Annotated in this window: 99 protein-coding genes, 1 tRNA gene and 1 pseudogene (1 of these 101 cut by a window edge); 47 read left to right on the forward strand and 54 right to left on the reverse strand. The window is 65.0% G+C overall.

The annotated features are described in order from the left end of the window. Together J0A90_RS13625 and J0A90_RS13630 are read right to left on the reverse strand one after the other, a co-directional pair. Positions 1–2,487, reverse strand: partial view of an efflux RND transporter permease subunit gene (locus J0A90_RS13625; protein ID WP_207036720.1) — the 5' portion only. 696 nt of this gene lie to the left of the window's left edge; 2,487 of the gene's 3,183 nt are visible here — the first part of the coding sequence; the start codon lies at positions 2,485–2,487; its stop codon lies beyond the left edge, outside the window. 95 nt (positions 2,488–2,582) lie between these two features. Beyond that, on the reverse strand, positions 2,583–3,857 hold the full coding sequence (locus J0A90_RS13630; RefSeq protein WP_233076784.1) for an efflux RND transporter periplasmic adaptor subunit: 1,275 nt from the start codon (positions 3,855–3,857) through the stop codon (positions 2,583–2,585). A gap of 423 nt (positions 3,858–4,280) precedes the next feature. On the opposite strand from J0A90_RS13630, the gene J0A90_RS13635 reads away from it, so the two are divergent. Continuing rightward, complete coding sequence (locus J0A90_RS13635) at positions 4,281–5,195, forward strand: AraC family transcriptional regulator (protein WP_233076785.1); 915 nt, start codon at positions 4,281–4,283, stop codon at positions 5,193–5,195. 30 nt (positions 5,196–5,225) lie between these two features. On the opposite strand, the gene J0A90_RS13640 is transcribed toward J0A90_RS13635, so the two are convergent. The 4 genes from J0A90_RS13640 to gmk all read right to left on the reverse strand — a co-directional run bounded on the left by J0A90_RS13640 (position 5,226) and on the right by gmk (position 9,198). Beyond that, positions 5,226–5,615 carry a RidA family protein gene (locus J0A90_RS13640; protein ID WP_035472899.1) on the reverse strand — a complete coding sequence of 130 codons (390 nt, stop codon included), beginning with the start codon at positions 5,613–5,615 and terminating at the stop codon, positions 5,226–5,228. A gap of 234 nt (positions 5,616–5,849) precedes the next feature. Beyond that, positions 5,850–8,003, reverse strand: a complete 2,154-nt coding sequence (locus J0A90_RS13645; protein WP_207036723.1) for a bifunctional (p)ppGpp synthetase/guanosine-3',5'-bis(diphosphate) 3'-pyrophosphohydrolase — start codon at positions 8,001–8,003, stop codon at positions 5,850–5,852. A gap of 70 nt (positions 8,004–8,073) precedes the next feature. Next, positions 8,074–8,331, reverse strand: a complete 258-nt coding sequence (rpoZ, locus tag J0A90_RS13650) for a DNA-directed RNA polymerase subunit omega (RefSeq protein ID WP_035472905.1) — start codon at positions 8,329–8,331, stop codon at positions 8,074–8,076. A gap of 189 nt (positions 8,332–8,520) precedes the next feature. Beyond that, complete coding sequence (gmk, locus tag J0A90_RS13655; RefSeq protein ID WP_207036919.1) at positions 8,521–9,198, reverse strand: guanylate kinase; 678 nt, start codon at positions 9,196–9,198, stop codon at positions 8,521–8,523. Positions 9,199–9,419: 221 nt separating this feature from the next. Here gmk and J0A90_RS13660 point away from each other — a divergent pair, with 221 nt between their 5' ends. After that, positions 9,420–10,619 (forward strand): MFS transporter, encoded by a 1,200-nt coding sequence (locus J0A90_RS13660; RefSeq protein WP_035472907.1) that lies wholly within the window; start codon positions 9,420–9,422, stop codon positions 10,617–10,619. Between the two features lie 55 nt (positions 10,620–10,674). On the opposite strand, the gene J0A90_RS13665 is transcribed toward J0A90_RS13660, so the two are convergent. The 4 genes from J0A90_RS13665 to J0A90_RS13680 form a co-directional block, all read right to left on the reverse strand. Beyond that, positions 10,675–10,971 (reverse strand): helix-turn-helix domain-containing protein, encoded by a 297-nt coding sequence (locus tag J0A90_RS13665; RefSeq protein ID WP_035472910.1) that lies wholly within the window; start codon positions 10,969–10,971, stop codon positions 10,675–10,677. A gap of 172 nt (positions 10,972–11,143) precedes the next feature. After that, positions 11,144–11,386, reverse strand: coding sequence for a type II toxin-antitoxin system RelE/ParE family toxin (locus tag J0A90_RS13670; RefSeq protein ID WP_207036725.1), 243 nt, complete (start codon positions 11,384–11,386; stop codon positions 11,144–11,146). Between the two features lie 151 nt (positions 11,387–11,537). Next, complete coding sequence (locus J0A90_RS13675) at positions 11,538–12,029, reverse strand: RES family NAD+ phosphorylase (protein WP_207036727.1); 492 nt, start codon at positions 12,027–12,029, stop codon at positions 11,538–11,540. 2 nt (positions 12,030–12,031) lie between these two features. Beyond that, on the reverse strand, positions 12,032–12,502 hold the full coding sequence (locus tag J0A90_RS13680) for an antitoxin Xre/MbcA/ParS toxin-binding domain-containing protein (RefSeq protein WP_207036729.1): 471 nt from the start codon (positions 12,500–12,502) through the stop codon (positions 12,032–12,034). A 141-nt stretch (positions 12,503–12,643) separates the two neighbouring features. Between J0A90_RS13680 and pyrC the strand changes: the two genes are divergently transcribed. After that, entirely contained in the window at positions 12,644–13,693 is a 1,050-nt protein-coding gene (gene pyrC / locus J0A90_RS13685) for a dihydroorotase (protein ID WP_207036731.1), read from the forward strand. Positions 13,694–13,988: 295 nt separating this feature from the next. Here pyrC and J0A90_RS13690 read toward each other — a convergent pair whose 3' ends face one another. The 4 genes from J0A90_RS13690 to J0A90_RS13705 form a co-directional block, all read right to left on the reverse strand. After that, positions 13,989–16,118: a TonB-dependent siderophore receptor gene (locus J0A90_RS13690; protein WP_233076786.1), complete on the reverse strand. Its 2,130-nt coding sequence runs from the start codon at positions 16,116–16,118 to the stop codon at positions 13,989–13,991. Between the two features lie 140 nt (positions 16,119–16,258). Beyond that, on the reverse strand, positions 16,259–17,413 hold the full coding sequence (locus J0A90_RS13695) for an ABC transporter substrate-binding protein (protein WP_207036733.1): 1,155 nt from the start codon (positions 17,411–17,413) through the stop codon (positions 16,259–16,261). 217 nt (positions 17,414–17,630) lie between these two features. Further along, on the reverse strand, positions 17,631–18,200 hold the full coding sequence (locus J0A90_RS13700) for a histidine phosphatase family protein (protein ID WP_207036735.1): 570 nt from the start codon (positions 18,198–18,200) through the stop codon (positions 17,631–17,633). A gap of 75 nt (positions 18,201–18,275) precedes the next feature. Beyond that, positions 18,276–19,718, reverse strand: coding sequence for an aminotransferase class V-fold PLP-dependent enzyme (locus J0A90_RS13705; RefSeq protein ID WP_207036737.1), 1,443 nt, complete (start codon positions 19,716–19,718; stop codon positions 18,276–18,278). 286 nt (positions 19,719–20,004) lie between these two features. On the opposite strand from J0A90_RS13705, the gene J0A90_RS13710 reads away from it, so the two are divergent. Then, a complete protein-coding gene (locus J0A90_RS13710) occupies positions 20,005–20,460 on the forward strand; it encodes an Lrp/AsnC family transcriptional regulator (protein ID WP_207036739.1) in 456 nt (151 codons plus the stop codon). A gap of 42 nt (positions 20,461–20,502) precedes the next feature. Further along, positions 20,503–21,498, forward strand: a complete 996-nt coding sequence (locus tag J0A90_RS13715) for a D-2-hydroxyacid dehydrogenase (protein WP_233076787.1) — start codon at positions 20,503–20,505, stop codon at positions 21,496–21,498. A gap of 28 nt (positions 21,499–21,526) precedes the next feature. On the opposite strand, the gene J0A90_RS13720 is transcribed toward J0A90_RS13715, so the two are convergent. Beyond that, positions 21,527–22,921 (reverse strand): PLP-dependent aminotransferase family protein, encoded by a 1,395-nt coding sequence (locus tag J0A90_RS13720; protein ID WP_207036743.1) that lies wholly within the window; start codon positions 22,919–22,921, stop codon positions 21,527–21,529. A gap of 132 nt (positions 22,922–23,053) precedes the next feature. Here J0A90_RS13720 and J0A90_RS13725 point away from each other — a divergent pair, with 132 nt between their 5' ends. Genes J0A90_RS13725 through J0A90_RS13735 form a run of 3 tightly spaced genes read left to right on the forward strand, consistent with a single transcriptional unit; the run spans position 23,054 to position 24,856 of the window. Further along, the gene (locus tag J0A90_RS13725; RefSeq protein ID WP_207036745.1) at positions 23,054–23,782 is read left to right on the forward strand and encodes an alanyl-tRNA editing protein; all 729 of its coding nucleotides are present in this window, start codon (positions 23,054–23,056) and stop codon (positions 23,780–23,782) included. Beyond that, positions 23,779–24,384, forward strand: coding sequence for a LysE family translocator (locus J0A90_RS13730; RefSeq protein ID WP_233076789.1), 606 nt, complete (start codon positions 23,779–23,781; stop codon positions 24,382–24,384). Before J0A90_RS13725 ends, J0A90_RS13730 begins: the two co-directional genes overlap by 4 nt. Before the next feature lie 37 nt (positions 24,385–24,421). Beyond that, a complete protein-coding gene (locus J0A90_RS13735) occupies positions 24,422–24,856 on the forward strand; it encodes a YqaA family protein (RefSeq protein WP_207036749.1) in 435 nt (144 codons plus the stop codon). Positions 24,857–24,873: 17 nt separating this feature from the next. Here J0A90_RS13735 and J0A90_RS13740 read toward each other — a convergent pair whose 3' ends face one another. Continuing rightward, on the reverse strand, positions 24,874–25,812 hold the full coding sequence (locus J0A90_RS13740; RefSeq protein WP_207036751.1) for a sensor domain-containing diguanylate cyclase: 939 nt from the start codon (positions 25,810–25,812) through the stop codon (positions 24,874–24,876). 184 nt (positions 25,813–25,996) lie between these two features. After that, entirely contained in the window at positions 25,997–26,617 is a 621-nt protein-coding gene (locus tag J0A90_RS13745; RefSeq protein WP_207036753.1) for a DUF924 family protein, read from the reverse strand. A gap of 219 nt (positions 26,618–26,836) precedes the next feature. Between J0A90_RS13745 and J0A90_RS13750 the strand changes: the two genes are divergently transcribed. After that, on the forward strand, positions 26,837–27,247 hold the full coding sequence (locus tag J0A90_RS13750; RefSeq protein WP_207036755.1) for an RcnB family protein: 411 nt from the start codon (positions 26,837–26,839) through the stop codon (positions 27,245–27,247). Between the two features lie 105 nt (positions 27,248–27,352). On the opposite strand, the gene J0A90_RS13755 is transcribed toward J0A90_RS13750, so the two are convergent. The 3 genes from J0A90_RS13755 to J0A90_RS13765 form a co-directional block, all read right to left on the reverse strand. After that, entirely contained in the window at positions 27,353–27,781 is a 429-nt protein-coding gene (locus J0A90_RS13755) for an organic hydroperoxide resistance protein (RefSeq protein WP_207036757.1), read from the reverse strand. Positions 27,782–27,987: 206 nt separating this feature from the next. Then, positions 27,988–28,437 carry a MarR family winged helix-turn-helix transcriptional regulator gene (locus J0A90_RS13760; RefSeq protein WP_207036759.1) on the reverse strand — a complete coding sequence of 150 codons (450 nt, stop codon included), beginning with the start codon at positions 28,435–28,437 and terminating at the stop codon, positions 27,988–27,990. A 36-nt stretch (positions 28,438–28,473) separates the two neighbouring features. Continuing rightward, on the reverse strand, positions 28,474–29,436 hold the full coding sequence (locus J0A90_RS13765; protein ID WP_207036923.1) for a LysR family transcriptional regulator: 963 nt from the start codon (positions 29,434–29,436) through the stop codon (positions 28,474–28,476). Between the two features lie 180 nt (positions 29,437–29,616). Here J0A90_RS13765 and J0A90_RS13770 point away from each other — a divergent pair, with 180 nt between their 5' ends. Next, on the forward strand, positions 29,617–30,690 hold the full coding sequence (locus tag J0A90_RS13770; protein WP_207036761.1) for an SDR family oxidoreductase: 1,074 nt from the start codon (positions 29,617–29,619) through the stop codon (positions 30,688–30,690). Between the two features lie 151 nt (positions 30,691–30,841). Here J0A90_RS13770 and J0A90_RS13775 read toward each other — a convergent pair whose 3' ends face one another. Next, a complete protein-coding gene (locus J0A90_RS13775) occupies positions 30,842–31,681 on the reverse strand; it encodes an inositol monophosphatase (RefSeq protein ID WP_207036763.1) in 840 nt (279 codons plus the stop codon). Positions 31,682–31,998: 317 nt separating this feature from the next. Between J0A90_RS13775 and J0A90_RS13780 the strand changes: the two genes are divergently transcribed. Both J0A90_RS13780 and J0A90_RS13785 read left to right on the forward strand, forming a co-directional pair. Then, a complete protein-coding gene (locus tag J0A90_RS13780; protein ID WP_035472965.1) occupies positions 31,999–33,222 on the forward strand; it encodes an acetyl-CoA carboxylase biotin carboxylase subunit family protein in 1,224 nt (407 codons plus the stop codon). A gap of 58 nt (positions 33,223–33,280) precedes the next feature. Beyond that, positions 33,281–35,275 carry a hypothetical protein gene (locus J0A90_RS13785; protein WP_207036765.1) on the forward strand — a complete coding sequence of 665 codons (1,995 nt, stop codon included), beginning with the start codon at positions 33,281–33,283 and terminating at the stop codon, positions 35,273–35,275. Positions 35,276–35,342: 67 nt separating this feature from the next. Here the strand turns inward: J0A90_RS13785 and J0A90_RS13790 are convergent, their stop codons facing one another. Further along, on the reverse strand, positions 35,343–36,539 hold the full coding sequence (locus J0A90_RS13790) for an MFS transporter (protein WP_207036767.1): 1,197 nt from the start codon (positions 36,537–36,539) through the stop codon (positions 35,343–35,345). A 528-nt stretch (positions 36,540–37,067) separates the two neighbouring features. Between J0A90_RS13790 and J0A90_RS13795 the strand changes: the two genes are divergently transcribed. Together J0A90_RS13795 and J0A90_RS13800 are read left to right on the forward strand one after the other, a co-directional pair. Beyond that, positions 37,068–38,462 carry an APC family permease gene (locus J0A90_RS13795; protein WP_233076790.1) on the forward strand — a complete coding sequence of 465 codons (1,395 nt, stop codon included), beginning with the start codon at positions 37,068–37,070 and terminating at the stop codon, positions 38,460–38,462. A gap of 99 nt (positions 38,463–38,561) precedes the next feature. Then, positions 38,562–38,921, forward strand: coding sequence for a cupin domain-containing protein (locus J0A90_RS13800; protein ID WP_207036769.1), 360 nt, complete (start codon positions 38,562–38,564; stop codon positions 38,919–38,921). A 214-nt stretch (positions 38,922–39,135) separates the two neighbouring features. On the opposite strand, the gene J0A90_RS13805 is transcribed toward J0A90_RS13800, so the two are convergent. The 5 genes from J0A90_RS13805 to hpaD (J0A90_RS13825) all read right to left on the reverse strand — a co-directional run bounded on the left by J0A90_RS13805 (position 39,136) and on the right by hpaD (J0A90_RS13825) (position 45,066). Continuing rightward, positions 39,136–40,758 carry a GMC family oxidoreductase gene (locus tag J0A90_RS13805; protein WP_207036771.1) on the reverse strand — a complete coding sequence of 541 codons (1,623 nt, stop codon included), beginning with the start codon at positions 40,756–40,758 and terminating at the stop codon, positions 39,136–39,138. 194 nt (positions 40,759–40,952) lie between these two features. Next, positions 40,953–41,393 carry a homoprotocatechuate degradation operon regulator HpaR gene (gene hpaR, locus J0A90_RS13810; protein WP_207036773.1) on the reverse strand — a complete coding sequence of 147 codons (441 nt, stop codon included), beginning with the start codon at positions 41,391–41,393 and terminating at the stop codon, positions 40,953–40,955. Positions 41,394–41,846: 453 nt separating this feature from the next. Then, positions 41,847–43,298, reverse strand: a complete 1,452-nt coding sequence (gabD, locus tag J0A90_RS13815) for an NADP-dependent succinate-semialdehyde dehydrogenase (protein WP_207036775.1) — start codon at positions 43,296–43,298, stop codon at positions 41,847–41,849. Between the two features lie 66 nt (positions 43,299–43,364). Further along, positions 43,365–44,168: a 4-hydroxy-2-oxoheptanedioate aldolase gene (gene hpaI, locus J0A90_RS13820; RefSeq protein ID WP_207036777.1), complete on the reverse strand. Its 804-nt coding sequence runs from the start codon at positions 44,166–44,168 to the stop codon at positions 43,365–43,367. 43 nt (positions 44,169–44,211) lie between these two features. Continuing rightward, positions 44,212–45,066, reverse strand: coding sequence for a 3,4-dihydroxyphenylacetate 2,3-dioxygenase (gene hpaD / locus J0A90_RS13825; protein WP_207036779.1), 855 nt, complete (start codon positions 45,064–45,066; stop codon positions 44,212–44,214). Between the two features lie 139 nt (positions 45,067–45,205). Here hpaD (J0A90_RS13825) and hpaA point away from each other — a divergent pair, with 139 nt between their 5' ends. After that, positions 45,206–46,105, forward strand: coding sequence for a 4-hydroxyphenylacetate catabolism regulatory protein HpaA (gene hpaA / locus J0A90_RS13830; protein WP_207036781.1), 900 nt, complete (start codon positions 45,206–45,208; stop codon positions 46,103–46,105). Positions 46,106–46,117: 12 nt separating this feature from the next. On the opposite strand, the gene J0A90_RS13835 is transcribed toward hpaA, so the two are convergent. From J0A90_RS13835 to J0A90_RS13865, 7 genes are all read right to left on the reverse strand, one after another. Then, complete coding sequence (locus J0A90_RS13835) at positions 46,118–46,918, reverse strand: 2-oxo-hepta-3-ene-1,7-dioic acid hydratase (RefSeq protein WP_207036783.1); 801 nt, start codon at positions 46,916–46,918, stop codon at positions 46,118–46,120. Then, a complete protein-coding gene (locus J0A90_RS13840) occupies positions 46,905–47,795 on the reverse strand; it encodes a fumarylacetoacetate hydrolase family protein (protein ID WP_207036785.1) in 891 nt (296 codons plus the stop codon). Before J0A90_RS13840 ends, J0A90_RS13835 begins: the two co-directional genes overlap by 14 nt. 72 nt (positions 47,796–47,867) lie before the next feature. Further along, entirely contained in the window at positions 47,868–48,848 is a 981-nt protein-coding gene (hpaD, locus tag J0A90_RS13845) for a 3,4-dihydroxyphenylacetate 2,3-dioxygenase (protein ID WP_207036787.1), read from the reverse strand. Positions 48,849–49,052: 204 nt separating this feature from the next. After that, complete coding sequence (gene hpaE / locus J0A90_RS13850) at positions 49,053–50,687, reverse strand: 5-carboxymethyl-2-hydroxymuconate semialdehyde dehydrogenase (RefSeq protein ID WP_233076791.1); 1,635 nt, start codon at positions 50,685–50,687, stop codon at positions 49,053–49,055. Between the two features lie 293 nt (positions 50,688–50,980). Next, positions 50,981–51,259 (reverse strand): hypothetical protein, encoded by a 279-nt coding sequence (locus tag J0A90_RS13855; RefSeq protein ID WP_207036789.1) that lies wholly within the window; start codon positions 51,257–51,259, stop codon positions 50,981–50,983. Positions 51,260–51,288: 29 nt separating this feature from the next. Continuing rightward, positions 51,289–52,593 carry an FAD-binding oxidoreductase gene (locus tag J0A90_RS13860; RefSeq protein ID WP_207036791.1) on the reverse strand — a complete coding sequence of 435 codons (1,305 nt, stop codon included), beginning with the start codon at positions 52,591–52,593 and terminating at the stop codon, positions 51,289–51,291. Between the two features lie 39 nt (positions 52,594–52,632). Next, the gene (locus J0A90_RS13865) at positions 52,633–54,066 is read right to left on the reverse strand and encodes an APC family permease (RefSeq protein WP_207036793.1); all 1,434 of its coding nucleotides are present in this window, start codon (positions 54,064–54,066) and stop codon (positions 52,633–52,635) included. A 310-nt stretch (positions 54,067–54,376) separates the two neighbouring features. Here J0A90_RS13865 and J0A90_RS13870 point away from each other — a divergent pair, with 310 nt between their 5' ends. After that, the gene (locus tag J0A90_RS13870) at positions 54,377–54,991 is read left to right on the forward strand and encodes a TetR/AcrR family transcriptional regulator (protein ID WP_207036795.1); all 615 of its coding nucleotides are present in this window, start codon (positions 54,377–54,379) and stop codon (positions 54,989–54,991) included. A 50-nt stretch (positions 54,992–55,041) separates the two neighbouring features. Here J0A90_RS13870 and J0A90_RS13875 read toward each other — a convergent pair whose 3' ends face one another. Then, on the reverse strand, positions 55,042–55,428 hold the full coding sequence (locus J0A90_RS13875; protein WP_207036797.1) for a 5-carboxymethyl-2-hydroxymuconate Delta-isomerase: 387 nt from the start codon (positions 55,426–55,428) through the stop codon (positions 55,042–55,044). A 422-nt stretch (positions 55,429–55,850) separates the two neighbouring features. Here J0A90_RS13875 and J0A90_RS13880 point away from each other — a divergent pair, with 422 nt between their 5' ends. From J0A90_RS13880 to J0A90_RS13905, 6 genes are all read left to right on the forward strand, one after another. Beyond that, positions 55,851–57,728: an FAD-binding monooxygenase gene (locus J0A90_RS13880; protein ID WP_207036799.1), complete on the forward strand. Its 1,878-nt coding sequence runs from the start codon at positions 55,851–55,853 to the stop codon at positions 57,726–57,728. Between the two features lie 268 nt (positions 57,729–57,996). Further along, positions 57,997–59,184, forward strand: a complete 1,188-nt coding sequence (locus tag J0A90_RS13885) for a TRAP transporter substrate-binding protein (protein WP_233076792.1) — start codon at positions 57,997–57,999, stop codon at positions 59,182–59,184. After that, positions 59,181–59,687: a TRAP transporter small permease gene (locus tag J0A90_RS13890; RefSeq protein WP_207036802.1), complete on the forward strand. Its 507-nt coding sequence runs from the start codon at positions 59,181–59,183 to the stop codon at positions 59,685–59,687. Before J0A90_RS13885 ends, J0A90_RS13890 begins: the two co-directional genes overlap by 4 nt. Beyond that, complete coding sequence (locus J0A90_RS13895) at positions 59,684–61,000, forward strand: TRAP transporter large permease (protein ID WP_207036803.1); 1,317 nt, start codon at positions 59,684–59,686, stop codon at positions 60,998–61,000. The genes J0A90_RS13890 and J0A90_RS13895 overlap by 4 nt, the downstream gene beginning before the upstream one ends. 265 nt (positions 61,001–61,265) lie before the next feature. Then, positions 61,266–62,609 carry an alginate export family protein gene (locus J0A90_RS13900; protein WP_233076793.1) on the forward strand — a complete coding sequence of 448 codons (1,344 nt, stop codon included), beginning with the start codon at positions 61,266–61,268 and terminating at the stop codon, positions 62,607–62,609. 149 nt (positions 62,610–62,758) lie between these two features. Continuing rightward, positions 62,759–64,243: an aldehyde dehydrogenase gene (locus J0A90_RS13905; protein ID WP_207036806.1), complete on the forward strand. Its 1,485-nt coding sequence runs from the start codon at positions 62,759–62,761 to the stop codon at positions 64,241–64,243. Positions 64,244–64,440: 197 nt separating this feature from the next. Here J0A90_RS13905 and feaR read toward each other — a convergent pair whose 3' ends face one another. Then, on the reverse strand, positions 64,441–65,379 hold the full coding sequence (gene feaR / locus J0A90_RS13910) for a transcriptional regulator FeaR (protein WP_255702163.1): 939 nt from the start codon (positions 65,377–65,379) through the stop codon (positions 64,441–64,443). 165 nt (positions 65,380–65,544) lie between these two features. On the opposite strand from feaR, the gene J0A90_RS13915 reads away from it, so the two are divergent. Then, positions 65,545–66,462, forward strand: coding sequence for a helix-turn-helix domain-containing protein (locus J0A90_RS13915; protein ID WP_207036809.1), 918 nt, complete (start codon positions 65,545–65,547; stop codon positions 66,460–66,462). Between the two features lie 24 nt (positions 66,463–66,486). On the opposite strand, the gene J0A90_RS13920 is transcribed toward J0A90_RS13915, so the two are convergent. Both J0A90_RS13920 and J0A90_RS13925 read right to left on the reverse strand, forming a co-directional pair. Next, complete coding sequence (locus tag J0A90_RS13920; RefSeq protein ID WP_207036811.1) at positions 66,487–67,776, reverse strand: FAD-binding oxidoreductase; 1,290 nt, start codon at positions 67,774–67,776, stop codon at positions 66,487–66,489. A 69-nt stretch (positions 67,777–67,845) separates the two neighbouring features. Further along, positions 67,846–68,985, reverse strand: coding sequence for a tyramine oxidase subunit B (locus J0A90_RS13925; RefSeq protein ID WP_207036813.1), 1,140 nt, complete (start codon positions 68,983–68,985; stop codon positions 67,846–67,848). Positions 68,986–69,521: 536 nt separating this feature from the next. On the opposite strand from J0A90_RS13925, the gene J0A90_RS13930 reads away from it, so the two are divergent. The 7 genes from J0A90_RS13930 to J0A90_RS13960 all read left to right on the forward strand — a co-directional run bounded on the left by J0A90_RS13930 (position 69,522) and on the right by J0A90_RS13960 (position 77,037). Then, positions 69,522–70,094, forward strand: a complete 573-nt coding sequence (locus J0A90_RS13930; RefSeq protein ID WP_207036814.1) for a DUF4357 domain-containing protein — start codon at positions 69,522–69,524, stop codon at positions 70,092–70,094. A gap of 318 nt (positions 70,095–70,412) precedes the next feature. Continuing rightward, positions 70,413–71,864: an aspartate ammonia-lyase gene (locus J0A90_RS13935; protein WP_233076794.1), complete on the forward strand. Its 1,452-nt coding sequence runs from the start codon at positions 70,413–70,415 to the stop codon at positions 71,862–71,864. A gap of 194 nt (positions 71,865–72,058) precedes the next feature. Further along, on the forward strand, positions 72,059–72,973 hold the full coding sequence (locus J0A90_RS13940; RefSeq protein ID WP_207036816.1) for an MBL fold metallo-hydrolase: 915 nt from the start codon (positions 72,059–72,061) through the stop codon (positions 72,971–72,973). A gap of 68 nt (positions 72,974–73,041) precedes the next feature. Continuing rightward, positions 73,042–74,304 (forward strand): FAD/NAD(P)-binding oxidoreductase, encoded by a 1,263-nt coding sequence (locus tag J0A90_RS13945; RefSeq protein ID WP_207036818.1) that lies wholly within the window; start codon positions 73,042–73,044, stop codon positions 74,302–74,304. A gap of 16 nt (positions 74,305–74,320) precedes the next feature. Continuing rightward, the gene (locus J0A90_RS13950; protein WP_207036820.1) at positions 74,321–76,105 is read left to right on the forward strand and encodes a SulP family inorganic anion transporter; all 1,785 of its coding nucleotides are present in this window, start codon (positions 74,321–74,323) and stop codon (positions 76,103–76,105) included. Between the two features lie 45 nt (positions 76,106–76,150). Then, positions 76,151–76,627, forward strand: a complete 477-nt coding sequence (locus tag J0A90_RS13955; RefSeq protein ID WP_207036823.1) for a YeeE/YedE family protein — start codon at positions 76,151–76,153, stop codon at positions 76,625–76,627. Next, positions 76,624–77,037 carry a DUF6691 family protein gene (locus tag J0A90_RS13960; RefSeq protein WP_207036824.1) on the forward strand — a complete coding sequence of 138 codons (414 nt, stop codon included), beginning with the start codon at positions 76,624–76,626 and terminating at the stop codon, positions 77,035–77,037. The genes J0A90_RS13955 and J0A90_RS13960 overlap by 4 nt, the downstream gene beginning before the upstream one ends. A 25-nt stretch (positions 77,038–77,062) precedes the next feature. On the opposite strand, the gene J0A90_RS13965 is transcribed toward J0A90_RS13960, so the two are convergent. Continuing rightward, positions 77,063–77,995, reverse strand: coding sequence for a DMT family transporter (locus J0A90_RS13965; RefSeq protein WP_207036826.1), 933 nt, complete (start codon positions 77,993–77,995; stop codon positions 77,063–77,065). 521 nt (positions 77,996–78,516) lie between these two features. Between J0A90_RS13965 and chrA the strand changes: the two genes are divergently transcribed. Beyond that, positions 78,517–79,713 carry a chromate efflux transporter gene (gene chrA, locus J0A90_RS13970; RefSeq protein WP_207036828.1) on the forward strand — a complete coding sequence of 399 codons (1,197 nt, stop codon included), beginning with the start codon at positions 78,517–78,519 and terminating at the stop codon, positions 79,711–79,713. Positions 79,714–79,727: 14 nt separating this feature from the next. On the opposite strand, the gene J0A90_RS13975 is transcribed toward chrA, so the two are convergent. Further along, complete coding sequence (locus J0A90_RS13975; RefSeq protein WP_207036830.1) at positions 79,728–80,591, reverse strand: YicC/YloC family endoribonuclease; 864 nt, start codon at positions 80,589–80,591, stop codon at positions 79,728–79,730. Positions 80,592–80,747: 156 nt separating this feature from the next. Between J0A90_RS13975 and rph the strand changes: the two genes are divergently transcribed. Further along, entirely contained in the window at positions 80,748–81,470 is a 723-nt protein-coding gene (gene rph, locus J0A90_RS13980; protein ID WP_207036832.1) for a ribonuclease PH, read from the forward strand. Between the two features lie 139 nt (positions 81,471–81,609). After that, positions 81,610–83,343: a ubiquinone-dependent pyruvate dehydrogenase gene (gene poxB / locus J0A90_RS13985; protein WP_207036834.1), complete on the forward strand. Its 1,734-nt coding sequence runs from the start codon at positions 81,610–81,612 to the stop codon at positions 83,341–83,343. Between the two features lie 102 nt (positions 83,344–83,445). Here poxB and J0A90_RS13990 read toward each other — a convergent pair whose 3' ends face one another. Beyond that, entirely contained in the window at positions 83,446–84,213 is a 768-nt protein-coding gene (locus J0A90_RS13990; RefSeq protein WP_207036836.1) for an exodeoxyribonuclease III, read from the reverse strand. A 127-nt stretch (positions 84,214–84,340) separates the two neighbouring features. On the opposite strand from J0A90_RS13990, the gene pyrE reads away from it, so the two are divergent. From pyrE to trmL, 3 genes are all read left to right on the forward strand, one after another. After that, positions 84,341–85,042, forward strand: a complete 702-nt coding sequence (gene pyrE / locus J0A90_RS13995; RefSeq protein WP_207036837.1) for an orotate phosphoribosyltransferase — start codon at positions 84,341–84,343, stop codon at positions 85,040–85,042. 182 nt (positions 85,043–85,224) lie between these two features. Continuing rightward, on the forward strand, positions 85,225–85,794 hold the full coding sequence (locus J0A90_RS14000; protein ID WP_035470217.1) for a YfaZ family outer membrane protein: 570 nt from the start codon (positions 85,225–85,227) through the stop codon (positions 85,792–85,794). Positions 85,795–85,932: 138 nt separating this feature from the next. Then, positions 85,933–86,403: a tRNA (uridine(34)/cytosine(34)/5-carboxymethylaminomethyluridine(34)-2'-O)-methyltransferase TrmL gene (gene trmL, locus J0A90_RS14005; RefSeq protein ID WP_207036839.1), complete on the forward strand. Its 471-nt coding sequence runs from the start codon at positions 85,933–85,935 to the stop codon at positions 86,401–86,403. A gap of 21 nt (positions 86,404–86,424) precedes the next feature. On the opposite strand, the gene J0A90_RS14010 is transcribed toward trmL, so the two are convergent. After that, entirely contained in the window at positions 86,425–86,880 is a 456-nt protein-coding gene (locus J0A90_RS14010; protein ID WP_207036841.1) for a GNAT family N-acetyltransferase, read from the reverse strand. Positions 86,881–86,959: 79 nt separating this feature from the next. Here J0A90_RS14010 and rep point away from each other — a divergent pair, with 79 nt between their 5' ends. Further along, positions 86,960–89,023, forward strand: coding sequence for a DNA helicase Rep (rep, locus tag J0A90_RS14015; protein ID WP_035470226.1), 2,064 nt, complete (start codon positions 86,960–86,962; stop codon positions 89,021–89,023). A gap of 202 nt (positions 89,024–89,225) precedes the next feature. Here rep and J0A90_RS14020 read toward each other — a convergent pair whose 3' ends face one another. Then, on the reverse strand, positions 89,226–90,905 hold the full coding sequence (locus J0A90_RS14020) for a methyl-accepting chemotaxis protein (protein ID WP_207036843.1): 1,680 nt from the start codon (positions 90,903–90,905) through the stop codon (positions 89,226–89,228). A gap of 339 nt (positions 90,906–91,244) precedes the next feature. Here J0A90_RS14020 and J0A90_RS14025 point away from each other — a divergent pair. Further along, positions 91,245–91,321: transfer RNA gene (locus tag J0A90_RS14025), tRNA-Arg, on the forward strand. Positions 91,322–91,412: 91 nt separating this feature from the next. On the opposite strand, the gene J0A90_RS14030 is transcribed toward J0A90_RS14025, so the two are convergent. From J0A90_RS14030 to J0A90_RS14040, 3 genes are all read right to left on the reverse strand, one after another. Continuing rightward, on the reverse strand, positions 91,413–92,111 hold the full coding sequence (locus tag J0A90_RS14030) for an aspartate/glutamate racemase family protein (protein ID WP_207036845.1): 699 nt from the start codon (positions 92,109–92,111) through the stop codon (positions 91,413–91,415). 78 nt (positions 92,112–92,189) lie between these two features. Beyond that, complete coding sequence (locus J0A90_RS14035) at positions 92,190–92,570, reverse strand: hypothetical protein (protein WP_207036848.1); 381 nt, start codon at positions 92,568–92,570, stop codon at positions 92,190–92,192. A 175-nt stretch (positions 92,571–92,745) separates the two neighbouring features. Next, entirely contained in the window at positions 92,746–93,213 is a 468-nt protein-coding gene (locus J0A90_RS14040) for a hypothetical protein (RefSeq protein WP_233076795.1), read from the reverse strand. A gap of 81 nt (positions 93,214–93,294) precedes the next feature. Between J0A90_RS14040 and J0A90_RS14045 the strand changes: the two genes are divergently transcribed. Further along, positions 93,295–93,699 (forward strand): hypothetical protein, encoded by a 405-nt coding sequence (locus J0A90_RS14045; protein WP_207036852.1) that lies wholly within the window; start codon positions 93,295–93,297, stop codon positions 93,697–93,699. Positions 93,700–94,224: 525 nt separating this feature from the next. On the opposite strand, the gene J0A90_RS14050 is transcribed toward J0A90_RS14045, so the two are convergent. Further along, positions 94,225–94,587, reverse strand: a complete 363-nt coding sequence (locus tag J0A90_RS14050; protein ID WP_207036854.1) for a hypothetical protein — start codon at positions 94,585–94,587, stop codon at positions 94,225–94,227. 302 nt (positions 94,588–94,889) lie between these two features. Between J0A90_RS14050 and J0A90_RS14055 the strand changes: the two genes are divergently transcribed. Further along, a complete protein-coding gene (locus J0A90_RS14055) occupies positions 94,890–95,573 on the forward strand; it encodes a S1 RNA-binding domain-containing protein (protein ID WP_207036856.1) in 684 nt (227 codons plus the stop codon). A 163-nt stretch (positions 95,574–95,736) separates the two neighbouring features. On the opposite strand, the gene otnI is transcribed toward J0A90_RS14055, so the two are convergent. From otnI to J0A90_RS14070, 3 genes and pseudogenes are all read right to left on the reverse strand, one after another. Further along, positions 95,737–96,510, reverse strand: coding sequence for a 2-oxo-tetronate isomerase (gene otnI / locus J0A90_RS14060; RefSeq protein ID WP_207036858.1), 774 nt, complete (start codon positions 96,508–96,510; stop codon positions 95,737–95,739). A 20-nt stretch (positions 96,511–96,530) separates the two neighbouring features. Next, positions 96,531–97,514, reverse strand: a pseudogene (ltnD, locus tag J0A90_RS14065) (L-threonate dehydrogenase); the annotation flags it as partial. A gap of 36 nt (positions 97,515–97,550) precedes the next feature. After that, positions 97,551–98,303 carry a FadR/GntR family transcriptional regulator gene (locus J0A90_RS14070; protein WP_233076796.1) on the reverse strand — a complete coding sequence of 251 codons (753 nt, stop codon included), beginning with the start codon at positions 98,301–98,303 and terminating at the stop codon, positions 97,551–97,553. 200 nt (positions 98,304–98,503) lie between these two features. Here J0A90_RS14070 and denD point away from each other — a divergent pair, with 200 nt between their 5' ends. Together denD and J0A90_RS14080 are read left to right on the forward strand one after the other, a co-directional pair. Next, positions 98,504–99,487 carry a D-erythronate dehydrogenase gene (gene denD, locus J0A90_RS14075; protein ID WP_233076798.1) on the forward strand — a complete coding sequence of 328 codons (984 nt, stop codon included), beginning with the start codon at positions 98,504–98,506 and terminating at the stop codon, positions 99,485–99,487. Then, positions 99,484–100,869 carry a GntP family permease gene (locus tag J0A90_RS14080; protein ID WP_207036865.1) on the forward strand — a complete coding sequence of 462 codons (1,386 nt, stop codon included), beginning with the start codon at positions 99,484–99,486 and terminating at the stop codon, positions 100,867–100,869. The genes denD and J0A90_RS14080 overlap by 4 nt, the downstream gene beginning before the upstream one ends. A gap of 285 nt (positions 100,870–101,154) precedes the next feature. On the opposite strand, the gene J0A90_RS14085 is transcribed toward J0A90_RS14080, so the two are convergent. Then, positions 101,155–101,694: a cytochrome b gene (locus J0A90_RS14085; RefSeq protein ID WP_207036866.1), complete on the reverse strand. Its 540-nt coding sequence runs from the start codon at positions 101,692–101,694 to the stop codon at positions 101,155–101,157. Positions 101,695–101,875: 181 nt separating this feature from the next. On the opposite strand from J0A90_RS14085, the gene J0A90_RS14090 reads away from it, so the two are divergent. The 3 genes from J0A90_RS14090 (at position 101,876) to J0A90_RS14100 (ending at position 105,136) form a co-directional block, all read left to right on the forward strand. Next, on the forward strand, positions 101,876–102,583 hold the full coding sequence (locus J0A90_RS14090) for a VIT family protein (RefSeq protein ID WP_207036867.1): 708 nt from the start codon (positions 101,876–101,878) through the stop codon (positions 102,581–102,583). A gap of 201 nt (positions 102,584–102,784) precedes the next feature. Further along, complete coding sequence (locus J0A90_RS14095; protein WP_207036868.1) at positions 102,785–103,648, forward strand: SDR family oxidoreductase; 864 nt, start codon at positions 102,785–102,787, stop codon at positions 103,646–103,648. A gap of 180 nt (positions 103,649–103,828) precedes the next feature. Beyond that, positions 103,829–105,136 carry an AGE family epimerase/isomerase gene (locus J0A90_RS14100; protein ID WP_207036869.1) on the forward strand — a complete coding sequence of 436 codons (1,308 nt, stop codon included), beginning with the start codon at positions 103,829–103,831 and terminating at the stop codon, positions 105,134–105,136. On the opposite strand, the gene J0A90_RS14105 is transcribed toward J0A90_RS14100, so the two are convergent. Then, a complete protein-coding gene (locus J0A90_RS14105) occupies positions 105,064–106,302 on the reverse strand; it encodes a GGDEF domain-containing protein (protein ID WP_207036870.1) in 1,239 nt (412 codons plus the stop codon). The genes J0A90_RS14100 and J0A90_RS14105 overlap by 73 nt on opposite strands. Positions 106,303–106,598: 296 nt before the next feature. Here J0A90_RS14105 and fhuE point away from each other — a divergent pair, with 296 nt between their 5' ends. Further along, positions 106,599–108,761: a ferric-rhodotorulic acid/ferric-coprogen receptor FhuE gene (fhuE, locus tag J0A90_RS14110; protein ID WP_207036871.1), complete on the forward strand. Its 2,163-nt coding sequence runs from the start codon at positions 106,599–106,601 to the stop codon at positions 108,759–108,761. A 162-nt stretch (positions 108,762–108,923) separates the two neighbouring features. Here the strand turns inward: fhuE and J0A90_RS14115 are convergent, their stop codons facing one another. Together J0A90_RS14115 and J0A90_RS14120 are read right to left on the reverse strand one after the other, a co-directional pair. Further along, entirely contained in the window at positions 108,924–109,211 is a 288-nt protein-coding gene (locus J0A90_RS14115; protein WP_051895593.1) for a DUF4235 domain-containing protein, read from the reverse strand. A 245-nt stretch (positions 109,212–109,456) separates the two neighbouring features. Next, positions 109,457–110,386: an IS1 family transposase gene (locus J0A90_RS14120; RefSeq protein WP_207036872.1), complete on the reverse strand. Its 930-nt coding sequence runs from the start codon at positions 110,384–110,386 to the stop codon at positions 109,457–109,459. A gap of 223 nt (positions 110,387–110,609) precedes the next feature. On the opposite strand from J0A90_RS14120, the gene J0A90_RS14125 reads away from it, so the two are divergent. Then, the coding region (locus J0A90_RS14125) for a type VI secretion system Vgr family protein (protein WP_233076800.1) at positions 110,610–112,585 on the forward strand (1,976 nt) is incomplete at its 3' end.

A 112,585-nucleotide genomic window follows, 5' to 3' on the forward strand; every position in this document is an offset into this window, starting at 1 on the left:
ATCGGCGGCGGGGTAGCCGTTGAAGCGCAGCACCGGGTCGGGGCCGAAGGTCTGGTGGACCTTGATCATCGAGCCGATCGGTACCATCTCGCCCTGGGCGTTGCGGGTGCGCAGGCGAGCGATGTCCTCGACGCTGTCGCGGTAGGGGGCATCGGCCTGGGCAATGACCTGCCAGGTGCGGCCGAACTGGTTGAAATCGTTGACGTAGGTCGAGCCCAGATAGGTCTGCAGGGTGTCGAAGAGGTCGGCCACCGCCACCCCCTGGGACTTGGCCTTCAAGCGGTCGACGTCGGCATCGAGCTGGGGCACGTTGGCCTGATAGCTGGTGATCGGATAGGACATCCCCGGGGTCTGCATCACCGCGCCCTGGAAGGCGTTGACCGCTTCCTGCAGCGGGCCGTAGCCGAGGCCGCCGCGATCCTCGAGAAACAGCTGATAGCCGGAGCCGTTGCCGAGCCCCAGGATCGGCGGCGGCATGAACGAGAAGGCGATGCCGTCCTTGAGCGCGGCGAGCTTGCCGGCGAGTTCGGCATTGATCTCCGCTGCCGTGCGGGTGCGCTCGGTGAACGGCGTCAGGGTCAGAAACGCCAGGCCGGTGTTGGAGGTGTTGGTGAACTGCAGGGCATTGAGTCCCGGGAACGAGATCGCGTGCTCGACCCCATCGGTGTGCATGGCGATATCCACCACCTGGCGCAGCAGGGCGTCTGTGCGCTCGAGGGAGGCGCCCTCGGGCAGCTTGACGCCGGCGATCAGGTACATCTTGTCCTGCACCGGAATGAACCCGGGCGGCACCGTCTTGAACAGATAGCCGGTGGCCCCGAGCAGGATCAGGTAGATCACGAACACCGCGCCGCGGCGTTTCAGGCTGCGCGACACCACGCCCCGGTAGCGCTCGGAGCCGGCGTTGAAGAGCCGGTTGAAGGGCCGGAACAGCCAGCCGAACAGGGCGTCGATCACTCGCGTCAGGCGATCCTTGGGCGCATCGTGGGGCCTGAGCAGCATCGCCGCCAGGGCCGGCGACAGCGTCAGCGAGTTGATCGTCGAGATGACCGTGGAGATGGCGATAGTCACCGCGAACTGGCGATAGAACTGGCCGGTCACCCCGGAGAGAAAGGCCATCGGCACGAACACCGCGCACAGCACCAGGCCGATGGCCACGATCGGCCCCGAGACCTCGCGCATTGCTTGATGCGCCGCGGCGCGTGGCGCCAGCCCCTGCTCGATGTTGCGCTCCACGTTCTCCACCACCACGATGGCGTCGTCGACGACGATACCGATCGCCAGCACCAGCCCGAACAGGGTCAGGGTGTTGATCGAGTAGCCGAGCAGCAGCAGCACCGCGAAGGTGCCCACCACCGAGACCGGCACCGCCAGCAGCGGGATCAGCGAGGCGCGCCAGGTCTGCAGGAACAGCGTCACCACCAGCACCACCAGCAGAACCGCTTCCAGCAGGGTCTGGATCACCGAGTGGATCGAATCGGTGACGAACAGCGTGGTGTCGTAGACGCTGCGATACTCGAGCCCGGCGGGGAACTGGGTCGCCAGCTCGTCCATGGTATGGATCACCTGATCGCGAATCTCCAGCGCGTTGGCCCCGGGCGACTGGAAGATGCCGATCGCCACCGCGTCCTTGCCATCCAGGCGGGCGCGCAGGGTGTAGTCGCCGGCGCCGAGCTGCAGCCGGGCGACATCCTTGAGCCGCAGGATGTCGCCGTCGGCGCCGGTCTTGAGCACGATGTCGCCGAACTCCGCCTCGCTGGTCAGGCGCCCCTTGGCGTTGATCAGGGTCAGGAAGTCGCTGTCCGGCATCGGTTCGCCGCCGATCTGCCCGGCGGAGACCTGCACGTTCTGGTCGCGGATCGCCGCCACCACGTCGCCGGCGGTGAGGCCGTGGGCGGCGACCCGGTCCGGGTCGAGCCACACGCGCATGGCGTAGTCGCCGCCGCCGAACAGCTGCGCCTCGCCCACGCCGGGGATGCGCGCCAGCTGGTCGCGCACGTGCAGGCGGGCGTAGTTGCGCAGGTAGAGGGTGTCGTAGCGGTCGTCCGGCGAGACCAGGTGCACCACCATCAGAAAGGTCGGTGACTGCTTCTGGGTGGTCACGCCCTGGCGGCGCACCGCCTCGGGCAGGCGCGCCAGGGCCTGGCTGACCCGATTCTGCACCCGCACCGTGGCCTGCTCGGCGTCGGTGCCGGGGCGGAAGGTGACGGTCATCTGCAGCACCCCGTCGGAGCCGGCGACCGACTTGTAGTACATCATCCCCTCGACGCCGGTGATCGCCTCCTCGAGCGGCGCGGCGACGGTGTCGGCGATCTCCTTGGGGTTGGCGCCGGGGTAGACCGTGCGCACCAGCACCGAGGGTGGCACCACCTCCGGATACTCGCCGATCGGCAGGTTGGGGATCGAGATCGCGCCTAGCGCGAGCATGACGATCGACAGCACCGCAGCGAAGATCGGGCGGTCGACGAAGAAACGCGAAACATTCATGCCTTGGAGCTCCTGCTCGGCGGATGCGATGCCCGCCGCTTGTCGTCGTTCCCGTGAATGGGGGGGGCCGGCGGCGCACCTGGCGCCGCCGCCGCTCAAGAGCGCGTTGCGAGCGCGCCCTGGGCCGCCGACTGCGGGTCGGCCGGTCGTGGATCGACCGGATGCGGTGAGATGGTCATGCCGGGGGCGTAGATCTTCTGGGTGCCGTTGACCACGATGCGATCTCCCGGGGCGAGACCGTCGCGGATCACCACTCGGTCGCCCACCGCGGCGCCGGTCACCACCGGTTGCGGCGTGACGCTGTTGTCATCGGCCACCCGATAGACGAAACGCCGATCCTGGTTGGTCAGCACCGCCTGGCGGTCGATCAGCAGCGCCGCGGTGAGCGCGGCGACGGGCATCTCGACGCGGGCGAACTGGCCGGGGCGGACGCGCCCGTCCGGATTGTCGAGCACGGCGCGGTAGGTCAGGGTGCCGGTGGTGGGATCGATACGGTTGTCGACGAAGTCGAGCCGACCGCGATGGGGAAAACCGCTCTCGCCGGTGAGACTGACCCGCACCACCACGGGGTGGTCGGGGTCGACGCTCGCCAGCGTGTTCTCGGCGCCGCTCTCGTTGCTGTCGAAGTAGACGTAGAGCGGGTCGACCGAAACCAGCGTGGTCAACAGCGTCTGGTCGGCGCTGGCCAGGTTGCCGCGGGTGACCAGCGCCCGCCCGATGCGCCCGGAGATCGGCGCGGTGACGCGGGTGTACGCGAGGTCGAGTTCGGCGCTGGTGAGCGCGGCGCGGGCCTGCGCTTCACGCGCACGGGCATCCTGGGCCGCCGCCTGGCGCTGGTCGTGCTGCTCCTGGGAGATCATGTGGCGGCCGATCAGCCGGCGCGAGCGGCTGGCTTCGACATCGGCGAGCTGACGCTGGCTACGCGCCTGGGCCAGGGCCGCCTTAGCGGCATCGACGCGCGCCGCATAGGGGCGCGGGTCGATCTGGAACAGCAGGTCGCCGGCCTTGACCAGCTGGCCCTCGGTGAAGGCGATCTCATCGACATAGCCGCTCACCCGCGGGCGTAGTGCCACTGTCTCGGGCGCCTCGATGCGCCCGGTGAAGGTCTCGGTGAGGGTGATCGGCTCGGCCGCGACGGTGGCGACATCGACCTCGGGCGGTGGCGGGGCGGCGGCCTGTGGCTCGCCGTGGGCATCGCAGCCGGCCAGCAGCAGCGCCGCCAGCAGCCAGGTGGTCGTGAGCCAAGTGACTCTGAGACAAGTGATTCGTAGCCAGGTAGTTCGCAGAGACGCGATCTGCCGCCCTGTGACCGGCGTGACGGCGGCCAACCTCGCACCAGGCGCGGGCGGCTGGTTGAACTTCTCCATCATGGTTCGCTCCGTGTGACATTCCCCGAAGGATGGCAAGCTATTGGCTCAACTTAAGTTGAGGTCAAGCGTGGCGGGGAAACCGCCCGGGGGTCATGGAGTGCCAATCTAAGGGCTGGCGGCGGCGGGGCGTTATCGGCTTCCTGTCGATTGCTTGCCCGATTCTCCGCAGAAACCGGTCAGCCAAGGGAGGGGTGTCGGGGCCGCCTGGGGCAGGGCTGGCGGTCTTGCCGAATTCTTCAGAGTACTTGCCCGATTCTGCAAGTCTCTACCAGACGCGCCCAATATCGCCGAAAGTGGGCTTATACTCGCGCTCTATCGCTTGATGCCTTTCCATCCGCCCAGCAGGGGAGTGACGCCGTGACCGCCGCACAGCCCATCCCGAGGCACACCGAGTCGTCGTCCGATTCATTGATGAATACTCTTGTGGCGAGAATTCTCGCCCACGCCGATGCGGAGGGGTTCATCGCCAGCGCCATTCCCGGTCTGGAGCTGGTGCGTGCCAATTCGACCACGGCCTGCATGGGCTCGCGGGTCTACGAGCCGGCGCTGTGCCTGATCGCCCAGGGCGCCAAGACGGTGTGGTTGGGGGATCGCCAGATCGACTATGGCCCGCTCAGTTGCATGGTGTCGGCGGTGCCGCTGCCGATTCTGGGCAAGGTGACCCAGGCCTCGCCCCAGACCCCGTATCTGGGCCTCAAGCTCACGATCGACCCTCAGGAGGTCACCGATCTGATCCTGGCGATGGGGCTGCCGGTGGCGCGCCAGCCGGAGGAGGAGCTGTGCCCGGAAGGGGCCTGCGGGCTCGGCCATGTGCTGGCCGATCGGGGGATGCTGGAAGCGCTGTCGCGTCTGGTCGGGCTGCTGGATACGCCCCAGGACATCGCGATCCTGGCGCCGCTGGTACGGCGGGAGATCCTCTATCGGGCGCTGGTCGGGGAGCTGGCGCCCTACATGCGCAAGTTCGCCATGGTCGATGGCCAGACCCACCGCATGGCCCGGGTGATCGAGGTGCTCCAGGCGCGCTTCCGCGAGCCGCTGCGGGTGGGCGATCTCGCCGACATGGTGAGCATGAGCGAGTCGTCGCTGTTCCACAGCTTCAAGCAGGTGACGCGGATGTCGCCGCTGCAGTTCCAGAAGCGCCTGCGTCTGCATGAGGCGCGCCGGCTGATGCTGGCCGAGGGCATGGAAGCCGCCACGGCCAGCTATCGCGTCGGTTACAGCAGCCCTTCCCACTTCAGCCGTGAATACAGCCGCATGTTCGGGGTGCCGCCGCGGGCGGACGTGATCAAGCTGCGCGGCGATCTGCCGGCAGCGACACCGGCACCGGCGGTGCGCTGAGGCGCCACCACCGTGGCCGGCGTGCGGGGTTCAGTCGCCGATCACCATGACCGCTTCGGCTTCGACCAGGCTGCCCTTGGGCAGTTGCTTGACGCCCACCGCGGCGCGCGCGGGGAAGGGCGCGCTGAAAAACTCTTCCATCACCTTGTTGACCACGCCGAAGTTGTCGAGGTCGGTGAGGTAGAGGTTGAGCTTGACGATGTCCTGCAGCGAGCCGGCGGCCTCTTTGCACACGGCGGAGAGGTTGGTGAAGACCTGACGCGCCTGGGCTTCGAAGTCGTCGGAAACCATCTCCATGGTGGCCGGGTCGAGCGGGATCTGGCCGGAGAGATAGACGGTGTTGCCGGACTTCACGGCTTGGGAATAGGGGCCGATGGCGGCCGGGGCGTTGTCAGTGTTGATAACGGCTTTGTTGCTCATGGCGTACCCTCCAGATGTTATCGATTGAGATACCGCGATCTTTTCCTGCGTATCGGGCTGCGCTTCACGTTTTATCGCGTCCCGGAACGACGACTTTTTATCGCGTCCCGAAACCGACGCGTTGGTCCGGCGTCCCGGGACGACGTAAAAAACGACGCCCCGCCGTGGTTGGCCATGGCGGGGCAGCGTGTGTTCGTCTGTCTGGCCGGCGCGGGTGGGCGTCGGGGTCTGCTATCAGCTTCTCGCGCGAACGATGCGGCCGATGTGATTCAGGTTGCGCAGGCGCTTGATGATCCGGGCCAGGTGGATACGCCCCTTGACCAGAATGGTCAGGTTGACGATCGATAGCCGGGCATCGCGCTCTTCGATGCCGATGCGCTCGATATTGGCATCGGCGTCGGTGATCAGGCTGGCCAGTTCGGCGATCAGCCCGCGCCGGGTCTCCACCTCGATGCGCAGCGGCACCGGGAAATCCTGCTCGATCTGGTTAGACCACGTCAAGGAGACCAGCTTGTCGGGGTCATCGCGCAGCTCATCGAGATTACCACAATCGTGGCGGTGCACGACGATCCCCTTGCCCATCGACAGGTGACCGATCACCGGGTCGCCGGGCAGCGGGTGGCAGCAGCGGGCGAAGCTGATCGCCATGCTCTCTGAGCCGTTGATGACGATCGGTCCGGCGTGCGGGCCCGTCTTGGGTGAGCTCTCCGGCGACCCCGGGGCGTCCTCGTCATCGCTCAGGCTGGCATCGGCCAGGCGCTTGGCGGTGGCGTGGGCCAGCCGGGTGCCGAGGCCGATGGTCTCGAGCAGGTCATCCTCGTCGGCCAGGTCGAGCTCCGCCAGCAGCGCCGTGAGACGCTCCGCGGGCAGCTTCTCCAGGCTGGTGTCGAAGCTGCCCAGCGCGCGGTTGAGCAGGCGCCGGCCGAGCTGGATCGCCTCGCTGCGCTGCTGGCTCTTGAGCGCGTGGCGAATCGCCGAGCGGGCCTTGGCGGTGACCACGAAGTTGAGCCAGGCGAGATTGGGCCGGGCGCCGGGCGCGGTGATGATTTCCAGGGTCTGGCCGCTCTCTAGCGGGGTCGAGAGCGGCGCCAGGTGGCGGTCGATACGGCAGGCGATACAGCTGTTGCCGATATCGGTGTGCAAGGTATAGGCGAAGTCGACCGCCGTGGCCCCCTGGGGCAACTCCATGATGTCGCCCTTGGGGGTGAAGATGTAGACATCGTCGGGGAACAGGTCGTTCTTGACGTGTTCGATGAACTCCAGCGAGTCCCCCGCGTGGCGCTGCATCTCGAGCAGCCCGCGGACCCACTCGCGGGCCCGGGCGTGGCTGCCGACGGCGATCGGCCGCTCGGTCTGGCCGGCCTTGTAGAGCCAGTGGGCGGCGATACCGTTGTTGGCCATCGCCTCCATCTCGCGGGTGCGGATCTGTACCTCGATCGGCATGCCGCTGGGCCCGAACAGGGTGGTGTGCAGACTCTGGTAGCCGTTGGCCTTGGGGATCGCGATGTAATCCTTGAAGCGCCCGGGCACCGGCTTGTAGAGGTTGTGCACCGCGCCGAGGATGCGATAGCAGTTGTCGACGTCGTCGGTGATGATGCGGAAGCCGAACACATCCATGATCTCGGCGAACGGCTTGCGCTGGTCGTGCATCTTGCGATAGATCGACAGCAGATGCTTCTGCCGGCCGACCACGCTGCCGGTGAGATCGTCCTCGTCCAGCCGGCGCTGCAGGCTGGTCTGGATCTGGCGCATGGTCGTGCGGCGGTTGCCGCGGGCCCGGGCCACGGCGCGCTTGATGCGCTCGGCACGCATCGGGTGGATCGCCTGGAACGAGAGATCCTCGAGCTCGACGCGGATGGTGTTGATCCCCAGGCGTCCGGCGATGCGGGCGTAGATCTCCAGCGTCTCGCGGGCGATGCGGCGCTTCTTGTCGGGTCGCAGTGCCCCCAGGGTGCGCATGTTGTGCAGGCGGTCGGCGAGCTTGACGATGATCACGCGGATGTCCTGGGACATCGCCATCACCATCTTCTGGAAGTTCTCGGCCTGGGCGACCGCCTTGTCCTCGAAGGTGATCTGGGTCAGCTTGGAGACGCCATCGACCAGCTCCGCCACCGCTTCGCCGAACTGGCTGGCCAGGGCATCCTTGGTCACCCCGGTATCCTCGATCACGTCGTGCAGCATGGCGGCCATCAGGCTCTGATGGTCCATGTGCATGTTGGCGAGGATATTGGCGACCGCGAGGGGGTGAGTGACGTAGGGCTCACCGGAGCGGCGGGTCTGGCCGTCGTGGGCCTGCTCGGCGTAGTAGAAGGCGCGCCTGACCTGCTGAATCTCCTCAGAGGGTAGATAGCCGCCGAGGCGATCGGCCAGGTCATCGATGGTGAACATACAGCGCGCCTATTCCAGGAGTCGTGCCGGCGTCACGCCGAGGCGCGGGCCGCGGGCTCGCAAAGCTCGTTCAGAGTTCGAAATCCTGGTGCGGTTCGGGGCGCGGACGCGGCGGGGCGGCTTCCACCGGCTCGTCGAGCACGCTCTCGTCGATCTGGCCGGCGGCGATCTCGCGCAGCGCCATCACGGTGGGCTTGTCGTTCTCCCACGGCAGCAGCGCGTCGCGAGAGCCGCGCGAGAGCTGGCGGGCGCGCTGGGAGGAGATCATCACCAGCTTGAAACGGTTCTCGATATGGTCCAGACAATCTTCGACGGTCACGCGTGCCATGGTGATAACCCTGCTGCCAGAAAATGAGTGGTCGCACCCCAGCCGAAGCGGGGCCATGCGGGACCGTGCAGTCTACTGGACCTTTGGCGTAGCTGACAAGGTGAAAGGCCCGCGTGCCGCCCGCTGGCGCGGGACGCCGCGATGCTCGCCATGGCGCGGAGAGAAGGGCAGCACGGCGAGGAACGAGAGTCAGCGCGGGGTATCGAGCAGCTCGGCGAGCAGGCTGGCGTAGCGCGTGCGTACCTTGTCGAGTCGCGAACGGCGCGCGTGCACGATGCACTCCAGCTCGTGCAGGGCGTGCTCGAAGCTGTCGTTGATGATCACGTGCTCGTACTCGTCGAAGTGCGACATCTCGCTCACCGCATCGCGCATGCGCCGGTCGATGACCTCGGCGTCATCGGTGCCGCGCCCGGCCAGACGCTCGCGCAGCGCCTCCTTCGAGGGCGGCAGGATGAAGATCGATTCGGCCTCGGGGGCCAGTTCGCGCACCTGGCGCGCGCCCTGCCAGTCGATCTCCAGGATCACGTCCTCGCCCAGTGCCAGGCGCTTCTCCACCTCGGCGCGGGAGGTGCCGTAGTGGCGGTCGAAGACCCAGGCGTGCTCGAAGAATTCGCCGCCCGCGATCATCGCCTCGAAGGTCTTCTCGGTGACGAAGTGGTAGTTGACGCCGTCCGCCTCGCCGGGCCGCATGGCGCGGGTGGTGTGAGAAACGGCGACGCCGATCGCCGCGTTACGTTCGAGCAGCGCGCGCACCAGGCTGGTCTTGCCAGCCCCGGAAGGGGCGGAGACGATGTAGAGCGTGCCCTGGGCGGCAGGCGCGGCGGCAGCGTTGGCGAAGGCGGAGACCGGGGTGTCGGGTCGAGACATGACGGGGCCGTGATCAGGGTGCGTGAAGCCGCACAGTATGCCACGAATCCACAGGCGGTTGGCATTGCGCGGGCGTCGAGCAGGATCGATACCCGGCGCAGTGGTGGCGGTGAGCGGTTGCGCCCTGGCGCGGCATTCACGATGCTTGTCGGCGTCATCGCCGTTCACGGCGCGCGCTCCGAGCCCGCGCGGGCGACCCACCTCCTGCACAAGGAACTGTCATGAACGCTTCAGCCACCGCGGCCCGCGGCGGGCGCGCGGTCTTTCTGGGCGCCGCCTTCGCCTTTGCGCTCACCATGATCGGCACCACCATGCCGACCCCGCTCTATCCGATCTATCAACAGACCTTCGGCTTCTCGCAGCTCACCATCACCATCATCTTCGCGGTCTACGCCGCCGGGGTGATGGCGGCGCTGCTGCTCACCGGGCGCTGGTCCGACCAGCTGGGGCGGCGGCCGATGCTGCTGGCAGGGGTGCTGATCTCGGCGGCCAGCGACCTGGTGTTCTGGCACGCCCAGGGGCTCGGCCCCATCCTGTTCGCGCGGGTGCTGTCGGGCATCTCCGCCGGCATCTTCACCGGCACCGCCACGGTCGCGGTGATGGAGCTGGTCCCCGACGCCTGGAAGCGGGTCGGGCCGCTGGTCGCCACCGCCGCCAACATGGGCGGCCTGGGGCTGGGGCCGATGGTCGCCGGGGTGCTGGCCGCGCTGGCACCGTTGCCGCTGGTGGTGCCCTACGTGCTGCATCTGGCGCTGGCGCTGCTGGCGGCGCTGTTCATCTGGCGCGCCCCGGAGACGGTCACGCGTCCGGCGCGCATCCGCCTGCGGGTACAGAAGCTCAAGGTGCCGCCGGAGGTGCGCGGGGTCTTCGTGCCGGCGGCGATCGCCGCCTTCGCCGGTTTCATGGTGTGCGGCTTCGCCACCTCGGTGACCCCGGCCTTCGTCGGTGGCCAGCTCGGCTATCACAACCCGGCGCTGATCGGCGTCGTCGCTGGCAGCCTGTTCATCGCCTCCACCCTGGGGCAGATGGTGCAGGACAAGCTGCCCGAGGCCCGGCGTCTGCCGATCGGCTGCGGCGTGCTGCTGGTCGGTGTTCTGCTCCTGGCCTGGGGCATGGCCGCGCAGACCCTGGCGGGGTTCATCCTCGGCCCCATCGTGGCGGGCATCGGCCAGGGCATCGCCTTCCGTGCCGGGCTGGGCGCGGTGGCCGCCGCCAGCCCGGTACAGCACAAGGCGGCGGTGGTCTCGACCTTCTTCGTGGTCGCCTACGTGGCGATCTCGCTGCCGGTGATCGGCATCGGCCTGGTCGCCAGCGTGCTCGGGCTACAGCTCACCGGGCTGCTATTCGACGCCCTGGTGGCGCTGCTCTGCTGCGTGGCCATGGGTCTGCTGCTGCGCCGCCCGGCGGCCAAGGCGGGGTGAGGGGGGGAGTCGATGGGTATGGCGCAGTCTGCGTGGCGCCCAGCCTCTCGAGGCTTCATGCCATTGCTGCGTCGTCCTCTTCTTCCAAGATAAATTCAATGCGGAAGTGGGCGCGCGCCGAGGCGTTGACCAAGGCGTCGAGACTGAACTTGTCGATCTTGCCCTTCAACAGATCATTGACGCGCGGTTGAGTCAGGCCCAGCCGACGGCCAGCTTCGGCCTGGCTGACCTCCCAGCCTTTCACGCGCTCGGCAAGGGACGCCATCAACTTGGAACGCAGGCGCATGTTGGCCGCTTCCTCGGGAGTGTCTGAAATGGCATCCCAGATGCTCGCAAAGCGCTCACCAGCCATATCTCTAGTCCTCACGATATAGATATTTTTCAGTGGTTAGGGAAAGGCCCATGTACGGGCGGTCTCTACTTCAGTCAGACGGTTCGGGGGGTAACTCCTTGAGCCTTTGCTTACCCAAAGCGATGTCGGCCGGCGCCGTCTGCCTTGTTTTTTTCTGAAAGCGGTGACGGATTTAGATCGCATCCCTCCGCTTCGCGATGTAGAAAGACCGAAATTCGTTGGTGTCGTCCTCCACCCTGATCTCGTAAACCCCTGCACCTACAGTCTTCATCGGCTTGAAATCGTCTGGTTGGCCACCTCGCTGAAGCTTGTCGACTTGATAGCCCATCTCCTGACGTGCGCCAACGGGGAAATCCCTTAGCCGTTTTAGAGAATCCCCACAGAACTCAACCGGCTTTTCTTCTTTTTCTGCCATGTTGCACCCCTCTTCGTGATGTCAATTTATATCGAATCCGATATAGCCGCAAGGATTAGGTCGATCCCCGCGAGTGCGGGGCAGCCCAAATATCTTCACTGTGAGTCAAAGCATGAAGTTTGCCGATGCCCTGCTGTCGGATAATCACACGTCAACGCGAGGGCGGGTTCAGGCGGGTGTCGAGCGAGAGCCGCTCTTGCAGGACCACGCGATACTTGCCTTGGGCGGCATGTGGGTTCATCACCAGGTTCGCGCTGTGGCGCGATACGGTCGAGGGCACGACGAAGAAGGGGTGGGCTTCGAGCAGGGCGTCGCCGTAGCGCTGCTGGCCCGCGCTGGGCGTGCCCGGCACCAGCCAGTTGGGATTCGGCAGCGTCTCGGCATTAACCCAGTGAACGCAGCTCGGGTCCGGAATCTCGATGCACAGGAGCGTGTGCGGGTCGGTATCCAGGGTCGCGAAGCCCTTGTGAACCGCGACTTCGAGTATCGCGGTGGCCGCATCCAGCGAGCCATACACTGCCGGGCGGCCGGGGGAGTTCCAGCGCCCGCCCGCGCGCTCCGCGCCAATGCCTTTCTCCCAGGTGGCGACATGGCGGTCGCGTTCCAGGCGCCAGAACCGGAGGCTTCGGCTCGCGGCGGCCATCGTCAGGTGTAGACCCCGTAGTCCAGGCGCGTCAGCAGGTCATCGACCAGGTCATGGCCGACCGGGGTGGTGATCAGGTCCAGCGGCTTACGCCCCTCCAGGGCCATGGCCGGGGTGTCCAGCCAGCGCTGGGCGGCTTCGGTGCTGCCGAAGACGTCTTCTGCGCGGGTGAGCGTTTCGGCGAAGCGCCAGGCGCGGCCGCTCTCTTCCGGGCTGAGGGTGTCGGGTTTGTCCCGCCGGCGATACAGGGTGCGTTCGGATACCCCGAGGACTTTGACCGCGATCTTTCTGTCCTGAAGCAGATCGACCTCTTCGAGGAACTTGATCACCCCTGACGAGGCAAAGCCTTTCTCGATGAGGCGATGGATTTCGAAGGGTGAGGTGACCGCGACCCGGCGTTTACCCGTGAGGCGGCGGATCGCCCGCTCACTGATGCTGGGCTCCAGGGAGGGCTCGAACGGGGTGGTCGTCATGCTGAAATCCTCACGGCATTCGCCATATGACAAAATCATAGCGCCATCTGGCGCAGGATGTCATCTCGAACGGCATCCCCCGGGCCTTGCGGGCTCTGATATGCTACGAGCCCCTCGTTCACCCCCTGCCAGGAGTTTCCGATGACCGCCGCGCCCGATACGCTCACCCTCCGCCGCCCCGACGACTGGCACCTGCACCTGCGCGATGACGCGATCACCCGCACCGTGCTGCCCTACACCAGCGCGACCTTCGCCCGCGCCATCGTCATGCCCAACCTGGCGCCGCCGGTGACCACGGTCGAGGCCGCCGCGGCCTATCGTGAGCGTATTCTTGCCGCGCTGCCCGCCGGTCACGACTTCACGCCGCTGATGACCTGCTATCTCAACGAGAGCGTGAGCGCCGAAACGCTGACCCGCGGCCACGCCGATGGCGTCTTCACCGCGGCCAAGCTCTATCCGGCCAACGCCACCACCAACTCCCAGCACGGGGTCAAGCGCATCAGCGACGTCTACCCGCTGCTGGAGACGATGCAGCGCATCGGCATGCCGCTGCTGGTACACGGCGAGGTGACGCGGGGCGAGATCGATATCTTCGACCGCGAGAAGGTCTTCATCGACGAGGTGATGAGCGATATCCGCCGTCAGTTCCCCGAACTGCGCGTGGTGTTCGAGCACATCACCACCAAGGATGCGGCCCAGTTCGTGCTCGAGGGCGACGAGTACCTGGGCGCCACCCTGACCCCGCAGCACCTGGCCCAGAACCGCAACGACATGCTGGTCGGCGGTATTCGCCCGCACCTCTACTGCCTGCCGATTCTCAAGCGTCAGGAGCACCAGGCGGCCCTGCGCCGCGCGGTGGCCAGCGGGCATCCGCGCTTCTTTCTCGGCACCGACTCCGCGCCGCACGTGTGTGCCGCCAAGGAGACCGCCTGCGGCTGTGCCGGGGTGTTCAATGCCGAGGCGGCGCTGTCGGTCTACGCCGATGTCTTCGAGCAGGAGGGGGCGCTCGATCACTTCGAAGCCTTCTGTTCCGAGAACGGCCCGCGCTTCTACCGCCTGCCGCTGAATGAAGGCACCGTCACGCTGACGCGCCAGCCCACGCCAGTGGCGCCCAGCGTGGGCGAGGGCGAGAACACCTTCATACCCTACAAGGCCGGTGAATCGCTGACCTGGAAGACGACGCTGAACTGATCGACACTTCGCGCGGCAAGTGAGCAGTAACGAAACGGCCCGCTGGCTTGACGCAGCGGGCCGTTTGCTTGCCTGCCGTGTGCTCGGCAAAGACGCTAGGTGCTGTCTGAAAAGTCAACGAGCGAAGGCAAGGCCGGGGCGCGCAGCTAAGGCAAAAATCGGCGAAAACGGACCGGGCTGGCGCTCCAGTTTACGGGGTGTAAATGAGCATTTTGACGGGGGCGCCGAGCTCGGGCTGGCGTTCCAGTCGATTTTTAACGACGCTTGGGCTAGCGCAGTACTTTTCATACAGTGCCTAGAACGTCACGCTGGCCTGCAGCGTGACTTCCAGCGGATCGCCCACCACCACCCGCGTATCGCCGCCGCTCGAGGGGTAGTAGGTGGTGTCGAACAGGTTGTGGACGTTGAGCTGGAGATGGGTGGCGTCGCCCAGCCAACGGGTATCCCAGGCGACGAAGGCGTCGGCGACGGTGTAGGCGTCGAGGCGGAAGCTATTGTCGCTGTCGCCTTCGCGGCTGCCCACGTAGCGCAGCCCGCCACCGACCCGCCAGCGGCCATAGTCGGGGGCGAGTGCCAGCTCCTGTGCCAGCAGCAGCGCGGCGGTGTGGCGAGCGACGTTGGGCAGCGCGTTGCCGGCGGTGCCGCCGTCGGCGTCCTCGAGGACCTCGGCATCGGTGTAGGCGTAGTTGGCCAGCAGCGACAGCCGCTCGGTCAGCTGGCCCTGCAGTGACATCTCCACCCCTCTGGCGCGGCTCTTGCCCACCGCCCGCGACACGCCGTTGTCGCTTACGACAACGTTTTCCTTGGTGATCTCAAAGTAGGCCAGTGCCGCCTCCACCCGCTCGTCGAGCAGGCGGCGCTTGAGCCCGACCTCCCAGCCGCGGCCCAACTCGGGATCGAAGCGCTGACCGGTGTCGCTGTCCGGGGTGTTGGGCACGAAGGATTCGCTGTAGCTGACATAGGTCGAGGTCAGCGGGTCGATCTGGTAGAGCAGGCTGGCATGCGGCAGAAAGAGCGTGTCGTCGGTGTCGGTCTCGACCACGAACGGCCGGCCCTGGCCACCATACTGTTCGATCATCTGATAGCGACCGCCGAGCCCCAAGATCCAGCGCTCGCCGAGATGCAGCGAGTCGTCGACATAGGCCGCGGTGCTATCGATCTCGTCCAGGCGGTGGCTGCGTGCGCTGTCGTAGCTGGCGCCGTCCAGAGTCAGATCACCGTGATTCGGAGCATAGATCGAGATCGTATCGGTGGCACCGCGGTAGCGGTCGGCCAGGTAGTCGCGGCGGCGCTCGTGATCGAGTCCGACGGTCATCTCGTGGCGGATGCCCGCCAGCTCGACGTCGCCGAGCAGCTCGGCGGCGGTATAGATCACCCGGCGGTCGAAGCCGTGGTTGGCATCGGCGCGACGCCTCGCGCTGCCGTCCTCGCTGACGCTGAGCACCCGCGGCTGGCCGTCGTCGTACTGGCGCCGGGACCAGCCGTAGGTCAGGCGGCTGGTCCAGGCACGATTCAGATCCTGCTCCCAGCGCGCGCTGAACGATTGATCGTGACCGGTAACCCGCGACCACGGCTCGTCGAACCGGCGCTTGCGCGGTACATCGACAGGGTCGCCGTCGACGAAGGCGGTGCCGCGATCCAGCGTCAGATCGTAATCGCGATAGGTATAGGCTAACCACAGCCGGGTGTCGTCATCCTCCCAGCTCAGCGAGGGTGCCACCACCGTTTGCCGGTGGCTGCCGAAGTCGCGCCAGCTATCCTCGTCCTGCTGGCCGACGATGAACCGGAATGCCGCGCCGCTGTCGCCCAGCGGGCCGGTGACGTCGACGCTGGCATCACCGCCGCCGAACGAGCTGCCCTTGCCGCTGATGGTGCGCTGCCAGGTGTACTGCGGCTTCTTGCTGACGATGTTGATCACCCCGCCGGGCTCCTGAATGCCGTAGCGAAACGAGCTCGGTCCCTTGAGTACCTCGATGCGTTCGGTGGTGAACAGCGGAAAGGTATCGCGCGGCTGGCGGATGCCGTCGCGCAGGATCGAGCCGTCGCTGTTGCTGCCGAAGCCGCGCTTGATGAAGCCGGCTTCGGTACCGCCCATGGTGTTGCCTTGGGTGACCCCGGCGACGAACGCCATGGCGTCGGTCAGCGAATCGGCGCCGATGTCCGCGAGCAGTTGCGGGGTGAGCGCGTCGACGGTGCGTGCCTGGGCGAGAAAATCAGTGCGCCGGCCGGTGACGAGGTCCGAGGCCCCAGGGCGGTAGCCTTCGCTGGCGTCACCCGTGGCACGGGCGCTGACCACCACCGGGTCGAGCGCGACCTCGCCGGTGTCTTCGGCGTGCGCCGGTGTGAGTGGCAACAGCGCCAGCATGGCGGCGAGTGGCTGCCAGCGCGGCAGGGCGCGCCTCGGGGCGAAGGATCGTGCAGTCATGTGTGGTGTTCCCAGGCGGCGCCGAGTGGCGCTCGGTGCCGGTGCGTTGTCGTTGAAGGTCGTCGTGATTTGTTGTTGTCGAGCGTCTTGGCTTGTCGTCTTTGAACGCCGTGGTGCGTCGTTGGCGCGGCGCGGGTTGATCAGTGTCCGGGAAGCGATTCCCCGTAAGTGGCGCGGAAGGTGCCGTCGGCGGCGATCGGCAGGAAGTCGCGGAACAGCGCCTGCTGCGCCCCGTCAGGATCGAGTGCGGCGCACGCCTGGGGATGCAGCCAGCGGGCGATGGCTGTCAGCGCGAGGGCGCTGAACGGGCTCTGGTGATAGCCGTGCCAGAGGGCGTGGAGGCCACCCTGATTGACCGCGGAAAGCGTCGCCCAGCCCGGGCGGCGGTTGACGACATCGGCCAGGTCACGCTGTGTCTGCGCGGGGGCGACGCCGAAACCGGCGCGCACCGAACCTCCCGCCGGCCACTGAGCTGCGGTGGCGATGATCACCGCCGGGTCGCGTGCCAGGATCGCTTCGGGGTTGAGCACGTTCTCGCTGCCCGGGGTCATGCCGGCGGCGATATTGTTGCCACCGGCCCGGGCCACCAGATCCGCCAGGCCGCTATCGAAGTTGCTGCGACAGCACCCCACCTTGAGGCCGGGGGCGATGTCGATCAGTACGCTGGGAGCCTGGTCTCTGGAGGTGTCATGGGCGGCGACATCGACGCAGTCGGCGACCGCCGCCTCCAGCTCGGCCAGCCGCCGGTTCAGCGCCGCCGCCCGGGGCTGGGCGTCGAGTGCACGACCCAGCAGGGTCAGCGAGGGGCGGGTATCCGCCAGCGGATGCTGCTGGAAGTCGATGAACAGTACCGGGATGCCGAGGGCGTCGAGCTGTGCCAGCAGCCGGGTACCGCGGATGGCGCCGTAGCGGGCGCGATTGACCAGGATCAGATCCGGTGCGAGCGTGAGCAGCGCCTCGGCGCTGGGCAGCGGGTCGCCACCCGCCAGTACCGGTAACTGGGCCAGGGCGGGGAAGGCGTGGGTGAAGCGCGCCTGGGCTTCGGGGTCGAAGTCGGCGAGCGAGCCGTGCCAGCCGCTCAGGCGGGCTACCGGATCGGGCAGCAGCGCTGCCAGCGTCAGCAGATGCCGGGGGTCGTCGAGAAAGATGCGCTGCGGCGCGTGATCGAGGGTCACCACGCGCCCGGTGAGATCGGTCACCTGTCGCGGATAGCGGGTCGCGGCGGGCCCATCGGCGCGCGTCCGGGTGTCGGTGTCGTCGTGGTCTGCGGCGTTGGCCACGCTGGCGACAGGCAACAGACCCGCCAGCAGGCAAGCGCAGAGGATCAGGCGATGAAGCGATCGGCGCCAGCGGCGCAGGGAAGAGGCGGAGCGGCCGTGGCAGGCGAGCATCGGCAGTATTTTTCTAGTTGATTAAAGATAATCATTATCATTTTTATTCATGAGCAGGTCAACGCGGCGCACCCTGCTGCGCCACTGCCCGGGGAGAAGCGATGGGCCCCTGCGGGCTGCGCTAGCCCCCGAGTCTGGCGCGATCAGCGGCGGTAAAGTCGCGAATCTCCCAGCGGTCGTCGGCGATAGGTGCGATCCACAGCGGGATGGCGTTGGCCGAGCGCGGGCCGTTGGGGCTGCCGCTGGTGAGCCAGCGCACCGCGCGCACCAGCCCGGAGTGGCCCACCACCAGCGGGGTATCGGCTTCGTCGAGCAGCGCATTGAGGGTGGTGGCTATACGAGTGACGAACGCCTCCCAGGCTTCGCCGTTGGGTGGCGTGTCGGTATAGGGGATCGCGGTGGGGATCTGCTGCCCCTCCAGGTCGCCCCAGTGGCGCTCCATCAGCCCCTCTTCCAGACGGTCGGGCGCGCGCCCCAGCGCCAGCTCGGCGGTGTGGCGGGCGCGCACCAGCGGGCTGGCGACCGCCAGCGACCAGTCGAGGCCGCCAACCAGCGCCTGGGCGCGGCGCGCCTCGGCCTCGCCGCGGGCGGTGAGGGGTACGTCGTGCTGCCCGCCAATACGCCGCTCCTGATTGCGCGTGCTCTGGGCGTGGCGCAGAAAGACGAAGGGGCGGCGGTTCAGATGGGGCATGGCGATGGCTCGAACAGGAAAGCGGGCGCGACTAGCGCGGCGAAGGCGTTCATCTTACCCGCCTCGGCGCGGCTGTCATCCCTCGGCGGTCTCGGCCCGAAAGCGTGCGCTGGCCGGGTCGGCGCGGTAGTGGCGGGCCCAGGTCGGCGCTTCCCGGGCCAGGGTGAGCACGCCATCGAGAAGGCGCGCCACCTGCTCTTCGCTGTGGAGCAGATGCAGGCTCAGTCTGACCCAGCCGGGCTTGTCCAGTTCGTGCCCCTGGTCGAGGCGTTCGACCAGTGCCGCCGAGGCGGAGGCGTCGATCCCCAGCAGGCGGTGGGCGTAGGGCCCGGCGCAGGCGCAGCCGCCGCGGGCCTGGATGCCGTGGAGATCCGAGAGCATGCGGGTGAACAGCTGATGGTGAATCAGGCCGCCGTCGGCGTCGTGTATGCGGAAGGAGAAGATCGGCAGCGCCGCCACGTCCTGGCGCCCCAGCAGTTCCAGCCGCGGCTCGTCGGCCCAGTGGGCGAGGGCGCGTCGGCGCAGCTCGGCATCGCGCTGCGCGATCTCGGGCAGCCCGATCGCGGCCTTGACCATCAGCGCCAGCGCGGCGCGAATGTCACCGATCACGTTGGGCGTGCCGCCCTCCTCGCGCGCCGCCAGGTTGGCGCTGTAGCGGTGCGCCCAGGGTGAGACGAAGCTGACCGTGCCGCCGCCGGGCAGCGAAGGCGTGTGCCGCCGCGCCACGCTGTCGCGCACCACCATGACCCCGGAGGCGCCGGGGCCGCCGACGAACTTGTGCGGTGAGAAGACGATGGCATCCTTGCGGCAGTCCGGCGCGGGCGCCATGTCCATCGCCAGATAGGGGCCGGCACCGGCGTAATCCCATATCGCCAGGGCGCCGTGGCGCTTGAGCCGGCGGGTGATGTCGTCCACATCGCTGATGATGCCGGTGACGTTGGAGGCGGCCGAGAAGGCGCCGACGATCAGGTCACTGCCGGCAGCCGCTACCAGCGCCTGCTCCAGCGCCGCCGGGTCCGGCCCGCCGGCGTCGCCTTCGGGGATCTCGACCACCTCGGCGCCGCTCTCGCGCCAGGCGAGCAGGTTGGAGTGATGCTCGTAGGGGCCGACCAGCACGCGGATGCGCTCGCCGCGGCGCACCCCGGCGGCAATATCGAGCAGTGCCACGATCCGGTTGATACCGGCGGTGGCGCCGCTGCCGCTGAACACCACATGGCAATCCTCGGCGTTGAGCTCCCGCGCGATCAGCGCCCGTGCCTCCTGGCGCAGCCGGGTCATGGTCTGCCCGCAGTGCGACGCCTCGGTGTGCGAGTTGGCATAGAACGGCAGCACCTCTTCACTGACGAAGCGCTCGACCTGGCGCAGCGCGCGCCCGGAGGCGACATAATCGGCGTAGAGCAGGCGGCGCTGACCGAAGGGCGTGGTGATCGGCAGGTCGTCGCCGATCAGGCCCTGGCGCAGGCGCGCCAGCAGGTCGGGGCCGGAGAGAACGTGTGTGAAGTCGGCGAGTGTGGTCATGGGGGCCTCGATACTAGGCTTTGTACGAAAACTATCTGCGCTCGGCAATACGGCGTTAAAAATCGGCTCAAAATGCTCATTTACACCCCGTAAACTGGAGCGCCAGCCCGGTCCGTTTTCGCCGATTTTTGCCTTGTCTTTCCTTCGCTCGCTGACTTTTCGTACAGAACCTAGAGGACGTGCAAGCGCGGTATACGAGGCTATGATATCCCGTCTCGGACGGGTAGATTTCTCGTTATGACCCGGTATCGACCCAAATATTGAGTGATTTGACCCTATGAGTGGCGTGAAATTGGATCATTTCAACCTCGCCATCCTGCGCGAGCTGCAGCAGCACCCCGGCTGCGCCCAGCGCGAGCTGGCCGAGCGCGTCAATCTCTCCCAGAACGCCTGCTGGCGGCGGGTCAAACAGCTCGAAGAGGCCGGCGTGATCGAGGCGCGGCGGCTGGTGCTGAGCCGTCAGGCGCTCGGCTTCGGGCTGGTGGTGTTCTCGATGATCCGCACCCGTAGCCATTCACGCGCCTGGCTGGCAGCCTTCCGCGAGCATGTGCTGGGCATCCCCGAGGTGATCGATTTCTACCGTATCGGCGGCGATTACGACTACATGCTCAAGATCGTGGCGCGTGATATCGGTGCCTTCGACCTGATCTATCAGCGCCTGATCGACGGCTTCGAGATCGACACCGTCACTTCCTATTTCGCCATGGAGGCGCTGGCCGAGAGCCGCCCGCTGCCGGTGTGAGCCCGGCCCCTCCATTGAACTCCCTGCTGCCGAGGAACCGTCATGCCTGCCGCCAAGCCGCTCGAGGTGCATATCTACACCGATCCCGCCTTCCGCCAGTCGCCGGATTTCAGCGCCGAGCGGGTGCGCGACATTCTGGGCGAGTTCGCCGGGCTGGCATCGCGCATTGCGCTGGGCTTCAGCCGTGATGCGGCTACCCTCGACGCCGCCCTGGCCACCGCCGAAGTGCTGGTGGTGGTCGGCAAGCTGGATCTGGTCGATGCCGTAGCGCGGGCGCCCGCGCTGCGCTGGGTGCATATCACCAGCGCCGGCGTCGACCGGGTGCCGCTGGCGGCGCTGCCGGCGGGGCTCTGCGTGACCAACGCCCGCGGCAATCACGAGGCGCGCACCTTCGAGTTCTCGCTGACGGCGCTGTTGATGCTCAACAACGCCGTGCCGACGTTCGTCACCCAGCAGATCGAACGACGCTGGGCGCAGCGCGCGCTCGAACCGATCGAAGGCAAGCGGGTGGTGATCCTGGGCATGGGTGCGCTGGGCAGTTCGGCGGCGCGGGCGGCCCGGCAGCTGGGACTTAAGATCACCGGGGTCAGCCGTAGCGGGCAGGCCCACCCGCTGGCCGATCTCAGCCTGCCTCAGGCGCGTCTGCCCGAGGCGCTCGCCGAGGCCGACTTCCTGCTGATCACCCTGCCGCTGACCGCTCAGACGCGATGCCTGGTGGGTGCCGCCGAGCTGGCGGCGCTGCCATCGCATGCCGGGGTGATCAATATCGGCCGCGGGCCGGTGCTGGACGTCGCCGCCCTGGCCCAGCGCCTGGAGGCGGGCCAACTGGGCGGGGCGGTGCTCGATGTCTTCCCCGAGGAGCCGCTGGCGCCGGCGTCACCCTACTGGCGCACGCCCAATCTGATGGTGATCCCCCATAGCGGCCTTTATGACGCTGACTATGTACCGCGCTGCCTGCGCAGCTTCTTCGCCAACGTCAGCCGCTATCTGGCGGGCGAGGCGCTGGAGAATCGGGTTGATCCGGCGCTGGGCTACTGAGAGCGGCGCGCGCCTGAGGTCAGGCCGATCACAGCGTCTGCCACAGCATCGGCCCCGGGTCGCCGAGGGTCTCGGCAATGGTGTCGAGGGCTCGCTCGAGGGCGTCGCGACTCTCCGCGGCGCTGATGCACAGGCGCAGCGCCTGGGGCGCGCTGACGCTGCCGAGGCAGAAGCTCTCGGCACTGCTGACAGCGATCTGGCGCTCACGCAGCTGCGCTTCGACGTGGCTCGAACGCAGATCTGCGGGTAGCGGCAGCCACAGATAGAAGCCGCCGCGCTGACCTTGTGGGTGGAACGCCGCGAGCTTCTCCTGGGCGCGATCGAAGCGCCACGCCAGCTCTTCGCGCTGCCAGGCGAGCAGCGCATCGGCGTCGCCGCTGGCGATCCAGTGCGCGACCACGCCATTCATCAGCGGCGGCGGCATCCAGCACTGCGCGCGCAGCGCCGCCGTCAGCCGCCCGTGCAGCGCCTGCGGGGCGCGTATTGCCCCTACTCTGAGCCCGCCGCCGAGCAGTTTCGAGACCGAGAACAGCGTCAGTGTATGCGCCGGGGCGAGCTGGTAGAGCGGCGTCTCCGTGGCACCCAGTTGCGGGTAGATATCGTCCTCGATCAGCCAGAACCCGCGTGCCTCGGCCAGCGCGGCCAGGGCACGGCGGCGTGGCTCGCTCAGGCGCACCGTCGTCGGGTTGTGGCAATCCGGCATCACATAGAGCGCAGCGAATGGCTGCTGGTCGTGGGCGCGGGCCACCGCATCGACGTCGATGCCGTGCGCATCGTGGGGTATCGCCACGCCCTTGAGCGACAGTTGCTGCAGCGCGCTGATCAGGCCCGGATAGGTGAGACGCTCGGCGGCGACCCGTTCCCCTGGCAGCAGCAGGGCGCTGAGGCAGAGATGGATACCGTGCATGCCGCCCTGGTCGAGCAGCAGCTCGGCCGGGTCGAGCGTGCGGCCCATCTTGCCCAGCCAGGCCGCCAGGGTGGCAATCTGCCATGCCTGCCCGGGTTCCGGCTGGTAGTCGATCATCGCGCTGAGCTGCTCCGGGTCCTGCTGGATCGCCTGCATCGCGCGGGCCAGATGCAGGCTGCGCTGCGCGGTCGGTGGCGGCGTGGCGTGGCTGAGATCGATAGACCTGCTGTCGCGCGGCCGCGTGAACAGATGGTCGAAGGCGCCGATACCGGCCTCGGCGCCACGCACATAGGTGCCGCTGCCGACCCGTGCGCTGACCACCCCGCGCTGCTCGGCTACGGCGTAGGCGCGGGTGACCGTCCCCACGGTCACGCCCAGAGCGTCGGCGAGGCGGCGCTGCGGGGGCAGTTTGTCGCCGGCGGCCAGCTCGCCGCTGGCCACCGCGGCGGCGATGGCGTCGGCGAGCTGACGATAGCGCGGGCCGCTGCCAGAAAGTGTCGGTGTCCAGATTGTCATGGTGACAAAAATCGGGTTGACCCGTTTCCTGGTGAGCTTATGCTCGAATTGTTCGCAAGGTGACGCGAAAAGTCAATAAATTGAACCCGTACAATTTGGCCCGGCAAGGCGCCGGTTCGAGAGGAGGTCAGCATGTCCACCCAGCTGCGGTTTCGCGATCTACCCATGGCGCGTGAGAGTCTGGCCAGCGTGACTGCGGTGGATACCGATGGCGCGGTGGCGACCGACGCCACGCTCTTCTATCCCCAGGGGGGCGGCCAGCCCGGCGATAGCGGGGTGTTCATCACCGCCGATGGCCGCTGCCTGACGGTGCACGACACGCGCAAGGGTGAAGGCGGCGCCGTGTGGCATTACCTCGACCCCGGGCACGATCTTACCGTCGGCCAGAGCGTGACCCAGCAGATCGACTGGCCGCGGCGCTGGGCGCACATGCGCATGCACACCGCCCTGCACCTGCTCTCGGTGCTGGTGCCCTATGGGGTCACCGGCGGCAGCATCGGCGCCGAACGCGGTCGCCTCGACTTCGATCTGGGCGAGGTCAGCCTCGACAAGGCGGCGCTGACCGCGGGCCTCGAGGCGCTTATCGCAGCCGACCACCCGGTCTCCAGCGAGTGGATCAGCGAGGCCGAACTCGACGCGCGCCCCGAGCTGGTCAAGACGATGTCGGTGGCGCCGCCGCGGGGCGCCGGCATGATCCGCATGGTGCGCATCGGCGATATCGACTATCAGCCCTGCGGTGGCACCCATGTGACTTCCACCGCCCAGATCGGTGCGCTGCACGTGGCCAGCATCAAGAACCGCGGCGCCCGCAACCGCCGTATCACCCTGGCCTGGAATCAGACCGCGGAGGGGCAAGCATGATGTCGCTCGGCTGGTGGCTCTCGGTGGCGCTGTTTTCGGTCTCGATGACCGGCACGCCCGGGCCCAACAACGTCATGCTCACCGCGTCCGGCGCGCTCTACGGTTACCGTCGCACGCTGCCGCACATCTTCGGGATCATGGCCGGCTGCTTCGTGCTGTTCATGGCCGTGGCGCTGGGACTCGGGGTACTGTTCGAACGCTTCCCGGCGCTGCAGCAGGCGTTGCGTCTGGTCGGTGCGGTCTATCTACTCTACCTGGCGTGGAAGATCGCGACCGCGCCTCCGCCCAACCTAGCCGCGACCGACGAGGGCGCGCGTCCGCTGACCGCCTGGCAGGCGGCGGTGTTCCAGTTCGTCAATCCCAAGGCGTGGGTCATGGGCATCGCACTGATGGCGGGCTTCATGCCCACCGAGGGCTCGCTGGTCGCCAATGCGGCAATGCTGTCGCTGTTCATGGAGCTGGTCGCCTTTCCCTGTATTTCGCTGTGGGCGGGTTTCGGCATGGCGATCGGGCGGCTGCTGAAGACGCCGCGGGCGTGGCGTATCTTCAACGGCGCGATGGGCCTGGCAACCGCTGCCTGTGTCGGGTTCATTCTGAGCTGAGATTCCGGAATATCAGTCGCCCGGCCCGGAGAGAGGCGTGAGCTATCTGACCCTGTTCGTCACCGCGCTGGTCTCCGCCACCCTGCTGCCGGCGTCGTCGGAGGTGCTGCTGGGGGCGCTGGCGACCCAAGGGCATGCGCTGTTCTGGCTGTGGTTCTGGGCCACCGCGGGTAACACTCTCGGGTCGGTGATCAACGGTGTGCTCGGCCGCCAGGTGGATCGCTTCCAGCAGCGGCGCTGGTTTCCGCTCAGCCAGGCGCAGCTGGCTCGCGCCCGGGTGCGTTTCAACCGCTACGGTCAGTGGTCGCTGCTGTTTGGCTGGCTGCCCATCGGCGGGGATGCGCTGACGCTGATCGGCGGCGTCATGCGGGTGCCGTGGTTCAACTTCGTGGTGCTGGTGGCGATCGGCAAGGGTCTGCGCTATGCGATCGTGCTATGGCTGGTGCTGGGTGTCGCCAGTGGGGGAGGCTGACGCCCGAAAGCCGTGACTCATTTGGCCTGGGAAAGCCGGTTGCGCCCGCGGTGCTTGGCGCGATAGAGCGCGCGGTCGGCGCGTTCGAGCAGGGCATCCTGGCTCTCGTCGCGGTAGGCGGCGACGCCTGCCGACAGCGTCACCTCGAGGGAATGGCTGGTCAGCGGGGTCGACGCCAATGCCTGGCGGATGCGCTCCACCGCCTGGGTCGCCTGATTCAGGGTGACTCCGGGCAGCACCAGCAGCAGTTCGTCACCCCCGAGCCTGATCGCGGCGTCGCTCTCGCGCAGCGATTGGCGTATGAGGTCGGCGATACCGACGAGTATCTCGTCACCGATGGCGTGGCCATGGGTGTCGTTGATCTGCTTGAACCCGTCCAGATCGATCACCGCGATGCACAGCGGATGGCCATAGCGCTGATGCTCGTGAATCTCCGCTTCGAGCCGATCGAGGCCGGCACGCCGGCTCTGCAGGCCAGTCAGCTCGTCGTACATGGCGATCTGGGTCAGGCGCTGGTTGGCCTCGCGCAGGGAGCGCTCGAGCGCCTTGTGCTCGCTGATATCGACCACGAAGGTCGCCTTGTAGACGTTGCCCTGATCATCCTCCACCCGGACCGCTTCGGCCAGAATCGAGATTTGTCTGCCCTGCCGGTTGACCACTTCCCACTCGGCGCGTGATCCGGGGGTGCCGATCAGCGGGTCGCTGTCCTCGCCCGTCTCGATGAAGGCGCGGTGCATGCGGCGCATCATGTCGCGGTGCTCGGGGGCCAGTACCAGCGTGAACTCCTCACCCAGCAGCTCCTCCTCGGTATAGCCGTAGAGTTTGCAGTAGGCGGCGTTGACCATCTGGAAGCGACCCTCGGCATCGGTGATGCAGATCGCCAGCGGGGTCGAGCGGATCAGGGTCATCAGCGCCGCGTCGGAGAAGTGCGGGGGTGAGGTCGAGCGCGGTGGCATGTCAATGTCCTGATCAGCGTGTAGTGGGATAGCGACCCGCGAAGCATCTTGTGGGCGGGTCGCCGAGTTGGTTGGTCGTCGAGTCAATGGGGTGCCGAGTGAATGGGGCGCCGAAAGAGTGAGTCGAGCCATGGCCCTAGACGGCGCGCCAGTGTAGCGGCGGGCGTTCGCCGGCGACAGCGGCTCAGAAAGTGGACCCTGGCTGGCGCAGGAAGGCGATCTCCTCCGGCGTCGAGACGCGTCCGAGCATGGCGTTGCGATGGGGATAGCGGCCGAAGCGCTGGAGGATCTCGCGGTGACGGTGCTCGTAGTCGAGCTGTGTCTCCATGCCGGGAACGTCGAACAGCGTGACCGCACGCGCATGGATCGCCAGCGATTCGCTGTGCATGAACGGCATATAGGCGAAGATGCGCTGCGTCAGAGGCAGCTTGGCATCCTCACCGCGGGCGATCAGCTCCTGAGCCAGCGCCAGGGCCAGCGGGTCCTGGGCAAAGGCGGCCGCCGTGTCGCGATGGACGTTGCGCGAGAACTGATCGAGCACCACGATCTCGGCCAGGCGCCCGGCGGGGGTATCACGCCAGTGCCATAGCTCGCAGCGCGCGGCGGCTGCCAGCGTGGCGCCGAAGCGATCCGCGATCTCGCCGTCGAGTGCAGCATCCTTGGCAAACCACTGCTTGGGTGTGAGCGTCTCGAACCAGAAGTCGCACACGGCCTGGGGCGTGGCGATGTCGTGGGCAGTCTTGCTCTTGCTATCGGCGGTATCGGTATCCGCTGTCTCGGCGCTATCGCGGGGTGTGTCCGGCATGGCGAGTCTCTTGGCGAATGAGTTTCCTCAGCATAGTTAACCAGTGCCCGAATTGGCTATAGGGCCGGGCGGCATAGGCGCGTCACCGCGATACCCGGCGACGAGCTCCATTGTTCGTGAACACTGTTTCCTTATTCTGCCGGCAAACTCGATTCATCTCCCGGCGACTGGCGCCTCGGCGCCACAGACTGTTCACCCCCGGCGAGAGAGGAGACCCACATGGGCAACAACCGCAATACGGCGTATTGCCTCCCACCTTACAGCCGTCTCGGGCGCCGTCTCACGGCCCTGACCCTGATGGCCACCCTGGGGTTGAGTGGCGCTGCCCAGGCGCATCCGGGGGGTGGCCCTGGCCATGGTTCTGGCGGGCCTCCGGGCCACGCGCGCCAGCATGACCACCACCATCACGAACGCGGCCATGACCGCTACCATGAGCCATCACGGGCGTGGCATCCCGGCGGGCGGATCGCCGCGCGCTACTACCGCGATGACCGCTACTGGGTGCGCGACTGGCACGCGCGGCATCTGCGGGAGCCACCCCGCGGGCATCGCTGGCTGAATATCGATGGCGATTACGTGCTTGCCGCGGTTGCCACCGGTGTGATCACGGCGATCATTCTCAATCGCTGAGCCGATTGCCTGGCCTGGCGCTGCGCCAACAGCAAGACGCCCCGGCCCCTGTGTAAGGGGCCGGGGCGTCCGGGTGGAACGAGCGTCGGCACTGCCGACGCCGGTTCAGACCTCGACGTTTAGGGTGACGTCGATATTGCCGCGGGTGGCGTTGGAGTAGGGGCAGACCTGATGCGCTTTCTCGACCAGCGCTTCGGCCTGTTCACGATCCATGCCCGGCAGTTTCACCGTCAGGGTGGCTTCGATGCTGAAACCGTTACCCTTGGGGCCGATGCCGACTTCACCCTGGATCTGGGTCTCTTCCGGCAGCTTGGCCTTCTCTTGTGATGCCACCAGCTTGAGCGCGCCGATGAAGCAGGCGGAGTAGCCCGCCGCGAACAGCTGCTCGGGGTTGGTACCGTCGCCGCCGGCGCCGCCCAGCTCTTTGGGTGTGGAGAGCTTGACGTCGAGTGCTTTGTCGTCGGAAGCGGCGCGGCCGTCGCGGCCGCCGGTAGCTGTGGCCTGGGCGCGGTAAAGAACTTTATCGAGTGACATGAGACTGCTCCTTCGAGTTCAGGGTCGTGCACCATTGAATCGTGCGCGACCTGGTTGGGTGAAAGCGTTTTGCCATCTATTTCACTACGGTCTATTTCACAGCGGTCTATCTATTTCACAACGCGCTATCGATCGCTCCGACGCCTATCGATCGCCCTGACGCATGGTGCGATCACGCCGCAGGGCCATGCTATCCGACCGCTGCGTCACTGGCCGTCGAGTCGCTGACGCAGCCCATGCAGGGCGTCGCGCAGTTCGGCGGCCTCTTCGGGGGTGCACTGGCCCGCGCGGCCGGCGGCATGGGGGACTGCCTTGGCGCGTTCACGCAGCGCACGGCCCTTGGCGGTCAAGGCGATCTCCACCTGGCGTTCATCCTGGCGCGAGCGCTGACGCGTGATCAGGCCGGCCGCTGCCAGGCGCTTCAGCAGGGGCGTCAGCGTCGCCGAATCCAGGTACAAGTGCTCGCCGATCTCCGACACCGTCTGACGATCCCGCTGCCATAGCACCAGCATGGTCAGATACTGGGGATAGGTCAGATCGAGCTCGCGCAGCAGGCCGCGGTAGAGCTTGTTCATCGCTAGCTGGGTCGAATAGAGCGCGAAGCAGAGCTGCGATTCGAGCGCCAGGGCGTTGTCGGTGTCATCCGGTGTCGTCATGCGGTCAAGATAGATCGCGCGCGATTCAATCGCTAATTATCTTTGTCTATGGTCGCTCGAAAGACCGCCTATACGCTCACGCCAGCGATCCCAGGCCGGGCGTGGCGCCAGCGATTCACGTAGATAGTCGAGAAAGGCGCGCACCTTACGCGTGCGCAGGCGGCGCTCCGTGGTCAACACGTGAATGTCGCGGCGACCCGGCATCACTTCGCCGCGCCACGCCTCCAGCAGCGGCACCAGCTCGCCTTGTGCGAGCGCATCGCCGATCAGCCAGGTGGGAAACAGCACCAGCCCCTGGCCCAGCAGCGCGGCGCGCAGCAGGCTCTCGGCATCGTTGCTGTAGAGGTTGCCGCTGACCTCGAACGGGGTCGAGCTGCTCTGCTCCGGCGTCTGGAAATACCAGCGCTGGCGGCCCATCTCGCCCTGGTAGAGCAGGCAGTTGTGCTCGCTCAGCGCCTCGGGTGTCTGCGGGGCCCCGTGCGCTTCGAGATAGCTTGGGGCTGCAGCCACCATATAGTTCATCGGTGCCAGGCGGCGCGCCACCAGCGAGGAGTCGGCCAGGTCGCCGACACGAAAGGTGATGTCCTGGCCTTCTCTTACCGGGTCGATGACCTGGTCACTCAACTGCAGCTCGGCGGTGATGCCGCGGTGGCGGCGCTGGAAGGCATGCAGCAGCGGCACGATCTGGCGCTGGCCGAAGGCGACAGGCGCGTTGATGCGCAACACGCCGCTGGGCTCGGCGTCGGGGTAGGCCAGCGCCTCGGTGGCGAGATCGAGCCGTTCCAGAATCGCGCGGATCTCTTCGTAGTAGCGCCAGCCCGCGTCGGTGAGCGCGACGGCGCGGGTATGCCGGTAGAGCAGCGGCTGGCCGAGCGCCTCTTCCAGAGCGCGAATCTGGCGCGAGACCGAGGAGACCGCACGGTGAAAATGCCGGGCGGCGGCGGTGAAGCTGCCGGTCGCGGCGACGCGCTCGAAGACGCGCAGGGCGTTGAGGTCCAGCGTGTCGAGCGCCTTCCGCGTTGTCGGTCTGTCCGCCATCGAGTTGCGCCCCATGCAATAAAGATTTGCGAGGCTTTCGATTGTAGCAACGATCAGCCGCTACCAGACTGCGCTCATCGATCCGGCGCGCTGCCGGGTCTTCCGGATTCGATTCCCTGACTGGAAAGGAGGTCATCGACCATGCGTAAGGGGACTGCACTCGTCGTCGGCGCCACCGGCATCACCGGCGGCAATCTGGCCAGCCATCTCGTCGCCAGCGGCTGGACCGTCTACGGCCTGTCACGCCGCGCCACCGAGCAGAGCGGGGTGATTCCCGTCGCCGCCGACCTGCTGGACCCAACCGCCACCGAGCAAGCGCTGGCTGGCCTGCCGATCACCCACGTCTTCTACTGCACCTGGATTCGCCGTGACAACGAGCGTGCCAATGTCGAGGCCAACAGCCAGATGATGCGCAATCTGTTCGCCGCGCTCGAAGCGGCCCCGCTCGCGCATGCCTCGCTGGTCACCGGCACCAAGCAGTATCTGGGCTCGTTCGAGGCCTATGGCAGTGGGCGGATCGAGACGCCGTTCCGCGAGTCCGAGCCGCGCGTGCCCGGCGACAACTTCTACTATGCGCTGGAAGACGTGCTGTTCGAGACCGCCGAGCGCCGGGGCTTGGCCTGGAACGTGCATCGCCCGCACACCGTGATCGGCTATGCCCGCGGCAACGCCATGAACATGGGCACGACGCTGGCGGTCTACGCCTCGATCTGCCGCGAGACCGGACGGCCGTTCGTCTTCCCCGGCTCGCAGACCCAGTGGAACGCGCTCACCGACATGACCGATTCGCTGGTGCTGGCGCGCCAGATGGAGTGGGCGGCGACCACCCCGGGTGCAGCCAATCAGGCGTTCAACACCGTCAACGGAGACGTCTTCCGCTGGCGTCGGATGTGGCGCGAAATCGGTGAGTATTTTGGTCTGGAAAGTCAGGGCCCCGAAGCCTCGGACGACCCGGAGACGATGCAGCCGCTCGACGAACAGATGGCCGATGCCGAATCGATCTGGCGCGAGATCGCCGCCAAGCACGATCTGGTCGAGCCGGATGTCACCAAGCTCGCCTCCTGGTGGCACACCGATGCCGATCTCGGCCGCGACCAGGAGTGCGTCAACGACACCACCAAGTCGCGGGACTTCGGCTTCGATCACTTCCGCGAGACGCGAGCGGCGTTTTTCGATCTGTTCGATCGTCTGCGGGCGGAGAAGATCATTCCTTGATCGATCCATCTGATCGGTTCGTCCCGATCGGCGACAGAAGAGAAAACCGGCGCCCTCTCGGCGCCGGTTTTCGTCGTCTTGGATGGCGTCGTCATGGATTGCCAATGATGGCCGGTGCGCTGCGTAAGAACTCGACGCGCGCAGGCACTCTTTAGCCCAGAAAGCTGAACTTCTCGCGCAGCTGCTCCCAATGCGCTCTCGAGCTGGCCGCCAGTACCGTGCCCTTGTGGATCGTCGGCTGGTAGGGCGTGCCGTCGAGCAGCGCCGAATAGCCCCCGGCTTCGGCGTGGATCATCAGCCCTGCGGCGTGATCCCACGGCATCAGCTTGCCGGTGAGCATGAAGTCGACGAAACCGAACGCCATGGTGCGGTACTCATGGCAGGCGCAGCCGAACGCCATCATGCGCTGGAAGTCGGGAAAGGTCGCGGCGAGCTGGTACTGCTGCGGCTTGGGGAAGAGCCGGATCGAGGTCGAGCCGACCATCTCGCCGAAGTTCGCGGTATCCGAGACCTGCAGCCGGCGCTGGGTGCCATCCGGGCGGCCGAACCAGGCGCCCTCGCCGTGGCGCGCGACGATCCAGTCGTCCGCCATGGGGTCGTAGAGCAGCCCGAAGATCGTCTCGCCGAAGCTGGTGGCGGCCAGGATCACGCCGAACTGGTTGAGCCCGCGGGCGAAGTTCCAGGTGCCGTCGACCGGGTCGATGATCAGGGCCAGCTCGGCGCCGGCGATATCACCCAGGCTGGCGCTGCCATCGGCCACCGCCTCCTCGCCGATCACCGTCGCCTCCGGCAGCAGTTCGCGAATCGCCGCCGTCATCATCCGCTCGGCGCCCTGATCGGCATCGGTGACCAGGTCGTCCGGTGCGGTCTTGGCGCGGATCGCTTCTTCCGACAGGTTGCGAAAGCGCGGCAGAATCTCGCGCTTGGCGGCGTCGCGCACGATATCGATCAGACGCTGCTGTTGCTCGAGGCTGATGGCTCTGGCTGGCATGCGAATCTCCTGGGCGATGGGGGGGATCCCTACAATGGGGGAATCCCTAGGGTATCCGATTCCAGCGTGATTGACGTCTCTCCGGCGCCAGGCGCCTATTATGGTGCATGCACCATAGATGCGGGGTGATCACGGCTGCTGGAAGGTGCTTGTATAGCTAATAAAGAATATTAGGAATTTCAGTTTTCTAGTGCCGATATGCGCTGATTATGACGGCTTTTGTCAGCGTTTTGGCGGATGGGGTGGCACTAGTCGGCATCTCCCCTACACTGAGGTAGGCATACATCACAACGACAGCGAACAGGGAGACACCGACCATGGAAAAGAATCCCGACAAGGGCTACATCGCGCTGCTGGGCTGGAGCCTGGGCGCGGTGGAGGCTGCCGCGGCCTTCGATCGTCGCTATGTGGTGGTCGCCCCGGAGTGGGCCGAAGAGTACTGCCGCCAGCACGAGATTCCCTACCTGCCGTGGAACTTCGAGCGTCTCAACGACCGTTCGATGGAGATCGCCGAAACCCTGCGCGACATGGGCGTGGACGCGGCGGTGCCGCTGTTCGAGGAGACCGTGGAGTGGGCCGGGGCGATCAACTCGGTGCTGATGCAGAATCCGCGCCTGCACGGCCAGGCGGTGCTGTTCCGCGACAAGGCGCTGATGAAGCGCCGCGCGCAGTTGGGTGGCATCCGCGTGGGCATCTTCGAGGAGGCCCACGAGAGGAGCGACGTGGTGCGCTTCTTCAAGCGCGTCAACCAGACGCTGCTCAAGCTCGACGGCGACCCTGACGACCCGATCCACCTCAAGGCCTTCGACAAGGCCGGCTGCCTCGGCCACCGGGTGATCCGCACCTATGAAGAGATCGACGCCATCCCCGAGAGCGAGTACCCGCTGCTGATGGAGAGCCATCTGGACGGCTGGGAGTTCGCCGTCGAAGCCTGGGTCTGGGACGGCAAGATCCAGTTCCTCAATATTTCCGAATACGTCACCCTCGGCTACTCGGTCTTCGTGCCGGCGACCCCGGAGCTGGAGCAGTACCGCGAGCAGATCACGCGCCAGATCGAGCTCCTGATCAAGACGTTCGACATCCAGTTCGGCCAGATCCACCCGGAGTACTTCGTCACCAGCGACGGCACCATGTACTTCGGCGAAGTCGCCTATCGCCCGCCGGGGTTCAAGGCGTTCGAACTGATCGAGCGCGCCTACGGCTTCAACGCCTATCAGGCCTCGATGCTGGTGTTCGACCCCAAGGCTACCGCGGAAGAGGTCGCCGCCTTCTTCCCCGAGCCGGTCACCGGCGCCAAAGGGCACGCCGGCTGCTTCGGTGTCTATCCGCGCCGGCGGGTGGTCAGCCGTCTGGAGATTCCGGAGGAGACCGAGCAGCACCCCTATTTCGACTACCACGAACTCAGCGCGCCGCTGGAGGAGACCGTGACCAAGCGCACGGCGTTCGGTACCCACTGGGGGCTTCTATTCTTCTTCGGCGACGACCCGCACACCCTGCGCGACCTGCTCAAGCATCAGGAGTCGCTTGATTTCTACGTCTGATCCGCGACAGTGGCAGAGTCTTTTCGGATTCGCCCAGAGTGGCGGGGAGTGTCAGCGCATGTCGTCGGATAACGAGCTGCCGGTCAGCGAGCAGCGCCTGGGTGCGCTGCTGCAACAGCTCGAGGCGGCACTCGCCGCGCTCGAATCGGCGCCCAGTTTTTCCCGCCCGGGGCGTGCCGGGCGGGTCTTCGATCTGGCGCGGCGTATCCTGCTCGAACCTGGCGGCTGCGCGGCGCTGGAGCGGCGCGCCCAGGCGATCGAGCGGGCGGGAACCTTCGCCGACTCCGACTGGGCCGAACCGCAGCGCCTGCAGCCGGCGCTGACCCCGGCCTCGCTCGGTAGCCCCCAGGCCGAAACGGTGGTGATCGAGGCGCTCAGCGAGCTGCGCCTGCTGGCGGTGGCGCGCGGCGACTACGCGCATCCGTTGATCTCCGCCGAGCAGGCGCACAATCACCTGACCCAGGTCCTGGCGCTCAACCTGTCCCGTATCTTCGCCTTTTCCGGCGAGGCCGAGCGCGAGACCCAGGGGCGTCTGGCCGAGGTGCCGCGGGCGCTGTTGCGCTATCTCGCCGAGCGGGTCGGCTATGAGTTCATCGTCGAGACCATGATCGACGAGATCTGGCGGCTACTCGGCCAGCGCCCGCTGATGGTCGCTCCGGTACGCGGGATGATCGATCAGCTGGCGCTGTGTCAGGCCAATCCGGAGATCGATCTTGGCACCAGCGGCCAGGGTGCGGCGCGGCTGGTCAGCAGCCTCTACGGGCCGACCCAGGGTTGCCGCGAAGACCCTGGCGTCGAAGCCTATGCCGGCCGGCTCGCCGGTATGGATACCGCGGCGCTGCAGCAGGAGGCCACCGGGATGGCGCGGGCGATGCATGATACCGGCCTGGTATCGCCCTATCACCCGGTGCTGCTGCGCTATCTGCTCGACCACGGCGATCATCTGATCAGCGAAGCGCTGGGGCTCTCGACCACCGGGCGCGACTGCCTGCTCTGCTATCACCAGTTGATCCGTGCCCTGATCGATGCGGTGGCGCATCCGGCCACGGCCCAGGGGATCTACGGGCTGGCGCTGCTGCTCGAACGCGGGATTCTCTACCAGCCGCCGCTGGCGCCGGCGCTGTGGCGCCAACTGGGCCTGCTGCTGAGCGACAACGCCCGCCAGCGTTTGCGTCTGGCCTACGGTGATGCCACCACGCCCGAGGCGCGGCTAGTGGAGGGCGTGCTGTGCATGCTCGGCCTGCCGCTGGGCGTGGGGCAGGGCAACAACCCCACCTGCCAGTCGGCACGCGCGCTCTCCATGTGGGCCTACAACGACCCCGACTATCTGCTGCAGATGGTGACCTGGGCGGCGCGTGACGACGAGATCGTGATGCACTTCGAAGGCCAGCCGATCTCGTCGAACACCAGTGGCGCCGGGCTCGCCAGCGGCATGACCCTGGATCTCGATCCGGTCTCGCTGCTGGTGGTGCCGCATCTGGACCGTATCTATGCCGAAATGGGGCGGCTGTGCATCGGCCGCGACGGTGACCCGCACCGCTGGGTCAACCCCGAGTTCCACGGCTGGTGGGCCGGGCGCGGCTTCCATATCAGCGTGGATATCGCCAGCGGGCGGATCGACGACCCCGAGACCTTCTACCGCCACTTCTACGCTGCCTACCACCCGCTCTACAACGGCAACCAGCCGCTGGTGCACCCGCAGCCGGCGGGGATCGCGGTGACCGACAGCGCCGCGCGCTTCATCGGCTGGCACGCGATCACCATCCTGCGGGCCGCGCTCGGCCCCGACGAGGGCATGCGGGTCTACTTCTTCAACCCCAACAACGACAGCGGCCAGGATTGGGGCGATGGCGTGCGGGTCAGCACCGACGGCAACGGTGAGCGCTTCGGCGAAGCCTCGCTGCCGTTCGCCCAGTTCGCCTCGCGGCTCTATATCTTCCACCTCGACCCGCAGGAGGAGGGCGCCCCGGCGCATGTCTCCGCCGACGAGCTGGGCGAGGTGATGGGCTACCTGCGGCGCAGCTGGGGCGCCGAGCGTCTGGCCCCGGCCTGAGCCAAGGCCAGAGCCGGGGCCATGATCCAACTTACCGGGTCGTGGCGCAGCGTTTCTGGACCGGGGATCAGCCGCCCTGAACCGAGGCCACCTGGCGGTCGCGGCCGGCGCCCAGGGCCGCGACCATGGCGCCCAGCGCAATGGCCACCAGCAGCCCGCCGACCGCGTTCCAGCCGCCGCTCCAGTCGTGCAGCAGGCCCACCAGCAGCGGCCCCAGCGCCGCCAGGGTATAGCCGATGCCCTGGGCCATGGCGGAGAGGCTGGCTGCGGTCAGCGCATCCGGCGCGCGCAGCGCCAGCAGGGTCAGCGCCATGCTGAAGGTGCCACCCTGGCCCAGCCCGAGGATCACCACCCACACCCAGATACCGCCGATGGGCGCATACAGGCAGCCCATCAGGCCGGTGAGCGTCAGCCCCATCACCGCCACCAGCACCGCACGCTGATCTTTCATGCGGCTGCCGATCCACGGCGCCGCCAGCGCCGTGGTCACCTGCAACAGAATCGACACCGACAGCGCCAGCCCCGCGGTGACCGGCGCCAGGCCGCGGTCCTGCAACAGCGTCGGCAGCCAGCCGAAGACGGTATAGGCGAGCGACGACTGCAGCCCCATGAACAGTGACACCTGCCACGCCAGCGGGTCGTGGCGCAGGCGCGCCCCGGTGCGGGCCGCCACCCGGGTAGCCGCGCTGCCGCGTAGCTGCGGCAGCCACAGCAGCGCGGCGACCACCGCGGGCAGCAGCCAGAACGCCAGCGCCCCCTGCCAGTCCGCGCCCAGCGCCTGGCGCAGCGGCTCGGTGGTGCCGGCCGCCGCCGAGGCGCCGAGATTGAGCGCCACGGTGTAGAGCCCGGTCATGATGCTGACCCGCTCGGGGAAGTCGCGCTTGACGATACCCGGCAGCAGCACCCCGATCACCCCGATACAGCCGCCGGCCAGGGCGGAGCCCAGCAGCAGCCCCAGGGTGCCGACGTAGGGGCGTAGCGCCAGCGCCACCCCCAGTACCAACAGTGCCAGGAACACGCTGCGCTCCGGCCCCAGACGACGTACCAGGCGCGGCGCCAGCGGCGCGGCCAGCCCCAGGAACAGCACCGGCAGCGTGGTCAGGATGCCCTGCACGCTCGGCGAGAGTGACAGCGCCTCGGCGATACTGCCGAGCACCGGCGAGACGCTGGTGAGCGCCGGACGCAGATTGAGCGCCACCAGCAGCAGCGCAACGAGAGTGAGCAGGCCCCGGTGGGGCAGAGCGGAACGGGACACGGGAATCATCCTTGAGTATCGCGAAGGCGGCACCCCTGGCGCCGCCGAGACGTGGCGAAGGATGGTGGCTGGCCGCGCCGAGCGCAAGGCACAGTGAGGCACGCGGGGTGTATCGCGTGCCTGGGTGCCTGTGAGCATCTGAGTGAGCCAGAGCGGGCGGGGCGCGCTGGCGCGGGTGGCCGTTGCGCGTGTTCGAGGCTTCTCCGCCAGTCGCCCGTCAATCTCGCGGGCCAAAGGCTTGATGTAAAAGGCTTATTCAAAGAGTCGCGACTGAATTCGGCGGTTACAGCGCGCCATGGGAGACAGCTCGGCCTTCGCTCGTATCTGCCATTCTCGATGACGCAGAGCATCGGCAGAGTACCAGTGACTTGCGTGTAGGCGTCGGTCAGAGAAAGGAAAATTTCTGGCAGAAGCGAACAAGAATGACCGGACTTGCTGGCACATATTGGTCGGCCAGGGCGTGATGCCGCCATCGATCACTAACCGTCATCGATCACCAACAACAAGTCCAAATGCTCTCCAAGGAGGTAATGCATCATGGTCGATACCACGAAAGTAGGCCCGATGCCCCTGACCACGACACCCGGCCGGCCGACCATCGGTTTCAAGACCATGATCGCGATCTGCGTGGGCTGTGTCGTCGTTCAAGGATCCATGGCTTCAGCGCTGCTTGGCTTCGGCCTCGGGGGGTTGAGCTTTCTGGCTGCCATGCTCGTAGCGGCCCTGCTGGCCGTCTGCAATGCCATGACGTTCTCTGAACTTTCGCTGATGTATCCGCAGTCGGGTACGCTCGCCACTTACACCCAGAAAGCCATCGGGCATTTTCCCGCCATTGTCTCGGTGTTTGCCGGGTATGTCGTGGTGGCCATTTTCGCATTACCCGCCGAGCTGTTATTGGTCGATGCACTGTTACAGACGCTGTTTCCCGAGATACTGCCGCCGCACTTGGTGCCCATAGCATTGTTGCTGTCGATTGCCTTGCTCAACATCTTCGGCACCGATGTCTTTGCGAAGCTCCAGAATGTATTCACTTTTGCGATGGTCGTCGCCATCTCCCTCGTCGGCCTGGTCGCGCTTCTGCAGCCGCCAAGTCCTGAGGTGTCTCAGGCTGCGGCAGGCATCGACTGGGGCGTCGAAGGTATCGTCGATGGTAGTTTCATAGGGCTTGTGGCCCTGTCGATGTGGCTCTTTCTAGGCTGCGAATTCATTTGTCCGCTCATAGAAGACATTCGTCAGCCGGAAAAACGAATTCCTCGTGCCATGATCCTATCTATTGGCATTCTCTTCGTGCTTTTTACACTGTTCTGTTTCGGCGCAGGCCGTTATCTCTCGATCGATACCATGGTGACTTCACCCTTGCCGTATGTCGATCTGGTCGATGGCGTCTTCGGTCGTTCGGGGCTGATCATTGTCACTGTCATGGGGATAACTGCGACCTGTAGTACACTCAATACCGTACTGGCTGCGGTGCCGCGCATGCTTTCGGGGATGGCCGATAATGGTCAGGCCTTCAGCATCATGAGTAAACGACATTCTCGTTACAATACGCCCTGGGTAGGCATTGTCTTCCTGACCCTGTGTGTGCTCATCCCATTCTTGTTGGTCAGTCCGAATCAAATCATCTCGTTGGTGATCGCGGCGGCGACCAGCTGGCTGCTGGCCTACATCGTCGCACACATCGATTTGATGGTTCTGCGTCAGCGTCGGCCTGAGCATCTCCGCCCCTATCGCGCACCCTTTTATCCCTTCCCGCAGATTTTCGGCATCATCGGTATGGCCTATGTGGCTGCCAATGCCTCACCGTCGCCGGAGATGACCGCCTTGATCTACACGCTTCTGGGGGTGGTGCTGGGCATCGTCAGCCTGACAGCATTCGTCTGGGTGAAGTTCAAGATGAAAAAAGGCCTATTCGAACCCGATCTCAGCGATTAGTGACCGACACGGTTTGTGGCTTATCAATACTTTTTGTAGTTTATCAATACGGTTCAAGAAGGGTCCGTTGACTCTTCTTGACCTCGAGAGGAGTTTGACATGGGACGAATCGATACCGGATTGACCACGAAAGACCTCGATAGCATTGGTTCGGTCGAGGAACTGGGTGCCACTATCGAAGAGGGTGACGTCCAGGCGTTCATCAAGATGACGTTGAATACGCCCCAGGATGCGGTCAGCGCCGGCTACTTTGGCACCACGAGCGGTCGGTTCCGGATGGTATATCCCTTTACGGAGCAGGCTTGCCTGATCTCCGGAGAAGTCATCCTGACCAATGAGACGACCCAGGAGCGCATCCACTACAAGGCCGGTGACAGTTGGCTGTACGAGAAGGGAACGCCTGTGCTGTGGGAGGTGGTTTCTAGCGAGTTCGTGAAGCACTACCTTGCCGTGGTGTGAGGCTTTGGCGCGCGGAAACAGCCGATGGCAAGTGGCCGCGCACCATCGAGCGTCTTTCTCGCAGCGTCTGTCTCATAGCACCTTTCTCACAGCGTCTTTCTCATAGCCTCTTTCTCATACCCATTCCAATGAATGGCTCACGCCGGCCATCGCCATGATGACCGCCTATCGCTACCTTGTTGGAAAGGTAGCGATAGGCGGTGTCGATCGGGTATCAGACGGTGCCGGTCACTATGTCTGCTCCCTTCTCCGCCACGGCAATGGTCGGGGCATTGGTATTGCCGCTTGGCAGGGTGGGGAAGATCGAGCAGTCGATGACGCGAAGGCCCGTCACACCGTGGACCTTCAACTCGATGTCGACTACCGAGTCTCTGCTGTCCTGGCCCATACGGCATGTGCCGACCGGGTGATAGGTCGTCTTGCAGTACTGGCGGATGAAGTCTTCCAGCGCGTGTCGGTTGTCGTTCATATCCTGTGCCATTAGATCGTGCGCCTTGGGCGGAGAGAAAATCTCGTCGATCACGCTGGCAAGTGCCGGTGTGTCGAGCAGCCTCAGCCCTGCGCGCAACGCGCGCACCTGATGCTCGAGATCCTCAGGTGCCTCGAGAAAGCGAGCGTCTATGACGGCGGTCTTGGCGCCATTCGGCCCGGTAAGGCGAATGTTGCCGCGTGAGGCCGGGCGTAGATGGCCTACCTTGAGCGTGATGCCGTGGGTGCGCCCCCGGCCAATGCCATTGGGGTCGTCCCAGGTGTCGAGCACCGGCATGAAATGAATCTGGGTATCCGGGCGGCCTTCGCCGGCGGTGTCCAGAAAGGCGCCGCCTTCCAGTATGTTGGAGGTCATGAGGCCGTGACGATACAGCAGCCATTCGGCGCCATGACGTAATGCGCGCAAGCCGGTGTCTTCGCCGTACAGGGAGGTCGGGTGATTGAGTGTGGCGTTGAGCGACATGTGCAGGTGGTCCTGCAGGTTGTCGCCCACCGGCAGGTCGTACAGGCACTCGATGCCCTGCTCGTTGAGATGGTCGCGATGGCCGATGCCAGAGCTCATCAGAATTCTAGGGCTACCGATCGCGCCAGCGCTGAGAATGACCTCGCGATGGGCTCTCAGTGTCATCTCGCCTCTGCTGGCGTGTCGTGCCTGAATGCCGACGGCCCGTTGCTTGTCGATCATCACCCGTAGCACTTCGGTATCCGGGAGAATCGTCAGGCGCGGGTCGTCGCGCACCTCGCTCAGATAGGCCTTGGAGGTGCTGTAGCGTTCGCCGTTGAAGGTGGTGGTCTGATAGTAGCCAACGCCCTCGGGGGCGTTGGCGTTGAAGTCGTTGACGTAGGGCAGGCCGCTCTCTTGGCCGGCGCGCACGAAGGTCTGTGTCAGCGAGTGGCGATAGCGGTTTTCGCTGACTTTCAGTGGACCGTCATTGCCATGCAGGGGCCCGGCCAGCGATTCGTTGCTTTCGCTCTTGATGAAATACGGCAGCAGTCCCTCGTAGTCCCAGCCGGTGCAGCCGTAATCACGGCTCCAGGCGTCATAGTCGCTGCGATGCCCGCGGATGTAGATCATGCCGTTGACTGAGCTACTGCCGCCGATCAGCCGCCCTTGGGCGATGCTCATGGCGCGGTGGTTGGTCGCGGCATGCGGTGTCGTCATATACGGCCAGGTGCGCGTTGGAATCACCTTGCCGAGCGCTGCCGGCATCCGCACCAACAGACCGGCATCCGAGCCGCCGGCCTCGACCAGCAGCACCGTGGCGCGGGTGTTCCGAATCAAGCGATGGGCGATGACACAGCCGGCGGAGCCAGCGCCGACAATGATGTAGTCGTATTGATCCTGCATGTCGCCTCCCGGACATGGATGGTGCGCGTGGCGCTACAGGATCAGATTAGGAGTCTAGAGGAGTGGCCAATTGACCTGCCATGACAGTTATTTGACCGTCACTGCCATGGTTTGAAAATCTATCTATATCAACAGGCTGTAAAAATATTATCGAGTATGGCACGCCACTGCGGGATCCGCTCTTGGTCACCGTCTCACGGTGAATCTTCGGGTTCGAGCTTTTGCACCTCTTCCAGCAAGCCCATCAGCGTGCGGTACTTCTCCGGCCCCAGGCGCTGCTGGATTTTCTGATACTGGCGCATCATTTCACCCTTCATGCTATCGAAAAGCGCGTTGCCTTGAGGCGTCAGGGTGACGCATAGCCGACGCTGATCGGTTTCGGGTTTCCAGCGCCTGACCAGGCCATTCTGCTCGAGCCTTACCAGCACCCCGGTCAGACTCGGGCGCAGTATGCAGGCCCGTTCGGCGAGCTGGTAGCTTTCCAGCGTCTGATCTTCGGCCTGCCACAGGATGCGAATGACACGCCACTGCTGCTCGGTGACGTTGTGTTGATTGAGGTGCGGCCGGAAAAAGTCCATGGCGGATTCACGGGCCTGCAGTAGTGCCAGAGTGAGTGAGGGAGTCGGGCGCGCCATGTTGTGCCTTTTCAAAGGAAAGTCGAAATCAGGGGATGTCGAAACGATCCGGTTCCGGCGTCGACTGATCAATGGGGTGCCACTGGTCCGATATGGCGATACGGCCCCACGGATCTGCCCTGCGCCCCATCGGATGATGGCAGCAGGGATGGCCCTTCACGGGAGGCCGACCATATCATAATCGCCCGCCTGGCTATATCTTTCACGGCGGCGCCTCTCATGGCGGCGTCTTTCATAGCGGCATCTCTCATAGCGATATAAGCACGAGATGGGCACGCCGCATGAGCCGGGGTGTGTGGGTCTGCGGTGCCGTGCGGGCCGACTTCGATGCCGAGGGTATGGCACGGCCGCGGGGGCTGGCGAGACCTTGCGTGGCGGAGCGACAAATACCCTGGCCCTCCCCTCGTAAGGGGCGTGGGCCAGGATGTTCAGGCTCGTGCGAGCAGTCTCTGTTTATTTGATGCCCATGCACAGATACTTGACCTCGAGGTAGTCCTCGATGCCGTAGTGCGAGCCTTCGCGGCCGACACCGGAGGCTTTGATGCCGCCGAATGGCGCGACTTCGGTCGAGATGATGCCTTCGTTGATACCGACCATGCCGTATTCGAGCGCCTCACCCATGCGCCAGCTGCGGCCCAGATTCTGGGTGTAGACGTAGGCCGCCAGACCAAACGGCGTGTCGTTGGCCATGGCGATGGCTTCCGCTTCGGTATGGAAGCGAAACAGCGGAGCTAGCGGGCCGAAGGTCTCCTCGCCGGCGACATCCATGGCCGGTGTCACATCGCCAAGCACCGTGGGCTCGAAGAAGCTGCCGCCCAGCGCGTGGGACTTGCCGCCACACAGGACCTTTGCGCCATGTTCGACGGCGTTGTCGATGTGCGCGCGTACCTTGTCGACCGCCTGCTGGTTGATCAGCGGGCCCTGCTGGGCGCCCTCTTCCTCGGCCGGTGCCACCTTGAGCGCTTTCACCGCTGCGATCAGCTTTTCGCTGAAGGCCTCGTAGACGCTGTCGTGCACCAGGAAGCGGTTGGTACACACACAGGTCTGACCGCTGTTGCGAAACTTCGAGGCGATCGCGCCCGCGACAGCGGCGTCCAGGTCGGCGTCATCGAAGACGATGAACGGCGCGTTGCCGCCCAGCTCCATGCTGACCTTCTTGATGGTGCCGGCGCACTCCTCCATCAACTGACGGCCGATTTCGGTGGAGCCGGTAAACGACAATTTTCGAATGGTCTCGCTGTGCGTGAGTTCGGTACCGATCTCCCCGGCACGTCCGGCCACCACGTTGAAGACACCGGCCGGTATACCCGCACGTTCGGCCAGCTCGGCCAGCGCCAGTGCCGACAGCGGCGTTTCGGAAGCGGGCTTCAACACCATGGTGCATCCGGCGGCCAGCGCAGGGCCGGCCTTGCGCGTGATCATGGCGATGGGAAAGTTCCACGGCGTGATCGCGGCGACCACGCCTACGGGCTGCTTGATGACCACCAGCCGGCGGTCGGGCTTGTCGTTGGGAATCACGTCGCCGTAAACGCGCTTGCCTTCCTCGGCGAACCACTCGATGAAGCTGGCGCCGTAGTCGACCTCACCGCGGCTCTCGGCCAGCGGCTTGCCTTGTTCCGCGCTGAGGATACGGGCCAGGTCCTCTTTATGCTCCTGCATCAGCGCGAACCAGCGCTTGAGAATCAGCGAGCGAGCCTTGGCCGTCATGTCGCGCCAGGCCGGCAGCGCGTTATTGGCGGCGGCGATGGCGCGACGGGTTTCGGCCTTGCCGACGCGGGCGACGCTAGCCAGGGTTTCACCGTTGGCCGGGTTGGTCACCGCGAAGGTATCGCCGCTATCGGCGTCGAGCCACTGGCCGTCGATGTAGGCCTGCTGGCGCAGAAGAGTCGAGTCCGTGAGGTTCATACTGGGTTTCCCATGCAAGGGCCAAAACGGGGCCGGGTCTGGTGAATGGAGGAAAGACAGGTAATGTCAGTACACCGATGACGACGGTGTCGCGGGGGCTTCATCGCCTTTGAACTCGCCGGCCAGCGCTTTCAGCGCGTTCATCAGCACGCTGGTATCCACACCCACCGCCACGAAGGTAGCGCCGAGTTCGAGATAGCGTCGGGCCAGGGTTTTGTTGGCAGAGAGGATGCCGGCGGCCTTGTTGGCCTTCTGGATACGCGCAATGCCATCCTCGATGGCGCGCTGCACGTCGTCATGGCCCGGGTCGCCACGATGGCCCAGCGAGGCACTGAGATCCGCAGGGCCGATGAAGACGCCGTCGACGCCCTCCACGGCGGCAATCTCGTCGAGGTTTTCGAGCCCCGTTTGCGTCTCGATCTGAACCAGCAGGCAGACTTCCTCGTCCGCGCGGTCGAGATAGCCCGGGATAGAGTTCCAGCGCGAGGCGCGCGCCAGGGCGCTGCCCACGCCGCGAATGCCCTCGGGGGGGTAGCGGGTGGCGCGCACTAGCTGGCGGGCTTGCTCGGCGGTGTCGACCATCGGCACCAGCAAGGTCTGCACGCCGATGTCGAGATACTGCTTGATCAGGGCGGCATCGCCCACCGGCGGGCGCGCGATCGGCTGAACCGGATAGGGGGCTACGGCCTGCAGCTGTTCCAGTACGCTACGCAGATCGTTGGGTGCATGTTCGCCGTCGATCAACAGCCAATCGAAGCCGGCATTGGCGGCGAGTTCGGCGCAGTAGCCGTTGGCGAGTCCGAGCCAGAGACCGAGTTGGGCTTCGTTGCGGCCAAGGGCTCGTTTGAAAGTGTTGATGGGCATATCCATCAGGCGCTCCTCGCGTAGTGTCACATGACATCGTCAATCCGTATTACAGCGGAAAGACGGCGTTGATCTGGCCGGTACCGGAGCTGCCGAACGGCGCGGTCAGGATCTCGGCTGGGCGCTCATAGCCCTCTCCGAGCACGCCCATCAGCATGGCCGTGTCGTGCATGCCGCCTTCGCCGTAGCAGTGCTCGGCGTACTCCGGCAGCATCTTGCGGAACTCGTCGAACTTGCCCTCGCGCCATAGCTCGACGACACGGATGTCCATCTGGCGATCGAACTCTCGCGACCAGCGATGCATGTTCTCCTTGGCCTGGTGGTTGTCGGTGAAACGGTGCGACAACGAGCCAGAGGCCAGAACCATGACCTTGTGGTCGCTCGCCTCGATCGCTTCGCGCACGGCGGCGCCAAAACGGATGCTGTCGTTCAGATCGTGCCAGGCGTCCCAGGCGGCGATGGAGACCACCTTGAAGGCCTGCTCATCCGGCACGTCCATGTGCATGTAGCGCATGGGCACCAGCGTGCCGTACTCGAGCTTGAGGCTCTGAATGTTGTGCGCCATGGTGCGGAGTCCGGCGTGATTGGCGCGGTCGGCGATGGCCTGTCCGAGTTCGGGGCAGCCGTCGTACCGGTAGGCCATGTTCTGAATGAAGTGCGGTAGCTCGTTGCTGGTATACACGCCTTCGAAATGGTCGCCGCCGTTGATGTGATAACCGCTGTTGACCAGCCAGTGGGTGTCGAAGACCACCGCGACATCGGCGCCTGCCTCCCGGGCGCGGCGGGCGATCTCCTTGTGGCCTGCGATGGCTTCGGCACGGCAGCCGTGATGCTCACCGGGTTGCTCGGAGAGATACATCGAAGGCACGTGTGTGATCTTGGCGGCGAGTACGATTTCACCCATGAGGCAATTCCTTGGAGTGGACGGGCGGGGCCGATGGCCTCGGACGCGAGTCAGGCAATGCCATGGAGCGAGGTACCCGTCGGTGGTTAATATAGAGGCCTAGCGCACGGGTGAACCGTGTGCGTTCAGGAGCGCAAACATGGCGTTGGACTTCATTCCCAACATCACCATCGGTCAGGAGTACGACCAGCGCTACGCCGATGCCCCGGTGCACTACGAAGCGCTCGGCCGCATGGCAGATTTCTATGGTCGGAACATGCCTGTGCATCATCACGACCGCTTTTTCCAGGTGCACTACGTCAAAAGCGGCATGGTGCGGGTCTATCTGGACGATCGGCAGTTTCACCAGCAGGGGCCGATGTTCTTTCTGACACCGCCGACCGTGCCCCACTCCTTTACCACCGAAAACGGCAGCGATGGCCATGTGCTGACGGTGCGCCAACAGCTGGTGTGGTCGCTGCTCGAAGAGCTTCCCGAGCTGGGCGACGCTGCGGCCGTGTCGCCGGTGTGTGTAGCGACAGGTCGGGCGAGAGAAGAGGCACGGCTCGACGTCAATCGTATCGAGCGCCTGTTCGACGAGCTGCGTCTCGAATTCGAGGCCGACCGTCCGGGGCGGGAAACGGCGATGATCACGCTGACGCGGCTGATTTTCGTCAGCCTCTTTCGGCTGTCGTCCAATTCGCTGGCTGCCCAGCGTGTGCGCCACGAAGACCTGTCGCTGTTTCACCGCTTCAATCTGGAGATCGAGGCCCACTACACCGCGCACTGGACGCTGTCGGATTACGCCCGTGCGCTCAACGTCACCGAGGCGCGCCTCAATAGCGTCTGCCGTCGCATTGGTGGCGTGCCCAGCAAGCGCGTGGTTCACGATCGCGTCATGCAGGAGGCTCGGCGACTTCTGACCTTCACCCGCATGAGTGTCAACGAGATCGGCTATCGGCTCGGATTTCACGATCCAGCCTACTTCTGTCGATTCTTTGCACGTCATGCGCATACCACCCCTTCGGGTTACCGTCACGACCAGTCGGGCCATCGATAGCTTTCCCGCGGCTCAAGCGAACGTCAGCGATACGCGGCCGAACGCACCGTAGTCGGCTTCGATCCGGCTGCCGGACGGGCACTCCACCGGACCGATGAAAGAGCCCGACAAAATGACCTGACCGGCTTCGATACGCTGGCCGTAGGTCGCCATGCGCCGGGCCAGCCAGATGAGACCGGTGACCGGATCGTCCAACACTCCGGCGCCCAGACCCGTGGCCACCACATCGCCATTGTGCTTGACGATCGAGCCGACCCAGCGCAGGTCCTGCGCCTCGGGGGCGTGGCGTTCGCTGCCCAGTACGATGCCGGCGTTGGCAGCGTTGTCGGAGACGGTGTCGACGATCACTCGCGCCTGGCCGGTCTCGGCGTCTTTTCTGACGATGCGGGTATCGAGAATCTCGAGGGCGGGCGCCACGTACTCGGTGGCAGCCAGCACGTCCTCGCGGGTCACTTCACCCTCGAGCGGCGCTTTCATGACGAAGGCGATCTCGGCCTCGATGCGTGGCTGAATGAAATGCCCCTTGGGGATCACCGCCCCCGTCTCATAGCGCATGTAGTCGTAAAGCACGCCGCTGTCTGGCGTATCGATGCCGAGCGCGTCTTGCATGACCTTGGAGGTCAGCCCGATTTTCCAACCGAGGATGGCGTGCTTCTGCGTCTTGCGCGCCATCTGAGCGGTCTGGATCGCGTAGGCATCGTCCAGTGTCATGCTCGGATGGCGCTTGGACAGCAGACCGATCTGCTCGCGTGTCGCCTCCGCCGCGAGCAAGTCGTCGGCAGCGGCGGCAATCTGCTTCTCAGTCAGTGCCATGGCGTTCATCCTCCACACCGTTGATCAGCGTACCGATACCGTCGGCCTCGACCTCGATCACGTCGCCCGGCTCGAGCCAGATCGGCGGCTCGAAGCGAGCGCCGGCACCGGTCGGCGTGCCACAGACGATCACGTCGCCCGGCACCAGGGTGGTGAAGGTCGAGACGTAATTCACGATGTAGCGGAAATCGAACATCATCCGCGAGGTGCGGTCATGCTGACGCACTTCGCCATTGACGCGGGTGGTCAGTTCGATGTCGTCGAGCTGCTCAGCGCGCTTGAACGGCACCAGCCAGGGGCCGATGGCGCCGGTGGCGTCGAAGTTCTTGCCCTGGGTGACGTTGAACTTGGCGTGGCGCACCCAATCGCGAATGGTGCCTTCGTTGCACAGCGTCAGTGCGGCGATGTGTTCGTAGGCCTTTTCACGCGAAATTCGGCGGCCACCCTTGCCGATGACGATGGTGATTTCGCCTTCATAGTCGAGCTGCTCGCTCTCCGGCGGGCGCACCAGATTCTGGTTGTGGCCGACGAAGCTACGCGGAAAGCGGATGAACAGCGAGGGTTTGCTCGGTGCGGCCTGACCGTCCTTGTACTCTTCATTGCGCGAAGGGAAGTTGACCCCGACGCAGATCAGTTTCTCGGGGTTCGCGATGGGAATCAGGTAGGTGACGTCCTCTTCGCGGTAGCTCGGGCTCCGGCCTGCGGCGACGGTCAGAAGCTCATCGATGGCGCCAGCTTCGATCACCTCCTTGAGTCCCTTGAAGCGGCTGCCGAACTCTGGCGTGAGATCGACGATGCCGCCGTCGGTGACCACCCCGAAACGGTCGGCACCGTTGGCGTGAAAGGCGGCGAGACGAGGGGGGAGTGGGGTACTCATGGGCTATCTCCTAATGGCCCGAGCTGCCCCCGGGCCCTGTGAATCACGGATGCGACGCGAGTGCCGGCCGGCTCACGGCGCGACGATCGGTGTGGCATTCAGCTGAGAATCCCTGAGTTCGAGATTCTCGAACTCGGAGCCGTGCTCGAACCAAGAGCGCGGCGCGGGGGCGCCCCAGAGTGTTTGGCGCTGGGGGTCTTTCAGATCCCACTTGATCGCCTCCAGGTCCGGATCGACGGTCTGGTAGTCCGAGCAGTAGATCTCGATGCGATGGCCGTCCGGGTCGAGGATATAGAGGAAAAAGGCATTGGAGATGCCGTGACGCCCTGGGCCGCGCTCGATGTTGTCGACGTAACCGGTCGTCGCCATCAGATCGCATAGATCGATGATGTTCAGCGGAGTCGGCACCCAGAAGGCGGTGTGGTGCAGGCGCGGGCCGCGGCCGTTGGTGAAGGCCATATCGTGCACACCGCCCTTACGGTGGGTCCAGGCTGCCCACAGCTTGCCGCTCTCTTCGTCTTCGGTGTATTCGGTGACGCGAAAGCCAATGCGGTTGTAGAACGCGACCGCCTCGTCGACGTTGGGTGAGAACAGGTTGAAGTGATCGATGCGCAACGGCTTGACGCCCCGATAGAGTACGTACTGCTGATGGATCGGGGCCAGCCGGTCCATCTTGAAGTAAAGCTCGATCGGCACATCGAAGCAGTCGGTGGTGCGCAGCGTGCGGCCCTGGTACGGGCGCTCGACCCACTCGACCGGGTGGCCGTTTTCCTGGAACCAGGCGTGGGCCTTGTCGAGTTCCTGTTCGTCGAACACCTTGAAGGATAGCGACTTCACGGTCGCACTATCGCTTTTCTCCAGCACGATGCAGTGGTGTCCGCGCTCCTCCATCGCACGCAGATAAATGCGCTGGTCGTCTTCGTCGGTGACCTGAAGGCCGAGTGTGTCGACATAGAAGTGACGGCTCTTGGCCAAGTCACTCACGCCGAAAACGACATGGCTCAGGCGAATGATGTTGAACGCCGGGTAGAGATTGGGTGTTGGGATGGGCATGGCGAGACTCCTTGATGCGTTAGGGAAACGCTGCATAAATGCCTGCGCGAGCGAATCGCCGCGTTGCGTGGTACTCGAACACTCGCCTAACCCCATGTTATGTCTCGTGTTCTGTGTTCCATGCGCCTTGCGCTTCATCTCGCTCGTCGATTTATTCAGCGCTTCCTTAGGCAGGGCGGTATACGCCGCCCTGTGGCCGTTATGTCACCCGAGCTTCGGTACTTTGTGGGGCTTGCGCGGAAAGGAGACATTGACGGTCTCCATATAGAAGTCGAACGACCAGTCGCCTCCGTCGCGACCTATGCCGGAGGCCTTCACGCCGCCGAACGGTGACTCCAGGTGGCGAACGTTTTCGGAGTTGACCCAGATCATCCCGGCTTCCAACTCATCGGTCATGCGCATGGCGCGGTCGAGATCGTTGGTCCAGAGATACGCGGCCAGACCATACTGTGTATCGTTGGCCAGGCGCAGAGCTTCCTCTTCGTCCTTGAACGAAATCGCGGTCAGGACCGGGCCGAAGATCTCTTCCTGGGCCACCGTCATGTCGTTGCGGGCATGGGTGAACAGCGTCGGGCGGACGAAGCAGCCTTCCTCGCCGATCTTTTCACCGCCGGCGGCAATGGTGGCGCCTTCTTCACGCGCCTTGTCGAAATACGACAGCACCTTCTCTTCATGCTCGGGGTGAATCAGCGGACCGACCACGGTTTCGGGGTCTAGCGGGTGGCCGACTTTCACACCGTTGGCGATGTCCGCCACGCGACGAGTGACTTCCTCGTAGATGCTCTCCTGCACCAGCAGGCGCGATGACGAGGTGCAGCGCTCGCCGTTGAGGGAATAGATCATGAAAGTGGCAGCGTTGACGGCGCGTTCGATATCGGCATCGTCGAATACGATGACCGGATTCTTGCCGCCCAGCTCGAAGTGGAAGCGCTTTAGCGTCGGCGCGGCCTGAGCCATGATCAGCTGGCCGGTGCGGCTCTCACCGACAAAGGCGATCGCCTTGATGCCGGGGTGTTCTGTCAGGGCGCGGCCGGCGTCTTCGCCAAAGCCGTTGACCAGGTTCAGGACGCCCTTGGGCAGCCCGGCCTCTTCGGCGATTTCGACCAGCAGCTTGGCGGTCATCGGCGAGAACTCGGCCGGTTTGTGCACCACCGTACAGCCCGAGGCCAGTGCCGGGGCGATTTTCCAGGTCGAGAGCATGAACGGCGTGTTCCATGGCGTGATGACGCCGATCGGCCCCAGCGGGCGCTTGGAAGTCACGTTCATCTGCGTGTCGTTTCTGAGGGAAAGCCCATCCTCTGCCTGCGGTGCCCGGTCAGCGAAGAAGCGGAAGTTGGCCGCGCCGCGAATGGCCGCCTTGGACATGAAGCGCAGTGCCTGACCGGTGTCCATGCACTCGGTAAAGGCGATCTCTTCGGCGCGGGCCTCGATGGCTTCCGCCACCTTGATCAGGATGGCGCGGCGCTCCTTGCCCGGCGTCTTGCTCCAGGTCTTGAACGCTCTTTCGGCAGCGGCGACGGCACGGTCGATGTCGCTGGCATCGCTCTTGGCGACCTTCGCGAGTGGCTTGAGATCGACCGGAGACAGTGTTTCGAAGGTCTTGCCCGAATCGGCTGGCACAGACTCGCCATCGATATGATTCAGTACGCCACCTTCACGGAAGCGGGATAGGTAGCCTTCGGCGCGGGACCGGTTATCGCTGAACGTGCTCATGATGCTCCTTCCTTCACTCGTTGCCCGTAGCGTCGGGCGTGTCTGTAGGGGCTTTTCCAGCTCAGGTGCGGCACGCTGCGGCGTCTCTCCCCGCACTCGACTTTCGTATAACGCCTTCAAAGCCATCTCGTTAACATATTAACGTTATAGGTTGTCATGTTAATGAAGTCAATGCTCGACGCTACGCGTCAGGACGTTTCGAGAAGCGGCGTGGGGGCGTACACGGCCAGGTGGGCCAACATGCCTTTACCTTGTAGCGGGTGGCGCGGCGTGTCGGAGAGCCAAGGCGACCGTGGCATGAGACGTGGCAGGGGCCGCTGGCAGGCAGGCTCCGAACCGGTTGGCCCGCATCGGCCTGTTACGGTCCTCGCCTCATGCCATCGCCGCGCAAACGGTTCGTTAGAGGGGCTGGGCTTCTATCAGTGCACCAGCCGTCCATTGGTCTTGGGTCGTGGCATGGTCTCTGGCCAGAGGTCGTCGCGGGCGGCCTCCCGCGATGCGGGCTTCTTGCGCCGGCTCAGGTCCGAAAACTCACCCACGGCGTGCATATCGGCCCCCGACACCTCGGCGTCGGGTAGGTCACTATCAGATAGGTAGATATCCTGAAGAGCCCCGACAGCATCTTTACTGCTCCAGAGCCGAATCAGTTCATCGAGCTTCTGTTCTATCAGCGTTTTTATCGAAGGATCGCTTGCCATGCAGGGCCTCCCAGACAGGGACCGTCGCTCTAGCGGGTGCCTTTTCTGTACCCGGCCATTTGGTGCGTCACCTTACCCAGCGTGCAGATGAGGTGCCTGAAGTGTTCCTTGCCAATCACTCTTCTACGGCGAATGGAGCGCATGATGTCCCAGTGCCTCGAGCCGCCCGTCATACCGTCGGCCACGACTCGACTGATGACATGGCTCGGGGTCACACCGAACCCGGAATAGCCCTGCACGAAGAAGACGTTATCGTGGTTCGGCAGAGTGCCGATTTGCGGGAACAGGTTGGCCGTGCACTCCATTGGTCCGCCCCAGGCAAGGTCGATCTTGACGTCCTTCAGGTAGGGGAAGATGTTCAGCATGGCCTTTCTGTTATGTGCCTTGAGGTCTTGAGGTATGTGTTCCACGAAGTGCGTGGCCGTGCCGAACAAGAGGCGGTTTTCATTGGTGACACGGTAGTAATCGATGACCGGGCGTATGTCGCTGAATGCCCCGCGTATTGGGCTGATGGTCTCGATGAGCTCGTCGGACAGCGGCTCGGTGACCAGCTGGAATGCGTAGGTGCTGATGATCGTCTTGTGAAGGTTGGGTTGCAGCTTATTGATGAATGCGCCGCAGGAAAACAAGACTTTCTTGGCCTTTATGGAGCCCTTGGCCGTTCTGACCGTCACCGTCGGGCCATATTGCAAGTCCAGGACCGGCGTGTACTCGTATATTTTCCCACCGAGATTGCAGAAGGCCTTGGCTTCGCCGAGGAGCAGGTTGAGGGAATGGATATGACCATTGCCCATATGCATCAGCGCACTGCCATAGGCATCCGAACCCACGATGTTCTTGACTTCGGAGCCCTCGAGATAGGCTATCTCCTGATTGGGCGTGATCTCCTTGAGCTCCTTTTCCATGGCCTGAAGCGTCTTGGCCTGACGCGAATTGAAGCCCAGGTAGCCATAGCCGTGGCGAAAATCGGCATCGATGTCATATTGTCGAATGCGCTCTTGAATCGTTGCCGATCCCTGGTCGCTGATTTCGAAAATGGCCTTGACACCTTCGTCCCCGACATCTTTGCGGATTTTTTCCAGGTCATGGCCGATGCCGGCCATGACGTGACCGCCGTTGCGACCGGATCCGCCGAAGCCCAGATAGTTGGCCTCTAGCAGGACGACGTTTTCGACACCGCGTTCTGCGAGCTCCAGCGCGGTATTGACGCCGGAAAATCCGCCGCCGATGATGACGACTTCTGCATCGATATCGCCCTCGAGATCCGGATAGTGGGTCTCATACTTTTTGGTCATCGTGTAGTAAGTCGAAGGCATTTCCACGGATAGCATCATGCACCTCTCTTCTGATGTTTTTATCGAATGAGTGATAGCTCAGACCGTTCCGGAAATGCTGGCTTTCTGTTTATCCTGAACCAGATAACGATAGGCATAGAGCAATAGGGACAAGAACAAGATGCCGATACCCGTCAAGACTTCCTTGGCGCCACCGTAGCCGGCAATGTCGGCCGAGGTAGCCCCAACCATGATGACGATGCCGGTAAAGAGGCTGAGCACCCAGGCCAGGGGAATCCAGCCTTTGCCGAGGCGAACGGGCCTCTGGTGATCGGGCAGGTCCTTGCGCAGCCAGAGAAAGCCGGTCAGCGCAAAGAAGATGGCAAGCAGATAGCCCAGATTCGCGGTAACCAGAATCGCGATGGGCGATGCGGAGACGACGATCATCAGGAGGTTGAGCACCACCGCAACCGTCATGCAGCGGCCGGGGACCTGATGCTTGTTCAAAGTGCCCAACTGCTTGATCGTAATACCTTCTATCGCCATCCCGTACAGCGCACGCGAGCCATCCGCCAGGGCGGCATTCAAGCCCATGAACAGGCCTACCAGCAGCATGCTCACGAAGACGCTGCTGTAACCGACGCCCAAAACATCATTGAAGGCGCCGATATAGAACCCGAATGGGTCCTTGGCCGCGACGGTTTGATCGACCAGGCCGCCGATACCGAAGGCGACGGCGGCAAATACCAGGACGGTATAGAGCCCTGACGTGAGCAAGGAAAGTCGCATGTCTCTCTGCGTGCGGTATTCCGGGCCGAAGGCAGCGCACATTTCGGTTCCGTAGGTGCTCCAGCTGACGAGGAAGAACCAGACGAGGATGATGCGCACCGCCGACCATCCCGAAAGCGAGTGCTGTTCGGCGTCGAGGAATCGGTGGATGCTCCAGCCGTCACCGAATATCGGTGCGAGGGAGAGAATCACGATGGGGATGAGCAGCAGGGCGCCCATATACTTGGACAATGAGGCCGCCAAATGCACACCGCGGCGGTTGATCTGCCAGAAAATGACGATCAGGGCAGCGCCGATGAGCTGTGGGATGCCGATCTCCAAGATGCCCAGGGTGAAGTGCCAGTCAGCGTTCGGGAACCACTGGGCTTGCATCAGTGACCCAGCGCTGACACCGATGATGGAAAGAACGGAGGACCAGCCCATCCAGTATCCGAAGGCTGCCAGAGGGCCGACGAAACGGTTTCGCCTGCGCCAGCCCTCTACGGCGATCATGGCGATGCCACCGGGTTTGTCGGGGAACATGGCCGTGACTTCCAGGAATATCCAGTTTTGACAGGCGCCGATCGCTGCAGAGCCTGCCCAGACGATGAGCGCCCACACTGGCCCCAGCAAGCCCAGGGCATACCCGAATGAGGCAAAGATGGAGCCCGATACCGCCATGGAAAGGGCGAACGCTTCGGTCCACTTCAAGGTGGCCCGCATTTGTGAACTATCGCCGGTTGTCGCTGCAGCATTCTTTGTCATTTTTCAGTCTCTATGTTACCGATCTGAATGTCACCGATCTGAATGTCGCCGATCTGAACTTGTTGTGTTGCGCCTGTCACTCCGTCGTCATCTCACCCGTGTTCGTCACCGATAGGGGATGTGGTACCTCTGGACCATGTGCCTGGGCTTGTACCCGCTGATTGCCGTCACGTTAATTAGCGTTGATAATGGCCTGGTGATTCTCTATCGGTCAGTAGACCGATAGCGATTGTTGCGCCAGCCTAGAGCGCCATCAATTAGACCTTCGTCTTTGGTCATTAACTTATTAATGTTGAAAGGTTTCCTACCGATGAGCAGTGTCGAAGACAAGAAAAGACGCGTCAGGAAGACCCGCGAGGAGAGGCGGTCTGAGATCCTCGATGCCGCCACCAAGGTGTTCGTCGATGAAGGGTATGCCGAGCTAACGTTGCGGCGTATTGCCAAGGAAGTGGATATCCGCCTGAGTACGGTGCAGCATTACTTCGAATCTCGTGAATCGATCATAAAGACTCTGATATACAACCGTGTTCAGACCTATTTGAGTAACCATGCTGCGTTGAAGGAAGAGGTTACGGGGAGTGGTGAAGACAAGGTTCGCGCCATCTTCAAATCCCTTGTCGAGGATAGTTTGAATGTCGAAACGTGTCGTTTCTTCACGCAGATGTGGGCGATGGGATTTCAGAGTGACATTTTTCGAGATCAGCTGTTCGAGATGTACGATTGCCACCGGGAAGACATCGCGGAGGTCATCGCCTTGGTGAGGCCCGATCTGAGCCCGACCGAGCGCTTCCAGAGGGCCACCATGATTTCGTCGATGATCGAGGGCTCTCTGATTCATTTGGGCGTCGGTCTACCGTCCGATGACAGGCTGAACGGAGTGCGCGAGAGGATGCTAGAGGTCTTGGTGAATCTGGCCAAGACCTGATGGTTGCGCCCAATGGGGGCATCGGTGACCCTCTCAATGGGACATGGTGCTCACTGCTTGGACAATCGGGCATGAATCGGTGTGTCTTTCCAGCTCAGCGCGGCATCGATTTCGCGAATTTCCAAAGACAGGGCGAAATGCGGAGTGGCAAGCGGGTCGGCGAGCACGCGCTGCACGGCCGCGAACAAGCGCTCGCCGGCAGCCTTGAGATCGCTCTGGGCGCGACCGCTGCCCACGCTCAAGGTCATGGCCAGAAACTCATTGTCAGGGTGGTCGTCGGCCACGATGCAGTAGTCGGCGGCAAAGGCGCGGATGCGAATGCCGGCCAAGGGAAACAGCGCCGATTCGCTCATCACCTGGTGGGCGGCACGGCAGACTTCGCGCACGTCGACGTGGCGCTCGAGCCCGGGTGAGTATTCGATATGTAAATGGGGCACGGCGTCCTCCTTGGTAGCCTGGTCTTTCTGTCGGTCTCTTTCTGTCGATCTCTTCCTGCTGGCACCTTTCTATTAATTTATTAATGAATGGCATATGTCCTTATGTCAAGCACTGCGTCTGGTCATTTCGTCCCCGCCGGAGCGATGTCGTAGCGCCTGCGGCGTGGCCGCATTAGACGGTGTCAGCGCTACATCGTTCATAGATTAACGATTTGGTGTGGGGCTCGAGCGGCATGCCGACCAAGGTAGGGTGGGTATCTGTGAAAAGTACAATCGAGTCTGTGTAAAACACATCCTCATTGGATTCGATGGTCTTCAGCATGGAGAGCGTCCTGGCTTCCGAGCGCGCACAGGCACGCTTGCCGAGCGGCGCGTATACCGAGCGCCCAGCCGAAGCCGACCCGATCAATGAGGAGACGATCATGCAATTTCATCACTACGGCTATGTGTCCGGCGATCCCCGTGTTCAGCCCGCGCTCGGCGAGGGTCTCGATCGGCCCGAGGCGCTGCCCGACGAGGTAGACGTCCTGATCGTGGGCACCGGACCTGCCGGCATGATCATGGCCGCCCAGCTCTCGCAGTTCCCCCACGTCCGCACCCGCATCGTCGAACGCCGCCCGGGACGCCTGGAAATCGGCCACGCAGACGGTATTCAGGCGCGCAGCGTCGAGACCTTCCAGGCATTCGGCTTTGCGGGTCGCATCACCGCCGAGGCGTATCGCATCACCGAGATGGCCTTCTGGAAGCCGGATCCGGCGCGACCCGATCACATCATCCGCACGGCACGCGCGGCCGATGATCCCGAGGGCATCAGCGAATTTCCACATTTGATCGTCAACCAGGCGCGTGTGCTCGACTATCTGGCCGAGTCCGCGGTCAATGGGCCGGCGCGCATTCGTCCGGATTTTGGTATCGAGTTCAAGGGCCTGGAGTTCGATGATCAGAGTGACTATCCCGTCAGTGTGACACTCAGACATGTGGCGGGGCCGGAAGAGGGCCGTGAACGTACGGTGCGGGCCAAGTATGTGGTCGGCTGCGATGGTGCGCGCAGTGGCGTGCGCAGCGCGATCGGCTGCACGCTGAGGGGCGACCAAGCCAACCACGCCTGGGGCGTGATGGACGTGCTGGCGCGAACCGACTTCCCCGATATCCGTACCAAGTGTGCCATCCAGTCGCATTCCGGCGGCAGCATCCTATTGATCCCGCGCGAGGGCGGGCACCTGTTTCGCATGTACGTCGACCTCGGCGAGGTGCCGGCGGATGGCAGCAATGCCGTGCGCAACACGCCGATCGAGCAGATCATCGCCAAGGCCAACGAGATTCTCACGCCTTATACCCTCGATGTGCGAAACGTGGCGTGGCACAGCGTTTACGAAGTCGGCCACCGGCTGACCGACCGCTTCGATGACGTCGAAGACCCCGATACCGGTCGCTTGCCGCGAGTCTTCATCACGGGTGACGCCTGCCACACCCATAGTGCCAAGGCCGGCCAAGGCATGAACGTCTCGATGCAGGATGGCTTCAATCTCGGCTGGAAGCTCGGCTACGTGCTCTCGGGCCGCAGTTCCGCCAGCCTGCTGTCGACCTACTCCGCCGAGCGCCAGGTGGTGGCCAAGAACCTGATCGATTTCGACAAGCAGTGGTCGACGATGATGGCCAAGCGCCCGGAGGAGTTCGAAAACCCCGGCGAACTAGAGGAGTTCTACACCCGTACCATCGAGTTCCCGGCGGGCTTCATGACCGAGTACGCGCCCTCCATGATCACCAATGGCGCCGAGCATCAGGCGCTCGCGACTGGCTTTCCCATCGGTAAGCGCTTCAAGTCGGCCATGGTCTCGCGGGTGTGTGATGGCAACCCGTTACAGCTCGGCCATCAGGCCAAGGCCGATGGGCGTTGGCGCCTTTACGTGTTCGCCGACGCGGCCAACGCCGATGGCGCATCGAAAACGCGAGACCTTGCCGAGTGGCTGACGCAGGCGACCGACTCCCCGCTCAATGCGGCGTTCCCGACCGGCACGTGGGTCGACTGGTTCGACGTCAAGGTGATCTATCAGCAGCGTCATGAAGACATTGCCATTCAACAGGTGCCGAGCGTCTTCAAACCCGAAGTAGGGCCGTTCGCGCTGGAAGATCTCGAAAACGTGTTCGGCGTGGCGCCCGACCAAGACATCTTCGATGTCCGTGGCGTCGACCGTGACGGTGCCCTGGTGGTGGTTCGCCCCGATCAGTACGTGGCGGATGTGTTGCCGCTGTCGCACGTCGAGCGACTCTCAGAGCTGTTTTCGCGCCTTCAGGCATGAGCCGAACGAGCATCGCCCGCGACGTTGTCACAGCCGGTAGGCCTGCGGTCACCGGCCAAGCTTGCGCTCCCAGGGGCGGTACAGGCCTGTGGCTGTCGCGATGCGAAAAATGCCATTCGAGTCAGTGCCATGGGCATGCGGTCGTTGATACGGACCCAGCGCTTTCATGCATCAGCGCTTTCATGCATCAGCGCTTTCATGCATCAGCGCTTTCATACATCAATGGATTGGGTCCGCGCATGTTCGCTGATTGGCAAAAGGTGATCGCATGACGATATCCATCAGACGCGGCGTGCTGAAAAACGCTCGGACGACGCTGCTGCTCGGGGCCTGCCTGGTCACGGGGATGTCGAGCCCTTCGGCCTCGGCAGTGACGACGCTGCGGATCGCGCACTTTCTACCGGCGGTCGCCAACGCGCAACGCCAGGTGCTCGACCCCTGGTGCGATGAGCTCGAAGCGCGCTCCGGCCATGAAATTCGCTGTCAGATCTACCCCTCGATGCAGCTCGGCGGCATTCCTTCTCAGCTGCCCGATATGGTGCGCCATGGCGTGGTGGATATCGCCTGGACAGCGCTGGGGTATTCGGCGGGGCGCTTTCCCCGCTCCGAGGCGCTGGAGCTGCCCTTCATGCTGCCCGCCGGCGGGGTCGCGGGCAGCCGTATTGCCTGGGCCTTCAGCCAGGGGCCAGCGCGGGCGGATTTCGACGACTATCACCTGCTGGCCATTCAGAGCGATGGCGGCGCGGTCTTCCACACGCGCCATACCGCCATCCGTGACATGGCCGACATGGCGGGGCTGAAGCTGCGCTCACCGACGCGCATGGCCTCTCGGCTCATCGATGCCCTGGGGGGCTCGGCGGTGAGCATGCCGCCAGCTCAGATCGCCGACACGCTCGCCAAGGGCGTGATCGATGGTGCCTCGGCTGGCTGGGAGGTCGTGCCACCGACCAAGCTCGATGAGGTCACTCGCTACCACACCGAATCCGGCGCGCATCAGGCCACGCCGACCGTGACCGTGCTGGCTTTGCTGATGAACAAAGAAAGCTATGCGCGGCTGCCCGACAAGTCGCGCAAGGTGCTGGACAGCCTGAGCGGCGAGGCTCTGTCGCAGCGCTTCGGCCAGGCCTGGGACGACGCCATCCTGCCGGTCAGGGCGCGCCTCGCCAATGACCCCGAACATACCGTCATCGCCCTGGACGACGACGCCTATCGCAGTATGAGAGAGGCCACACAAGGCGTCACCGATGCGTGGATGGCGTCGCGTGAGCGGGGGCTCGATCGGGCTGCGCTGGTGCGCTCGCTCGAAGCCATGGTGACGTCGATGGCGCCAGCGTTGCGTCAGGTTTCAGCGTCGCATCAGGTTTCAGCGTCGCATCAGGTTTCAGCGTCGTATCAGGCGCCAGCGTCGTATCAGGCGCCGGCTGGGCAGAACGACGCGCGCAGGGAGGGGCCATGAGAACACTGCTGCAGCGATTGGCCGTCGGGCTGGCGCTGGTAGGTGGTGTCCTGCTATTGGCCGCTATCGCGTTGTCGCTGGTCTCGATGCTGAGCCGGAGACTCTGGGCGACGCCCATCACGGGGGACATCGAGCTCCTACAGATGACGATGGCCGTGGTAGTGGCCTGTTTTCTGCCGCTGTGCGAAATCCGTGACCGCCACATTCGTGTCGATATCATCGCCACCTTGCTGCCGCGCAGGGCCAACCGCGTGCTGCTGGCGATCTCGCATCTGGCGCTGGCTGCGATCTGTGCGCTGCTGACCTGGCGTACGGGGATGCTGGCATTGGACAGCTTCGCTTTCCATGCCCAGAGCGTGCAGCTCGGTCTGCGCGAAGGGGTATTTCAAGTCGCCATGCTGCCCGGCATCGCCCTGATGGGTCTGTGTGCGCTTTATCAGAGCCTATATCGACTCACCCATGACGAGGTACCCGCCGTGATCGAAGAGGAGGCGGCTCAATGAACGGACTTGCGATGGGGGCCGTCGCCTTTGGCGCCATGCTGGTGCTGCTGGGATGCCGTCTGCATGTGGGCGTGGGCATGCTGTTGGCTGGTGCCCTGTGCTATCTCCTAGTCTACGGTGGCGATACGCACGCGCTACTATATACCCTCAATAATCTGGTCTACGCACGCTTCTCGAGCTATGACCTGGCGGTGATCCCCATCTTCGTTCTGATGGGGCAGTTCGCGATTCACGGTGGGCTTTCCTCGACGCTCTTTCGCACCAGTGCCAAATGGATTGGCCACTGGCGAGGCGGGCTTGCGATGTCGGCGGCCGGCGCTTGCGCCGGGTTTGGCGCTATTTGTGGCTCTTCGCTGGCCACCGCCACCACCATGAGCCAGGTCGCTTTGCCCGAGCTCGAGCGTCACCGCTACAGCCAGCGCCTGGCGACCGGCACGATTGCCGCGGCGGGGACGCTGGGCATTCTGATTCCTCCCTCGGTACCGCTGATCGTCTACGCCGTACTGACGCAGACCTCGATCGCGACCCTGTTTCTGGCGGCGGTGCTGCCGGGCCTACTGGCGGTAGCGGGCTATCTTGCGGTGATCCGGCTGATGGCGATGCGCACCATGAGCGACGTCGAAGCCTCGCCACGCTATAGCTGGGCCGAGCGATTGGCCAGCCTGCGCGAGATCGCGCCGGTGCTGGTGATCTTCTGCGTGGTCATCTTCGGGCTCTACGGCGGCTGGGCGAATCTGACCGAGGCCGCCTCGCTCGGCGCGGCGGCCTGCGGGGTCTATGCCGTGTGGCGCGGTATGCGCTGGGCAGGATTCTACAAGAGCCTGGTCGGGACGGCGGAAGCCAGCGCCATGATCTATCTGGTGGTGATCGGCGCCGATCTCCTCAACAGCGGGCTGGCGCTGGGGCAGATGCCGGCGGCGCTGGCCGATTGGATACTGGGTAGCGGTCTGACGCCGGTGGCGGTGCTGCTGGTGATTCTGGCGATCTACCTGGTGCTGGGCTGCATGATGGATTCTTTGTCGATGATTCTGCTGACCATCCCGATCTTCTTTCCCATCATCATGCAGTTGGAGCTGTTCGGCCTGACCGGGCCAGAAAAGGCGATCTGGTTTGGGATCGTCGCGCTGATGGTGGTGGAAATCGGCCTGATCACCCCGCCGATGGGGATGAACCTGTTCATTGTGCAGAAATACAGCCACGGCACGTCGCTGGCCACGGTCAGCCGCGGCATCGTTCCGTTTCTCGGGGCCGACATGTTGCGTATCGCCATCATCGTTTTCGTGCCGGCGCTGTCGCTGGTGTGGCTGGGGTAGCGCCCAAGAACACGCTTGTGTTTTTTCGATCTCCCTTTCGACCGGCTTCGCGCCGGTTTTTTTTGTCGGCGCAACGGACGGCAGCGCCGAACAGGTTTTCGTCAAGGGCAGACAAGAGTGGCGGGTGGCGGCTCGCTAGCCTGTCGTCAGAAGGCCGGTACGCCAGGCGCCTTCGCCATCACGGTAAATAGCATCACCAAGACAAGCATCACCACGACAAGCATCACCACTTATAAGCACCACAATAACAAGGGATGACTGATCCATGACCACCTCACGCTACAGCCCTCTGCTGCCGCGGCTTGCCGCCGGTACCGTCCTTACACTGTCGATGTGTGGCAGCGCTTCGGCACTCGAGCTCTACAAGACGGCGGACACCACCGTCAGCCTCAACCTCAGCGGGATGGCTGGGGTGTCTCATAGCCAGAAGGGCTACGCGCAATCGGAGACGGCCGAAGCGAAAGGACGTGACTGGCAGGATGGGTTCGTCAAATACGGACTCGGCCTCACGCATACCCTTTCTCCTATGGGCGCTTCGCTTTACGCCAACGTGGCCTGGGTTTCCAGCGCAACCTGGGGGCAGGGCGATGCCGCGGGGTTCACCACGGGTGACGAGCGGCGCACCCATATCGAAGATCTCGTCGTGGGCTGGAAATCCGGCGACCTGTTTCCCGCCTTGGGTCACGACGGTATCGATATCTCCTACGGTCGTCAGTACATTCAGGTCGGCGATGGCTTCTTGATCTCGGGTGATTCGCTCAGCTTTGGCCGGGGCGTAATCGATGGTGAGCTGAATCGCGGTGGCGCCTACTATCTGGCTCCGCGGCAGTCCTTCGAAAAGACGGCCGTCTTGAGGCTCGGTGGCGACCAGGGTTGGCGGGGCGACTTGATGTGGCTGAAATCCGGTAATCCGGGGCAGGCGAAACCCGAGATGGCGGTGGGTTCAGTGGAACACGTGACCGATGACGATACGTTCGGGGCAACCTACATCAAGGTGCTCGACACCGATGGTGACTTCGCGTTCCTCTACCCCGATCGCAAAGATACCAAGGTCTATAGCCTGTACGGCCATGGCAATGCCGGGGTCGAGAACCTGTTTCTGTCGGCTCAGTACGCCTATCAGAACAAGGGCAACGACGACAGCGAGAACGCCTGGTATCTGGAAGCGGGCTGGAAGTTCAGTGAGCTGACCTGGTCACCCTATGTGAGCTATCGCTTCAGTCGTTTCTCCGAAGGCTATGACCCGCTGTTCTACGGCAACGGCCGTGCGCTGGGAACCTGGTTCCAGGGGGAAGTGGCGGCCAACTATGCAGGGCCGTTCTCCACCAACACGCGTGTTCATCAGGTCACGCTGTCGCTGACCCCCACCGAGAATCTGAGCCTGGGCGTGATGGCTTACCTCTTCGATACCCTCGACACCGATCAAGGGCGCAATCTCGATGCCAACGAGATCGATCTCTACGGCACCTGGACGATCAATGACCATTGGTGGGTGATGCCGATACTGGGGCGCTACAACCCGGATGTCTCGGCAGACAACGGTGGTTCGCAGCTCGGCGACAGCGGTACGAACTACTACTCCCAGTTGCTGGTCGGCTTCAATTTCTAGCTCGAGTTCCAGCACTCGGCAGCCAGCGTCATGTGTCCGGCAGAGCGAGGCAAGCGCCGCGTCTGCCGGGCGCGTAGGCTCGGTGCATATTAGCTTGCGGCGCTATTGGCGCTGCCGTTGCTGAATTCGCGTATGCGCAGGAGGTTGTCATGAGTCAGATCACTACCGCACAGGGCGTGCAGGACTTTTTGGCGCGGGCCACCGGCTCGTTCATCGACGGGGGCTTCCTGCAGGAAGGTCGCGCCTTCGAGGTGCTCGACCCCTCTACCGGTCAGGCTCTCACCACGTTGCACGAAGGCGACCGTGCCCTGGCCGACCGAGCGGTCGCGCTGACCAAGGAAAGCTTCGAGGATGGGCGCTGGTCCGGACTGACGCCGGCAGCGCGGGAGCGCATTCTGCTGCGTTTTGCCGACCTGGTCGAGGCGCACACCGAGGAGCTGGCCCAGCTCGAAACCTTGAATCAGGGCAAGTCGATCAACATCTCCCGCGGCGTCGACGTGGGCTTTTCGGTCGATTTCATCCGCTATATGGCCGGCTGGGCCACCAAGCTCGAAGGCAGCACCCGCGATGTCTCCATCGGCATGCCGGAGGGCGCGCGTTTCAACGTGTATACCCTGCGTCAGCCGCTGGGCGTGGTAGCGGCCATCGTGCCGTGGAACTTCCCGATGATGATCGCGCTGTGGAAGCTGGTGCCGGCGCTGGCCGCTGGCTGCACGGTGGTGCTCAAGCCCGCCTCGGAAACACCCCTGAGCGTGCTGCGCCTGGCGGAGTTGGCGCTGGAGGCCGGCGTGCCGAAGGGCGTGTTCAACGTGGTGCTGGGCTCGGGCTCGGTGGTTGGCACACGCCTGGCCGAGCATCCTGACGTCAAGAAGGTCACCTTCACCGGCAGCACCGAGGTCGGCAAGGTGGTGGGGCATGCCGCCGTCGAGCACATGGCGCACTTCTCGCTGGAGTTGGGCGGCAAGAATCCGATGCTGGTGCTCGAAGATGCCGATCTCGAGAAGGCCGTCAACGGCGCGCTGATGGGGGGGCTGTTCAACCAGGGCCAGGTCTGCGCAGCGGCCTCGCGCTTCTATGTGCATCGCAGCATTCATGATGCCTTCTGCGCGCAGATGGCCGGCGCCGTCGATACCATGCAGGCCGGCCCCGGCATGGACCCCCAGGCGCAGGTCAATCCGCTGGTCTCCAAACGCCAACAGGAGAGCGTGCGCGGCTATCTCGACCGGGCGCGTGAGCAGGGCGCCACCATTCATATCGGCAATGACGTGCCCGCGGAAGGCTTCTATGTCTCGCCGGCCATCATCAGCGGCGCCGATCACGCGATGGAAGTCGCACGGGAAGAGGTCTTCGGGCCTGTCCTGACCGTGATTCCGTTCGATGACGAAGAAGACGCGCTACGCATGGTCAACGACAGCGAGCTGGGGCTGGCTGCCAGCCTCTGGACCAACGACCTGTCCAAGGCCATGGCCCTGACGCCGCGTATCGAAGCCGGCACCGTGTGGGTCAATACCCATGTGACGCTCGACCCGGCGATGCCGTTTGGTGGTCTCAAGATGTCCGGTCTCGGCAAGGAGTTCGGCCCGGAGGCGGTCAACGCCTACACCGAACTCAAATCGGTCTGTATCGCCTACTGATGCAACCGGCTGGCCGCTCGATGACGAGCGGCCAGCTAATGTCTGTCCGTCGGTCGGTCAATGTCTGTCTGTCGGTCGATGTCTGTCGGCTAGCCAGTGTCTATCGGTCAGCCAGTGTCTGTCGGCCAGTCTCGAGTCGTCTCTGCGCGGTGAGAACTAAGCCAGTGAGAACTAGGCCGATGAGAACTAGGCCGAAGTCAGGCGGCCTGCTCGAGCCGGATACGGCGGTACTCGCGCGGCGAACGCGAGAACTCCCGCTTGAAGGAGCGGCTGAAGTGCGCCGAGTCGGTAAAGCCCCACTTGTAGGCAATCTGGGTGATGGTGCGCCGGCTCTGGGCCGGGCTGGCCAGCTCCTCGGCACAGCGGGCCAGCCGGCGACGCTGCACATAGCGACACACGGTTTCGCCGTGCTGCTCGAACAGACGATAGAGTTGACGCACCGACATGTGAAAGACGCTCGCCAACCGCTCCGGACTGATCCCCTCTTCATGCAGGTGCTGATCGATGAACTGCTGAACGCAGAGGAACAGCGTGTCGTCGGCCCGCTCCAGGAAAGACGCAGACATCGTCTGATGCTGATGAATGGCCGGTAGCAGGGCCACCAGTGATTCCAGTACGCCGCGCTCTCTCTCCTCTGCCGCAGCCAGTGGCTCGGTCACCATTCGATTGACGATCAACTGCAGGATCTGACTGCTGGCGCAGTCGGCCGCGATCTTCATGAAGGGAATCGAGGCATCACCGAAACGACGGGCTACGTCGCTGCGCGACAGGTGCAGTGAATCGTGCTCGATCAGGCCGTGGGGAAGGATCTCGCAGGTCGTGACGGAATCCATCAGCGCCATTTCTCCCGGACGCAGCGTGATGGAGGTGTCGTTTTGCACCAGCGTGGCGTGGCCCTGCTTCTGAACGATGAGAAAACAGAAGCGATCTTCATCGTGGCGCTGGGTGTGGCCGTTGGTAATCTTTTCGGCGTTGGTGACGATGTTGGCAATGTCTATGCCTCCATTGGCGCGTCTCGAGACGCTGCCCTGGAAACTGCGTCGGTCCCGGGGCGTGGAGTCGAACTGGCCGCACGTTTGCCGTAAGGCGCCAAGCCAGACATCGAACGGCAGCAAGGTTGCATTCGTGGTTAGCATTGGGTCACCATGATCATTAATATTTTAATGGTCTAAGGGACTCTAAAGAAAAACGGACCCCGTCACCACCATCCATTAGTCAAGCAAGCCCCGACTCGACAGGGCGCTCATAGGAGTAGGCAAAAAACGTGCCATGACCGGAGCGACGCTCCGAAGGAGTCATTGATGGCCATCACCCTGCATCGCTGTCTCGATGCGGCCGAGCATGCCCAACGACTGAAAGGCTGGCAGCAGGAGGCCAGTCAGATCGAGGCCGGCGTGTTTTCGGGCGAGATCGTGGATGTGTCGAGCCATGAGGTACGTCTTTTTCGCGAAAGTGCCAATCTGGGCCTGTACCAGCAGATGCACTTTCCCGAGTGCCAGTGGCACTTGGTCACCCCCGTTCGCTGGCCGGGCGCCCCGCTGTTCGATGCCGGTACGGTGACCGTACTGCCGAGCTGCGATCAGTTCTGGAGCGTGGCGCCATCGCACTACGACCTACTGGTGGTCTCCATCGACCGAGGCCGCCATGCGTGGCTCGGCCGTCATGAACATCGGCTGCGCCGCCTTGATGTGCCCGCAGCGCTCTTGAACCAGGTACGTGGGCAGTGGCAGTCGATGACCGACTATCTACGCCACCGCGCTGACCGGGCGCCACTGCCCCCGGCCCTGCAGCAGTCACTGATCCAGCAGCTCGAGGAGAGTATCGAGCTGCTGCTGTGCGACACGACGCTCGTCAGTGAGCCGGACGTCGCCAACTACCGAACCCGGCGCTATATCGTCGACCGCTGTCAGGCCCTGATTCGCAGTCGCCCGGATGACCCGCCTTCGCTGATGGCGCTGTGCGGTCAGCTCAGGATTTCCAGGCGCACCCTGCAGTACAGCTTTCAGAGCGAGGTGGGGCAGTCACCGGTGACCTATCTGCGCGCGCTGCGGCTCAACGCCGTACGCCGCAGCCTGCTTCACGACCCGACCCAGACGCTGGCTGACGCCGCCGCCGCCCAGGGCTTTTTCCATCAGAGCTATTTCTGCCGCGAGTACCGCCGCCTGTTTCAGGAAGCGCCTTCCGTTACCCGGGCTCGTCTTCTCGAGCCTGAGCGATAGGATGTGACTCAGCCCCGTCGCGAACTAGAAGCGGCCGAATCGATAGGGAGCCGGACTGATGATCGGCGTCTCGTTCATGATCAGATCCGCCGCCAGCTGACCCGCCGCCGGCGAAGTGCCAAACCCATGGCCGGAGAAACCGGTGGCCAGCGTCAGCCCCGGTATGCCCGGCACGGCATCGATCACCGGGTTGGAGTCCGGCGTGATGTCGATCATGCCTGCCCAGGACTCTTCGACGCAGGCATGGGCAAACACCGGCCAGGCCGCGGAAAGATTGCGCAGAGCTTCGTCGTTGAGCCCTTCGTTGATCGGCGGGTCCAGGGTGCGCACGCGCTCGAAAGGCGAGCGGCCGTGCTTCCAGCGTCGGGGCAGCGCGAGATCGCGCCAGAAGTGCTTGCCCAGGGCTATGCGCATCAGCCCCCGTTGAGCGCGCAGCGCGCTGAGATATTTCGCGCCGATCAGCAGGTGGTCGAGTGTCAAGGGTGCATCGAGCGCACCACGCTGGGTCACGATAAAGCCGCCATCCCGGTGTTTTCGGAAAGAGAAATCCGGCCCGCCCACCGCGGCATCGGTCGGGCCCTTCAAGGGGCCAGTGCGCAGCACCGACAGAATCAGCGGCAGCGTCGGCAGGGAGATGCCGAGATTACCCAGAAAGCGGCGTGACCACATGCCGCCGGCCAGCAGCACCTGGTCGCAGCGTATCTCACCGCGCTCCGTCACCACCCCGCCGATACGCCCGCCAGTACGGACGACATTACGCACCGCGCAGTGCTCGACGATTACCGCGCCGCGCTCGATGGCGGCTTTGGCAATGGCGCTGGCAGCCAGCGTCGGCTCGGCGTAGCCATCTGAAGGCGTGAAGATGCCGCCGGCCCAGTCGCCGCGACCGCCCGGCACCTGCGTATCGATCTCGCGGGCGCTCAGCAGCCTCGAGTCCAGCGCGAGAGACGAGACCGATTGGAGCCAGCGCTCGTGCACGGCGAGCTGTCCGGGGGTGCGCGATAGAAACATGATGCCTGACTGGCGATAACCGACATCGCTACCGGTGCGGCTGGCCAGGTTGGCCCACAGCCGGTCGGCGGCCTGTGCCAGCGGCACATCCACGCCGTGGCGGCTGGTCTTGCGAATCCAGCCCAGATTGCGGGAGGACTGCTCCCCGGCCAGGCGGCCCTTCTCCAGTACGACGACCGGTACGCCACGTTCGGCGAGTGTCAGTGCGGCGGTCAGCCCGATGATGCCGCCGCCGATGATGACCACGGTGGTCGAGGCGGGAACGTCTCTTGAAGTCTCGACGGGTGCTATGGTCGGTGCCATGAAAGTGTCCTGATCGGTGAGCCAGCAAACCAGTAGCGACGGGGCGATGCCGGAGACAGTGAGGATGCGTTATCTCAGTGCGGGCTCATCCCACAGGTTGAGCTTGACCCCGATGCCCTCTTCCATGGCCCGGCGGTAGACGACCGTGGCCCAGGCGACGTCCTCGACCGGCATGCCACCGACCGACATCATGATGATCTCCTCATCATTCCGACGCCCCGGGCTATCGCCGGAGACGATCGCGCCCAGATCCTCCAGATCGTCGGCCGCGAGGGTGCCGGCGTGAATCATGTCCATGAACTTGACGCCGATCAGCGGGATGCAGTTGTGGGCGGGCTTTGGCACTTCCTCGTACCAGGCTTCATACAGGCCGGTGTCGTCGAGCACCTTGCGCACATCACTCGCTTCCATGCCTTCATCGAAGTTGCACGGCGCGGGCATGGCCAGAAAGGCGCCGGGCTTGATCCACTCACGCTTGAGCAGCGGATATGTTGCGGGGTCGCCGACTTCGCCGGAGGCACAGTAGGTCACGATGTCCGAATCACGCACCACGGCTTCTGCGCTGTCCACCACCTCGACATTGGCGATCTGCGGATAGTGCTCTTCTATCCAGTTCAAAAAGACGCTGAGGTTCTCGCCACTGCGCCCCTTGATCTTGAGCGTGTCGATCTGCGGACACACGGCCATGAAGGCCGCCACGCTGGTACGACCCATGACGCCCGGCCCCAGCAGGCCGATGACCCGAGAGTCCTTGCGCGCCAGGTGGCGGGCACCGACACCCGGCACCGCCCCGGTGCGGTAGGCCGACAGCAGGTTGGCCGACATGTAAGCCAGCGGCGCGGCGGTGTCCGGATCGGTGAGCGTGAACATCAGAATGGAGCGGGGCAGCCCCTTTTCCTTGTTGGCGATATTGGAGCCGTACCACTTCACCCCGGAGGTGCAGAAACTGCCGCCCAGATAGGCCGGCATCGCCATCATGCGGCGATCCGCGGTCGGCTTGGGCATGGTGGGAAACGGTGACTCCGGCGGGAACATGATCATCGCGCCGTGCGAGTCATTGTTGGGGCCGGCCATACGGTAGTCACCGATGTGCAGCAGGTGAAAGACTTCTTCCATGGTGTCGACGCAGGCGGCCATGTCGGTAACGCCGGCGCGGATCATGTCCTGCTCGGACAGATAGATGAAATCGATCTTGGTATTGTTGTTCATGGGGCTGCCCTCGACGAGTTCATGCGAATGCGATCTCTCGCATGGTGCCTCTCGTCGAACGCGGGCGTTAGCACAGATCGGCAATCTGCGTGCCGAGGTATCGCCGCCCGATTGGTCTCGTGATCAGCGGGCGCAGCTTTCATGGCTTGTTGGTGTCGCACCGGTATGGCGGGTAGCGACTGCTCCGATCGCTCGGGGCGAGGAAGTTAAAATAGCCAGCATCGCTATTTTAATTAAGGGCCAAAGGTAAAATAGTAAGCGGACCTATTTTAACCTCTCCCTAGGGCCTGCGCATCGTCGAAAAATCCAACTGGAGCGGCCGCGCGGTAGTGGCAAATCGCTCTCAGCTCGAAGGGGCGTTACAGCGAAGCGAGATGGCGCAACCGGGTGTGTATGTGCTCACGGGGCTCACGGACGATGGTGTGGCCAGGCTTTATGTGGGCGAGGCCGGCGCGCTGGGTGAGCGTATCAAACAGCATGTGGCGTGGAAGTAGTTTTGGACACGATCCATCGCTTTTACTAGCACCAACGAAGGTTTGAATAAGGCCAACGTGCGCTATCTGGAAGCGCGCTTGCTGGCACTTGCCAAGGCTGCGAACCAGTGGGCGGTAGAAAACACGGCTTATCCTGCGCCACCGCCGCTCAACGAAGCGGACAAGGCCGACGCCGAATGGTTTCTGGCCGAGATGCTGGTGATCTTCCCACTGCTGGGAATTGATGCCTTTGAGTCCGCGAGTAGCCAGACGAATGCTGCACCAACTGAGGCCGCTGAGCCGCCTCTAACGCTTTACCTCAAAGAACGAGGCGCAAAAGGAAGTGGCAGAGAAGTCACGGATGGCTTCGTGGTGTTGAAGGGCTCATTGGCGCGTGCAGAAGAAACAGCCTCTATCCATCATTATATGCATGAGCAGCGTCAGACGCTGAAAACGCGCGGTGTACTAGCGCCACAGGATGGTGCGCTGATATTCACCCAGGATTTCCGCTTCTCTTCGCCATCGACCGCCGCTGGCGTGTTGGTGGGTGGCGCCTCGAATGGGCGAGTGGCGTGGAAAGATGCCAGTGGCAAGACATTAAAGGCGATTCAAGAGGCACGCCTAGACGCGCTATAGGCAATGTTGGACGCCGAGACAATGCTCTCGAGAGTCACTTCGTTAACCGCTAAAAAGCGAAAAACCCCGATGTACTCACCGAGGTCATAACGCCGACCGGGCACTCCCAGTCCACTTGCTTTGAATTCTCGGCATCGGCAGCCGATCAGTCAATGCCGTTGGTCATCATCCCCCGGCACTGCCTCATACCTTCCCGGTATGCACCACCACGTAACGGCATTGGGCAGGCGACCCGGCGCGGCGTTACCTTACGCCCAGCGGCGCCGGCACCCCGGCGCCCAGGCCGTTCGAACCCCCTGACTGAAGACGATACCCACCATGATGGCGACCCCGGATCTCGGCACTGACGCCGACGCGATCCCCACCCGTGAAGAGAAGGACCTGCTGGGCGTGCTGCCCGTGCCCCATAGCGCCTATTACGGCATCCAGACCCAGCGCGCGGTGGAGAACTTCCACCTGAGCGGCGTGCCCCTGGCGCACTATCCCAAGCTGGTGATCGCGCTGGCCATGGTCAAGCAGGCCGCGGCGGAGGCCAATCACGAGCTGGGCTATCTCGATGCCACCCGGCTGGAGGCGATCCGCCACGCCTGCCAGACGCTGATCGCCGGCGAGCACCACGATCAGTTCGTGGTCGACATGATCCAGGGCGGGGCGGGTACCTCGACCAACATGAACGCCAACGAGGTGATCGCCAATCTGGCACTCGAACACCTCGGCCACGCCAAGGGCGACTACGCGTACCTGCACCCCAACAACCACGTCAACATGGCGCAGTCGACAAACGACGCTTACCCCACCGCGATCCGCCTCGGCCTGCTGCTGGGCCACGATGCCTTGCTGGGCAGCCTGGCGCAGCTGCGCGACGCGCTGGCGGACAAGGGCGCGGCCTTCGCCGACGTGCTCAAGATGGGCCGCACCCAGCTGCAGGATGCGGTGCCGATGACACTTGGCCAGGAGTTCAACGCCTTCGCCACCACCCTGGGCGAGGACCTGGGCCATCTTGAGGCGCAGATTCCGCGCCTGCTGTGCGAGGTCAACCTGGGCGGCACCGCCATCGGTACCGGGATCAACTCCGACCCGCGCTATCAGCGCCTGGCGGTGGAGCGCCTCGGCGCGATCAGCGGCCAGCCGCTGGTGCCGGCCCAGGACTTGATCGAGGCCACCTCCGACATGGGCGCGTTCGTGCTCTTCTCGGGCATGTTGAAGCGCCTGGCGGTGAAGCTCTCCAAGATCTGCAACGACCTGCGTCTGCTCTCCAGCGGCCCGCGCGCTGGCTTCAACGAGATCAACCTGCCGCCGCGCCAGCCCGGCAGCTCGATCATGCCCGGCAAGGTCAATCCGGTGATCCCCGAGGCGGTCAACCAGGTGGCGTTCGAGGTGATCGGCAACGACCTGGCGCTGACCATGGCCGCCGAGGGCGGGCAGCTCCAGCTCAACGTGATGGAGCCGCTGATCGCCTACAAGCTGTTCGACTCCATCCGCCTGCTGACCCGCGCCATGCACATGCTGCGCGAGCACTGCATCGAGGGCATCACCGCCAACGAGGCGCACTGCCGCGAGATGGTGGAGCGCTCGATCGGGCTGGTCACCGCGCTCAACCCGCATATCGGCTATGACAACGCCACGCGCATCGCCCGCGAGGCGCTGGTCTCCGGCCGCGGCGTGCTGGAGCTGGTGCTCGAAGAGAACCTGCTGGATGAAGCCTCGCTCGCCGATATCCTGCGCCCGGAGAATATGATTGCGCCGCGCTTGGCGCCGCTGCGAGTTTAGGTAACGCATAAGGCAGGTGCAGACAGAGAAGCCGCGACGGTCATGGCCGTCGCGGCTTCTTGCGTTGGGGGGCGCCAGGCTGACGGGGCGGTATCTCGGAGGAGGCGATCACGGCATAAGATATATTTCAAAAAGGTATAACGTTAGAACTTAAATGGCGCTATGCTGGGGAGGTCGCCCACCAAGGAGCCGTCATGCATACCTTCGCTCTCTCCCGTGGTGATCGGGAACGCGGCCGGCCCGATGTCGCCGGTTTCTTCGACCCGCGCACCTTCAGCGTCCAGTACGTCGTCAGCGATCCGGCTACGCGCCACTGCGCGATCATCGATCCGGTGCTCGACTACGATGAGAAATCCGGCGCGACCGCGACCCATCACGCCGATGAGCTGCTCGCCTATATCGCCCGCGAAGGGCTCGAGGTCGCGTGGATTCTGGATACTCACCCCCATGCCGATCACTTTTCCGCCGCGCGTTACCTGCACGACAAGACCGGCGCGCCGACCGCGATCGGCGCCCAGGTGGTCGAGGTTCAGGCGCTATGGAAGCGCATCTATAACTGGCCGGCACTGCCCGCTGACGGCAGCCAGTGGGACCGCCTGTTCAGCGACGGCGAGACCTTCACCCTGGGCGATCTGCCGGTGCGGGTGATGCACTCGCCGGGGCACACCCTGGCCTCGATCACCTATGTGATCGGCGACGCCGCCTTCGTCCATGACACTCTGTTCCAGCCCGATTTCGGCACCGCCCGGGCCGACTTTCCCGGGGGTAGCGCCCACCAGCTATGGCATTCGATCCAGGCGATTTTGGCGCTGCCCGACGACACCCGCCTGTTCACCGGCCACGACTACATGCCCGACGGCCGCGAGCCGCAGTGGGAGAGCACGGTGCGCGAGCAGCGCCAGAACAACAAGCACCGCCTGGGCGAGAGCAGCGAGGCGGAGTACGTCGCACTGCGCCAGCAGCGCGATCACGAGCTGCCGATGCCCAAGCTGATCCTGCATGCGCTGCAGGTGAATGTGCGCGGCGGCCGTTTGCCGGAGCCGGAAGACAACGGCAAGCGCTACCTCAAGATCCCGCTGGATGCGCTCGAGGGCGCGGCCTGGGAGTGAGGTCCGGCCCGCTCGATACGCCGCCCCATCGATACGACACAAGCACAGGCCGCAGGAGAGACAGCCTCATGAGTGAGACCCCAGCCGCACAGACGGCATCCACGACCCGGCACCACGATGTGGTGATCGTCGGCGGCGGTGCCGGTGGCATCGCCACGGCGGCGAGCCTGCACCGACGCCAGCCCGATCTCGATATCGCCATCGTCGAGCCGGCACAGGATCACTTCTATCAGCCTGGCTGGACGCTGGTCGGCGGTGGCGTCTTCACCCCGGAGCAGACGCGCCGTCCGATGCGCTCGGTGATGCCGAGCTTCGTCACCTGGCATCAGACCCATGCCGAGCGCTTGCTGCCAGAATCCCGTCAGGTCGCGCTAGGTGACGGTTCGACGCTTGGCTACCGGGCGCTGGTGGTGGCGCCGGGTCTGGAGCTCGACTGGCAGGCGATCGACGGTCTTGAGGAGACGCTGGGTGAGAATGGTGTGACCTCGAACTACCGTTTCGATCTGGCGCCCTACACCTGGTCGCTGGTGCAGGCCATGCGCGGTGGCAAGGCGCTGTTCACCCAGCCACCAATGCCGATCAAGTGCGCCGGGGCGCCGCAGAAGGCGATGTATCTCGCCTGCCATGAATGGGAAAAGCAGAGCGTCCTGAATGACATCGAGGTCAACTTCCACAATGCCGGCGGGGCGATGTTCGGCGTCGCGGACTTCGTGCCGGCGCTGGATGAGTACGTTCAGCGCTACGGTATCCACAAGCAGTTCCAGCAGAACCTCATCGCTGTGGACGGCCCGGCCCAGAAGGCACGTTTTCGCGTCACGAGCGAGGATAGCAGCGAAGAGATCGAAGCCGATTTCGACATGCTTCATGTCGTGCCGCCGCAGCGTGCCCCGCGTCTGGTGCGTGAATCGCCGCTGGCCAACGCCGGCGGCTGGCTCGACCTCGATGCCGAGACCCTTCAGCATAACCGTTACCCGGATGTCTTCGGGCTCGGCGACGCCAGCGGTACCGGCAACGCCAAGACCGCCGCTGCGGTGCGCAAGCAGGCACCGGTGGTGGCGGACAACCTGCTGGCGGCACTCGATGGCAAGCCGATGCCATCCGGCTATGCGGGGTATGGCGCCTGTCCGCTGACGGTAGAAAGGGGGCGTGTGGTGCTGGCGGAGTTCGGTTATGGCGGCCAGTTGCAGCCGACATTCCCTTCCTGGGTCAATCAGGCCACCCGGCCGACCCGGCTCGGCTGGCACATCAAGGCGCAGCAGCTCCCCTTCATCTACTGGCATCTGCTGCTCAAGGGGCGCGAGTGGCTGGCCAAGCCGCAGGCGCGCACTTGATCGAGGCCGTTAGATCATGAATCAGCCGCACAAGGCCGGGTTGGCACGCTGGCTGCCGATCCTCGACTGGGGGCGGCACTATCACGCCGGCCTGCTGGGTCAGGATCTGCTGGCGTCGATCATCGTCGCGCTGATGCTGATTCCCCAGGCGCTGGCCTACGCCATGCTCGCCGGTTTGCCGCCGGTGGTGGGGCTCTACGCCAGCCTGGTACCGCTGGTGGTCTACACCGTGCTGGGCAGCAGCGCGACGCTCTCGGTCGGCCCGATGGCGGTGGTGTCGCTGATGACCGCCGCGGCCCTGGCGCCAATTGCTCCCGCGGGGTCGGCGGCGTATATCGCTGCGGCGCTGGTGCTGGCGCTGCTCTCCGGGGCCATCCTGCTGATCATGGGGCTGTGCCGGCTGGGCTTTCTGGTCAACTTTCTGAGCCACCCGGTGATGACCGGCTTCGTCAGCGCCTCGGGGCTGCTGATCGCGGCGAGCCAGCTCAAGTCGCTGCTCGGCATCCAGCTCTCCGGCGCCACCCTGCCGGCACTGGCGCAGTCGCTACCCGCAGCGCTGCCGGGGCTGAGCCCGCCGACGCTGCTGGTCGGGCTGGGCTCACTGCTGGCGCTATGGGCGATCCGCCGCCACGGCAAGTCGCTGCTGGTACGCTGCGGCGTGCCGGCGGGCGCGGCCGCCGTGCTGGTCAAGCTGGGGCCGATCGTGACCATCGCGCTGGCCGCCGTCATTGCCGGTGCTGCCGGCTGGCTGGACGGTGAGGTCGCGGTGATCGGCCCGATCCCCGCCGGGCTGCCGCCGCTGCACCTGCCCGCGTGGGACCCGGCGCTGTGGCGTTCGCTGCTGGGTTCGGCGGTGCTGATCAGCATCGTCGGCTACGTGGAGTCGGTCTCGGTGGCCCAGGCGCTGGCGGTGCGCCGCGGCGAGCGGGTCGACCCGGACCAGGAGTTGATCGGTCTGGGTGGCGCCAATCTGGCCGCGGCCTTCACCGGCGGCATGCCGATCACCGGCGGTTTCTCGCGCTCGGTGGTCAACTTCGAGGCCGGCGCCCGCACCCCGGCAGCCAGCGCCTTCACCGCAGTGGGGATCGCCCTGGCCATGCTGTGCCTATCGCCGTGGCTGGGCGTGCTGCCGCTGGCGACCCTGGCGGCGACCATCGTCATCGCCACCCTGTCGCTGATCGATCTGCCGGCGTTCAGGCGCGTTTGGCGCTACGCCCGCGGTGAGGGCGTGGCGATGACCGCCACCGCGGTGGCGACGCTGATGCTGGGCGTCGACGTGGGTATTCTGGTCGGCGTGGGCATGTCGCTGGCGCTGCATCTCTACGGCACCAGCCGCCCGCACAGCGCCGAGGTGGGGCGCATTCCGGGGACGGAGCACTTTCGCAACGTGCGCCGCCACGCGGTGGAGACCGACACCGGGGTGGCCATTCTGCGCGTCGACGAGAGCCTCTATTTCGCCAACGTGCGCCATCTGGAAGATCTGGTCACCGCGGTGGTCAATCGCACGCCGCCGCCCCACGATCTGGTGCTGGCGTGCCAGGCGATCAACGTGATCGACGCCAGCGCGCTGGAGAGTCTCGAGGCGCTCAACCGGCGCCTGCGCGAGCGCGGCATCGGGCTGCATCTGGCTGAGGTGAAGGGGCCGGTGATGGACCGCCTGAGCCGCACCGAGCTGCTGGCGACGCTCAACGGCCGGGTCTTTCTGAGCACCTTCGACGCCTGGTGCGCCCTTCACGGTCGCGGGGCGGCGCCCTTGAGTCATCCCTGTATCGCCACGCCGGCCTGCCCGGCGGCGAAGTGAGTTCGACCATCGCGGGATCGCGAATGTCATGAAGAGGGAGCGGTGATGGATCTATCGAGTGCACTGCAAGGGTTGGTGGGCGGGGGGCTGATCGGGCTCGCCGCCACGCTGTTGATGGGGCTGCTGGGGCGGATCGCCGGGATCAGCGGCATTCTCTCCGGGGCGCTGTTCGAGCGCGGCAGTGACCGCGGTTGGCGGCTGGCGTTTCTGCTGGGGCTGGTCTCCGGCCCGGCGCTACTGCTGCTGTTGGGGCTCGACTGGGGCAATGTGGCGCCCCGCGGTGACGTGGCAGCGCTCGGCAGTACGGTGGTCGGCGCGCCGCTCGCCGGCACGCCGACGATGCTTCTGGCCGGGCTGCTGGTCGGTCTGGGCACCGGGCTCGGCAGTGGCTGTACCAGCGGCCATGGGGTGTGCGGGCTGGCCCGGCTTTCGCCGCGCTCGCTGGCCGCCACGCTGGTCTTCCTGCTGATGGCGATGCTTACCGTATTCAGCGTGAACCAGTTGGTGGGAGGTGGCGCATGAAGCCCGTGGCCGGTTATCTCGCCGGGCTGCTGTTCGGGCTGGGTTTGGCGATCAGCGGCATGACCGACCCCGCCCGGGTGATTGGCTTTCTCGATGTCGCCGGCGCCTGGGACCCGACCCTGATCTTCGTGCTCGGCGCGGCCGTGGTCACCACCTTCATCGGTTACCGCCTGGTGTGGCGCCGCGCCTCGCCGCTGCTGGCGGGACGCTTTCAACTGCCGAGCCGGCGCGATCTGGATGCCCGGCTACTGGGCGGTGCCGCGCTCTTCGGTATCGGCTGGGGGCTCTCCGGCTACTGCCCGGGCCCGGCGGTGGCCTCTCTGGCAGGGCTGAGCTGGCCGCTGGCGGCGTTTCTGGTGGCGCTGGTGCTGGGTTGGTGGCTGGCGCGCCGGCTGGCGCCGGGTCACTGAAGGGCGGGTTGGCGGTGCTTCTTCATCAGCGGGTGACCACCAGGAGCCCGATCAGCAGTGCCGCGCCACCCGCCAGGAAATTGGCGGTGAGCGGCTCGTCCAGCAGCAGCGCGCCGAACAGGACGCCGAAGATCGGCGAGAGAAACGAGAAGATGCCGAGCTGGGAGGCAAAATAGCGGCGCAGCAGGGCGAACCATAGCAGCAGGGCGGCGCAGGAGATCACCAGCGTCTGGAAAGCCAGGCTGGCGATCGCCACGCCGCTCAGCCGAATCTCGCCGAGACTTCCCAGTAGCGCGCTCGCCGGGAGCAGCAGCAGGCCGGCGACAACGAGCTGGTAGCAGAGTGTCTGCTCCGGTGGCACCTCGGAGAGCGAGGAGCGGCGAATCACCAGCGTGGTCGCCGCCCAGGCCAGCCCGGCCAGCAGCCCCAGCAGGTCACCGCGCAGGATGTCCGCGGTGTGCGCGAGTTCGGTTGCCGGGGCCAGCGCGAGGACCATCCCACCGAAGGCGATCCCCACCCCCAGCCACTGGCGCCGCGTCAGCTGCTCGTCCGGCACCAGCAGATGCAGCCCCAGGGCGGCGAAGATCGGCGCGGTGTAGAGGAACACCGACATGTGCGATGCCAGGGTGTAGTCGAGCCCCCAGGCGACGAACGCGAACTCGGCCACGAACCCCAGCCCCACCAGGATGCCCGGCCCGAGATGGGCGCGGAAATGGGTAACGCGTATCCCCCGACGATAGGCCAGCGCCAGCACCAGCAGTGCCGCCATGGATGAGCGCAGAGCAATCTGAGTCAATGGCGAGACATCCGCCGCGGCGAGCTTGATCGCCACCTGCTGAAAGCCCAGCGCGAGGCAGAACAGCACCATCAAGGCCCCGGCCTGCGCGTCCAGACGCCGGCGTAGCGGGGCGTTGGCGTGTGGCGATGGCGGCCGGTGCGACGCTCGCGTCTGTGGCATGTCACTCTCCTGTGGGTAGCGAGGCCCCATCAGAGCAGGTGGGCGTCGCGACGCCAAGCGACTAGGCACTGTCTGAAAAGTACTGTGCTCGCCCATGCGGCGTTAAAAATCGGCTCAAAATGCTCATTTACACCCCGTAAACTCCGCGTTTTCGCCGATTTTTGCCTTGCCTGGCCTTCGCTCGTCGACTTTTCAGACAGCACCTAATGTGGTGGCCAAGGCTCAGGAAAGCTCACTCTATGAAAGTCGAACGTCTACCGCTGAACGCGCTGCGCGCCTTTGCCGAGGCGGCCCGCACAGAGAGTTTCAAGCACGCCGCTGCGCGCGGTGGCACACTTCGTCGACTGGCTGCTGGCCGAGGCCAGTGCCTTCTCTCGGCAGACGGCCGGGTAAGCGCCTCGGGGTGGCTGGCGTCTGGGTGAACATGAGACAGTGCTGTCGCCCCGGCCAGCCGGGTGAGGGAGCCGCCCGGTGCCGTGGTGGCGAGGCATGACCGTTCTCGACGCGCGAGCCATAGGCCGATGTCCACAGTGACCGCTTCCCGCTTCGGGGAGCTCTTCCGCACCTTTCTCTGGCTGGGGCTCACCGCCTTCGGTGGCCCGGTGGCGCATCTGGGCTATTTCCGCGAGGCGTTCGTGTTGCGCCGGCGCTGGCTCAACGAGGCGGATTTCGCCGATCTGGTCGCGCTGTGCCAGTTTCTGCCCGGCCCTGCCAGCAGCCAGGTCGGCTTTGCCATCGGCCTGCGCCGCGGCGGTCTGCGCGGGGCCCTCGTTGCCTGGTGTGCCTTCACGCTGCCGTCCGCCGTGGCGCTGGTGCTGTTCGCCGCCGGCGCCTCGGCGTTGGGCGGCGAGACCGGTCAGGCGTTGATCCATGGGCTCAAGCTGGTGGCGGTCGCGGTGGTCGCCCACGCCGTCTGGGGCATGGCGCGCAAGCTCTGCCCCGACCTGACCCGCGCCACCATCGCGCTGATCGCGCTGTGCCTGGCGCTGCTGCTCGGCGGTGCCGCCGGTCAGTTGGGTGCCATCCTGGTGGGCGCGGGGATCGGCCTGTGGCGTTGCCGCCCGGTACCGGTGCCTGCCGGCGTTCGGCTGGTGAACGTCTCACGCCGCTGGAGCCTGCCGGCGCTGGTCGCGTTCGTGATGCTACTGTTGCTGTTACCGCTGATGGCGGCGGCAGGGAGCGCGCCAGCGCTCGCAGTGATGGCCGCTTTCTACCGCAGCGGCGCGCTGGTCTTCGGGGGCGGGCACGTGGTGCTGCCGCTGCTGCAGGCGGCGGTGGTCGAGCCCGGCTGGGTGTCGCAGAGTTCCTTTGTCACCGGCTACGGCGCGGCCCAGGCGGTGCCGGGGCCGCTGTTCACCTTTGCCGCCTATCTGGGCGCGGCGATGGCCCCCGGTGTCCACGGCTGGCTGCTGGCCGCGCTGGCCACGCTGATGATCTTTTTGCCCGGCATGCTGCTGCTGATCGGCGTGCTGCCCCACTGGGAGCGCCTGCGCGCCTCGGCCCGCGCCCAGCGGCTGATCCAGGGCGCCAACGCCGCCGTGGTCGGCATCCTCGCCGCCGCGCTGTATGACCCGGTCTGGCAGAGCGCGATCTTGGCCCCGCTGGATATCGTCCTGGCAGCGCTGGGCTTTGGGCTGCTGACGCGCTGGCACTGGCCTGCGTGGCGGGTGGTCTTGCTGCTCGTGGCGGCGGCCATGGGTGTTGGCCTGCTGGGGTGAGTCGAGGCACACCCCTACTCGATATTCTGGATCTGCTCGCGCATCTGTTCGATCAACACCTTAAGCTCCACCGCGCAGCGGGTGGTTTCGGCCACCACCGCCTTGGAAGAGAGGGTGTTGGCTTCGCGGTTGAGCTCCTGCATCAGAAAGTCCAGCCGCCGGCCGATGGGGCCCTTTTGCTTGAGCTGGCGCTCGACCTCGCCGACATGGGTCTCCAGACGGTCGAGCTCTTCGGCGACGTCGGCCTTCTGCGCTACCAGCACCATCTCCGCTTCCAGCCGCTGCGGGTCGAGTTCGGCGCGGGCGCTTTCCAGGCGTTCGAGCAGCAGGGCGCGCTGGCGTTCGAGCATCGTTGGCAGGTGGGCACGCACGTTGGCTATCTGCTCGCGTACGCCGTCCAGGCGCTCGCGAATCAGCGCCGCCAGACGCTCGCCCTCGCGGGCACGGCCCTGTTCCAGATCGCTCAGCGCTGTCTCGAACAGGGCCAGAGCGGCGGCCTTGACCGCATCCAGGTCGAGGCGCTGGCTGGCCATCACGCCGGGGTGGGCGAGCAGTTCGAGGGCATTGGGCATCGGCGCTTCCGGCAGCGTGCGGCGTACCTGTTCGAGTGCCTGCGTCAGCGCCGCCAGCTGGGTGGTGTTGATCTCCGGGGTTGCGCCGCCCTCCGCCGGTTCGAAGCGCAGCGCGCACTCCACCTTGCCGCGCGAGAGCCGCTGGCGCAGGGCATCGCGGTAGGCGGGTTCGAGATCGCGCAGCGCATCGGCGAGGCGAAAGTGCGGCTCCAGATAGCGCTGGTTCACCGAGCGCAGCTCCAGCTGCAGGCTGCCCCATTCGGCTTCATGGGTCTGGCGGGAGAAGGCGGTCATGCTGTGCGGCATGGGAAATCCTTGGCGGCGTTTGGCGTGCGTCGCACGCGTTTGGCATCGAGTGTAACCCATCGCCGTCGGGGGAGACGCACCCGCGCCGGCGGGGAATTCGTCGCGTAGTCGGGTAGAATGCGGCGTCTCAATTCACAGGTTTTCGATGAGGCTTTCATGCGCCCGAGTGGACGACGCCCCGACCAGCCCCGCGAGGTCACACTGACCCGCGGTTTCACCCGCCACGCCGAGGGCTCGGTGCTGGTGAGCTTCGGTGACACCCAGGTGCTCTGCAACGCCAGCGTCGAGGCCGGCGTGCCGCGCTGGCTGCGCGGCAAGAACCAGGGCTGGGTCACCGCCGAGTACGGCATGCTGCCGCGCGCCACCCACACCCGCGGCGGGCGTGAAGCGGCGCGTGGCAAGCAGGGCGGTCGCACGCTGGAGATTCAGCGTCTGATCGGCCGCAGCCTGCGTGCCGCGGTGGATCTGAAGAAGCTGGGTGAGTTCACCATCACCGTCGACTGCGACGTGCTCCAGGCCGACGGCGGCACGCGTACCGCCTCGATCACTGGCGCCTGTGTGGCGCTGGTCGAGGCGCTGCAGCACATGCAGCGCAAGAAGCTGATCAAGTCCGATCCCTTTCGCCAACTGGTCAGCTCGATCTCGGTCGGGGTCTACAAGAACACCCCGGTGCTCGATCTGGACTACCCCGAGGACAGTGCCGCCGATACCGACATGAACGTGGTGATGACCGAAGACGGCAAGCTGATCGAGGTGCAGGGCACCGCCGAGGCCGAGGCGTTCTCCCGCGCCGAACTCAACGCCATGCTCGATCTCGCCGAGAGCGGTTGTCAGACCCTGTTCGAAAAGCAGCGTGAGGTGCTCGGCGTGCGCCGCTGAGCGGGCGACCGCGCTTCCCTACCTGGCCCGGCTCGCATGGCGGATGGCGTCGACTAGACTAAAGTTCTAGTCGTCATCATCAGTCACCGGGCCGAGCCAGGCGCTGCGCCGGCGCGGCCACTATCGCCAGGAGAGCAGCGTGGCCGAGTTCACCATTGCGGATCTGATCGTCGATACCCTCGCCCGTGCCGGCGTGCGTCATATCTGGGGCCTGCCGGGGGATTCCCTCAACGGCCTTACCGAGAGTCTGCGACGTCAGGACCGGATTCGCTGGCGCGGCGTGCGCCACGAGGAGGTGGCGGCGCTGGCCGCCAGCGCCGAGGCCGATGCCACCCAGTCGCTGAGCGTGTGCGCCGGCTCCTGCGGGCCGGGTAACCTGCATCTGATCAACGGTCTCTACGAGGCCCAGCGCGCCGGCGTACCGATGCTGGCGATCGCGGCGCAGATTCCCTCCAGCGAGATCGGCTTGGGCTATTTCCAGGAGACTCACCCCGAGAATCTGTTCCGCGAGTGCAGCGACTACTGCGAGCTGGTCTCTTCTCCCGAGCAGATGCCGCAGGTACTCGAGACCGCCATGAACACCGCGCTGACCCAGCGCCGGGTGGCGGTGATCGTGGTGCCGGGGGATGTCGCGCTCAAGCCCGCACCGGTCAAGCAGGCGAGCTGGAATGCCCCGGTACGCGGCGTGACGGTGCCGCCGGCGGCGGCGCTGGATACGCTGGCCGAGCAGCTCGCCGGCCATTCGCGCATCGCGATTCTCGGCGGCTATGGCTGTCATGGTCATCATGCCCAGGTCATCGCGCTGGCCGAGCGGCTCAAGGCGCCGGTGATCCACGCGCTGCGCGGCAAGCAGTCGCTGGAGTACGACAACCCTTTCGATGTCGGCATGACCGGGCTGATCGGCTTCAGCTCCGGCTATCAGGCCCTCAAGAAGTGCGACTTCCTGCTGATGCTGGGGACCAACTTCCCGTATCGCGACTTCTTCCCCGAACACGGCAATATCGTTCAGATCGATGAGCGCGGCGCGCATCTCGGGCGGCGCTGCTCGCTTCTTCAGGGGCTCGTCGGGGATATCGGCGCCACGCTGGACGCACTGCTGCCGCGGCTGGCCGAACAGCCCGATCGCAGTTTCCTTGAGGAGACCCAGGCGAACTACCGCAAGGCGCGCCAAGGGCTCGACGAGCTGGCTACACCGCGTGCCGAGGGTGAGCCGCTGCATCCGCAGTATCTGACCGCGCGGATCAGCGAACTTGCCGCCGCGGATACGGTATTCACCTGCGACGTGGGCACGCCGACGGTGTGGGCGGCGCGCTATCTGGCGATGAACGGCCAACGGCGCCTGACCGGCTCGTTCATGCACGGCTCGATGGCCACCGCAACGCCGCAGGCGATGGGGTGGCAGGCGGCCTTTCCCGAGCGCCAGGTGGTGGCGCTGGCCGGCGACGGCGGTATCAGCATGCTGCTGGGCGATCTGATCACTCTGGTCGAGCAGCAGTTGCCGGTGAAGATCGTGGTCTACAACAACCAGACCCTGGGGTTCGTGGCGATGGAGATGAAGGCGGCGGGCTTTGTCGACGAGGTGACCGATCTGTCGCCGGCGAACTTTGCCGAGGTGGCCGCATCGCTGGGCCTGTTCAGCCAGCGGGTGGACGCTTCCGAGCAGCTCGATGCGGCGCTGACGGCGGCATTCGAGCATCCGGGGCCGGCGCTGATCGATGTGCGCACGGCCAAGCAGGAGCTGTCGATTCCGCCGCGTATCCAGGCCGAGCAGGCCAAGGGCTTCAGCCTCTATACCCTGCGCGCGATCATGAGTGGCCGGGGTGACGAGGTGATCGATCTGGTCAAGACCAACTGGCCCTGGCAGCGCGGCTAGGCAACGTCTGTCAAGCCGACCGCTATCCCACCCAACGCAAGACGCCCCGCATTGGCGGGGCGTCTACGCGTCGAGACCAACGATCGAGATCGATCTTCTACATCAGAGCTCGAGATCGTACTCCACGATCAGCGGGGCGAACTCGCTGAAGATGGCGTCGGTATCGATCCAGGCGTCCTTCACGTGGCGGCGGAAGTTGGGGCCGACCACCTGATAGTCGAGACGCCAGCCTTCCTGGCGGGCACGCGGCACTTCCTGGTCGAGCTTGGGCCACCAGGTGTACTGGTTGGCGTCGCGGTTGACCTCGCGGAAGGTGTCGATGAACCCGGTGGGGCCGAAGACCTGATCCATCCACGCCCGCTCTTCCGGCTTGAAGCCAGGGGTCGTCTGGTTGTCGGTCCAGTTGGCCAGATCGAGCGTCTTGTGCGCGATGTGCCAGGTGCCGCAGATGATGTACTCGCGCCGCTTGCGCGCCATCTTGTTCAGGTACTCGAGGTACTGGGTCATGAACGTCTGCTTGGCAGCCGGGTCCTGGCCATCCGGCATCAGGAAGGTAGCGATGCTGAAGCGGTCGTAGTCCGCCTGCAGAAAGCGCCCTTCGTGATCGCACTGCTCGAAGCCCAGGCCATACATGATCGCCTTGGGGATCTTGCGACAATAAAGCCCGACGCCGGAGAAGCCGTCCTGCTCGGCGTCCAGGAAGTAGCCTTCGTAACCCTCCGGATAGAGGATGCTGTCGTCCAGCTCGAAGCTCTTGGCCTTCAGGTTCTGCACGCAGACGACATCGGCATCCTGCTCGGCCAGCCAATCGAGAAAGCCTCGTTCGACGGCGTCACGGATCCCGTTGACATTGATGCTGGCGATTTTCATACCGTGTTCCTTCTTCGTCGCGCGTGTATGATACCCGAGCTTGCGAGATTTAGGTAAAAGCGAAGCGCCTTAAATGGGGGCGCAAGCGACACAAGACAACGGCCGAGACTGACACAGGGGGGCTCGAGTGAGCGCGGAGATCCAACCATATCAACGGGAGTTCATCGAATTTGCCATCGCCGAAGGGGCGTTGCGATTCGGTGAGTTCACGCTCAAGTCCGGTCGGGTCAGCCCCTATTTCTTCAATGCCGGCCTGTTTCGCTCCGGCCGCGCCCTGGCCAGGCTGGGGCGTTTCTACGCCAGCGCCATCGCCGACAGCGGGATCGAGACAGATGTACTGTTTGGTCCAGCTTACAAGGGTATCTCGCTGGCGGCGAGCGCAGCCATTGCCCTGGCCGACCACCACGACCGCGATATTCCCTTTGCTTTCAACCGCAAGGAAGCCAAGGACCACGGCGAGGGCGGCAACATCGTCGGCGCCGACCTGCGCGGTCGGGTGCTGATCGTCGACGATGTCATTACCGCCGGCACCGCCATTCGCGAAGTCATGCAGCTGATCGAGACCGCCGGCGCGCAGGCCGCTGGCGTGGTGATCGCGCTGGACCGCCAGGAGCGCGGCCAGGATGGCGATGGCCTCAAGCCGCACAGCGCCATCCAGGAGGTCGAAGCGACCTACGCCATGCCGGTGATCAGCATCGTCAATCTCGACCAGATGCTCGCCTATCTCGAAGCGCGCGAGCCCGGTACCGGCGAACCCGACGACTTCAGCCGCCACGCCGAGGCGATCCGCGCCTATCGTGACCGCTATGGCGTAAACCCTGCGGCGTAACCCGGGCGCGCGCTTTTTGACGCCGGGTTTTCACGCATCGGCCGAGCCGCTCCCCCGGCGGCTCGGGCAGGGCACCGGGGGATTACAAACGGTTTAAAAACACCGTTTGATAATTTGTCGGATTATGTCACGCTTAAGCCGCAAGGCCAACGCGTTTCGGCGCGACTTTCTGGAGACGTGACATGATCAAGCGCAGCCATTTCAAACCTTTGGGCTTCGCCCTCGCTACCGCCACTTTCGTTTTCGCCAGTCAGCAGGCGATGGCGCTGAGCGTATCCGCCAACGGCGGCAAGGACTCCTTCGGGGTCGAGGCCAGCCAGACCATTCTGCCCAGCCTGCGTGCCGGGGTAGGCTATCTCAATACCGACGACAGCGGCCACAACGCCAAGGCGTACTCCGGCTCGCTGATGTTCACGCCGTGGCTGCCTGGGGTCGATCTCTCGGTCGGTGGGCGCTATCAATACCAGGACACCCACTACGGCAACGGTGGCGGCCTGGGTCTGGGCGGTTCGGCCTTCGTCGACACCCCGATCCCGCTCACCTCGGTGGGTGCCTACGGCTTCTACACGCCCAAGGGCCTGGCCCATGGCGATATCGACAAGAGCTACGAGTACGGTGCCCAGGCGCGGGTGAACATCATCTCGCACACCTACCTCTACGGCGGTTACCGCTATATGCGCACCGATTTCGACAACGACGACGGCCACACCCTGGACAGCGGGCCGGTGTTGGGCGTCAGCGTCGGCTTCTGATGCCCCGTAGCTGCCCTCAGGCCGGCGATACCCAGCCTGTGTGACCGGCCATGTTAACTGGCCCCGCCATCGGCGCCCCATGTGGGCGCCGATGGCGTATCATGCGCTGATGCTCGTCCTCACCGCGAGGCTGCCGCCATGCTCGATATCGTCCTGTTCGAACCCGAGATTCCGCCCAATACCGGCAATATCATCCGGCTCTGCGCCAATACCGGCTTTCGGCTGCACCTGATCGAGCCGATGGCGTTCGAGCTGGAGGACAAGCGGCTGCGCCGTGCCGGACTCGACTATCACGAGTGGGCGCGGGTCCAGGTGCACGCCAACTGGGCGGCGTTTCTCGAAACCGTCGGCCCGGAGCGGGTCTTTGCGGTCTCGACCCGCGGCCGCCACGGCTACCACCATATCCACTATCGCGAAGGCGATGCGTTGGTCTTCGGCCCCGAGACCCGCGGCCTGCCCCAGGAGATGCTGGATGCTTTGCCGCCGGCACAGCGTCTGCGCATTCCCATGCTGGCCGACAGCCGTAGCCTGAACCTCTCCAACGCCTGCGCACTGATCGTCTACGAGGCGTGGCGCCAGCTCGATTTCGCCGGCGCGGTGGATGTGTGAGCGCGGTGTGGCCCGGCGGTTTTACAGCCGCCGGGTCATGAACACGCTGTAGGGGTCTTCGACGTAATCGCCGAAGGGGCCGCACTCGGAGAACCCCGCGGCCGCGTAGAAGTGTCGGGCGGGCGCGAAGTGCGCTACCGAGCCGGTCTCCAGGCTCAGGCGCTCGAACCCCGCCGCTCGGGCTTCCGCCATCAGCCGGGTGAGCAGCGCCTGGCCCACGCCCCGGCGCAGATGGCGCGAGTCGGTGCGCATCGACTTGAGTTCGGCGTGTTCGTCATCGAGGCGCTTGAACGCGCCGCAGCCGAGCAGTTCGCCATCTTCCCAGGCGGTATAGAAGTGCACGTCCGGGTGGCGCAGCGCCGCGAGATCCAGCGCGTGACGGCTCTCCGGCGGGGAGTGGGGCGCAAAGTCGGCCAGATGGGCTTCGAGTAGCGCAGCGATCTCGGGGCCGCGTAAATCGTCTCGGATGATCTGCATGAGGTGTATCATTCCCCGTCTGTTGTTCTCACCGTCAGCGTTCTGATCTCACCGTTCCTACCTCAGCGATTCTGCCGCCATGTCCGATATTCGCCAACGCCTCGCCAAGCTCAACCCGCGCCAGCAGGAAGCGGTGCGCTATATCGATGGCCCCTGTCTGGTCCTGGCCGGGGCCGGTTCGGGCAAGACCAGCGTGATCACCACCAAGATCGCCTATCTGGTCCAGGAGTGCGGGATGAGCGCGCGCAAGATCGCCGCGGTCACCTTCACCAACAAGGCGGCCCGCGAGATGAAGGAGCGCGTGGGGCAGATGCTCAAGGGGCGCGAGGGGCACGGGCTCACCGTTTCCACCTTCCACAACCTGGGGCTCAACATCATCCGTCGCGAGCTCAAGGCGCTGGGTTTCCGCCCGGGCTTCTCGCTGTTCGACCCGGAGGATGCCAAGGCGCTGCTGCGCGACCTGATGCAGAAGGAGGCCGACACCGACGCCGAGCAGATCGGCGCGGTGCAGAGCCAGATCTCCCAGTGGAAGAACGACCTGGTGCTGCCGGGGCACGCGATCTCCCACGCTGCGGACGAGGACGAGCAGTACGCCGCGCGGGTCTACGAGGCCTACAACCGCCATCTCAAGGCCTACAACGCGGTCGACTTCGACGACCTGATCATGCTGCCGGTGGTGCTGCTGTCGAGCGACCCCGAGGCCCTGGCGCGCTGGCGCAAGCGTATCCACTACATGCTGGTGGACGAGTACCAGGACACCAACGTCAGCCAGTATCAGCTGGTGAAGATGCTGATGGACGAGCGCGCCACCTTCACCGTGGTCGGCGACGACGACCAGTCGATCTATGCCTGGCGTGGCGCCCGCCCGGAGAACCTGGTCACCCTGGGCGAGGACTTTCCACGCCTGAACGTGATCAAGCTGGAGCAGAACTACCGCTCCACCGCGACCATCCTGCGTGCCGCCAACACCCTGATCGCCAATAACCCCCACGTCTACGACAAGACGCTGTGGTCGGACATGGGCCAGGGCGACGCGATCCGCGTGATCGTCAACCGCCACGAAGAGGCCGAGGCCGAGCGGGTGGCCACCGAGATTCTCACCCGCCGGATCAAGGAGCGCGCCGAGTGGCGCGACTTCGCCGTGCTCTACCGTGGCAACTTCCAGGCGCGGCTGTTGGAGCTCAAGCTGCAGCACCACCAGATCCCCTACAAGCTCTCCGGCGGCACCTCGTTCTTCTCGCGCAACGAGATCAAGGACGCGATGGCCTACCTGCGTCTGCTGATCAACCCGGACGACGACAACGCCTTCCTGCGTATCGTCAACGTGCCGCGCCGGGAGATCGGCCCCGGCACGCTGGAAAAACTCGCCAACTATGTCATTGAACGTCAGGCGAGCGAACGTCAGCGCTCGATGTTCTCGGCCTGCCGCGAAATAGGGCTGGAGCAGGTGTTGCCGACGCGCGCCGTCGAAAGGCTAGGGCGCTTCGCGCATTTCATCGATGGTGTGCGCAAGCGTATGGACCAGGGCGACGCCATCGCCGCGATCCGCGAGATGATCCGCGACATGGATTACGAAGCCTGGCTCTACCAGAACGCCAGTGCGCCGACCATCGCCGAGCGCCGTATGGCCAACGTCTGGACGCTGATCGACCAGCTCGAGAAGTCGATGCACCGCGACGATGAGGAGGGCGAGGCCTCTGAAGAGACCGACGACGTGCAGTCGGCGATCTCGCGCCTGGTGCTGCGCGACATCCTCGAGCAGCAGGCCGAGGAAGATGACTCCGACCGCGTGCAGCTGCTCACCATGCACGCCTCCAAGGGGCTCGAGTTCCCGCATGTCTATCTGATGGGGCTGGAGGAGGAGCTGCTGCCGCACCGCAACGCGATCGAGGCCGGCACCATCGAAGAGGAGCGCCGCCTGGCCTATGTTGGCATCACCCGCGCCCGGCGTACGCTGACGCTGACCCTGGCCCGCCAGCGCAAGGCCTACGGCGAACTGCTCGACTGCACCCCGAGCCGTTTTCTCGACGAGCTGCCGGCGGACGACCTGGAGTGGGAAGGCCGCGCCGACAAGGAGAACCCGGAGCGCAAGCAGGAGCGCGGCCAGAGTGCCATCGCCGGGCTGAGGTCGTTGCTGGGCTGAGCTACGGCTGAATCGGGGGCGGTGCCAAGCGGGTGACGCGCGCTGCCGATAGCGGAACGCGAGCACAAAAAAGGCCTGGCGGATGGGCCAGGCCTAGCTCGCATAGAACCTAAGACTGTCGCGAGCGAACAGGGTCACGATCGAACGGGTGAATCGAGGTGCTAGCGCCGCCGGCTCGATGCGAACCGGCGGCCGAGTGGGCTCAGAAGGTCGTCCACTCCTCTTCCTGCGGCTGGGCGGCTGCCTTGGGCTTGCCGGGCTTGGCGCTCGCCAGCCGGGCCTGGGGTGCGGGCATTGACGGCTGCGGGCGACGCTTGGCTGAGCCAGCGCGGTCTTCCGCCACCTTGAAGAAGGCCATCTCTTCGGACAGCGACTGGGCGTGTGCCAGCAGCTGACGGCTGGAGGTGCTCGACTGGTCGACCAGCCCGGCGTTCTGCTGCGTGGCGGTATCCATCTGCGATACCGCCTGGTTGACCTGGTCGATACCCTGGGACTGCTCGCGGCTGGCCACGGCGATCTCGCCCATCAAGTCGTTGACCCGCTTGACCCCCTCGACGATCTCGTTGAGCGCGTTGCCGGCGTCGTCCACCAGGCGCGTGCCCGAGCCGACCTTCTCCACGCTCTCCTTCACCAGATCCTTGATCTCCTTGGCGGCATCGGCGCTGCGTCCGGCCAGGGTGCGCACCTCGCCGGCGACCACCGCGAAGCCGCGACCTTGCTCGCCGGCACGTGCCGCCTCCACCGAGGCGTTGAGTGCCAGCAGATTGGTCTGGAAGGCGATGTTGTCGATCAGCCCGACGATGCTGGAGATGCGCTGGCTGGACTCATTGATCTCAGACATTGCCTGCATCGCCTGCTTGGCCACCACGCCGCCCTGCTGGGCGCGCAGACTGACCTCGTCGACCAGCGAATCGGCCTGGGAGGAGTTATCGGCATTGTGGCGCACGGTGGCGGTGATTTCGTCCATCGAGGCAGCGGTCTGCTCGAGACTCGCGGCCTGCTCCTGGGTGCGACGGTTGAGGTCGTCGGTACCCTGGGCGATCTCGTCCGCCGCCTGCTGCACGGATTCGGCGTTGTGGCGCACGGCGGTGACGACCTGGGTCAGCCGCGCCTGCATCGTGGTGAGGTCGCGCAGCATGTCGCCGAACTCATCCTGACAGGTGACGTCGATATGGGTATCCAGACGCCCTTCGGAGAGTGCGGTGGCCAGCTCGCGCGCCTTGCCCAGCGGGGTCATGACGCCGCGGATCAGCCACACCGTGAGCAAGCCAGCCAGCAGGGTGGCGAGCACGATACTGCCGATGATCAGTAGACGCAGGTCGCTGAAGTTTTGTTCCGCAGAGGCGAAGCCGGCCTCGGCCTGGGCGATATTGGCCTGGATCGCCTGTTGCAGATTCTCCAGGGTAGCGGTATAGCTCTGCTTCACCGGGCCGTTCATGGCTGCCGTGGCGCTGGCGAGATTGCCGGCGTTCAGATCGCGCAGCACGCCGTCGAGCTGCGACTCCAGCGTCGCGCGGTTCTGCGGGAAGGCCTTGGCGGCTGCCGCTTCGGCACCGTCCTTCACACTCGTCTGGTCGTAACGGGTCCAGTTTTCCTTGATGCTCTGGCGGTTCTCGTTGATCTGCTGGCTGATGGCGGCCAGGTCGGCGTCCTGGCCCGAGGTCAATGCTTCGCTGATCAGGCCACGGTTGAGCAGGATGCCGGTACGCACCTGACCCAGCGTGGTGATGGGCAGCAGGTTGTTGGTATAGGTGGCTTCGACGTGATCACGCTCCTGGCTGGCGCCATAGAGCCCGACAAGGCCAGTGACTATCAGCATGGCGATACACAGGCCCAAGCTCATGCCGAGCCTGAGTTTGACGCTGCGCTTGAGAAAAGACATGGCGGTGGGGTCCTTGGATAGGGGCTCCGCTGCCTGCACGCCAGGCTGGGCGGATGGGGCGTCGAGTGGGCGACGCTCTTTTTTTTCGTTGCTTGCGTGTTCAGGCGGTATATCGGCAGAAACCCTGGCTAAGTTCAATTAATGTTTTCTATTGTAACAATTTTTTAACTTCTTGTGGCGCGTGGCGCGTGGCGCGTGGCGCGTGGTGAGCAGGGAGAGGCAGCGGAGCTTGGCCGCTCTGCTGCGCGGGAAAGCCCGAGGCTGGACACCCCGCGGGCGAGCAGGTAGGATGGCCGCGCCGCAAACGGGCCAATCACCGCTTGCGACAACCTGCACTACGCGCCCTTAGCTCAGCTGGATAGAGCGTTGCCCTCCGGAGGCAAAGGTCAAAGGTTCGAATCCTTTAGGGCGCGCCATCTTTTGACGAAAACCGCCACCCGTGCTTACGCCGGGTGGCGGTTTTTGTTTGTGGCGTGCAGGGCGCGCCGCAGCGAGTTCGACGCACTCTCAGTGATCGTCGAGCGCGAAGGCCAGCCCCATCTCCACATGCAGTGCGGTGGTGTCGTAGAGCGGCAGGGCGCTGTCCTGCGGGCGTAGCAACAGGGCGATTTCGGTGCAGCCGAGAATGATCGCGCGGGCGCCGCGGGCGTGCAGGTTGGCGACGATTTCACGATAGCGCGCGCGGGAGTCGTCGTTCACGATGCCCTGCACCAACTCCTCGAAGATGATGCGGTGGATCGCCTCGCGCTCGTCCTCTGCGGGGATCAGACAGTCGATGCCGTAGCGCTCGCTGAGGCGTTCGCGGTAGAAGGGCTGTTCCATGGTGAAGCGCGTGCCCAGCAGCCCGGCCTGGTCGATGCCATCCGCCGCCAAGCGTTCGCCGGTGGCATCGGCGATGTGCAGCAGCGGCATGTTCAGCGCCGCCTCGATCGCCGAGGCGACCTTGTGCATGGTGTTGGTGGCCAGCAGCAGGCACTCGGCGCCGGCGGCTTCCACTTGCCCTGCCGCCGCGGCGAGCCGTTGGCCGGCTTCTGCCCACTGGCCGCTGCGCTGGAGCGCTTCGATCTCGGCAAAGTCGACGCTCACCAGCGCGATCCTGGCCGAGTGGTGCCCGCCCAGGCGCTGGCGCACGCCTTCATTGAGCAGGCGATAGTAACTCTGGGTCGATTCCCAGCTCATGCCGCCGAGTACGCCGATCGTCTTCATGCGTCCCTCCGTATTGGCCAGACACTACAGCATCGATGATGGCGCGATGCCAGCGTCGTCTATGGCGGCGTGAACGTCTCAGACGAAATCCGAGAGCGGCGGGCCGCTTCTCGGGCCATGCCAGGGCGGGCGGCGGGCGATGATGAGCTCACGTACGCGGTCTGCGATCCACGCCTTGGCGTGGCGTGCCAGCGTGAAGCGGTGGTCGATGACGATGATGGCGTGATGCAGGCTGGGCACATAGAGCGCCGGCTGATAGACCCCGGCAGGTGACGCGGGCTGGCGATACGCGCAGTAGACCGTATCGATGTCGGGAGTGCCGGCATGACAGATATGGCTATCGTAGATCGTCGCGATCTGCCGTCCGGCATAGTAGAAACGTTGCGGCGGTATCGGCACATCGAACCGCAGCCAGTCTTCATTCAGCACCAGCGTGTCTTGGCAGCGAAAACGGTTCATGGCGTCCTCGGGGTCAACACCTGAGTCAGGCTATGCGACGAAGTTGGGAAATCATCACCCATAATGTACTAATAGTACATATTAAAAGTACTAGAAGTTCAATCCGTTTTATCGGTATTGGGAAAGAGAGCGGCAGGGTAATAGGCCGGTCTGTCAGAGCGCTGTTGCGATGGGGTCAGGTGTCGGTGTCGTTCCGCGTCTCAGGAGCGCTCTGGCCGGTGCGCCGCAGGCGCTTTACCAGCTGCTCCAGCAGCAGCAGGTCGGCGTCTTCCAGCTCGCCGGCCTGCACCGCCGCTTCGATCAGTGACAGTGTCCGCGCGGCGCGCGCCGGCGATGGCTCGGCGACGCGCAGCGTGTTGCCAGGGGGGCGTGCATACGCTGCCTCGCGCTCGTCGTCATCGCGCAGCATATGCCCCTGGCCGTAGTCCAGCCACGCCTCGCGCACGCCCAGCCAGCGTGCCAGCGCCACCTTCTTGGCGTGGCTCGGGCGCGCTTCGCCGTTGATCCACTTGCTCGCAGCCTTGGGGGTGACACGCACGGCGCGGGCTAGGCGTGCGCCCATTCCGTGGCCGTCCTTACCTGCGTGACGCAGTGCTTCGAGCAGGCGGGCGCTGAAGTCGTCCCGATGATCAGTGTGAACCATAGGTTCAATAGTCGCATCGCTTGAATGTACTTTCAGTACCTGATATGTCTGTACTCAAAGTACACGCTCAGCGAGGGTGCCATGAGTGCCATTCGATTTGCGGTGGAACGGGTGGGCGGGGTGTCGCGCTGCGCGCGAATCTGTGGGGTCTCACCTTCCGCGGTGTGCAAGTGGCTGCGTCGCGACTGCCTGCCGCGTACGGAGTACACCGGTGAGACGTGCCACGCGCAGCGCATGGCCACGGCCAGCGAGGGGGCGTTCAGCGCGGCATGGCTGCTGGCGCATGCCCGGCCCGAGTCGCCGGCCGGCCAGGCGCAGGTAAAACCTGACGGTCGGGCGGTGGCTGCGATGCCGGAACAGGAAAAACCGGAACAGGAAAAACCGGAACAGGAAAAACCGGAACAGGAAAAACCGGAACAGGAAAAAAGGGCGCAAAAAAGCCCAGCCGAAGCCGGGCAACATTCAGACCATGAGTCGCCATCATAACGACCGGCCGGCATCAGTTAAAATGCAAATAGCCAATGAGGCTATACGTTTTTTGAGAGCGGCTTTATCACGGGGATCACCGTACGGATTTATTGCGCCACGCGGTGAGTTGTATCATTGTCAAGATTTTTATATTTACTTATTTAGATAATCATGTGCTCAGCGTAGCACCCTGACATGATTGCGCGGAAACGCAGGTCAATGGATGGGGCATGGCGCTGATTTGCCGAGATATCACTGGGTTGCCAGCGCATGACAGGTCTATCGGTTGGCGCTTGGATATGCGATCGCGCCGCCTGGCTGGCCAAAGCGGGAAGCCAATTGTCTGTCATGATAGAGCGCGGTATGGAGAATCTACCGTTCTCGCCTTCGGTGCACGAAGGCCGGCTGCGACGGACGGCATTTGCACGGTTGCCGGCGGTAAATACTCGGCTATGGGCTTGTCATCCCAGCGCTGGATGAACGCAAAACCGCCGGCACTAGGCCGGCGGTTTTTGGTGCGATAAGCCGTGTCGGCGTATCGATTTACAGGCTGGAGAAGCTCACGCTGCCATTGTCATGACCGGCCTGGTTGGCGTTGGCCAGCCCTTGGGCGGCGGCGGCGCTGTGACCCTGAGCGACCAGGGCGCTACCGCCGGCCGGGATCTGGGTCGAGAGCTGAGTCTCTTGGGCGACGTTTTGCAGTGCCTGGTCGGCTGCGGCACTGTGGCCGCCGCTGACGGTGTCGACGCTGTAGGCGGTCGGCAGCGACTGATACTGGGCCGTCTGCTGGGTGTTGAGCTGCTCGCTCTGCTGCTCGAAGATCTGCTCGTTGATGAAGCTGTTGGCCTGGGCGGCGGTCGGCAGAGCAACGGCGAGTGCGACGGCTGCGAGAATACGTGCTTTCATGGTGTTACCTCCAATCATATCGTTGTGTGACCTGCCATTCCGTGGTGGTCACCCCTTGCGGGTCGTCGCTTGGCGACGTCGGAAACGGCACTGGCCTTTTCCGGGGGGCGGCTCCTTGCCCCCGACCGTTGACGACAGTATGGAGATGAGTACGTTAGTCTGCTAATCACGTCTGCCGAATTCGATTATCGATGCGATTGATACGAAAGTCGTAACTCGCCGCGTCCTGGCCTTGCGCGGGCGCGTCGGCACGCTAGGATGGGCCGCGATCGCCCGCCCACGCACTCTCAGGAATCTGCCCCATGTCTTCACGCCCCCCCGCTGCTGGCCCGAGCGCCGAGCCCCACGCCAACGTGGGCGAGGTCGCCTATCTCCGCGTGTCGCGGGTCACCGAGATCGGTGCCTTTCTGAACTGGGGCCGGCCCAAGGAGCTCTTGCTGCCGTTCGGCGAGCAGCGCTTTCGCCCCGACGAGGGCAAGCGCGTACTGGTGATGATCTATGTCGACGATCGCATGCGGCCGGTGGCGAGCATGAAGCTCGACCGTTTTGTGCAGGACGAGTCCGAGGGGCTGGCGGCGGGTGATGCCGTGCGGCTGACCATCGCCGATCTCACCGATCTGGGCGCCAAGGCGGTGGTCAATCACCGTTTCTGGGGCCTGCTCTATCACGATGACATCAGCCGTCCGCTGCGCCGGGGCGACAGTGTCCAGGGCTACGTGAAGCGGGTGCGCGAGGATGGCCGGCTCGATCTCTCGCTGCTACCGCCGGGGGCGGCGCGGCTCGACGTGGTGGGCGAGAAGATCCTCGCCGAACTGGCCCGCCACGACGGCTTTCTGGCGCTCGGCGACAAGAGCCCGGCGGAGGCGATCAAGGCCCGCCTCGGCGTCAGCAAGAACGCCTTCAAGCAGGCCATCGGCCGGCTCTACAAGCAGCGCCGGATCGTGATCGAAGATGACGGCATCCGCCTACGTGCGGACGCCGAGTGAGTCAGGTGGCGCGGTGTCTCAGCGCCACGCTGACAGGCCATGTCTGAACAGTCGACGAGCGAAGACCAGGCAAGGCAAAAATCGGCGAAAGAGCGGAGTTTACGGGGTGTAAATGAGCATCTTGAGCCGATTTTTAACACCGCATGGGCAAGCGCAGTCCTTTTCAGACATGGCCTAGCCAGCCCAGGCCCGCTTCGGTCCCCCCCCTCGGCCGATACTCGCAGCCCAGCCAGCCGGCGTAGCCCGCAGCATCGAGCTGGGCGAACAGCCAGGGATAGTTGACCTCGCCGGTGTCCGGCTCGTGGCGCTCCGGCACCCCGGCGATCTGAATATGGCCGACCCCGTCACGGTAGCGCTGATAGGTCTTCCAGATGTCTCCGTCCATGATCTGGGTATGGTAGAAGTCCATCTGCACCTTGACGTTGGGTTCGCCGAGCTCGGCGAGCAGCGCATGCCCGTCGGCCTGATGATTGAGGAAGTAGCCCGGCATGTCGCGGGTGTTGATCGGTTCGATCAGCAGCGTGCGCCCGTGCTCGGCCAGCTTGCGCGCGGCGACGCGCAGGTTCTCCAGATAGGTCTCGCGCATCGCCTGGGGCGAGACGCCCTCCACGACCAGCCCGGCCATGGCGTGCAGCCGGGTGCAGCCGAGCGCCTCGGCGTAGCGCAGCGCGGTGTCGACGCTGGCGCGGAACTCCCTTTCGCGCCCCGGCAGCGCGGCCAGTCCCCGCTCACCCGCCTCCCAGTCTCCCGGCGGCAGATTGAACAGCACCTGGGTCAGCCCGTGGCGCTCGAGCGCGTCGGCGATGTCCGCCGGCTCGCAGGCATAGGGGAACAGGAACTCGACCCCGGTGAAGCCGCACTCGGCGGCGCGGGCGAAGCGCTCGAGAAACGGCACCTCGTTGAACATCATGCTCAGGTTGGCGGCAAAGCGTGGCATGGCGTGGCTCTCTCGTCGGTTCAGCTAGGGTCGTTGGCGGCGCTGCCGGGCAGGCTGATGCCCGGATAGACCTTGACCACCGCCGAGTCGTCCTCGCGCCCCAGGCCCTGGGCGGAGGCGAGGGTGAACTGGTTGAGCGCCTGAGCGGTCAGCGGCAGCGGGAACTTGTCGCGATGGGCGGTATCGTGAACGATCCCCAAGTCCTTGACGAAGATATCCACCGCCGAGTGCGGGGTGTAGTCGCCGGCCAGGATATGCGGCACCCGGTTCTCGAACATCCACGAGTTGCCGGCGCTCTGGGTGATCACCTCGTAGAGGGTCTGCGGGTCGCAGCCGCCGCGAATGCCGTAGGCCATCGCCTCGGCGGCGGCGGCGATGTGCACGCCCGCCAGCAGCTGATTGACCAGCTTCACCTGGGAGCCCTGGCCGAGCTCGTCGCCGAGCCGGAACACCTTGGCCGCCAGCGCATCGAGCACCTTGCCGGCGCGCGCGTAGAGCGCCGCGGGGCCGGAGGTCATCATCGTCAGCTGGCCCTGGGCGGCTTTCACCGAGCCGCCGGAGATCGGCGCATCGAGCAGCTGGATATCGTGGGCGGCGAGTTCTGCGCCGAGGTCACGCACCGCTTCCGGGGCGCAGGTGGCGCACGAGATCACCACGCTGCCCGGGGCCAGCCCGCCCTGCGCCTGCACCAGCCCGGCATCCCCAAACAGCGCGTCACGCGTCTGCGCGGCGTTGACCACCACGGTGAGCACGATCTCGACCTCGGCGGCCATCTCGGCCGGCGTGGCGACGGCGTGGCCGCCGGCGGCGGCGAACTGCTCGCGGGCCTCCGGGCGCAGGTCGCAGCCCCAGGTCTCGAAGCCCGCCTTGACCAGCGAAGTGGCCATGCCCATGCCCATCGAACCGAGCCCGATCAGGCCGACCTTGGGGTTGGCGCCGGTGCTGGCATCGCCGGCGGTAGTGTGCTGTGTCATGCCTTCTCTCCTTGCTTGTCTTTGACTGGCTTGTCTTTGCCTTGTCTGTCTTTGACTGGCCTTGGTTTATTCCGGCGCGCCCGGGCGCTGAGCCTGGAGGCGCGCGATCAGATCTTCGGGCGCCTGGCGCAGACGCACCTCGGCGTGTTCCAGATGGCGGGCGGCGGCCTGTGCCGCGGCCTCGGCATCGCCGGCGGCGATCGCGTCGACGATCGCCTGGTGTTCGGCGACCACCTGCTGCATGAAGGTCTCGCGCAGCGATTCGTTGGTCCGCGTGACCTGGATCGCGTGGTGCAGGAAGCGGTTGTAGAAGTCGAGCACCGCGGTGAAGTGGGCGTTGTGCGCCGCCTCGGCGATGGCGCGGTGGAAGGCCAGGTCCTGCTCCACGCCGGAGAGGCCGGCCTCCACCGCTTCGTCGATATCCACCATGGCGTTGCGGATGCGCCGCAGCTGCGAGGGCGTGCGCCGGCTGGCGGCGAGCCGGGCGGCTTCCACCTCCAGCGGCCGGCGCAGTTCGAGCACTTCGATCACCGAGGCGAGATCCGAGTCGGGCAGGGCCAGGCGCAGGGACACGGTCGGCGCGTCGGCGACGAAGCTGCCGCTGCCGCGACGCGAAGTGACCAGGCCGGCGTTGCGCAGCATCGAGATCGCCTCGCGCACCACCGAACGGCTGATGCCGAAGCGCTGGCCCAGCGCGGCCTCGGTGGGCAGGCGTTCGCCGCGGGCCCACTCGCCGCTCTGGATCGCTTCGCTCAGCCGCGTGGCCACCTGCTCCGAGAGCTGGGGGCCGCGCGAGGGCGCCGAGATGTCTCCACTCACAGTGTGCTCCTTATACGTTGGTCGTAGCTTTGGGCCGGGAAACGCCGTCATGGCGCCTGTCATAGACCCTATCCGACCAAAGGCGATGTTGCTGCCAAGCTTAATTTGTCAGACAAGATGCTAAATCTCAAACGCCTGCGCCATTCGCCTTTGGTCAGACTGGCTTTTTGGATGTAGGGCGCTCAACCAGGAGAACCAGCATGCATGTCATCGTCACAGGGGGCGCCGGCTTTCTCGGCGCCAGACTGATCAGCCGGCTGCTGTCGGGAGAGATCGCCATCGACGGACAGCCGGTCACCCGGGTGACCTCGATCGATCTGGCAGCGTGTCCGCTGGCCGATGCGCGGGTCGAGTCGCTGAGCGGAGATGTCGCCGACCCGGCGCTGGTGGCCTCGGCGTTCGCTACGGACACCGGCGCCGTGTGCCACCTGGCCGCGGTGGTGAGCGCCCAGGCCGAGGCCGATTTCGAGCTCGGCATGCGGGTCAACCTGGAGGCGACGCGCACGCTGCTCGACGCCTGTCGCGAGCGTTCGCAGCCGCTGCGTTTCCTGTTCGCCAGTTCGCTGGCGGTGTTCGGGCCGGGGCTGGAACAGCCGGTGGCCGAGGCGATCGGCCCGCAGCCGCGCTCCTCCTACGGGGCGCAGAAGGCGATCGGCGAGCTGCTGGTCAACGACTACAGCCGGCGCGGCTTCGTCGACGGCCGGGTCTGTCGCCTGCCCACCATCGTGGTGCGCCCGGGCAAGCCCAATCAGGCGGCGTCGTCGTTCGCCAGCGCGATCATCCGCGAGCCGCTGGCCGGTATCGAGACCACTTGCCCGGTGTCCGGCGAGCTGGCGCTGTGGCTCTCCTCGCCGCGCACCGTGGTCGAGAACCTGGCCCAGACGCTGGCGCTGCCGGCGGAACGGCTCGGCGCCTGGCGCACCCTCAACCTGCCCGGGATCACGGTCACGGTGAACGAGATGCTGGCGGCGCTGGAGCGCAGCGCCGGCGCGGCCGCGCGTGAGCGGGTGCGCTTCGAACCCGATGCGCGCATCGACGCCATCGTCGCCAGTTGGCCCGGTGGGCTGGAGGTCACGCAGTCGCTGGCCCTGGGCCTACGCGCGGATGCCGACTTCGACGCCATCATCCGCGCCTACCGCGAAGACGAACTCAACGATAAATCCAATCAAGGAGTCCACCCATGACAGACGCTGCTGTCGCAGGTCCCCAGGTCATCATCGGCCTGGGTATCGCTATCTTCGTGATGATCGCGCTGGTCATCAAAACCCGGGTGCATGCGCTGCTGGCGCTGGTGATCGCTGCCTCGATCGCCGGGCTGATCGGTGGGATGTCGCCCAATGCGGTGATCGATGCGATCACCACCGGTTTCGGCAAGACGCTCTCCACCATCGGCCTGGTGATCGGCTTCGGGGTGATGATGGGGCGGATTCTGGAAGTTTCCGGGGCGGGGCAGCGCATGGCCTACGCCATCCTCCGGCTGCTCGGCAAGGAGCGCGAGGATTGGGCCATGGCGATCACCGGCTATATCGTCTCGATCCCGATCTTCTGCGACTCCGCCTACGTGATTCTCAACCCGCTGGTGCGGGCGCTGGCGCGCAACAGCGGGCGTTCGGTCCTCACCTTGGGCATCGCGCTCGCCTCGGGGCTGGCGGTGACACATAGCGCGGTGCCGCCGACCCCGGGCCCGCTGGGCGTTGCCGGCATCTTCGGGGTGGATATCGGGCTGATGATCGCCTGGGGCATCGTGTTCACGGCCCCGGCGCTGATCGTGATGGTGCTCTATGCACGCATCATGGGCCCGCGCATCGAGGCGATGATCGAGCGCGACGTGCCCGGTTCGCTCAAGCGTGACGATACCGATCCGGTCGCCACGCCGCTGGCGGAGTCCGAGCTGCCGTCGCTGTTCAAGGCGGTGCTGCCGATCGTGCTGCCGATCGGGCTGATCTTCCTGAATACCCTGGTGACCGCGCTGACCGGCGGTGGCGATGCCCCGGGCGCCTTCGTCCAGGTGGTGCAGTTCGTCGGCCATCCGGTCATCGCGGTGGGTATCGGCGTGCTGGCGGCGGTCTATGGCCTGGTGCCGAAGATGCCCAAGGATCAGGTGCTGGCGCATCTGGAAAAGGGCGTCGAGAGTGCCGGTATCATCCTGCTGGTGACCGGTGCCGGGGGCGCGCTGGGGGCGGTACTGCGGGCCAGCGGCGCGGGTGACTACATCGGTCAGAGCATTGCCGGGCTGGCGTTGCCGGCGGTGCTGATTCCGTTTCTAATCGCGACCCTGGTGCGCTTCGTGCAGGGCAGCGGCACGGTGTCGATGATCACAGGGGCCTCGATCTCGGCGCCGATCCTCTCTGCCATGCCCGACGTCAACATGGTGCTGGCGGCGCAGGCGGCGTGTCTGGGCGGGCTCTTCTTCAGCTACTTCAACGATAGCTACTTCTGGGTGGTCAACCGTCTGCTCGGGGTCAAGACCGCCAAGCACCAGCTGCTGGTGCTGTCGGTACCCACCACCCTGGGTTGGGCCACCGGCCTGGTGGCGCTGTTGATCGCCAACGCCTTCATGGGGTAGTGCCCCAAGCGGTATCTGTGCGACCGGCGCCCGGGGCTGTTACCAGCCCCGGGCGCTATAGGAAGTATAGAAAGTTTGCATACACAGCCCAGGTGCTGTCTGAAAAGTCGACGAGCGAAGGCCAGGCAAGGCAAAAATCGGCGAAAACGCGGAGTTTACGGGGTGTAAATGAGCATTTGACTCACTCCGCTCGCCCTTCGGGCCGTCCTTCGGACGTTCTGAACGTTGTTCAGTGAGCCGATTTTTAACGCCGCATGGGCGAGCGCAGTACTTTTCAGAGAGTACCTAGAGCATGCGCTTGAGCAGATTGTCTCTCCGCACGAACTGATGCCAGCACACCGCGGCCAGGTGCAGCCCGATGACGTAGTAGAAGATCGTGCCCAGGGTCGTGTGCACTTCCTCCACGCTATGCCCCAGCCCCGGGCTGACAGAGAAGGGCGACGGCAGCGACAGTGACGTGCCCGGCACGGGGATGGCGCCGTCGCTCAGCCACACGGTGAAGATGCCCAGCAGCGGCTGCGCGAATAGGAAGGCGTAGAGCGCCCAGTGGGTGACCCGCGAGAGCCGTTCGAGGTGCGGATGCAGCGCCGGGGTGACCGGCGGCGGCGTGCGCCGCAGGCGTTCCAGCAGGCGCGGTATCGCCAGCAGCAGCACGCCGATACCGGCCCAGAAGTGGCTCTGCAGCAGCACGTCAGGGATACCGCTGCTGCGCGGGAAGAGGTCCGTCGAGAGAATCAGCGCATAGGCCAGCACGACGAAGGAGGCCACGCTCCAGTGGAAGTGTCGGGCCTTGGCGGAGTAGCGCTGTGGGGTTGTCGAGTTCACGGCGGGCGATCCTTGTCATGAGCGAGTCGGCGTCGAGGTGAGCCCCCGGTGCGAGCGGCAGGTCGTGCCACCGGAACAGGCTCGGGAAGCTCAGACTAGCGGCAGCAGGCTTAGGTTTGGCTTAAGGTAAAAACATCAGACTCATCGCGATGGGAGAGACATGGCCATACAGGAACCTGCGATGAACATTCCCAAGGAACGCCACTATTCCGACCGCGTGGGCTGGCTGCGCGCGGCGGTGCTGGGGGCCAACGACGGTATCGTCTCCACCGCCAGTCTGGTGATCGGCATGGCGGCCGCGGGCAGCGGCCTGGGCGGGGTCTTGACCGCCGGTGTGGCCGGGGCGGTGGCCGGGGCGATGTCGATGGCCGCCGGCGAGTACGTCTCGGTGAGTTCGCAGAAGGACACCGAGCGTGCCGACCTGGCCCGGGAGCGGCGCGAGCTCAAGGCCAACTACGAGCTCGAGGTGCGCGAATTGGCGCAGATCTACGAAACCCGAGGGCTGTCACCGTCGCTGGCCCACGAAGTCGCCGAGACGCTGATGCAGCACGATGCCCTGGCCGCTCATGCCCGCGACGAGCTGGGCTTCAGTAGCGTCAACTCGGCGCAGCCACTGCAGGCGGCCTGGACCTCGGCGCTCTCCTTCTTCTCCGGTGCGGCGCTGCCGCTGGCCTTCACTCTGCTCGGGGCGCTCTCCAGCACTCGCCTGGCGATCCCTGTGGTGGTGGCGCTGGGCTCGCTGCTGGCCCTGGCGCTGCTGGGGCTGGTCTCGGCGCGAATCGGCGGCTCGCGGGCGCGGGTGGCGGTGGTGCGGGTCACCTTCTGGGGGGTGCTGGCGATGCTCACCACGGCGGCGGTGGGCTGGGCCTTCGGCATCGCCGGAGGCTGACCCCGCGGCATCTATTCGCCTCCCCGCGCTGAATCTGTCGGGCCGGCGCTTGCCAGGGCGGGCACGCTGAACTAGGTGTGAAAGGCGGCCGGAGAGCCGCGCCGAATCGCTCATTTCGTGTCGTATCGCGTGAGCTGATTCGATTCACCTGGGTGGAAAGTCAGTCTTTCCGCCGATGTTCAGTGACAGGGAGGTAACGTTATGGTGCAGAAGACCCAGATCCACGCCCAGCAGCAGACACTGCCCGGCAAGGAGAGCCTGATGCAGCCGCCGGCGGTCTTCATCCGCGACGGCTATCGCGGCAGCGGCAAGCTGGCGGGCAAGGTGGCGTTGATCACCGGCGCCGACAGCGGGATCGGCCGTTCGGTGGCGATCCACTTCGCCCGGGAGGGCGCCGATGTGGCGGTGATGTATCTGAGCGAAGACGACGATGCCCGCGAGACCCAGCGGCTGGTCGAGGCCGAGGGCTGCCGCTGCCTGCTGATCGCCGGCGACATGCGCGATGCCGCCTTCTGCCGCGCGTCGCTGGCGCAGGTGATCGAGCACTTCGGCGGGCTCAATATCCTGGTCAACAATGCCGGCACCCAGCAGGTCAGTAACGACCTCGCCGAGCTCAGCGACACCCAGTGGGAGGAGACCTTCGCCACCAACATGCATGGCATGTTCTATCTCACCAAGGCAGCGCTACCGCATCTGGGCGAGGACGACGCGATCATCAACACCGCGTCGGTCAACGCCTATATCGGCCCCGATTTCCTGGTCGACTACAGCGCCACCAAGGGGGCGATCATCAGCTTCACCCGCGCGCTCTCCAATCAGGTGGTCGGGCGTGGGGTGCGAGTCAATGCGGTGGCGCCGGGGCCGGTGTGGACCCCGCTGCAGCCGGCGACGCTGGGCGCACACGACCCGCAGATGCTCGAAGATTTCGGCAGCGAGACGCCGATGGGGCGTGCCGCCCAGCCGTGGGAGCTGGGGCCGTGCTATGTCTTTCTGGCGTCGCTGGATGCTTCATTCATCAGCGGCCAGACCTTGCATCCCAATGGCGGGGTCGTGGTCAACGGCTGAGTGATCGGCACTGACTTATCCACACTGAGGTATCCACGCTGAGGTATCCACACGGGGTTATCGACGCTGGGTTATCGACACTGAACTAGCACCGCTGGATTATCGACATCGCGGAGCACGGCCCCGACACTGGGTGCCAATGCGTGAACTCGACACCCGGGCAGAGGAGGCCCGTTACCCATGCCTGATAGTCATTGCGACGGGGTACCCCTGCCGGGCACTCAACGATCCGCTACCTCGCCAGATCCGCTGCCGCGTCGCGACAGCTGGTTGAACCGTCTTTCGCACTGGGCCTGGCTCGAGACGGAGGGACGGCGTCTGCTGGCGTTCTACCGCGCCTCGCGCCATCCCCAGTGCGGTTTCGCCGCCCTGGACGACGATGGCCGCCTGCCCGAAGACGCTCACCCGGACACCATGATCACCGCGCGCATGACCCACTGCTTCGCGCTGGCGGCGATGCGCGGCGAGCCCGGGGCGGCGCCGCTGGTGGCCCACGGCGTGGCGGCCCTGCGCGGTCCGCTCAGGGATGCCGAGCACGGCGGCTGGTATGGCGAGCTGCCGCGGGAAGGTGAGGAACAGACCAAGCAGGCCTACATCCACGCCTTCGTCGCGCTGGCCGCCGCCAGCGCCTGGCAGGCCGGCGATCCGGCGGCCGGGCCGCTGCTCGACGAGATCGTCGAGGTCATCGAGACGCGCTTCTGGGCCGAGGACGAGGGTCGCCTGCGCGAGGGCTTCTCACGCGACTGGCGCGACAGCGAAGCCTATCGCGGTGGCAACAGCAACATGCACGCCACCGAGGCCTTCCTGCAGCTCGCCGACGTGCTCGATGCGCCCAAGTGGCGCCAGCGCGCGCTCTCCATCGTCGACAAGATCATTCATGTCCATGCCCGCCCCAACGGCTATCGCGTGGTCGAGCACTTCGACAGCGATTGGCAGGAGTGGCGCGACTACAACCAGGACACCCCCAAGGACCCGTTCCGCCCCTACGGCGCCACCCCGGGCCACGCCTTCGAGTGGGCGCGGCTGATGCTGCACCTGGAGGGCGGCCTCTTGCGTCAGGGCGAGAGCGCCCCCGGGTGGCTGCTGGAAGATGCCCGCGGGCTGTTCCGACGGGCCACCGAGCTGGCCTGGCAGGTGGATGGCGAGCCGGGGCTGATCTACACCCACGACTGGCACGACCGACCGGTGGTGCACGAGCGCATGCACTGGACCCTGGCGGAGGCCGCGTCGACCGCGGCGGCCCTGCTCAAGCGCACCGGCGACGCCGAGTACGAAACCTGGTACCGGCGCTTCTGGGATTATATCGACGGCTACCTGATCGACCGCGAGCGCGGCAGCTGGTGGCAGGAGCTCGACCGCCACAACCGCCCCTCGAACGAGGTGTGGTCGGGCAAACCCGATCTCTACCACGCCTATCAGGCGACGCTGCTGCCGCGCCTGCCGCTGTCGCCGACGTTGGCGCGGGCGATCGCCGATGGGGCGCTGTAGCCGGGTGCCGAGGTAGCCTCTGCGGCAGGTGTGCTCACACGCAGGCCGTTGCGGCCGCTCCGCTTGGCGGCGTAGAGCGCGATATCGCCGCGCTCGATCAGCGCGGCCAGATCCGTCTGGGGCTGATGCAGCATCACCGCACCCAGGCTCAGGGTGACCGCATCCGGGGTGGCGAAGCTCTGCGCGGTGGTGGCCTGGAAACGGTGACGCAGATTTTCGGCCAGGGCGAGTACCTGAGCCTGGTCGCTATCCATCAGCAAGATGGCGAACTCGTCGCCGCCCAGCCGTGCGCACAGGCTCTTGTCGGGTAGTTCGGCCTGGATCAGCTCGCCCAGCATCATCAGCAAGCGGTCCCCCGCGGCGTGGCCATGCAGGTCGTTGACCGGCTTGAAGTGGTCGACATCCAGTAGCAGCAGGGCGCCGGGCCGGCTCACGGCCACATCGGCAAGATGCGCCGGCGCACGGGCTTCGAAGGCGCGGCGGTTGAACAGCCCAGTGAGCGGGTCGCGCTCGGCGAGAAGCTCGATCTGGCGCTCGCGGCGGTAGCGCACCGTGCCGGTCATGGAGAGCGCGATCAACAGGATCGCCATGACGCCTTCGACCAGCGAGACACGAATCACCACGCCGCGAAAACTGGCAAGATCGATCAACGCATTCGGCATCAGTGTCAGCACCACCTTGCCCAGATAGAACAGGCCGTGGAACAGCAGGGTGTAGTGCAGCTGGCGAGTGCCCAGGCTGGCATGCTCTGCATCCAGGCGCAGTAGCTGGCTGGCTCTGAGTGCCAGCCCGCCGACCAGCAGTGAGTTGGTCACCATGTAGAGGGCGGAAGCGCTGGCTTGCGGCAGCGCCAGCAGCAGACACCACCCCAGTGGCAGCGCCCACCACCAGCGCGACGGGCGCCGGCCGACGAAGCGCATCACCCCGAGTAGAAACAGCCAGTGGGCGAATACCAGCAGCCCGTTGGCGAACCACACCCCGATGAAGAAGTAGCCCTGCGAGCGCAGCAGCGCCAGCGACGAGCCGATGGTGATGCTGGCGAAGCCGCCCGACCAGTAGAGCAGGGAGCGATCCCGGGCGCCACGCCACTCCAGCAGCAGATAGAGGGCCGCGGCGGCTGCGATGGCGATGGTCAGGGTCAGCATCGTGATGGGGTCGAACGCCATACAGGGTTTCCGCTCGAATGACGATGGGAAAGGCGCTCGAGGGGCGCCGGGGTGGGGCATGGCCAGAGTAAAGCAAACTTCGGCGATGTCCTATCGGCCATGATGCCCGGGACTTGAGGCGGCATCTCGCGCGGCTGGCCCTCCTGAGCATTCATTCGAGTTTGATTATCAAGCGCATTGCTAAATAATAATCGTTTGCATATGATCCCGGGCGATCGCCGTGCCCGCGCTGCCCCGTGGATGCCGGCGCCGACATCACAACGAGCGTCGCCGAGACGCCACGCAAGGGATCTACCATGCCAACCCCCGTTCGCCACCGGGCGTCGCCGTCGCGGCGTGCCCTGCGCATGCCGCTCGGCACGCTGCTGGGTGCCACCGCGCTGCTGCCGCTCGCTTCCGCCATGGCCCAGGACGACGAGACGACAGCGCTGCGGACATTGACCGTCTCCGCCGCGAGCCTCTATGACAACGTCGGCTATACCCGCCGCACCACCACCGCCGGCACGCGCTTCGAAGCGACGCTGCGCGAGGTGCCGCAGACGGTGAGCATCATCACCCGGCAGCGAATGCAGGATCAGGGGTTGTGGGATGTCGAGGATGTCCTGAGCAACGCCACGGGTATCTCGGTGAACCGTATCGACAGCAGCCGTGTCGATTTCTACGCCCGCAGTTTTCGCATCAACAGCTATCAGTACGACGGCATTCCCACGCTCAACACCGATAGCCGCTGGTACTTCGGCGATGGCGCGCTGAACACCGCGATCTATGAGCGGATCGAGGTGGTACGCGGCGCCAACGGCCTGCTCACCGGCGCCGGCAACCCCGGCGCCTCGATCGACTTCGTGCGCAAGCACGCCGACAGCCGCGAGCCCACCGGCTCGCTGAGCACGAGCTACGGCAGTTGGGACCGCTCGCGTAGCGTGGTCGATGTGACCACGCCGCTGACCCGCTCGGGGGACGTGCGGGCGCGGTTCGTCGGTGGCTACGAGGACGGCGACAGCTATCTCGACCGTTTCGGCGAGCGCAAGCGCTACGGCTACCTGGTCATCGATGCCGATGTCAGCGATGACACCACGCTCTCGCTGGGCTATGACACGCAGCGCGGGCGTACCTCGTCGCCGACCTGGGGTGGGCTGCCGCTGTGGTACAGCGATGGCAGCGAGACGGACTACACCCGCGGCTTCAGCGTGGCGCCGGACTGGTCCTACAACGCCTGGGAGTCGAAGAAGAGCTTCGCCCAGCTCGAGCACCGCTTCGGCGGGGGCTGGACGCTGCACGCGGCGGCGACCCATGAAGAGAGCACGCTGGACTCGCGGCTCGCCTACCCCTACGGCTTTCCGGACCGCGAAACGGGGCAGGGGGTCTATTACTACACCGGCTGGAACAGCGGCGAGCGCCGGGTCGACGGCGTGGATGGCTATGTCGAGGGCCCGTTCTCACTGTTCGGTCGCACGCACCAGCTAGTGTTCGGGAGCAGCTATCACGACCAGTCCAATGACTACGAGAACAGCTTCACCAACGGCTTCGCGGTCGACGACTTCGATGCCTGGAACGGCACTACGCCGGCACAGGCATGGCCCGACTTCGCGCCCTCCGAGCGCGCCAGCAGCCGCCAGCAGGCGCTCTACGGCGTGGCCCGCTTCTCCCTGGCCGAGCCGCTGACGCTGATCCTCGGTGCCCGCTATACCGACTGGCACGGGCGCACCTGGTCGAGCACGCTGGGCAACCATGCGCAGGACGAGCGTGAGATCACCCCCTACGGCGGGCTGATCTACACCCTCGACGACACCTGGTCGGTCTATGCCAGCTATACCGAGATTTTCCAGCCGCAGAGTTACCGGCTGGCCGGTGGCAACGGCTATCTCGACCCGCTGGTGGGCAAGAACTACGAGACCGGGCTGAAAGCGGCCTGGTTCGATGGCCTGCTCAACGCCTCCCTGGCGGTGTTTAGGCTCGAACAGGACAACGTGGCGGATATCGTGCTGACGCCCGGCTCACTGGTCACCACGGCGACCCCGGTGAGTGACGTGGTCAGTGAAGGCGTCGAGATGGAGATCAGCGGCGCGGTCAGCGACGATCTGGAGCTGACCGCCGGCTTCACCCACTACACCGCGACCTCGGCAGAAGGCACATTCAATGGCGACCGGCCGCGCACCCAGGCCAATCTCTTCGCCAGCTACCGGGTACCGCAGTGGCGCCAGCTCACCCTGGGTGGCGGCTGGCGCTGGCAGAGCCACACCTTTGCCCGCCAGGCCGGCCCCAATGGCGAGACCCGCGATTTCGAACAGCCCAGCTACACCATCGCCGATCTCTTCGGGCGCTACCAGTTCACACCGAGCCTGGCGCTGCAGGTGAACGTGCACAACCTGTTCGACCGCAAGTACTACAGCTATTTCGATACCTACGGTGTCTATGGCGAACCGCTCAATGTGACCTCGACGTTGAGCTATACGTTCTGAGAGGGTGTTTACAAAATGCCTGCGCTCGACGATACGGCGTTGAAATCGACCTCAAAGTACTCATTTACACCAAGTAAACTCCGTCTTTTCGGCCAATTTCGCCTTGTCTCGCCTTCGCTCGTCGAATTTGTAAACACCCTCTGGGCGCTGAGGGCACCACTATCAGCGCTCCAGACGCGCGAGCACCCGCTGGCCGCGCCGAGTGCGGCGCGCCCGGCGCATGCCGCTGGAAGCCATCTTCCAGCCCAGGATACGCGCCAGGCCCACCGCGGCACCGGACGCCGCGCCCCACAGTAGCGCCTCACGCCAGCGCACATCGGGGTCGTCTGGGTTGACCGGCGGCTCGAACGCGCTGCGCCGTGCGGTGTGCTTCAGCGCCTCCCGGGCGGCCACGCCCGAGGCGATCGCCATCGTGGTACCCACGAGGGTCCATAGCGTTTGCGGTTTCATACTGGCCTCCTTGCCGGGGTTGAATGCCCAGCATGGTCGATCGGGCTGCACCCTGCCAGCAGGGGGCGGCGCCTATCGTCAGAGAGCTTGAAAGTGAGTTCTTAGAGGGTGTTTACAAATTCGGCAAGCGAAGGCGAGACAAGGCAAAATCGGTCGAAAAAGCGGAGTTTACATGGGGTAAATGAGCATTTTGAGGCCGATTTTAACGCCGTATTGTCAAGCGCAGGCATTTTGTAAACACCCTCCTAGGCCAGCGGTATCTCACCGGGATTGGCACGGCGGCGTGACCACTGCCACAGCGTCCAGTGCGCCAGCAGTGGCCAGCGCGCCTGGAACAGCTGCAGAAAACGCTGGCGCCACAGGTTGGTCAGCGGCTTGCTGAAGTCGAAGATCTGCTCCAGCTCGGTATCGTGGTAGCCGAGCACGAGATGGCGCACGTATTCGGGCCAGAGCTCGATATGTTGAAGGTGGGAGAGCGGCGTCTCGGTGAGATTGTTGTAGCGCCGCTGGCAGCCGTGGCACTGGTACTCGGTGGCGCGGCGGCTGGTGACCACCTGAACCGAGGCCGAACCGCAGTAGGGGCAGCGCCGGTCGCGGGTGTCGCGCAGCCCGGCCAGCATCGCCTGGCACTCGGCCAAGGCCCGCGCTGCTTCATCGGTCAGCTCGGAGATCTCGGGGGACTGATGCGCCTGCCACCAGGTGTGGAGCGCGCTGTCGTAATCGGCCATGGCCTTGATAAAGGCGCGGCTCCAGGTCATCGACGCCTTGTTGCTGATCCCCAGGAAATTCGCGATCAGCTCCTGGGAAAAGCCCTGAAAGCGGTAGCTCATCCAGGGCTTCCACTTCTCCTCCGAGCGCAGCAGATGCAGCGGCGTGCCGGTCAAGACGGTGAAGCGCTTGCGGCAGGTGCGGCAGGCATAGCTGTTGCGGCGCATGCCGCCGGTACCGGCGGGCGCGGCCAGATAGATCGCACGGCTTTCGCAGGCGGGGCAAGCGTGGGGGGCACTGCTGGGGAGCGTTGCCAGATAGGCGAGAAAACTCCGCGCCGCCGGACGCAGCGACTCCGGCAGTAGCGCCAGGGCGGGGCGCGATAGCATGAAATCGATGGTTTCGGCGTGGCGGCGTGTCGGCGGAATCTCGAAGGTCGAAAACAACGACGAATCGGTGGTCGACATGGGTAGTACGCGCTCCCGATGAGTATGGCGTTACCGTTATTCTTCCATAATCCTTCTTTTACCCGAAGTAGTTGGTCACCTATCGGACTTTTTGGCCGATATCTCACACGCTTTGTAGCCGATCGCTTACAAACATTTCTCGCCTGATGCGTTATCCTGATTCTCTGGCCCTTTTTCTCTGACCCTCGTCGACCGGCTTCGCCACCGCGATCAGGAAAACCGTATGCTCAACGATCTCCTCGACACCTTCGATATCGATCTGTCGCAGTCGCAGCGGCTGCTGACTCTCGATATCGCCGGCGTCGCGCTCGTGCCCCATCGGCTGGTGGGCGAAGAGCGCGTCAGCGCGCCTTTTACCTATACCCTCGACTGCATCTCCCAGCAGGGCGATATCGAACTCAAGACGCTGATGGCGCAGCCGGCGCGGCTCTCGATATTGCAGGCCGACGGTAGCTACCGCCCGCTGCATGGGCTGGTCTCCGAGGCCGCGCTGCTGGGCGAGGATGGCGGCGTCACCTACTACCAGCTCACTCTGGTGCCGTGGCTCGCCATGCTCGGCCTGGGCCGCGATAGCCGTATCTTCCAGGACCGCTCGGTGGTTGATGTGCTCACCGCCGTATTCGATGATTACGACCTCGCCAAGGGGCGCTACCGCTTCGATCTGCGCCGCGACTACCCTGCCAGAAGTTACTGCGTGCAGTATCGCGAGAGCGATCTGAACTTTATTAGCAGGCTTCTAGAGGAAGAAGGATTATGGTTCTATTTCGAACATTCAGAGTCCTCAACCACTGCTGACAATGGCCAGGATAACGCCTCGTCGACAGAGTCTGGGGCGGACTTCGACGGCCATCGGCTGGTGATCACCGACGATGTCGATACCACCCAACCGGTCAGCCCCCAGGCGATCCGCTTCCATCGCCAGGCGGCCACCGAGCGCGAGGACGCCCTGACCCAGTGGGGCGGCGTGCGTACCCAGCAGCCCACCCGGGTCAGCGTGGGTACCTTCGACTACAAGCAGCCCTCGCTCACCAAGCGCACCGGGCTCGACACCCTCAGCGACCAGGGCAACCTGCCCAAGACCGAACTCTACGACTATGCCGGCGAGTACTACTACCATGGCTATGAGCGCGGTGAGCGGCTGACCGAGAACCGCCTGGAAGCCCATGAGTCCCGCGCCAAGCGCTTCCGCGGCAGCGGCGGCGCGCGCCAGCTCCAGGCCGGGCGCTGGTTCGAACTCACCCAGCACCCGCTGCACGACAGCGGCGGTGAGCCCGAGCGCCAGTTCCTGCTGCTGGGCGTCACCGTCCACGCCGAGAACGCGCTGCCGGTCTCGGCCCAGCTCCAGGCGCTACCGGGCAGCCTGCAGCCCCAGCTCGACGCCGCCAAGCAGGCGCATGGGCTGGAAGACGAAGGCGATAGCGAGCGTCTCTCCGACTACATGAGTGGCGGCACTGGCCACTTTCTGGTCGATCTCGAGGCTCAGCGCCTCAGCCAGCCCTACCGCCATCCGCTGACCCATCGCCGCCCGGTGATCGGCGGGCCGCAGACCGCCACCGTGGTCGGCCCGGCCAATGAAGAGATCCACACCGACCATCTCAACCGCGTGCGGGTGCAGTTCCACTGGGACCGCCAGGGGCAGAACGATGAAAACGCCAGCGTCTGGCTGCGGGTCTCTCAGCCCAACGCCGGCGCCGGCTGGGGCGGGGTGTTCGTGCCGCGTATCGGCCAGGAAGTGCTGGTCGACTTCCTTGAAGGCGACGCCGACCGCCCGCTGATCACCGGCCGGGTCTACAACGGCGAGCAGACGCCGGACTGGCACAGCCACGGCCTGCTCTCCGGGTTCAAGAGCAAGACCTACCGCGGCAGCAAGTACAACGAACTCGTCTTCGACGACGCCACCGACCAGGAGCGCGTCCGTCTCAACTCCGAAGCCGAGAAAAGCCAGCTCAACCTCGGCTACCTGATCCACCAGACCGGCAACACCCGCGGCGCCTTCCGCGGCACCGGATTCGAGCTGCGCACCGACGCCTATGGCGCCATCCGCGCCAATCAGGGGCTCTACCTCACCAGCTGGGGCCAGCTCGGCGCCAGCGGTGACCAGCTCGACCTCACCCCGGCCAAACAGCAGCTCGACAGCGCCTACCAGCTCAGCGACAGCCTCAGCCAGAGCGCGGCAGACCACAACGCCGACGCTCTCGA

Source organism: Salinicola sp. DM10 (assembly GCF_017306975.2).
In the GTDB taxonomy this organism is placed as follows: domain Bacteria; phylum Pseudomonadota; class Gammaproteobacteria; order Pseudomonadales; family Halomonadaceae; genus Salinicola.

What these genes read in the sequence shown, in the direction of transcription:
- J0A90_RS13630 (WP_233076784.1), bottom strand. Translation starts at nt 3,857, where the DNA reads ATGATGGAGAAGTTCAACCAGCCGCCCGCGCCTGGTGCGAGGTTGGCC.
- J0A90_RS13640 (WP_035472899.1), bottom strand. Translation starts at nt 5,615, where the DNA reads ATGAGCAACAAAGCCGTTATCAACACTGACAACGCCCCGGCCGCCATC.
- J0A90_RS13645 (WP_207036723.1), bottom strand. Translation starts at nt 8,003, where the DNA reads ATGTTCACCATCGATGACCTGGCCGATCGCCTCGGCGGCTATCTACCC.
- rpoZ (WP_035472905.1), bottom strand. Translation starts at nt 8,331, where the DNA reads ATGGCACGCGTGACCGTCGAAGATTGTCTGGACCATATCGAGAACCGT.
- gmk (WP_207036919.1), bottom strand. Translation starts at nt 9,198, where the DNA reads ATGTCTCGACCCGACACCCCGGTCTCCGCCTTCGCCAACGCTGCCGCC.
- J0A90_RS13660 (WP_035472907.1), top strand. Translation starts at nt 9,420, where the DNA reads ATGAACGCTTCAGCCACCGCGGCCCGCGGCGGGCGCGCGGTCTTTCTG.
- J0A90_RS13665 (WP_035472910.1), bottom strand. Translation starts at nt 10,971, where the DNA reads ATGGCTGGTGAGCGCTTTGCGAGCATCTGGGATGCCATTTCAGACACT.
- J0A90_RS13670 (WP_207036725.1), bottom strand. Translation starts at nt 11,386, where the DNA reads ATGGCAGAAAAAGAAGAAAAGCCGGTTGAGTTCTGTGGGGATTCTCTA.
- J0A90_RS13675 (WP_207036727.1), bottom strand. Translation starts at nt 12,029, where the DNA reads ATGGCCGCCGCGAGCCGAAGCCTCCGGTTCTGGCGCCTGGAACGCGAC.
- J0A90_RS13680 (WP_207036729.1), bottom strand. Translation starts at nt 12,502, where the DNA reads ATGACGACCACCCCGTTCGAGCCCTCCCTGGAGCCCAGCATCAGTGAG.
- pyrC (WP_207036731.1), top strand. Translation starts at nt 12,644, where the DNA reads ATGACCGCCGCGCCCGATACGCTCACCCTCCGCCGCCCCGACGACTGG.
- J0A90_RS13690 (WP_233076786.1), bottom strand. Translation starts at nt 16,118, where the DNA reads ATGACTGCACGATCCTTCGCCCCGAGGCGCGCCCTGCCGCGCTGGCAG.
- J0A90_RS13700 (WP_207036735.1), bottom strand. Translation starts at nt 18,200, where the DNA reads ATGCCCCATCTGAACCGCCGCCCCTTCGTCTTTCTGCGCCACGCCCAG.
- J0A90_RS13705 (WP_207036737.1), bottom strand. Translation starts at nt 19,718, where the DNA reads ATGACCACACTCGCCGACTTCACACACGTTCTCTCCGGCCCCGACCTG.
- J0A90_RS13715 (WP_233076787.1), top strand. Translation starts at nt 20,503, where the DNA reads ATGCCTGCCGCCAAGCCGCTCGAGGTGCATATCTACACCGATCCCGCC.
- J0A90_RS13720 (WP_207036743.1), bottom strand. Translation starts at nt 22,921, where the DNA reads ATGACAATCTGGACACCGACACTTTCTGGCAGCGGCCCGCGCTATCGT.
- J0A90_RS13725 (WP_207036745.1), top strand. Translation starts at nt 23,054, where the DNA reads ATGTCCACCCAGCTGCGGTTTCGCGATCTACCCATGGCGCGTGAGAGT.
- J0A90_RS13730 (WP_233076789.1), top strand. Translation starts at nt 23,779, where the DNA reads ATGATGTCGCTCGGCTGGTGGCTCTCGGTGGCGCTGTTTTCGGTCTCG.
- J0A90_RS13740 (WP_207036751.1), bottom strand. Translation starts at nt 25,812, where the DNA reads ATGCCACCGCGCTCGACCTCACCCCCGCACTTCTCCGACGCGGCGCTG.
- J0A90_RS13745 (WP_207036753.1), bottom strand. Translation starts at nt 26,617, where the DNA reads ATGCCGGACACACCCCGCGATAGCGCCGAGACAGCGGATACCGATACC.
- J0A90_RS13750 (WP_207036755.1), top strand. Translation starts at nt 26,837, where the DNA reads ATGGGCAACAACCGCAATACGGCGTATTGCCTCCCACCTTACAGCCGT.
- J0A90_RS13755 (WP_207036757.1), bottom strand. Translation starts at nt 27,781, where the DNA reads ATGTCACTCGATAAAGTTCTTTACCGCGCCCAGGCCACAGCTACCGGC.
- J0A90_RS13760 (WP_207036759.1), bottom strand. Translation starts at nt 28,437, where the DNA reads ATGACGACACCGGATGACACCGACAACGCCCTGGCGCTCGAATCGCAG.
- J0A90_RS13770 (WP_207036761.1), top strand. Translation starts at nt 29,617, where the DNA reads ATGCGTAAGGGGACTGCACTCGTCGTCGGCGCCACCGGCATCACCGGC.
- J0A90_RS13775 (WP_207036763.1), bottom strand. Translation starts at nt 31,681, where the DNA reads ATGCCAGCCAGAGCCATCAGCCTCGAGCAACAGCAGCGTCTGATCGAT.
- J0A90_RS13780 (WP_035472965.1), top strand. Translation starts at nt 31,999, where the DNA reads ATGGAAAAGAATCCCGACAAGGGCTACATCGCGCTGCTGGGCTGGAGC.
- J0A90_RS13785 (WP_207036765.1), top strand. Translation starts at nt 33,281, where the DNA reads ATGTCGTCGGATAACGAGCTGCCGGTCAGCGAGCAGCGCCTGGGTGCG.
- J0A90_RS13790 (WP_207036767.1), bottom strand. Translation starts at nt 36,539, where the DNA reads ATGATTCCCGTGTCCCGTTCCGCTCTGCCCCACCGGGGCCTGCTCACT.
- J0A90_RS13795 (WP_233076790.1), top strand. Translation starts at nt 37,068, where the DNA reads ATGGTCGATACCACGAAAGTAGGCCCGATGCCCCTGACCACGACACCC.
- J0A90_RS13800 (WP_207036769.1), top strand. Translation starts at nt 38,562, where the DNA reads ATGGGACGAATCGATACCGGATTGACCACGAAAGACCTCGATAGCATT.
- J0A90_RS13805 (WP_207036771.1), bottom strand. Translation starts at nt 40,758, where the DNA reads ATGCAGGATCAATACGACTACATCATTGTCGGCGCTGGCTCCGCCGGC.
- hpaR (WP_207036773.1), bottom strand. Translation starts at nt 41,393, where the DNA reads ATGGCGCGCCCGACTCCCTCACTCACTCTGGCACTACTGCAGGCCCGT.
- gabD (WP_207036775.1), bottom strand. Translation starts at nt 43,298, where the DNA reads ATGAACCTCACGGACTCGACTCTTCTGCGCCAGCAGGCCTACATCGAC.
- hpaI (WP_207036777.1), bottom strand. Translation starts at nt 44,168, where the DNA reads ATGGATATGCCCATCAACACTTTCAAACGAGCCCTTGGCCGCAACGAA.
- hpaD (WP_207036779.1), bottom strand. Translation starts at nt 45,066, where the DNA reads ATGGGTGAAATCGTACTCGCCGCCAAGATCACACACGTGCCTTCGATG.
- hpaA (WP_207036781.1), top strand. Translation starts at nt 45,206, where the DNA reads ATGGCGTTGGACTTCATTCCCAACATCACCATCGGTCAGGAGTACGAC.
- J0A90_RS13835 (WP_207036783.1), bottom strand. Translation starts at nt 46,918, where the DNA reads ATGGCACTGACTGAGAAGCAGATTGCCGCCGCTGCCGACGACTTGCTC.
- J0A90_RS13840 (WP_207036785.1), bottom strand. Translation starts at nt 47,795, where the DNA reads ATGAGTACCCCACTCCCCCCTCGTCTCGCCGCCTTTCACGCCAACGGT.
- hpaD (WP_207036787.1), bottom strand. Translation starts at nt 48,848, where the DNA reads ATGCCCATCCCAACACCCAATCTCTACCCGGCGTTCAACATCATTCGC.
- hpaE (WP_233076791.1), bottom strand. Translation starts at nt 50,687, where the DNA reads ATGGCTTTGAAGGCGTTATACGAAAGTCGAGTGCGGGGAGAGACGCCG.
- J0A90_RS13855 (WP_207036789.1), bottom strand. Translation starts at nt 51,259, where the DNA reads ATGGCAAGCGATCCTTCGATAAAAACGCTGATAGAACAGAAGCTCGAT.
- J0A90_RS13860 (WP_207036791.1), bottom strand. Translation starts at nt 52,593, where the DNA reads ATGATGCTATCCGTGGAAATGCCTTCGACTTACTACACGATGACCAAA.
- J0A90_RS13865 (WP_207036793.1), bottom strand. Translation starts at nt 54,066, where the DNA reads ATGACAAAGAATGCTGCAGCGACAACCGGCGATAGTTCACAAATGCGG.
- J0A90_RS13870 (WP_207036795.1), top strand. Translation starts at nt 54,377, where the DNA reads ATGAGCAGTGTCGAAGACAAGAAAAGACGCGTCAGGAAGACCCGCGAG.
- J0A90_RS13880 (WP_207036799.1), top strand. Translation starts at nt 55,851, where the DNA reads ATGCAATTTCATCACTACGGCTATGTGTCCGGCGATCCCCGTGTTCAG.
- J0A90_RS13885 (WP_233076792.1), top strand. Translation starts at nt 57,997, where the DNA reads ATGACGATATCCATCAGACGCGGCGTGCTGAAAAACGCTCGGACGACG.
- J0A90_RS13890 (WP_207036802.1), top strand. Translation starts at nt 59,181, where the DNA reads ATGAGAACACTGCTGCAGCGATTGGCCGTCGGGCTGGCGCTGGTAGGT.
- J0A90_RS13895 (WP_207036803.1), top strand. Translation starts at nt 59,684, where the DNA reads ATGAACGGACTTGCGATGGGGGCCGTCGCCTTTGGCGCCATGCTGGTG.
- J0A90_RS13900 (WP_233076793.1), top strand. Translation starts at nt 61,266, where the DNA reads ATGACCACCTCACGCTACAGCCCTCTGCTGCCGCGGCTTGCCGCCGGT.
- J0A90_RS13905 (WP_207036806.1), top strand. Translation starts at nt 62,759, where the DNA reads ATGAGTCAGATCACTACCGCACAGGGCGTGCAGGACTTTTTGGCGCGG.
- feaR (WP_255702163.1), bottom strand. Translation starts at nt 65,379, where the DNA reads ATGCTAACCACGAATGCAACCTTGCTGCCGTTCGATGTCTGGCTTGGC.
- J0A90_RS13915 (WP_207036809.1), top strand. Translation starts at nt 65,545, where the DNA reads ATGGCCATCACCCTGCATCGCTGTCTCGATGCGGCCGAGCATGCCCAA.
- J0A90_RS13920 (WP_207036811.1), bottom strand. Translation starts at nt 67,776, where the DNA reads ATGGCACCGACCATAGCACCCGTCGAGACTTCAAGAGACGTTCCCGCC.
- J0A90_RS13925 (WP_207036813.1), bottom strand. Translation starts at nt 68,985, where the DNA reads ATGAACAACAATACCAAGATCGATTTCATCTATCTGTCCGAGCAGGAC.
- J0A90_RS13935 (WP_233076794.1), top strand. Translation starts at nt 70,413, where the DNA reads ATGATGGCGACCCCGGATCTCGGCACTGACGCCGACGCGATCCCCACC.
- J0A90_RS13940 (WP_207036816.1), top strand. Translation starts at nt 72,059, where the DNA reads ATGCATACCTTCGCTCTCTCCCGTGGTGATCGGGAACGCGGCCGGCCC.
- J0A90_RS13945 (WP_207036818.1), top strand. Translation starts at nt 73,042, where the DNA reads ATGAGTGAGACCCCAGCCGCACAGACGGCATCCACGACCCGGCACCAC.
- J0A90_RS13950 (WP_207036820.1), top strand. Translation starts at nt 74,321, where the DNA reads ATGAATCAGCCGCACAAGGCCGGGTTGGCACGCTGGCTGCCGATCCTC.
- J0A90_RS13955 (WP_207036823.1), top strand. Translation starts at nt 76,151, where the DNA reads ATGGATCTATCGAGTGCACTGCAAGGGTTGGTGGGCGGGGGGCTGATC.
- J0A90_RS13960 (WP_207036824.1), top strand. Translation starts at nt 76,624, where the DNA reads ATGAAGCCCGTGGCCGGTTATCTCGCCGGGCTGCTGTTCGGGCTGGGT.
- J0A90_RS13965 (WP_207036826.1), bottom strand. Translation starts at nt 77,995, where the DNA reads ATGCCACAGACGCGAGCGTCGCACCGGCCGCCATCGCCACACGCCAAC.
- chrA (WP_207036828.1), top strand. Translation starts at nt 78,517, where the DNA reads ATGTCCACAGTGACCGCTTCCCGCTTCGGGGAGCTCTTCCGCACCTTT.
- J0A90_RS13975 (WP_207036830.1), bottom strand. Translation starts at nt 80,591, where the DNA reads ATGCCGCACAGCATGACCGCCTTCTCCCGCCAGACCCATGAAGCCGAA.
- rph (WP_207036832.1), top strand. Translation starts at nt 80,748, where the DNA reads ATGCGCCCGAGTGGACGACGCCCCGACCAGCCCCGCGAGGTCACACTG.
- J0A90_RS13990 (WP_207036836.1), bottom strand. Translation starts at nt 84,213, where the DNA reads ATGAAAATCGCCAGCATCAATGTCAACGGGATCCGTGACGCCGTCGAA.
- J0A90_RS14000 (WP_035470217.1), top strand. Translation starts at nt 85,225, where the DNA reads ATGATCAAGCGCAGCCATTTCAAACCTTTGGGCTTCGCCCTCGCTACC.
- trmL (WP_207036839.1), top strand. Translation starts at nt 85,933, where the DNA reads ATGCTCGATATCGTCCTGTTCGAACCCGAGATTCCGCCCAATACCGGC.
- J0A90_RS14010 (WP_207036841.1), bottom strand. Translation starts at nt 86,880, where the DNA reads ATGCAGATCATCCGAGACGATTTACGCGGCCCCGAGATCGCTGCGCTA.
- rep (WP_035470226.1), top strand. Translation starts at nt 86,960, where the DNA reads ATGTCCGATATTCGCCAACGCCTCGCCAAGCTCAACCCGCGCCAGCAG.
- J0A90_RS14020 (WP_207036843.1), bottom strand. Translation starts at nt 90,905, where the DNA reads ATGTCTTTTCTCAAGCGCAGCGTCAAACTCAGGCTCGGCATGAGCTTG.
- J0A90_RS14030 (WP_207036845.1), bottom strand. Translation starts at nt 92,111, where the DNA reads ATGAAGACGATCGGCGTACTCGGCGGCATGAGCTGGGAATCGACCCAG.
- J0A90_RS14035 (WP_207036848.1), bottom strand. Translation starts at nt 92,570, where the DNA reads ATGAACCGTTTTCGCTGCCAAGACACGCTGGTGCTGAATGAAGACTGG.
- J0A90_RS14040 (WP_233076795.1), bottom strand. Translation starts at nt 93,213, where the DNA reads ATGGTTCACACTGATCATCGGGACGACTTCAGCGCCCGCCTGCTCGAA.
- J0A90_RS14045 (WP_207036852.1), top strand. Translation starts at nt 93,295, where the DNA reads ATGAGTGCCATTCGATTTGCGGTGGAACGGGTGGGCGGGGTGTCGCGC.
- J0A90_RS14050 (WP_207036854.1), bottom strand. Translation starts at nt 94,587, where the DNA reads ATGAAAGCACGTATTCTCGCAGCCGTCGCACTCGCCGTTGCTCTGCCG.
- J0A90_RS14055 (WP_207036856.1), top strand. Translation starts at nt 94,890, where the DNA reads ATGTCTTCACGCCCCCCCGCTGCTGGCCCGAGCGCCGAGCCCCACGCC.
- otnI (WP_207036858.1), bottom strand. Translation starts at nt 96,510, where the DNA reads ATGCCACGCTTTGCCGCCAACCTGAGCATGATGTTCAACGAGGTGCCG.
- denD (WP_233076798.1), top strand. Translation starts at nt 98,504, where the DNA reads ATGCATGTCATCGTCACAGGGGGCGCCGGCTTTCTCGGCGCCAGACTG.
- J0A90_RS14080 (WP_207036865.1), top strand. Translation starts at nt 99,484, where the DNA reads ATGACAGACGCTGCTGTCGCAGGTCCCCAGGTCATCATCGGCCTGGGT.
- J0A90_RS14090 (WP_207036867.1), top strand. Translation starts at nt 101,876, where the DNA reads ATGAACATTCCCAAGGAACGCCACTATTCCGACCGCGTGGGCTGGCTG.
- J0A90_RS14095 (WP_207036868.1), top strand. Translation starts at nt 102,785, where the DNA reads ATGGTGCAGAAGACCCAGATCCACGCCCAGCAGCAGACACTGCCCGGC.
- J0A90_RS14100 (WP_207036869.1), top strand. Translation starts at nt 103,829, where the DNA reads ATGCCTGATAGTCATTGCGACGGGGTACCCCTGCCGGGCACTCAACGA.
- J0A90_RS14105 (WP_207036870.1), bottom strand. Translation starts at nt 106,302, where the DNA reads ATGGCGTTCGACCCCATCACGATGCTGACCCTGACCATCGCCATCGCA.
- fhuE (WP_207036871.1), top strand. Translation starts at nt 106,599, where the DNA reads ATGCCAACCCCCGTTCGCCACCGGGCGTCGCCGTCGCGGCGTGCCCTG.
- J0A90_RS14115 (WP_051895593.1), bottom strand. Translation starts at nt 109,211, where the DNA reads ATGAAACCGCAAACGCTATGGACCCTCGTGGGTACCACGATGGCGATC.
- J0A90_RS14120 (WP_207036872.1), bottom strand. Translation starts at nt 110,386, where the DNA reads ATGTCGACCACCGATTCGTCGTTGTTTTCGACCTTCGAGATTCCGCCG.